Below are 115,343 nucleotides of genomic sequence, written 5' to 3' on the forward strand. Positions count from 1 at the left end.
AGACAAATGTTAACGCCGTTGCCGCCAGCGCGACCATACACGGCGCCAGCCACAGCAGACGCCCGCGCGGCAGCCAGCGGGACAGCCGATCGCCAGACGTTTTCGCGCTCCGCCACAGCCGCCAGCACAGCCACCCCGCCAGCCAGGCCAGCAGCGCCGCCCCCAGCAGCAGCCATTGAAAGCTGGCGCTGTTTTCATCGGCCGGAATATCAATCGCCGCGCCGGCGAGAATCCCCGGCAGGAAATAGAGCGGCGGCCAGAGCAGGCAGCCGATAATATTCGGGAGCACGAATTTGGCCACCGGCAGGTCGAGCATCCCGGCGACCATCGGCACCAGCGGACGCGTCGGCCCGACAAAGCGGCCAATCAGGATGGTGATCATGCTGTGCTGGTGCAGCGCATGCTCGGTTTTTTCCAGCAGGGCGCGGTTTTTCTTCATGAACGACCAGCGGTGCAGCGGCTTTTTAAAGCGCCAGCCGAGCCAGAATGAGATCCAGTCTCCCAGCAGACAGCCCACGATCCCCGCCAGCCACGCCTGCCAGAAATTAACCTCACCGCCGCCAATCAGCGCCCCAAGGCCGGCCATCATCACCGTTCCGGGTAAAATAAGCCCCACCAGCGCCAGCGACTCGAGAAAGGCCACCAGCATCACGGCTAACAACGAGTAGACCGTGGATTGGGTAATAAAGTGTTCGAGCAATGCTTGCATAATGTACCCGGTTAAAAAACGAAGCCCGGATTCTCCGAAGCCATCGCGCCGTCGTCAAGCCAACAATTGTCTTAAGAGTTTACTGGCTGTGACATTTAAGCGGGTCATCATTTCACTTTCTTTACTTTTTATTCACATCCCGCGCGGAATTCGCTCGGGCTGGCGCCGGTGCATTTTTTGAACACGCGGGAAAAATAGAGCTGATCTTCAAAGCCGACGTTGCGCCCGACGGTGGCGATCGGCATCCGCGTGGTGCTCAGCAACAGTTTGGCCTGGCTGATGCGCTGGTCTTCACGCCAGCCGAGCACGCTGATCCCCAACTGCTGGCGGAACAGGTGCGACAGACGCGAGGGCGACAGGCAGACGTGCTGGGCGACGCTGGCGATATCAAAATGGCTGTCCGCCAGATGGTCGCTGATGTACTGGCAGGCGTCGCGCACCCGGTTATCCAGCGGCGGATGCAGCGATTCGTTGATCGCCTCCATCCGCCGCAGCAGGAGCTGTTCCAGCAGATTAATCGCCAGCAGTTCGGAATAGCGCCCCGCCCCCTGTCCGGCATCGACTATCTGGCCGAACAGCTCGCCAAAGCGCGCCTGCCACTGTTCGTCCGGACGGAAAAAGCCGGTCTGGGCGAAGATGGTCGGCCAGTTGAGCCACTCGTGCCAGTAGGCGCGCGGGCGGAAGTAGACCCACTGGTGATACCACTCGCTGGCGTCGGGATGGCGGCCGTAGTGATGGATCTCCCCCGGCGGGAACAGCAGCATATCGCCCGGCCGGCAGACAAACTGCTCGCCGTGGTTGTTGATCACCCCCTCGCCGCGGATCGTCAGGTTGAGGATATAGCCTTTCATACCCAGCGGGCGGTCGATAAAAAAATCCAGGTATCCCTGCGCCTCAATCGGCGTCAGACCGGTGACCAGATGAGCGTTAAAAGAGTAGCCCGGCAGCAGCGGATCGTTTTGCGTTTCGGCCATACGCGTGGTTCTCCCCGAAGGTATTAGTGACACCAATTGTCCATATTCATCATTTTATCGCTCTCGGCCCTGTCACGACTGCGACGGCAGTGGGAATTTCGCTAAAAAGCCGCACAGCAAGCGAAAAAAGCGCCAGCGGCGTGCATTCCACCGTGATATGCCGGGTAACAAAAGTGTCTATAAATACGGCAGGAAAGTCCACATCGAATATTTGCACGGCGTCACACTTTGCGAGGTGACAGCAAAATAATCCATAAGATTAGCGAATCCGGCCTGACGGATTTTGCCGGGGATATCTACTGTTGCTGCATGAATGATTTCTGCATGGAGTAACAAGATGGCAATTGCGATTGGCCTCGACTTTGGTAGTGACTCAGTCCGCGCCCTGGCGGTGGAATGCGCCTCCGGCGCAGAACTGGCGGCAAGCGTGGAGTGGTATCCACGCTGGCGGGAAGGACAGTATTGCGATGGCGCTAACAACCGGTTCCGCCACCACCCGCGAGATTACATCGAGTCCATGGAAGCGGCGCTGAAAAGCGTACTTGCCTCCCTGAGCGCCGAACAGCGCGCCGACGTCGTGGGCATTGGCGTCGACAGCACCGGCTCAACCCCGGCTCCCGTTGATGCCGAGGGCAACGTGCTGGCGCTGCGCGAAGAATTCGCTGACAACCCTAACGCCATGTTTGTCCTGTGGAAGGATCACACCGCGGTCGAGGAAGCCGAGGCGATCACCCGCCTGTGCCACCAGCCGGGCAAAGAGGATTACTCGCGCTATATTGGCGGGATCTACTCCAGCGAATGGTTCTGGGCCAAAATCCTCCACGTCACCCGGGAAGATAGCGCCGTCGCCCAGGCAGCCGCCTCGTGGGTGGAGCTTTGCGACTGGGTACCCGCCCTGCTCTCCGGCACCACCCGTCCGCAGGATCTGCGCCGCGGCCGCTGCAGCGCCGGGCATAAATCCCTGTGGCATGAAAGCTGGGGCGGTCTGCCGCCGGCCAGCTTCTTCGATGAGCTTGATCCCATCATTAACCAGCATCTGGCCTGGCCGCTGTTCACCGATACCTGGACGGCCGATGTGCCGGTCGGCACGCTGAGCGCAGAGTGGGCCCAGCGCCTGGGCCTGTCGCAGACCGTGGCCATCTCCGGCGGCGCCTTCGACTGCCATATGGGCGCCGTGGGCGCCGGCGCGCAGTCTAACGCGCTGGTGAAAGTCATCGGCACCTCCACCTGCGACATTCTGATTGCCGATAAAGAGAGCGTCGGCGACCGCACGGTCAAAGGCATCTGCGGCCAGGTCGACGGCAGCGTAGTCCCGCACTTTATCGGTATGGAGGCAGGCCAGTCCGCCTTCGGCGATATTTACGCCTGGTTCGGTCGCATTCTCGGCTGGCCGCTGGAGCAGCTAGCCCAGCAGCAGCCAGCGTTGCGGGAGCAAATCAAAGCCAGCCAAAAACAGTTACTGCCGGCGCTCACCGAAGCCTGGGCCAACAATCCATCGCTGGAGCATCTGCCGGTGGTGCTTGACTGGTTCAACGGCCGCCGCACGCCGAATGCCAACCAGCGCCTGAAAGGGGTGATCACCGACCTTAACCTGGCCACCGACGCGCCGGCGCTGTTCGGCGGTCTGATCGCCGCCACCGCCTTCGGCGCCCGCGCCATTATGGAGTGCTTCACCGAGCAGGGGATCCCGGTTAACAACGTCATGGCGCTTGGCGGTATCGCGCGGAAAAACCAGGTCATCATGCAGGCCTGCTGCGACGTGCTGAACCGTCCGCTGCAAATTGTCGCCTCCGATCAGTGCTGCGCGCTGGGGGCGGCTATCTTCGCCGCCGTCGCCGCCGGTGTCTATGAGGATATTCCAGCCGCCCAGCAGCGGATGGCAAGCCAGGTGGAAACCACCCTGCAGCCGCGCCCGGCGCAGGCACAGCGTTTCGAACAACTCTATCAGCGCTACCAACAGTGGTCGGTCAGCGCCGAACAACACTATCTCCCTTCGGCTGCAAAGGCGGAAAAAGCCCCGCAATCTCAGGCAGCGCTCACCCATTAAGGATACGAAAATGACGATTTTTGATAACTATGAAATATGGTTCGTTATTGGCAGCCAACATCTGTACGGCCCGGAAGCCCTGCGCCAGGTGACGAAGCATGCCGAACATGTGGTGAACAGCCTGAATGCGGAAGCCAAACTGCCGTGCAAACTGGTCCTTAAGCCGCTGGGCACCACCCCGGACGAAATCACTCACATCTGCCGCGACGCTAACTACGATGACAAATGCGCCGGGTTAGTGGTCTGGCTGCACACCTTCTCGCCGGCAAAAATGTGGATCAACGGCCTGACCATTCTCAACAAGCCGCTGCTACAGTTCCATACGCAGTACAATGCCGCGCTGCCCTGGGACAGCATCGATATGGACTTTATGAACCTGAACCAGACCGCGCATGGCGGCCGCGAGTTCGGCTTCATCGGCGCCCGTATGCGCCAGCAGCACAGCGTGGTGACCGGCCACTGGCAGGATAAAGAGGCCCACCAGCGCATCGGTGGCTGGATGCGCCAGGCGGTCTCCAAACAGGATACTCGCCATCTGAAAGTGTGCCGTTTCGGCGATAACATGCGCGAAGTGGCGGTGACCGACGGCGATAAAGTCGCGGCGCAGATCAAGTTTGGCTTCTCAGTGAACACCTGGGCGGTCGGCGATCTGGTGCAAGTGGTCAACAGCGTCAGCGACGGCGATATCAGCGCCCTGGTCGATGAATACGAGAGCAGCTATCGTCTGACCCCGGCGGCGCAGGTTCACGGCGACAAGCGTCAGAACGTGCTGGACGCCGCGCGCATTGAGCTGGGGATGAAACGCTTCCTCGAACAGGGTGGTTTCCACGCCTTTACCACCACCTTTGAAGATCTCCACGGCCTGAAACAGCTCCCGGGGCTCGCCGTACAGCGCCTGATGCAGCAGGGCTACGGCTTTGCCGGCGAGGGCGACTGGAAAACCGCCGCTCTGCTTCGCATCATGAAGGTGATGTCAACTGGTCTGCAGGGCGGCACCTCCTTTATGGAGGATTACACCTACCACTTCGACAACGGCAACGATCTGGTGCTCGGCTCGCACATGCTGGAAGTGTGCCCGACGATCGCCACCGCCGAGAAACCGATCCTCGACGTCCAGCCGCTGGGCATCGGCGGCAAAGCGGATCCGGCGCGCCTGATCTTCAATACTCAGACCGGCCCGGCGATTGTCGCCAGCCTGATCGACCTGGGAGACCGCTTCCGTCTGCTGGTCAATACCATCGAAACCGTCCCGACCCCGCACGACCTGCCGAAGCTGCCGGTGGCTAACGCCCTGTGGAAAGCGCAGCCGGATCTGCGTACCGCTTCGGAAGCCTGGATCATCGCCGGCGGCGCGCACCATACCGTCTTCAGCCATGCGCTGAACCTCGACGATATGCGCCAGTTCGCCGAACTGAATGATATCGAGCTGACGGTCATCGACAACGACACCCGTCTGCCGGCCTTCAAAGACGCGCTGCGCTGGAATGAAGTCTATTACGGTTCAAAACGCTAAGAGGTCGCCCCCTCACCCTACCCCTCTCCCCGCCGGGGAGAGGGTACCGGCCTGGCGCGATACCGCCTTTCTCCCTCTCCCGACGGGAGAGGTTCGGGGTGAGGGATACCCGACTCGCCTGCTATTCGGAGCACACTATGTTAGAAGATCTTAAACGCCAGGTGCTGGAAGCCAACTTAGCGCTGCCGCAGCATAATCTGGTGACCTTAACCTGGGGCAACGTCAGCGCCGTCGACCGCGACCAGGGCGTTCTGGTTATCAAACCCTCCGGCGTGGATTACCGCGTGATGACCGCCGACGATATGGTGGTGGTCAGTCTGGAGAGCGGCGAAGTGGTGGAGGGTAAGAAGAAACCCTCGTCGGATACCCCGACCCATCGCCTGCTGTATCAGGCCTTCCCGACGCTGGGCGGCATTGTGCATACCCATTCGCGCCACGCCACCATCTGGGCGCAGGCCGGGCAAGCTATTCCGGCGACCGGCACCACCCACGCCGACTATTTCTATGGTCCGGTGCCCTGCACCCGGCTGATGACCGATGCGGAGATCAACGGCGAATACGAATGGGAAACCGGCAAGGTGATTGTCGAAACCTTCCGCCAGCGCGAGATCGACCCGGCGCAGATGCCCGGCGTGCTGGTGCATTCCCACGGCCCGTTCGCGTGGGGTAAAAACGCCGAAGACGCGGTGCATAACGCCATCGTGCTGGAAGAGATCGCCTATATGGGCATCTTCTGCCGCCAGCTGGCGCCGCAGCTGCCGGATATGCAGCAGACGCTGCTGGATAAACACTATCTGCGTAAGCATGGGGCCAAAGCCTACTACGGCCAATAATCACCCTGCTCGCGCTGCGTTTAGCAGGGCTACGGCTCTGCACCGTCTGGCAGACCGGATAAGGCGCAAGCCGAAATCCGGGGGCCACCTCAGCGCCGAATACCTGTATAAAATCCCAGCACTCATTGAGAAACCAGGCTATAATCAGGCCTGGTTTTTTTATCATCGAGAGCACCCGTGACCCAGCCACGAGCAGGTTTTCTACTCACCCGTCACTGGCGGGACACTCCGCAAGGCACCGAACTGTCCTTCTGGCTGGCCACCGACGACGGCCCGCTGCAGGTCACGCTGCCGCCGCAGGAGTCCGTCGCCTTTATCCCCGAAGCGCAGCGGGCGCAGGCTGAGCGACTGCTGCAGGGTGAGAAAGGCTTCCGCTTCGCCTCGCTGGCCCTGAAAGATTTCCATCGCCAGCCGGTTGTCGGCCTCTACTGCCGCGCCCATCGTCAACTGATGCGTCTGGAGAAGATGCTCCGCGACAGCGGCGTCACCCTCTATGAGGGCGATATCCGTCCGCCGGAGCGCTACCTGATGGAGCGCTTTATTACCGCCCCGGTGTGGGTGGAAGGCGAAACGCGCGGCCCACAGCTGGTTAACGCGCGCATGAAACCTAATCCTGACTATCGCCCGCCGCTGAAATGGGTGTCGCTGGATATCGAAACCAGCCGCCACGGCGAGCTGTACTGCATCGGCCTGCAAGGCTGCGGTCAGCGGGTGGTCTACATGCTGGGCCCCGAACCGGAAACGCCGCCAGACGTCGATTTCGATCTGGTCTACGTCGCCAGTCGCTCCCTGCTGCTGGAAAAGCTCAACGCCTGGTTTGCCGATCACGACCCCGACGTGCTGATCGGCTGGAACGTGGTGCAGTTCGATCTGCGCGTCCTGCAAAAGCATGCCGAACGCTACCGCATCCCGCTAAGGCTCGGCCGCGGCAACAGCGAGCTGGAGTGGCGCGAGCACGGTTTTAAGAACGGTGTCTTCTTCGCCCAGGCCCACGGCCGGCTGATTATTGACGGCATCGACGCGCTGAAATCGGCGTTCTGGAATTTCTCCTCCTTTTCGCTGGAGGCGGTGGCCCGCGAGCTGCTGGGCGAAGGCAAAGCCATCGACAACCCATGGGATCGGATGGACGAGATCGATCGCCGCTTCCATGAAGATAAACCGGCGCTGGCCATCTATAACCTACAGGACTGCGAGCTGGTGACGCGGATCTTCCACAAAACAGAGATCATGCCATTTCTACTCGAGCGGGCGACGGTCAACGGCCTGCCCGCCGATCGCCACGGCGGCTCGGTCGCCGCCTTCAGCCACCTCTATTTTCCGCGCATGCACCGCCTGGGCTACGTGGCGCCGAACCTCGGCGACGTGCCGCCCCAGGCGAGCCCCGGCGGCTATGTGATGGACTCCCGCCCCGGCCTGTATGACTCGGTGCTGGTGCTGGACTACAAGAGCCTGTATCCGTCGATCATTCGCACCTTTTTAATCGATCCGGTCGGCCTGGTGGAGGGCCTGGCGCAACCCGATGACCAGCACAGCATTGAGGGCTTCCTCGGCGCCCGCTTCTCGCGAGACAAGCACTGCCTGCCGGGGATTGTCAGCCAGATCTGGCACGGCCGCGATGAAGCCAAGCGCCAGCACAATAAGCCGCTCTCCCAGGCGCTGAAGATCATCATGAACGCTTTTTACGGCGTGCTGGGCACCAGCGCCTGCCGCTTCTTCGACCCACGTCTCGCCTCGTCGATCACCATGCGCGGCCACGCGATCATGCGTCAGACTAAAGCGTTAATTGAAGCCAATGGTTATGACGTCATCTACGGCGATACCGACTCCACCTTCGTCTGGCTTAAGCGCCCGCACAGCGAAGCGCAGGCGGCGGAGATCGGCCGGACGCTGGTGAACGACGTCAACGCCTGGTGGGCGCAGGAGCTTGGCAAACTCCAGCTAACCAGCGCCCTGGAGCTGGAATACGAAACCCACTTCTGCCGCTTTTTGATGCCGACGATCCGCGGCGCCGATACCGGCAGCAAGAAGCGTTACGCCGGAATGATTCAGGAGGGCGACGGCCAGCGCATGGTTTTCAAGGGTCTGGAAACGGTGCGCACCGACTGGACGCCGCTGGCCCAGCAGTTTCAGCAGGAGCTGTACCTGCGCATTTTCCGCAACCAGCCCTATCAGGATTATGTGCGGGAGACTATCGCCAGGCTGATGAACGGCGAGCTCGATGAGCAGCTGGTTTATCGCAAACGCCTGCGTCGGCCGCTGGCGGAGTATCAGCGCAACGTGCCGCCGCACGTGCGCGCCGCGAGGCTTGCCGATGAGCACAACCTGAAGCGGGGTCGGGCGCAGCAGTATCAGCAACGCGGCACCATCAAATACGTCTGGACCACCGGCGGTCCGGAACCGGTGGATTATCAGCAGTCGCCACTCGATTACGACCACTATTTGTCAAAGCAGCTGCAGCCGGTAGCGGAAGGGATCCTGCCCTTCGTCAACGACGACTTTGCTACAATAGTGACAGGACAGCTGGGGCTATTTTGATTTTTTCTCACCCATTCCGCGGGCGCAGAAGCCTGAAAATGAACCGTGAGGAGGACGTGACGAACGTTCTGCCATCCAGTAATATAGCGCCCTTTCCATTCCTGGCCCCAATTTTGACGCATCTCCGGTTGTACATGGAGATGATCAACTATTGCCTGCAATTAAAGAACTAAAGAGCCGAACATATATGCCTTTTACACTTGGTCAACGCTGGATTAGCGACACAGAGAGCGAACTAGGATTAGGGACGGTGGTAGCGCTGGATGCGCGCATGGTCACTCTCCTTTTCCCCGCCATCGGCGAAAACCGTCTGTACTCACGCAACGATTCCCCGATCACTCGCGTGATGTTTAACCCGGGCGACACCATTACCAGCCACGAAGGCTGGCAGCTCCACGTTGACAAAGTGCATGAAGAGAACGGGCTGCTGTCCTACACTGGCACCCGCCTCGATACCCAGGAAGCGAACGTCACCCTGCGTGAAGTGCTGCTCGACAGCAAACTGGTGTTCAGCAAGCCGCAGGACCGCCTGTTCGCCGGACAAATCGACCGCATGGACCGCTTTGCCCTGCGCTACCGCGCGCGCAAGTTCCAGAGCGAGCAGTACCGCATGCCGTGGAGCGGCCTGCGCGGCCAACGCACCAGCCTGATCCCGCATCAGCTGAACATCGCCCACGACGTGGGCCGTCGTCACGCGCCACGCGTCCTGCTGGCCGATGAAGTGGGCTTAGGTAAAACCATCGAAGCCGGGATGATCCTGCACCAGCAGCTGCTCTCCGGCGCCGCCGAGCGCGTACTGATTGTGGTTCCAGAAACTCTCCAGCACCAGTGGCTGGTGGAGATGCTGCGCCGCTTCAACCTGCGCTTCTCGCTGTTTGACGACGAGCGCTACGCCGAAGCGCAGCATGACGCCTACAACCCGTTCGAAACCGAACAGCTGGTGATCTGCTCTTTAGACTTCGTGCGCCGCAGCAAGCAGCGTCTGGAGCACCTGTGCGACGCCGAGTGGGACCTGATGGTGGTCGATGAAGCGCACCATCTGGTGTGGAGCGAAGACGCCCCGAGCCGCGAATATCAAGCTATTGAACAGCTGGCCGAGCGCGTGCCGGGCATTCTGCTGCTGACCGCGACGCCGGAACAGCTGGGGATGGAGAGCCACTTTGCGCGCCTGCGCCTGCTGGATCCGAACCGCTTCCACGATTTCGCGCAGTTTGTCGAAGAACAGCAGAACTACCGTCCGGTGGCCGACGCTGTCGCTCTGCTGCTGGCGGGCAACAAGCTAAGCGATAGCGAACTCAATACCCTCGGCGATCTAATCGGCGAGCAGGATATCGAGCCGCTGCTGCAGGCCGCCAACAGCGATCGCGAAGACGCTCAGGCCGCGCGCCAGGAGCTGGTCTCGATGCTGATGGACCGCCACGGCACCAGCCGCGTGCTGTTCCGTAACACCCGTAACGGCGTCAAAGGTTTCCCGAAACGCGAGCTGCACACCATTCGCCTGCCGCTGCCGACCCAGTACCAGACCGCCATCAAAGTATCCGGCATCATGGGCGCCCGCAAAACCGCGGAAGAGCGCGCGCGCGACATGCTCTACCCGGAGCAGATCTATCAGGAATTTGAAGGCGATACCGGCACCTGGTGGAACTTTGACCCGCGCGTCGAGTGGCTGATGGGCTACCTGACCAGCCATCGCTCGCAGAAGGTACTGGTGATTTGCGCCAAAGCCGCCACCGCGCTCCAGCTGGAGCAGGTGCTGCGCGAGCGCGAAGGTATCCGCGCCGCCGTGTTCCATGAAGGGATGTCGATTATCGAACGCGACCGCGCCGCGGCGTGGTTTGCTGAAGAAGACACCGGCGCCCAGGTGCTGCTGTGCTCCGAGATCGGCTCCGAAGGACGCAACTTCCAGTTCGCCAGCAACCTGGTGATGTTCGATCTGCCGTTTAACCCGGATCTGCTGGAGCAGCGTATCGGCCGTCTCGACCGTATCGGCCAGGCGCACGATATCCAGATCCACGTCCCGTACCTGGAAAAGACCGCGCAGTCGGTGCTGGTGCGCTGGTATCACGAAGGCCTCGACGCCTTTGAACATACCTGCCCGACCGGACGGACCGTCTACGACAGCGTCCATGACGAGCTGATCAACTACCTTGCGGCGCCGGAATCCACCGACGGCTTTGACGATCTGATCAAATCCTGCCGCCAGCAGCATGACGCTCTGAAAGCGCAGCTGGAGCAGGGCCGCGACCGTCTGCTGGAGATCCACTCCAACGGCGGCGAGAAAGCCCAGGCCCTGGCGGAGAGCATCGAAGAGCAGGATGACGACACCAGCCTGATCGCCTTCTCGATGAACCTGTTCGATATCGTCGGCATCAACCAGGACGACCGCGGGGAAAACCTGATCGTCCTCACCCCTTCCGACCATATGCTGGTGCCGGATTTCCCGGGCCTGCCGGAGGACGGTTGCACCATCACCTTCGAGCGTGACGTGGCGCTGTCCCGTGAAGACGCGCAGTTCATCACCTGGGAACACCCGCTGATCCGCAACGGCCTCGACCTGATCCTCTCCGGCGATACCGGCAGCAGTACTATTTCCCTGCTGAAGAACAAGGCGCTGCCGGTCGGCACTCTGCTGCTGGAGCTGATCTACGTGGTCGAAGCGCAGGCGCCGAAGCAGCTGCAGCTCAACCGCTTCCTGCCGGCGACCCCGGTTCGCATGCTGCTGGATAAAAACGGCAACAACCTCGCCGGCCAGGTGGAGTTTGAAAGCTTCAACCGCCAGCTGAGCGCGGTCAATCGCCACACCGGCAGCAAGCTGGTCAACGCGGTGCAGCAGGACGTTCATGCCATTCTGCAGCAGGGCGAAGCGCAGATCGCCAAGGCGGCGCAGGGGCTGATCGACGCGGCGCGTAGTGAAGCCGACGATAAGCTGACGGCGGAGCTCTCCCGTCTGGAAGCGCTGAAGGCGGTCAACCCGAACATCCGTGACGACGAACTGGCGGCGATTGAAAGCAACCGCCAGCAGGTGCTGGAGGCGCTGGGACAGGCCGGATGGCGTCTGGACGCGCTGCGTCTGATCGTCGTCACTCACCAGTAACGGAACGCGAAATGGCGATGGAAAACTACAATCCGCCGCAGGATCCCTGGCTGGTGATCCTGTATCAGGATGAGCACATCATGGTGGTCAACAAGCCGAGCGGCTTGTTGTCCGTGCCGGGTCGTCTTGATGAGCATAAAGACAGCGTGATGACGCGCATTCAGCGCGACTTCCCGCAGGCCGAATCGGTGCATCGCCTTGATATGGCCACCAGCGGCGTGATTGTGGTGGCGCTGAATAAGGCGGCCGAGCGCGAACTGAAGCGCCAGTTCCGCGAGCGCGAGCCGAAGAAGCAGTACATCGCCCGCGTCTGGGGCCATCCGCAGCCGGCGGAGGGCCTGGTGGATTTACCGCTGATTTGCGACTGGCCGAACCGGCCAAAGCAGAAGGTGTGTTATGAAACCGGCAAAGCGGCGCAGACCGAGTATGAGGTGCTGGAGTACGCGGAAGATAATACCGCCCGCGTGCGCCTGAAGCCAATTACCGGACGGTCACACCAGCTGCGCGTGCATATGCTGGCGCTGGGACATCCGATCCTTGGCGACCGCTTTTACGCCACGCCGGAGGCGCTGGCGATGGCCCCGCGCCTGCTGCTTCACGCCGAGACGCTCACCATCACCCACCCCGCCTACGGCAACGCGATGACCTTCCGCGCGCCGCTCGACTTTTAAGACCTCCCCGGCAGCGCTCTGCTGCCGGGGAATGCTAACCCGTTAATCGCGGGCAAACCACGCGTCAATCATCTGCTCAACGCGGGCAACGACGAGATCGGTGTCGTGACGACGGCTACGCGCGCAGGCGTGCGCCGGCTCATCGCACAGCAGGCAGCGGCGCTGCGACTCGCCCAGCGACTGGCGTCCCACCTGCCCGCTCTGCGGACAGATCACATCGATATCCCACAAGCGTCCCAGCGGATGGCTCTGCTCTAGCGTACCGCACATCGCTTTGATTTCGCTGGCCGGATGCGCCACGCACCACAGCGCTTCAGGCCCGGTCGGCAGCCACAGCACCTGACGATCCAGCGTTTGCCAGCGGTGCTTCCAAAGCAGCTGATCGCAGGCCTGGAGGGCTACGCCCATCATGTTGCGATAGCGAATGCTGTCCTTCACCGCCCCGGGGGTTACCAGGGTCAGGGAAATAACAGGCTGCTGATAATGGGCCAACCAGTCGGCCTGGCGGGCTGCACGCTGCTCTTTCGCCGCCAGCAATGCGTCGATGCTGACGCCCGCCTGGGCGGGAGTATCCACTGACATTAATTCCTCTCCTACATATGATAAATGCGACAGCGCCTGGACTGTCATAATGATGGTTGCGATAGCCGATCGCGCGCTGATTGTAACGCTAAATGCGGAGCATTTAGGATACAGAACGCAGATATTTTCGGCGTTCTGTAGCGGAAAATAGCAGTTTTATCGCTGAGCGTAGCGTTATATCACGCCAGATAGTGGCTGAGGAACAGCAACCCCAGAGAGACATTTATCGCCCCGCCAATCCGGGTAGCGATCTGCGCGAACGGCATCAGGCTCATGCGGTTACCAGCGGTCAGGATCGCCACATCGCCGGTGCCGCCCTGCCCGCTCTGGCAACAGGAGACAATCGCCACATCGATCGGGTGCATCCCTATCTTTTTTCCGACCAGGAAACCGGTCGCCACCAGCGCGGAGACGGTGCTGACGATCACCAGCAGATTGGTGAAGGTGAAGGCGTTCACCAGCTCCTGCCACGGGGTGATCGCCACACCAACGGCAAAGAGGATCGGGTAGGTGACCGCGGTGCGGAAGAATTTATACACCATCTGCGATCCCTCCTGCAGGCGCGGAGACACCACATTAGCCAGCTTTAACAGCACAGCGAGAAACAGCATGCCCACCGGCGCCGGCAGACCAATCAGTTTGTGGCCGAGCATCCCCATCATATACAGCAGTACCGCCAGCAGCGCGCCGGAGGCCAGCGTCCCGACGTCGGTTTTACCGCTCATGCCTTCACTCTCGCCGAGGCTGCGGGTTTCATGGCTGCGGTTCGGCATCAGTTGCCCTTCGCCGGTCAGATGCGGGAAGCGCTTGCCGAGCTGGTTGAGGCAGCCGGAGATGACGATCGCCGTCAGGCTGCCGAGCATCACCATCGGCAACACCCGGCCCAGGGCCACCCCCTGCTCCATATGCATCAGCGCGGCATAGCCCATCGACAGCGGGATCGCCCCTTCCCCCACGCCGCCGGCCATGATCGGCAGCACGATAAAGAAGAACACCTGAAACGGCTCCATGCCCAGCAGCGTGCCAACGCCGATGCCCACCAGCATGCCGACCACCTCGCCGCACAGCATTGGGAAGAAGATCTTCAGGAAGCCCTGAATCAAGGTGGTGCGGTTCATACTCATGATGCTGCCGACGATAATGCAGCAGATATAGAGATAGAGGATGTTGGTGGATTTATAGAATTTGGTGGTGGATTCCACGACCACGTCTGGCAGCAGGCCGTAATGGACCAGCGCGGAAGGAATAAAAGTGGCGCAGATCGCCGCCGCGCCGAGTTTCCCCAGCACCGGCAGGCGTTTACCAAACTCGCCGCAGGCGAAGCCAAAGAAAGCCAGAGTGGCCACCATCACCACGATATCGCTCGGCAGTTTACCGCCAAGGCAATCGAGGGCAATCAGCCCCCCGGCCAGCAAAAACAGCGGCAGCGGGACGATCCCTACCTTCCAGTTATCCATGATGTGCCACCAGCGCTGCCTGAGCGTGGCTTTCGGCGTATTGATCGGTTCAAGGGTTGCAGAGAATGCATTGTCTGTCGTGCTCATAAATTCAGCCCTGTCGTTATTATTCATTTTCAGCGTAAAGGGACAGCGGCGTCGTTAATGTGAAGCTCCCCGAATTAAAAAAGAAGTTTTAATGGTCACTATGGTTTTTATGGTTTCTATTCGCGGATCCGCGCAGGGGTGATATATCTCTGATTTATTATCGTGGTTTTTATGGTTTTTATTTCCCATCACGCCTTATATCCACCGCAACTGCTGGCGGCAGCCCGCGCCTGCGCCACTGATCACAACTTTCCTTTAACATTTACGTCACGTGACAGAAAAATGATAGAGTGCCGGTATGGTGAATACGTCGTCTGGGACCTATGAAATTATCTTTTCAATATAAGCTGTTTATTTCGCTGGTCGCTTTTTTCTCAGTCCTCTTTATCGCACTGGGTATTTATTATTACTTTGATGCCAGCCGCCAGCTTTATCAGGAAATGAGCGCCCGGGCCAAAATTCAGGCCGAAGAGATAGCCCTGATGCCAAATTTACGTCAGCAGGTCAGCCGGCATGACCCACAGGCGATTCAGGCGTTTATGCAGCAAATCGCCGCCCATAGTGACGCCAGCTTTATCGTCATCGGCGACCGCCAGGGGGTGCATCTGTTTCATTCGGTCCATCCGGAGTGGGTCGGCACGCGGCTGGTTGGCGGCGACAACCAGGCGGTACTGGAGGGAAAATCCATTACCACCATTCGCAAAGGCGGACTTGGGGTCTCGCTGCGCAGCAAAACGCCGATCGTCGATGACGAGGGGCGGGTGATCGGCATTGTCTCCGTCGGCTACCTCACCAGCTATCTCGACAGCATTACCCTGACCAAAGTGATCAATATTTTTATCGCCGCCGTTCTGCTGCTCATCGCCCTGTTTATCTTCTCCTGGTACTTTACCCGCAGCATCAAAAAGCAGATTTTTTCGCTCGAGCCGCGGGAGATAGGCCTGCTGGTGCGACAGCAAAAAGCGATGATGGAGTCGATCTTTGAGGGGGTGATCGTCATCGATCGCCAGCGGCGCATTGAGGTGATAAACCATGCCGCCCGCAGCCTGCTGGGACTCAGCCAGCCCGCCAGTCAGCTGCGCGGTCAGTCGATTGACAGCGTGATTTCCCCGCAGCCCTTTTTCGCCAGCGGCGACATGCTTGAGCGCGACACCCACGATGAGCTGTGCCGCTTCAACCAGTTGACCGTGCTCGCCAGTCGGGTGCGCATTATGCTGGAGAATACCCTGCAGGGCTGGGTGATCACATTCCGTGACCGCAATGAAATCAATGCCCTCACCGCCCAGCTGAGCCAGGTGAAGCGCTATGTCGACAATCTGCGAATCATGCGCCACGAGCAGCTCAACCGGATGACTACCCTCTCCGGCCTGCTGCATATGGGCCATTATGACGAAGCGATCCGCTATATTCAGGCCCAGTCGGAACATGCTCAGGAGCTATTGGACTTTATCTCCTCGCACTTCCACTCGCCGACGCTGTGCGGTCTGCTGCTCGGCAAAGCCACCCGCGCCCGCGAAAAAGGCGTGGCGCTGAGCTTCGACCCGGCCTGCCGCATCGACCGTCCCCTGCCGTCGCTGATGGAATCCGAGCTGATCTCCATCATCGGCAACCTGCTGGATAACGCCATCGAAGCCACGCAGCGCGCCGAGCTTCCGCATGAGCCGGTGGAAGTCCTGATCCAGCTCAACGCCCGGGAGCTGATTATCGAAGTGGCCGACCGCGGCGTCGGCATCCGCCCCGATATCCGCGAGCGCATTTTTGAACGCGGCGTCACCACCAAAACCCGTGGCGATCACGGCATTGGTCTGTATCTTATTGAACATTATGTCACTCAGGCGGGCGGCACCATCGAAGTCGCCGATAACGCGCCGCGGGGAACGATCTTCACCCTGTTTATCCCGGCCGACGCACCTGCCCGTCCGCACCCGGAGGCCCACGATGCATCATGACCTGGTCGATGTGCTAATCATTGAAGATGAGAGCGAGCTGGCGCGCCTGCACGCCGAGCTTGTGCAGAAACACCCGCGCCTGCGGCTGGCGGGCATGGCGGCCTCCCTCGCCCAGGCCCGCCAGTTGCTCCACGCCACCCCGCCGCAGCTGGTACTGCTGGATAACTATTTGCCGGATGGCAAAGGGGTGACGCTGATGACCGATCCGGCGCTGGCGACCAGCCAATGCTCGGTGATCTTTATCACCGCCGCCAGCGATATGGAAACCTGCAGCCAGGCTATCCGCAACGGCGCCTTCGACTATATTCTTAAGCCGGTATCATGGAAGCGGCTAAGTCAGTCGCTGGAGCGTTTTATCCAGTTCTACGATCAGCAGCGGGAGTGGAAAATCGTCGATCAGCAGAACGTCGATTCCCTCTATCAACTGCAGGCGAAGAACTATCGCGTAGATAGTGGCAGCAAGGGGATTGAAGAGAAGACGCTGGCGCTGGTGCAGGGTCTGTTTAGCGGCCGGGAAGCGCACTGCTTTTCCGTTGATGAGGTGGTCAGCGCCGCCGGACTCAGCAAAACCACCGCCCGCCGCTATCTTGAACACGGCGTTGAGACCGGGTTTCTGGAGGTGGAGATGCTGTATGGAAAAATCGGCCATCCGCGGCGGCTGTATCGCCGCGCACAGGCCAAACGCTAACCCCTCTCGCCGGGCGAGGGGCTGAAAAACTCAGAAGCCGCGCTGTTCTTTGATCAGCTCCCAGGCCTTCTGGATCTCCTGGGCTTTCTGTTTGGCCATCTCCATCATCTCCGGCGGCAGCCCTTTCGCCACCAGCTTGTCCGGATGGTGCTCGTTCATTAGCTTACGATAGGCGCGCTTCACCGTCGCCGCGTCGTCAGTCGGTTTCACCCCCAGCACGTTGCAGGCGTCCTCCAGCGTTGGCCCGCGCTGCGCCTGCTGCCAGCCGGCGTTGCCGCCGTGCTGACCATAAGATTGCTGCTGCGAACCGCCGCCAAACTGGGCGCCGCCCTGCATCATTCGCAGGAATTGATCGAACTGGGCGCGAGAGATGCCAAGCTCATCGGCGATGACGAACAGCACTTCACGTTCGTTAGGGTGCAGTTCGCCGTCAGCGAACGCCGCCTGCAGCTGAATTTCCAGAAACATCCGAATCAGATCGAAGCGGCCAAAGCAGACGCTGCGCAGCTGGCGCATCTTCTCGCGCAGCGGATAATTGTCGGCTTTGCCGTCGCGAAACGCCTGCTGCGCCGCGGTACGCGAAGCGCCGTGCAGATTCATGCGATCCATCAGCACATTGGCGACGTGAATATCCGCCTCGGTAACGCGGCCCTTGGATTTGGTCAGATGCCCCATCACTTCAAAGGTGGTGGAAAAGAAGAGCGACTGACGCTCCTGCTGATTGGCGAAGAGATTCAACCGGCGGCTGCGCGCCCGGTCAAACATATGGCCGACCAGGAAGCCGAGCACCACGCCCCAGAACCCACCGCCCATCAGCAAAGCTACTGCCACGCCAATCACTTTACCCAAATACTGCATAGACTCCCCAACTGTTTGTCGCCGTTAAGCACGAATATGACCGCACGTTACCCGGCACTCGCGCCTCGGTCAATTGTGGGACATAGCCTATAATTTGCTTTATCATACTCGTCATTCAACAGGGTGCCTAACGCTCGGGCTCGAAACGGGCAGGATTAACACTAGCGTGATAAAGTTGAGTAAGTTAGGCTCTGACCGTTTGCAAGCCGCTGCCACAAGATGATGGAACAATAAATACAACGTATGAAAAAACGTATTCCCAGCCTCCTGGCTACGATGATTGCCAGCGCCTTGTATAGCCAACAAGGCCTCGCTGCCGATCTCGCAACGCAATGTATGCTTGGCGTGCCAAGCTTTGATCGTCCGCTCGTGGAAGGGCGGCCTGGCGATCTGCCGGTGACGATTAACGCCGATCATGCGAAGGGCAATTACCCGGACAACGCCGTCTTTACCGGCAACGTCGATATCAACCAGGGGAATAGCCGCCTCCGCGCCGACGAAGTTCAGCTGCATCAGCAGCAGGCCGCGGGCCAGGCGCAGCCGGTGCGCACGGTGGACGCGCTGGGCAACGTGCATTACGACGATAACCAGGTGATCCTCAAAGGACCAAAAGCCTGGTCGAATCTGAATACCAAAGATACCAACGTCTGGCAGGGCGATTATCAGATGGTCGGACGCCAGGGACGCGGTACTGCTGACCTGATGAAACAGCGCGGTGAAAACCGCTATACCATTCTGGAAAACGGCAGCTTTACCTCCTGTCTGCCGGGCTCCGACACCTGGAGCGTCGTGGGCAGCGAAGTTATCCACGATCGCGAAGAGCAGGTCGCCGAGATCTGGAACGCTCGCTTCAAGCTTGGCTCCGTGCCGATTTTCTACAGCCCCTACCTGCAGCTGCCGGTGGGCGATAAGCGTCGTTCAGGCTTCCTGATCCCGAACGCGAAATACAGCACCAAAAACGGCGTGGAATTCTCCCTGCCGTACTACTGGAACATCGCGCCAAACTTCGATGCCACCATCACCCCGCACTATATGAACAAGCGCGGCGGCGTGATGTGGGAAAACGAATTCCGCTACCTGACCCAGCTCGGCAGCGGCTTAACGGAGTTCGACTACCTGCCGTCGGATAAAGTCTACGAAGATGACCACTCCAGCGACAGCAACAGCCGACGCTGGCTGTTCTACTGGAACCACTCCGGGGTTATCGATCAGGTGTGGCGTCTGAACGCTGACTACACCAAGGTCAGCGATCCTGACTACTTCAACGATTTCAGCTCGAAGTATGGTTCCAGTACCGACGGCTATGCGACGCAGAAATTCAGCGCCGGGTATGTCAATCAGAACTTTGACGCCACGGTCTCAACCAAGCAGTTCCAGGTCTTCGATCGGGAGTCGAGCAACTCCTACTCGGCTGAGCCGCAGCTCGACATTAACTACTACCAGAACGATGTCGGTCCGTTCGATACCCATCTGTACGGCCAGGTCGCCCATTTTGTTAACTCGAATAACAACATGCCGGAAGCGACCCGCGTTCACTTCGAACCGACGATCAACCTGCCGCTGTCGAACGGCTGGGGCAGTCTGAATACCGAAGCCAAGCTGCTGGCGACCCACTACCAGCAGAGCAACCTCGATAAGTACAACGCCGCCAACGGCACGGACTACAAAGAATCCGTTAGCCGCGTGATGCCGCAGTTTAAAGTCGACGGCAAAATGGTCTTCGAGCGCGACCTGCAGGAGGGATTCACCCAAACGCTGGAACCGCGCATGCAGTATCTGTATGTGCCGTACCGCGATCAGAGTGAAATCGGCAGCTACGACTCCACGCTGTTGCAGTCGGACTACACCGGCCTGTTCCGCGACCGTACCTATAGCGGTCTCGACCGCATCGCGTCGGCCAATCAGGTCACTACCGGTATCACCTCGCGCGTGTATGACGCCGCCGCGGTGGAACGTTTTAATATTTCCGTTGGTCAAATCTACTATTTCACCGAGTCACGCACCGGTGATGACAACATCAACTGGGAGAACAACGACACCACGGGTTCACTGGTATGGGCCGGCGACACCTACTGGCGCATTGCCGATAACTGGGGTCTGCGCGGCGGGATCCAGTACGATACGCGTCTGGATAACGTCGCAACCGGTAACGGCACCATTGAATACCGTCGCGATGAAAACCGCTTAGTCCAGCTTAACTATCGTTACGCCAGCCCGGAATATATTCAGGCCACACTGCCGTCATATTCCACCGCGGCGCAATATAAAGAGGGTATCTCGCAGGTGGGGATGACCGCCAGCTGGCCGATCGTCGATCGCTGGTCCGTGGTCGGTGCCTACTACTACGATACCAATACCCGGAAAGCAGCAAACCAGATGTTGGGTGTCCAGTATAACTCCTGCTGCTACGCCATCCGTCTTGGCTACGAACGCAAAGTCAACGGCTGGGATAGCAACAACAACGGCGGCGAGAGCAAATACGACAACACCTTCGGAATCAATATCGAATTGCGCGGTCTGAGCTCTAACTACGGCCTCGGCACCCAGCAGATGCTGCGTTCGAACATTTTACCGTACCAGAGCTCCCTGTGATGCGGCTGGTTTACAACATCATCCGCATTTGCGGTTAATCGAAATGGAAAAAGTATGAAGAACTGGAAAACGCTGCTTCTCGGTATCGCCATGATCGCGAATACCAGTTTCGCTGCCCCCCAGGTGGTCGATAAAGTAGCGGCCGTCGTCAATAATGGCGTCGTGCTGGAAAGCGACGTCGATGGTTTGATGCAATCGGTTAAGCTCAATGCTGGTCAGGCTGGCCAACAGCTGCCGGATGACGCGACCCTGCGCCATCAGATCCTCGAAAGACTGATCATGGACCAGATCGTGTTACAGATGGGGCAGAAGATGGGCGTGAAGGTCTCTGACGACCAGCTCGATCAGGCCATCGCCAACATCGCTAAACAAAACAACATGACCATGGATCAGATGCGCAGCCGTCTGGCCTATGAAGGCATCAACTACAACACCTACCGTAACCAGATCCGTAAAGAGATGCTGATTTCGGAAGTGCGTAACAATGAAGTACGTCGTCGCATCACCGTGCTGCCGCAGGAAGTGGAAGCGCTGGCCAAACAGATCGGCGACCAGAACGACGCCAGCACCGAGCTCAACCTGAGCCACATCCTGATCCCGCTGCCGGAGAACCCGACCTCCGATCAAGTCGCCGCGGCCCAGGAGCAAGCGAATGCTATCGTTGAGCAAGCGCGCAACGGCGCCAACTTCGGTAAACTGGCGATCACCTACTCCGCCGACCAGCAGGCGCTGAAGGGCGGCCAGATGGGCTGGGGTCGTATCCAGGAGCTGCCGGGCATTTTCGCTCAGGCGTTAAGCACCGCGAAGAAAGGGGATATCGTCGGTCCGATCCGTTCCGGCGTCGGCTTCCACATTCTGAAAGTGAACGATCTGCGCGGCGGGACCCAGAACATCTCCGTCACTGAAGTACATGCCCGTCATATTCTGTTGAAGCCATCGCCAATCATGAACGATGCGCAGGCTCAGGCGAAGCTGGAGCAAATTGCCGCCGACATTAAGAGCGGGAAAACCACCTTCGCTAAAGCGGCGAAAGCGTATTCTGAAGATCCGGGCTCGGCGAACCAGGGCGGTGATTTAGGCTGGGCCACGCCGGATATCTTCGACCCGGCGTTCCGCGATGCGCTGATGCGTCTGAACAAAGGGCAGACCAGCGGACCGGTACACTCCTCCTTCGGCTGGCACCTGATCGAACTGCTGGATAGCCGTCAGGTCGACAGAACCGACGCCGCGCAGAAAGATCGTGCTTACCGTATGCTGATGAACCGCAAATTCTCTGAAGAAGCGGCAACCTGGATGCAGGAACAGCGCGCCAGTGCGTATGTTAAAATTCTGAGCAACTAATATCGATGCCTGATACCCATAAAGTTGTTATCACTCCCGGCGAACCCGCCGGGATTGGCCCTGACCTGGTCGTGCAGCTTGCCCAGCGCGACTGGCCAGTTGAGCTGGTGATCTGCGCCGACGGCGCCCTGTTAACTGACCGAGCCCAAAGGCTCGGTCTTCCTTTATCTCTCCTGCCATACGATCCTGCGCAACCGCCCGTTCCGCAGCGTGCCGGTACGTTGACGCTGCTTAACGTCCCGCTGAGCGTCCCGGCGGAGCCCGGCGTGCTGAACGTACAGAACGGCGCCTACGTGGTCGAGACGCTGGCGCGCGCCTGCGACGGCTGCCTGAGCGGCGAATTCGCGGCGTTAGTGACCGGCCCGGTGCACAAAGGCAACATCAACGACGCCGGCATCGCCTTCACCGGTCATACCGAGTTCTTCGAAGAGCGCGCGCAGGCCAGCAAAGTGGTGATGATGCTGGCGACCGAGGAGCTGCGGGTGGCGCTGGTGACGACCCATCTGCCGTTGAAAGCCATCAGCGAGGCGATAACGCCCGACCTGCTGCGCGAGATCATCACGATTCTCGATCACGACCTGCGCACGAAATTTGGTATTGCCCAGCCGCACGTGCTGGTTTGCGGGCTTAACCCGCATGCTGGCGAAGGCGGTCATATGGGAACGGAAGAGATAGACACCATCATTCCGGTGCTGGAAGAGATGCGCGCGAAGGGGATGAACCTCAGCGGTCCGCTGCCAGCTGACACCCTTTTCCAGCCCAAATACCTTGACCATGCCGATGCAGTACTCGCGATGTACCACGATCAGGGCCTGCCCGTGCTAAAATACCAAGGCTTTGGCCGCGGCGTGAACATTACGCTCGGTTTACCTTTTATTCGTACCTCCGTCGACCACGGCACCGCACTGGAATTAGCGGGCCAGGGAACAGCGGACGTCGGCAGTTTTATCACGGCGCTTAATCTCGCCATCAAAATGATTGTTAATATCCAATGAATAATCGAGTCCATCAGGGCCATTTAGCCCGTAAACGCTTCGGGCAGAACTTCCTTAACGATCAGTTTGTGATCGACAGCATCGTCTCGGCGATTAATCCGCAGAAAGGCCAGGCGATGGTTGAAATCGGCCCCGGTCTCGCCGCGCTGACCGAGCCGGTCGGCGAACGCCTTGACCAGTTGACCGTCATTGAGCTGGACCGCGATCTGGCGGCACGCCTGCAGACGCATCCGTTCCTCGGGCCGAAGCTGACCATCTATCAGCAGGATGCGATGACCATGAACTTCGGCGAACTGGCGGAGAAAATGGGTCAGCCGCTGCGCGTCTTCGGCAACCTGCCGTACAATATTTCGACCCCGCTGATGTTCCATCTGTTCAGCTATACTGATGCCATTGCCGATATGCACTTTATGCTGCAGAAGGAAGTGGTGAATCGTCTGGTTGCCGGACCGAACAGTAAGGCGTATGGTCGGTTAAGCGTGATGGCGCAATATTATTGCCAGGTGATCCCGGTACTCGAAGTGCCGCCGAGCGCGTTCACCCCGCCGCCTAAGGTCGATTCCGCGGTGGTCCGTCTGGTGCCGCACAGCACGATGCCGTATCCGGTCAAAGAGATCCGGGTGCTGAGCCGCATCACCACCGAAGCGTTCAACCAGCGCCGCAAGACCATCCGCAACAGTCTCGGCAATCTGTTCAGTGTGGAAGTGCTGACCGAGCTGGGCATCGACCCGGCCATGCGTGCAGAAAATATTTCCGTGGCGCAGTACTGCCAGATGGCCAACTGGCTGTCTGACAATCTGCCATCGAAGGAGAGCTAACCATGATTAATTCGCCTCGTGTTTGCGTCCAGGTGCAAAGCGTCTATATCGAATCGCAATCTTCTCCGGAAGAAGAGCGCTACGTCTTCGCTTATACCGTCACCATTCGCAATCTGGGGCGGAGTCAGGTTCAGCTGCTTGGCCGCTACTGGCTCATCACTAACGGCCACGGTCGTGAGACTGAAGTTCAGGGTGAAGGGGTGGTCGGCGAGCAACCGCATATTCCCGCCGGCGGTGAATATCAATATACCAGCGGCGCGGTCATTGAAACGCCGCTGGGAACCATGCAGGGTCATTATGAGATGATCGATATCGACGGCGCGCCGTTCCGTATCGAGATCCCTGTTTTCCGTCTCGCAGTTCCAACGCTCATTCATTAAAACAATGTCAACATACCTTATTGGCGACGTTCACGGTTGCTACGATGAACTGATCGCATTATTAGCGCAGGTTGAATTCGACCCGCGGAGCGATACGCTGTGGCTGACCGGCGATCTGGTAGCCCGTGGCCCGGGGTCGCTGGAGGTTCTGCGCTATGTCAAATCTCTGGGCGACAGCGTGCGACTGGTGCTGGGCAATCACGATTTACACTTGCTGGCGGTCTTCGCCGGCATCAGCCGCAACAAGCCGAAGGATCGTCTGAAATCACTGCTGGAAGCGCCGGATGCCGATGAGCTGCTTAACTGGCTGCGTCGTCAGCCGCTGCTCCAGGTGGACGAAGAGAAAAAGCTGGTGATGGCCCATGCCGGCATCACGCCGCAGTGGGATCTGGAGACCGCCCAGCAGTGCGCGCGCGATGTTGAAGCGGTGCTCTCCAGCGACTCCTACCCTTTCTTCCTTGATGCCATGTACGGCGACATGCCGAATCACTGGAGCAACGAGCTGAGCGGCCTGGCGCGCCTGCGCTTTATCTCTAACGCTTTTACCCGCATGCGCTACTGCTTCCCGAACGGCCAGCTGGATATGTACTCGAAAGAAGCGCCCGAGGACGCCCCGGCGCCGCTGAAGCCGTGGTTTGCCATTCCTGGTCCGGTCAGCAGTGCCTACAGCATTGCCTTTGGTCACTGGGCGTCGCTGGAGGGACGCGGTACGCCGGAGGGCATTTACGCGCTGGATACCGGCTGCTGCTGGGGCGGTGAACTCACCTGCCTGCGCTGGGAGGATAAGCAGTACTTTACCCAGCCGTCGAACCGGCAGAAAAGCCTCGACGAAGGCGAAGCCGTCGCGTCCTGAAGAAACAGGCGCACTCCCCCGGGCCCGCGCAAGCGCAGCGCCGCCGGGCAAGAACTGCGGACGCGGAGCCGCTTTTGTGTCGGGTGGCGGCTAACGCCTTACCCGACCTACGTTTAGGTGCCATTTGTCAGCCGGGCAGCACTCTGGAAAGACGCATCCCAGGACAGGAGACATGGCGCAGAAAAGTAGTGGCAGCGTCATCCGCGCTGAATTCACGCCAAAGAAAACCCCGGTCACGCCAGACGCGACCGGGGTTTTTTCATTGCTATCCTTCCCGCTTAACGGCGTTCGAGGATCTCAAAGCAGTAGCTGTGGGAGTTCTGCGCGTCGGCGTCATGAAACTCGCTGAACACCGATTCCCACTGGTCCGGATCGTAATCCGGGAAATGGGTATCGCCTTCCACTTCCGCATCGATATGGGTCAGATAGAGCTTCTGCGCCTTTGGCAGGAACTGCTCATACACCCGACCGCCGCCAATCACCATGATCTCTTCCACATCGCCGCAGGCGGCAATCGCTTCGTCAACGGAGGAGACCCACTGCACGCGATCGTCGCTGCCTGGCTTGCTGCTGATCACGATATTTTTACGCCCCGGCAACGGGCGCCCAATGGATTCCCAGGTCAGACGCCCCATCACTACCGGCTTATTTAATGTGTTGCGTTTGAACCAGGCGAGATCGGCAGGCAGGTTCCATGGCATGGCGTTTTCCATACCAATGACGCGATCTACCGCTAACGCCGCAATCAGACTGATCATTCATTCATTCCTGAGTACAAAAAATTGTCGCCACTATACGGAAAGCGTACAACTTCGTCGACTGGCCGGAGGGTAAAGAATAAGAAAATTTTCTGATTTGCTGGCAAGCCCACGTTCACACCGTGGGCCGCCAGAACAGGATCCAAACGAAAACAGAATGTTACTGATTAGCGTCAGGCGGAGGGCTTATTTTCCGGCTCATCGGCGATATCGCCGGTGTGCCTGCCCTCTTCCGTCCCCTGCCAACCGTGCCGCTGCACCAGCGACAGATGATGACGATCTTCGTTGATGATGCCGGTCAGCATATCGCTGGTCCGCTTGAAGACCGCCACCCGCGACGCCGCGTCGTTTTCCGCCATCGCCACCATCTCTTCGACCATCTGCAGGTTGAAACGACGGAACAGATCGGCCCGCTCGCGCGCTTCATACGCGCCGAGCCCCAGCGCCTCCAGCGTCATTCGGCCGGATTTCAGTGCCGCCTCGAAGGTTTCACGCTCCGGGGCATCAACGCCAGCCTGACGCAGCTGGATATAGTGATCGACATCGCGGGCGCGGGAGATAATCTGCAGATGCGGAAAATGCTCTTTTACCCTCGCCACCAGCTCCAGGCTGACGTGCGGATCGTCAATGGCATTGATCAGTACCTCCGCCTTTTCGGCGCCGGCCGACTCCAGCAGATCGACCCGGGTGGCGTCGCCGTAGAAGACCTTCATATCAAATTTGCGCAGAGTATCGACATGGTCCGGGTCGTGATCGAGGATCACCATCTTCACCCCGCTGGAGAGCAGTAGTCGCCCGGCGATCTGCCCGAAGCGGCCAAAGCCGGCGACAATCACCCGCGGCTGCTCTTCATCAATCTCGTCCGCATCCCGCGCCTGGCCGCTGGACGATTTCTCCAGACGGGTCAACAGCACCAGCAGAATGGGGGTTGCCGCCATCGACAGCGCCACCGCCAGGGTCAGCGCCTTTGCCCATTCGCCATCCAGCACCTCCGCCATCCGCGCGGCGCCAAAGACCACAAACGCGAACTCACTCCCCTGCCCCAGCAGCACCGCAAACCAGCGGCGCTGAGCGCGAGGCACGCCAAGCGGCCTGGCGATAAGCCACAGCATCAGCATTTTTATCGCCAGGAAACCCACCAGCAAAATCACGATACGCAGCGGATGGGTGACCAGGGTGCCGAAATCAATCGACATCCCGACGCCGATAAAAAACAGTCCCAGCAGCAGGCCTTTAAACGGCTCAATATCGCTTTCCAGCGCATGGCGATACTCGGAGCTGGCCAGCAATACCCCGGCGAGAAACGCCCCCATCGCCATCGACAGCCCCACCTCCTCCAGCAACAGCCCAAAGCCGAAGACCAGGAACAGGGCCACGGCGCTGAATACTTCGCGCAGACCGGAACGGGCGACAAAGCGCAGCAGCGGACGGGTCAGATAACGCCCCAGCACCACCACCAGCGCCAGCGCCGCGGCCACCTTCAGCGCGGAAAGGGCAAAAGCCATCAGCGAAGTGGCGCCGCCGCTGGCCGCCAGCAGCGGGATCATCGCCACCAGCGGGATCGCCGCGATATCCTGGAACAGCAGCACCGCGAAGGCGCTGCGCCCCATCTGCGATACCGTCAGATTGCGCTCATTCATCGCCTGCATGGCGATCGCGGTTGAGGAGAGCGCCAGGGTCATACCGATCAGCTCGGCCACCTGCCAACGCAACCCCAGCAGCATGCAGAAGAGGCCGATCAATACCCCACAGGCCACCATCTGCAGCGCACCGCCGCCAAACACCGAAGCGCGCAGCTTCCACAGACGCTGCGGATCCAGTTCCAGACCAATGACGAACAGCATCAGCACCACGCCAATCTCGGCAAAGTGCAGAATCGCCTCGGCATCGGTCACCAGCCGCAGCCCCCACGGCCCAATAATACAGCCGGCGATGAGATAGCCCAGCACCGACCCAAGCCCAAGGCGGACGGCGATGGGCACAATCAGCGCCGCGGCGCCCAGGTAAATCAGCGCCTGTATCAGCGTATGGCTATCCATTTTGATGTGCCTCCTGCCAGTCGATTAAGCGTTGACGATAATGGCGGGCCTGCGCCTGCAGCGTTTCGTCATCGCAGATAAAGGTGCAGTGCATGGCGAACGGCGGCAGCCATTTCATCCCGCAGTAGAGCGCCGTGGCCTGCAGCGGCTGCGCCAGCACCGGGAAACCGGGAAACGAACCGATATCAAAGTGGCTTTCACCGCCGCCGGTGGTCACCGCCCACATCAGCGATTTACCGCGCAGCGCAATACCGTTATGGCCATAGGCCCAGCCGTGCGACAGCACTTTGTCCATCCACAGCTTCAGCAGCGGCGGCACGCTATACCACTGCATCGGGTGCTGCCAGATAACCAGATCGGCACGGGCGAGCGCCGCCTGCTCGGCGGCGACATCGATATTAAAGTCGGGATAGAGTTGATAGAGGGAGCGTATCTCTACGCCTTCAAGCGTCCCTGCTTGTTCAAGCATTCGCTTATTCGCATGCGAATGCTGCGGATAAGGATGCGCATAAATTATCAGAATCATTGATTGGCCTGCGTTAGCTCTTGTCGTAATCAGCAAGAGTGTAGACAGTTAAATGAACCGCTTACAATGATAACTGTGATTTATGTCGCGGTGGTGGACACAACGCGCGCCTGAATGGCAAACGTCAGGCCTTAATTATCCAGCTCATCCATAGATTTCACCTGATCGCGGTTAATCTGCTCCACGCGTCCGGTTTCGGCATTTTTGTAAGAGACCAGACCGGTATCATCATCCACCTGCGGTTTACCGCTGGTGACAATGGTCTTGCCGTCGGTGGTTTTGATCGACTGATTCGATGAGCAGCCGGCCACGAACATGATTGCCGTCGCTGCCAGTGCGGATGCCACCAGAATATTGTTCCGCATTGTATCCTCCTGTCTTTTCATCAATAGGTATCGTTATGGTGCTAACTATAGTTAGCCTGACCCGACAGGGGGTTAAAAGCAGAACTCTCTGAAGATGGCCGCAGCCAAAAAAATGGGCTGACGAAGTCGTCAGCCCAGGTGTGTTGCTATCCGGCCAGGCCGGAGCGCTTATTTGGTGATTTGCGCGTGCATTTCCTGAACCGAAATCACCTTGTCGGTGGCGTCAGCGTTCAGCGCCATCGCGGTGGCAAAGCCGCCGTTCAGGGTGGTGTCATAGTGCACTTTGTACTGCAGGGCGCTGCGGCGAATCAGCTTGGAGTCTTCAATCGCCTGACGACCTGCGGTGGTGTTGATGATGTAGGTATATTCGCCATTCTTGATACGGTCCTGAATGTGCGGACGACCTTCATGCACCTTGTTCACCAGACGCGGGTTGATGCCCGCTTCGCCCAGCACAATCGCCGTGCCGTGAGTCGCATCCAGCTCGAAGCCAAACTTCAGCAGCTTCGCTGCCAGGTCGACCACACGCTCTTTGTCGCCTTCGCGGACGGAGAGCAGCGCGCGACCCTGTTTCTTCATGGTCGAGTTGCTGCCCAGCTGCGCTTTGGCGAACGCTTCGGCAAAGGTACGGCCAACGCCCATCACTTCCCCGGTGGAACGCATTTCTGGCCCTAACAGCGGGTCAACGCCCGGGAATTTGTTGAACGGCAGGACCACCTCTTTCACCGAGTAGTACGGCGGGATGATCTCTTTGGTCACGCCCTGCTGCGCCAGCGTCTTACCGGCCATCACGCGCGCCGCCACTTTCGCCAGCGGTACGCCGGTGGCTTTGGAGACGAACGGCACGGTGCGCGCCGCACGCGGGTTGACTTCAATCAGATAGACTTCGTTATCTTTCACCGCGAACTGGACGTTCATCAGACCGCGAACCTGCAGCTCGAAGGCCAGCTTCTGCACCTGCTCGCGCATCACATCCTGAATCTCTTTGCTCAGGGTATAGGCTGGCAGGGAACAGGCGGAGTCGCCGGAGTGGACGCCTGCCTGTTCGATATGCTCCATGATGCCGCCAATCAGCACCATTTCGCCATCGCAGATGGCATCGACATCCACTTCAATCGCGTCGTCGAGGAAGCGGTCCAGCAGCACTGGCGCGTCGTTGGAGACGCTGACCGCAGTCTGGAAGTAGCGGCGCAGATCCTGCTCGTCATAGACGATCTCCATCGCCCGACCGCCGAGCACGTAAGACGGACGCACCACCAGCGGGTAGCCAATCTCTTTCGCTTTCTCTACCGCCTGCTCAATGGCGGTGACGGTGGCGTTCGCCGGCTGCTTCAGCTTCAGACGGTCAACCGCGTGCTGGAAGCGCTCACGATCTTCCGCCCGGTCGATAGCGTCCGGGCTGGTACCGATAACCGGTACGCCTGCGGCTTCCAGGGCGCGCGCCAGCTTCAGCGGAGTCTGCCCGCCGTACTGCACGATAACGCCTTTTGGCTTCTCGATGCGCACGATTTCCAGCACGTCTTCCAGGGTAACCGGCTCGAAGTACAGACGGTCGGAAGTGTCGTAGTCGGTAGAGACGGTTTCCGGGTTACAGTTGACCATGATGGTCTCGTAACCGTCTTCGCGCAGCGCCAGCGAGGCGTGTACGCAGCAGTAGTCAAATTCGATACCCTGACCGATACGGTTCGGGCCGCCGCCGAGGACCATGATTTTATCGCGGTCAACGGACGGGTTGGACTCGCACTCTTCTTCATAGGTGGAGTACATGTAGGCGGTATCGGTGGCGAATTCCGCGGCGCAGGTGTCCACGCGCTTGTAGACAGGGTGCAGGTCATACTGGTCGCGCAGTTTACGGATTTCCGCTTCCCGCACGCCCGCCAGCTTCGCCAGACGCGCATCGGCAAAGCCTTTACGTTTCAGGGTGCGCAGGAAGTCAGCGTCGAGGCCGTTGATGCCCACTTCCGCCACTTTCTCTTCCAGACGGACCAGCTCTTCAATCTGCACCAGGAACCAGCGGTCGATGTTGGTCAGGTTGAAGACGCCGTCAACCGAGAGGCCCGCGCGGAACGCGTCGGCGATGTACCAGATACGCTCAGCGCCGGCGTCTTTCAGCTCGCGGCGGATTTTGGTCAGCGCTTCCGGATCGTCGAGGCTCACTTTCGGATCGAAGCCGGTGGCGCCCACTTCCAGACCGCGCAGCGCTTTCTGCAAGGATTCCTGCTGGGTACGGCCAATCGCCATCACTTCGCCGACGGACTTCATCTGGGTGGTCAGACGGTCATTTGCGCCGGCGAATTTTTCGAAGTTAAAGCGTGGAATTTTAGTGACCACGTAGTCGATGGACGGCTCGAAGGAAGCCGGGGTACGGCCGCCGGTGATGTCGTTCATCAGCTCGTCGAGGGTGTAACCTACCGCCAGCTTGGCTGCCACTTTGGCAATCGGGAAACCGGTGGCTTTGGAGGCCAGCGCCGAGGAGCGGGAAACGCGCGGGTTCATTTCAATAACGATCAGGCGACCGTTTTTCGGGTTGACCGCGAACTGAACGTTAGAGCCGCCGGTTTCGACGCCGATTTCACGCAGCACCGCCATCGAGGCGTTACGCATGATTTGGTATTCTTTGTCGGTCAGGGTCTGCGCCGGCGCAACGGTGATGGAGTCACCGGTGTGGATCCCCATGGCGTCGAAGTTTTCGATAGAGCAGACGATGATGCAGTTGTCGTTCTTATCGCGCACCACTTCCATCTCATACTCTTTCCAGCCGATCAGCGATTCATCAATCAGCAGCTCGTTGGTAGGAGAGAGATCCAGGCCGCGGGTACAAATCTCTTCAAACTCTTCGCGGTTATAGGCGATGCCGCCGCCGGTGCCACCCATGGTGAACGACGGACGGATGATGCACGGATAGCCGACGTCAGCCGCTACCGCCAGCGCCTCTTCCATCGTATGGGCGATACCTGAACGCGCGGTGTCGAGACCGATTTTTTTCATCGCGATATCGAATCGGCGACGGTCTTCGGCCTTGTCAATCGCATCGGCGGTGGCGCCAATCATGGTCACGCCGAATTCAGCCAGCACCCCCTGACGCTCCAGCTCCAGCGCGCAGTTCAGCGCCGTCTGGCCGCCCATGGTCGGCAGCACCGCGTCCGGGCGCTCTTTTTCGATGATTTTGCGCACCACTTCCCAGTGAATCGGCTCGATGTAGGTGGCATCGGCCATTTCCGGGTCGGTCATGATGGTCGCTGGGTTAGAGTTCACCAGGATAACGCGGTAGCCCTCTTCGCGCAGGGCTTTACAGGCCTGGGCGCCGGAGTAGTCAAACTCGCACGCCTGACCGATAACAATCGGGCCCGCGCCCAGAATCAGGATACTTTTTATGTCTGTACGTTTTGGCATGGCTCTTTTACTCCTGATTATTTCGCGGACTGACGGTATTGCTCAATTAACTCGATAAAGTGGTCGAACAGCGGCGCGGCATCGTGCGGCCCCGGGCTCGCTTCAGGGTGCCCCTGGAAGCTGAACGCCGGCTTGTCGGTGCGATGGATCCCCTGCAGGGTGCCGTCGAACAGCGACTTGTGGGTCACGCGCAGGTTGGCCGGCAGCGTCGCCTCATCCACGGCGAAGCCGTGGTTCTGGGCGGTGATCATCACCACGTTGTTATCAATATCTTTCACCGGGTGGTTGCCGCCGTGGTGGCCGAACTTCATCTTAATGGTCTTGGCGCCGCTCGCCAGCGCCAGCAGCTGATGGCCGAGACAGATGCCAAACACCGGAATATCGGTCTCGAGGAATTTTTCAATCGCCTCGATAGCGTAATCACACGGCGCCGGGTCGCCTGGGCCGTTGGAGAGGAAAATACCGTCCGGATTCAGCGCCAGCACATCCGCCGCCGACGTCTTCGCCGGCACCACCGTCAGGCGGCAGCCGCGGTCAACCAGCATGCGCAGGATGTTGCGTTTCGCGCCGAAGTCATACGCCACGACGTGGAACGGCAGCTCGCTTTCCGCTTTCGCTTCCGGCAGGTCGCCCGCCAGGGTCCAGCTGCCTTGCGTCCAGCTGTAGGTTTCTGCGGTGGTCACTTCCTTCGCCAGGTCCATGCCGTTCAGGCCCGGGAACGCTTTCGCTTTTTCCAGCGCCAGCTGGGCATCCGGGCTGTCGCCCGCGATGATGCAGCCATTCTGCGCCCCTTTCTCACGCAGCAGACGCGTCAGCTTGCGGGTATCGATATCGGCAATCGCCACGATGTTATGGCGCTTCAGATAGGAAGAGAGGTCTTCGGTACTGCGGAAGTTGCTGGCAATCAGCGGCAGGTCGCGAATAACCAGACCCTGAGCATGTACCTGAGAAGATTCTTCATCGGCGGCGTTGGTGCCGACATTACCAATATGAGGATAAGTAAGAGTGACGATTTGGCGGGAATAGGAAGGATCAGTGAGGATTTCTTGATAACCGGTCATTGAAGTATTGAAAACGACTTCCCCAACCGCCGTGCCGGTTGCCCCGATGGCCCGACCGTGAAACTGGGTTCCGTCTTCCAGAACCAATAGCGCTGACTTAATCAAAACATCCTCCAGAGAATATCCACTCACTTTATTTGCATATTAATTCATAAACACGATCTGAATCAATGCAAATCTGTTGCCCGCAGATTTTTGGCAAACGGCGGCATTCTGGAGAGATGTCGGATAAAAGTCAACTTAAAGCGGAGATTTTTAATGTCATTTTACGCCACTGGCGCATAACACGTGATTTTTACGCCAAAAAGATCAACAAACCTGGCTGAGAAAACGCTTGCGGACGGCGAAGAGTGTAAAATCTGGCGCTGGACGGCAAAAAAGTGGACCAGATGGTCAAAATTTACATTTCATTCACTTGAAAACCGAACAATACCCTAACTTATAGCCCATTCAGAAAAATAACAACCTAAAGCGGCCAAAAATAAAAAAGGGCAACAAAATATTGCCCCTTGCATCAATAACTTATTGATAGCAATAACCACATCACGATGGGTAATAATCGTTATAAACTATTCAGATCAAGCACGTCACGCATATCAAAAAGTCCGCTTTTCTTGCCTTTCAGCCACAATGCAGAGCGAACCGCGCCATTAGCAAAGGTCATTCGACTGGAGGCTTTATGGGTGATCTCGATACGTTCGCCAATATCAGCAAACATCGCCGTATGCTCCCCGACGATATCCCCCGCGCGGACGGTGGCGAAGCCAATGGTGCCCGGGACGCGTTCGCCAGTGTGGCCTTCACGGCTGTAGACCGCGCAGTCCTTGAGATCTTTGTTCAATGCTCCGGCGATCGCTTCGCCCATCGCCAGCGCGGTGCCTGACGGCGCATCCACTTTATGCCGATGGTGCGCTTCGATAATTTCGATGTCGGTGTAGTCGCCCATCACCTTCGCCGCCTTCTCCAGCAGCTTTAACAGGACATTGACGCCGACGCTAAAGTTAGCGGCGAAGACAATGGCAATCTCCTGCGCGGCGTCGCGAATCGCCTGCTTGCCGGCGTCGTCAAAACCGGTGGTGCCGATGACCATCCCTTTGCCGTGGTCGCGGCAAAACGCCAGATGGTTCAGCGTGCCTTCCGGGCGGGTAAAATCGATCAACACGTCGAAATCATCTTTTACCGCCGTCAGGCTGCTTTGCACCGTGACGCCCGCTTTGCCGGCACCCGCCAGCTCGCCGGCGTCGCTGCCCACCAGGCTGGACCCTTCGCGCTCCAGCGCCGCGCCCAGCGCCACTCCATCCATCTGCAGCGCAGCCTGAATTAACTGGCGTCCCATCCGGCCGCCCGCGCCGGCGATGGCCACGCGGATTTGTGCATCATGCATAGCTATTCTCTTTTGTTAACATTACGTAAATTGTTTTCAGAGTAACCAGCCCGTCAGCGGGCCGCTACTCAAAAACGCCGATAATTAGAAATTTATGACAAACGGCGGACGATATCAGTAAAAACTATACGATTGTGCTGAAATGCGTGCTTTGCGGGTGCAGTCGCTCTCTCTGAGGCAATATATCGACGTTTTCGTCATCTGTCGGTATTAAGAAATAAGATGCACTAAAGCTGGCATACTCGACCGACCAGCATTGAAATGCTATGGAAACATTATACTTCTGGTAGAGCAGAAAGCCTTACGCCAGGGTGTAGCTGACCACCAGCTGCCCCTTCTTCATCTTAATCTGACTAATGACAATGTCGCCCAGCTCCGCCAGACGGGCGACGTGGGTGCCACCGCAGGGATAGGCGGGCAGCTCGCCGAATCCCACTTTGCGCATGCCGTCAGCGAACGTCACCTGACGCGGTAAATCCTGCGCCTGCCATGCCTTTACTAGCGCCAGTAGCGCACTGGCGTCCGGCAGCGCGGCGCTATTCCTGCTGGCAAAGGTTATCCGCCCTTCGCCGGGCCAGTGGTGCGCTTTCACCGGTTGCCAGCCAAGCTGTTCGCCCGCCAGGCCAAGCAGGTGGCCGGCAGAATGCAGACGAGCATGCAGCTGTCTCGCGGAGGCATCAATTTTCATCTCCACTTCACCGAGGGGAAGCAGTTGCGACAGAATATGCAGCACCCTGTCGCCGCGCACAACCACCGTCTCAACGGCCTGTCCGGCAATCCAGCCGCAATCCGCCGGTTGACCGCCCCCTTGCGGGTGAAACAGCGTCCTATCCAGTTCGATGGCGTAACGGCCATCCGCTTCTGCAGTGCAGGCGATGATCTGGGCGCGCCCGTCGGTAGCATCGCTGGTGTAATAAACCCGTTCAGTCATAGTGATTCTCCTCTCTGTTCGCCCAGTATATTATTAATACCGACAGCGATAATCCCATCATTCGCCAATGCACTCTTGCTCCAGGAGCACAAATGAATCTGAACCTCCTGCCCGACCTTGCCCTCTTCGTACAGACCGTCGACCAGGGCAGCTTCTCCGCCGTCGCCCGCCAGAGCGGCATTACCCCTTCCGCGGTTAGCCGTAGCGTGTCGCGGCTGGAGCGAGAGATGGGCTGCAAACTGCTGCAGCGTACCACTCGCAAGCTGCGTCTGAGCGATGCCGGGGAAACGGTTTACCAGCATGCCCAGCAGATGCTGGAAGCGGCGCGACAGGCGATGGATTCCGCCGGCAGTCGCCAAACGGTCGCCCAGGGAAAGCTGACGCTCAGCGTACCGAAAGCCATCGGCCGCTTTGTGATCCATCCGCTGATGATGGCGTTTTTTCACCGTTACCCGCAGGTTGACGTCTGCCTGCGGCTGGAAGATCGCCCTCTGGATTTTATCGATGACGGTATCGATCTGGCGCTACGCATCACCGATACCCCCTCGCCCGGCCTGCATGGCAAACCGCTGATGCCGGTCACGCACGTTATCTGCGCCACTGAAGCCTATTTACAGCGCCACGGTATGCCGCACACGCCGCAGGAACTGCGGGCGCACAGCTGCATCAGCCTTGGCGAAACGCCCGCCGACGCGCGCTGGAAGTTCCGTCGGGAAGGGAAAACCGAAACGGTGCAAACATACGGGCGGTACGCCGCCAACCATACCGCCGTGCGCCTCGACGCGGTTAAGCAGCATCTGGGGATCGGCAGCCTGCCGCTGTTCACCGCCCGCGAGGCGCTGGCGAATGGCGACATTGTGCAGGTGCTGCCCGAGTGGGAATTTATCAGCAGCTATTCCGGCGATCTGTGGCTGCTGTGGGCGGGAGATAAGCATATGCCCGCCAGAATGCGGGCGATGATTGATTATATTAGCGAGACGGTGCCGGCGCTGAACGCAGGCAGCACAGAGCCAGCGAAATAACCGCAAACCACGGAATGATAACCCCCAGCACGAACCAGATCCCGGAGCGGCCGATGTCATGCATCCGCCGGCAGCCAACTGCCAGCAGGGGGATCGCCATCAACAGCAGCCACAGCGCCGCAAAGGGTATGACCACAAAACTGAGGATGCCGTAGCGAGGGTCTAGGCGGGTTGCCAGACACCAGACGGCCAGCGGCGCACTGGCGATCAGTAGATTGATAAGAAAAAACGTCCAGAACTGCTGTCGGCTGGCCCGGCCGCTAAAATTAAAGGTCTCTTTCCAGCCGCTCAAATACGCCTGTCCATAGGTCATTGCTTCTCTCCTTGAAGATTGGGTGGGTATTACGGCGCCAGGGCAATCACCTCCGCCGCCCAGCGCTGAAACCCTTCCACGTCGATATCCAGCGCCACCTGGGCGTTCGCCGGCTGACCCAGTCGTCCTTCAATATCCACCACCGTGGTGCCGGCGGTCCAGGTGCCCTGCGTCTCCACCGCCACAAAACATGGCTGCAGAGTGAACAGTTCCGGGCGGGCCAGCCATGCGATAGCGCAGAGATCGTGCATTCGCAGACCACTGCTCATGCTGCCGCTGCGATAGTGGCTAAACAGCGCATGGAGCATTTTACCGGTCTGGTTCAGCGTCGGCAGGGTTGCCAGATAATCCGCCGTCAACAGCGCCCGATTGGTGACGTCCAGCCCGCACATCACAATCTCCAGCCCGCTGTGGAAGACTTTCGCGGCAGCTTCCGGGTCGATGGCAATATTGAATTCGGCATTCGGCGTAAAGTTGCCGCGGCCCGCCGAGCCGCCCATGATCACCAGCCGGCGAATGTTGAATACGCATTCCGGATACTGGGTCAGCAGCAGCGCAATATTGGTCAGCGGGCCAATCGCCACCAGAGTGATCGGCTCGGCAGCGTGCATAAGCGCATCACGGATCGCCTGGAAGGCCGGCTTCGCCAGCGGCTGACGTTGATGCTCAACAAAGTCATACCCTTCCATACCGGATTCGCCATGCACCGAAGCGGCATCGCGCAGGGGACGCACCAGCGGCATCGAAGCGCCCTGCGCCAGCGGCACATCGGCATGCCAGAAGTGCAGCAGCTGCAGCGCGTTACGGGTCGTCTTCTCCACCGAGACATTGCCCGCCACGGTGGTCATCAGCTGCAGATCCAGCTCGGGAGCGAACAGCGCCGCAGCAATGGCGGCAGCGTCGTCGATGCCCGGGTCAGTATCAAGAATGATCGGTAAGCGCATGGTTTCTCCCTAAAAAAAATGCCAGACGTTAAGTCTGGCATCTTCTCATATTGCAGGCGGAAAGAACTTACTCTACTTCACGGACATCCACACGCAGCTCTTTCGGCACTTCAAAAACGATATTCTCTTCTCGGCCTTCCAGCGGCACCGCTTCGCCACCGCCCAGCTCCTGCAGGCGGGTGATGACGTTCTGCACCAGAATATCCGGCGCCGATGCGCCCGCCGTCACGCCGACGCAGGCCGCATCCTTGACCCAGGCTTCCTGAATATCGGAGGCATCGTCAATCAGGTAGGCTGCCTTACCCATCCGCTGCGCCAGTTCGGCGAGGCGGTTAGAGTTGGAGGAGTTTTTCGAACCGACCACCAGCACCACGTCAGCCTGCTCCGCCAGCGCGCGCACCGCTTCCTGACGGTTAGTGGTGGCATAGCAAATGTCGTCTTTGCGCGGGCCGACGATTTTCGGGAAACGCGCGCGCAGCGCGTCAATCACATCAGAGGTATCGTCCACCGAGAGGGTGGTCTGGGTCATAAACGACAGCCGGGCGTCGTTTTTGACTTCCAGCTTGAGAACGTCTTCCGGCGACTCGACCAGGTACATGCCCCCTTGCGGGTTATTGTACTGCCCCATAGTGCCTTCGACTTCCGGGTGTCCGGCATGGCCGATCAGAATCGACTCTTCGCCACGGCGGCTGGCGCGGGCGACTTCCATATGCACTTTCGTCACCAGCGGACAGGTGGCGTCGAACACCGTCAGGTCGCGGCTCTTCGCTTCATTCCGTACCGCCTGCGATACGCCGTGAGCGGAGAAAATCAGGATCGCGCCGTCCGGTACTTCGCTGATCTGTTCGATAAATATGGCGCCGCGCTTGCGCAGGCTATCCACCACATAGCGGTTATGCACCACTTCATGACGAACATAAATCGGCGCGCCGTACAGCGTCAGCGCGTTTTCTACAATGCTGATAGCGCGGTCAACGCCAGCGCAAAAGCCGCGCGGGTTAGCCAACAGGATCTGCATGTTACTCCTCCAGCGCCGGATCGATCTCCAGCACTTCAATATCAAAATGAACAGTGCGCCCGGCCAGCGGATGGTTGAAGTCGACGGTGATGGAATCGCCGTTCACTTCGCGGATCACGCCAGGCATTTCGCTGCCATCCATTGCGGTAAAGAGCATAATCGCGCCGATCTCCGGCTCGCCGGCGTCGATAAACTCGCGGCGAGAGAAATACTGAATCAGGTCCGGGCTCGGGACGCCAAAAGCGGCGTCAGGCTCCAGCGAAAAGGCCTTTTTCTCGCCCTCTTTCAGACCAAGAAGCTGTTGCTCCAGCCCTTCAGACAGGGAGGTGTCGCCGAGGCGAAACAGCGCCGGTTTGCCATTGTTACGGGTGGACTCGGCGGTGGATCCATCGTCCAGCTTCAGCGTGAAGTGAACGAGAACCGCGCTGTTGCTCTGTACGGATTTAGACATGCAAATTGCTCGCTTGTTTTAGGTCACCTGTTGCCCGGAGGCGCTACGCTTACCGGGCGACGGGAGACCACACATTCTGTAGGCCGGGCAGGCGTGGCGCCACCCGGCATTAACATTTACACCTGCTCTTTTGCGGTCGGTTTCGGCAGGAAGCCTTCCAGCACAATCATCGCCGCGCCGATGCAGATAGCGCTATCGGCGAGGTTGAAAGTGGCGAAGTGCCAGTCGCCGACGTAGAAGTCGATCATATCGACCACAAAGCCGTGCCACAGGCGATCGAACAAGTTGCCCAGCGCGCCGCCAATAATCAGGGCGTAGGCAATATTGTTCAGCTTTTGCGTCGCCTTCGAACGGTACATCAGCACCGTCAGCACCACGCAAATGCCGATTGCGATCCCGGAAAAGAACCAGCGCTGCCAGCCGCCGCTGTCGGCGAGGAAGCTAAAGGCCGCGCCATAGTTGCGGGCATAATGCAGATTAAGCGACGGGAACAGCGGAACCGTCTCCCCCAGAGCGAAGTTCTGGAGGATCAGGAATTTGCTGCCCAGATCGATAATCAGCACGGCTACGACCACCCACAGCCAGCGTAGCCCCGTTGAACAGATCGATTTACTCATCAGGCGAATTTACGTTGCTCGCCGTCACCGGCGACGTTGCTCACACAGCGTCCGCAGATTTCCGCGTGTTCCGCCACCTTGCCGATATCGGTGGTGTAATGCCAGCAGCGCGGGCATTTCTCACCTTCAGCTTTACTCAATGCGACTTTCAGCCCTTTGAGCAGTTCGCTCTGCTGCGCATCAGCAGATGCGCTCGCATAGTCTGCGACGTTCGCCCCGGAGGTCAACAGGACAAATCGCAATTCATCCCCCAGTGCGTTGAGCTTAGCGGCCAGGTCGGCATCAGCATACAGCGTCACCGCAGCTTCCAGCGAACCACCGACTTTCTTATCCGCACGCGCCTGCTCGATCACTTTGTTGACTTCGCCACGGACTTTCAGCAGCTCATCCCAGAAGCCGTCATTCATCGCTTCGTCGTCGGCCAGGCCGAAGAGACCCTGATACCATTCGCCGGTAAAGACGTATTTCTCACGCTCGCCCGGCAGGTAACCCCAGATTTCGTCCGCAGTGAAGGACATGATCGGCGCCATCCAGCGCACCAGCGCTTCCACGATGTGGAACAGCGCGGTCTGGCAGCTGCGACGCGCCACGCTGTCCGCCTTAGCGGTGTACTGGCGGTCTTTGATGATGTCGAGGTAGAACGAGCCCATCTCAATGGAGCAGAAGCGCATCAGGCGCTGCACCACTTCGTGGAAGTCGTAGGACTCGTAGGCTTTCAGGATATCTTCCTGTGCCGCCTGCGCGCAGCCGACCGCCCAGCGATCCAGCACCACCATCTCTTCCGGTTTGACCATGTCTTTTGCCGGATCGAAACCGTTCAGGTTCGCCAGCAGGAAGCGCGCGGTGTTACGGATACGACGATAGCTGTCCGCGGCGCGTTTGAGGATCTCGTCAGAGACCGCCATTTCGCCGGTGTAGTCGGTGGAAGCCACCCACAGTCGCAGGATGTCGGCGCCCAACTTGTTCATCACGTCCTGCGGGCTAACGGTGTTGCCGATAGACTTGGACATTTTGCGCCCCTGACCATCGACGGTGAAGCCGTGGGTCAGTACCTGACGATATGGCGCTTTGCCTTTCATCGCCGTGGAAATCATCAGCGAGGACATGAACCAGCCACGATGCTGGTCGGAGCCTTCCAGATACATATCGGCGGCGTGACCGGCGAATTCCGGACGCACGTCAACCACGGAAGAGTGGGTCGATCCGGAGTCAAACCAGACGTCGAGGGTATCCGGCACTTTCTCGTAGCTGTCAGCGTCATCGCCAAGGATGTCGCGGGAATCGAGATCCCACCACGCCTGGATGCCGTCGACTTCAACACGCTTCGCGACTTCTTCCATCAACTCAAGGGTACGCGGGTGCAGTTCGTGGGTTTCTTTATGCACGAACAGCGACATCGGCACGCCCCAGGTACGCTGACGGGAGATACACCAGTCAGGACGGTTGGCGACCATCGATTCGATACGCGCCTGGCCCCAGTCCGGGATCCACTGCACGCCTTTGATCTCTTTCAGCGACTGCGCGCGCAGACCTTTCTGATCCATGCTCACGAACCACTGCGGGGTGGCGCGGAAGATGATCGGCGACTTGTGGCGCCAGCAGCACGGATAGCTGTGCTGCATTTTTTCCACATGCAGCAGCGCGCCGCGCTCACGCAGCATCTCAACGATGATATCGTTGGCTTTGAAGACGTTGATACCGTCCAGGGACGGATAGGTGCCTGGCAGATAAGCTCCGTCCGGGCCAACCGGGTTAGCGATTTCCAGACCGTATTTCTGGCTGATCGTGTAGTCGTCCGGACCGTGGCCGCCGGCGGTATGCACCGCGCCGGTACCGGCATCCAGCGTCACGTGGTCGCCAAGGATCGCCGGCACGTCGAAATCCAGGAACGGATGCTGGAAACGCATCAGTTCAAGCTCGGCGCCGTTCACCGCCGCCAGGATGGTGTAATCGGCCGCGCCAACGCGCTTCATCACGCTCTCGACCAGGTCTTTCGCCAGGATCAGCGCCTGACCGTCAACCTGCACCAGCGCATAGTCGAACTCCGGCGACAGGGAGATAGCGCGGTTAGCCGGCAGGGTCCACGGAGTGGTGGTCCAGATAACCAGCGACACCGGGCCGTTGACGTCGGCGACGCCGAATTTCGCCAGCACCGCGGCTTTATCTACCGCGTGGAACGCCACGTCGATGGATGGGGAAGTCTTGTCGTAATACTCCACTTCCGCTTCCGCCAGCGCGGAACGGCAGTCTACGCACCAGTGCACCGGCTTGGCGCCTTTATGCAGATGGCCGTTGCCGATGATTTTGCCCAGCGCGCGAATGATATTGGCTTCGGTTTTGAAGTCCATGGTCAGGTACGGATGCGACCAGTCGCCCAGCACGCCGAGGCGAATAAAGTCTTTACGCTGGCCGTCGATCTGCTCGGCGGCATATTCGCGGCACTTGGCGCGGAATTCTGCTGCGGTGAACTTCTCACCCGGCTTGCCGTATTCCTGCTCTACTTTCAGCTCGATCGGCAGACCGTGGCAGTCCCAGCCCGGAACGTAAGGCGAGTCATAGCCCGTCAGTCCTTTGGACTTAACGATAATGTCTTTCAGAATCTTGTTTACCGAGTGACCAATATGAATGCTGCCATTCGCATAAGGAGGGCCATCATGCAGAATGAAGGTTTTTTTGCCTTTTTTGGCTGCACGAATGATGCCGTACAGGTCATCATCGGTCCAACGCGCCAGCATTCCCGGTTCGCGTTTGGCGAGGTCGCCACGCATAGGGAACCCTGTTTCCGGCAAATTCAGGGTCGATTTATAGTCACTCATCAGATTCTCGGTTCCGTATTTCGGTTTGATAAACACCAGTGGCTCAGGCCTGGCTGGTCAGCCCAAATAATTCGCGGGCCGTTAACTCATCACGTGCGATTTGCGCCTTCAGCTCGTCCAGAGACGCAAACCGCTGCTCATTACGTATCTTTTTACGCAGTACTACATTGATATGGCGACCGTAGAGGTCCATTACAACGTCCAACAGATGCACTTCGAGCTGCTGACGCACGCCCGCTACCGTTGGACGGGTGCCAATATTGGCGACACCGGCGATCGGTTTGTCGCCCAGACCTGTCACTTCTACCGCATAGACCCCTTTAACCGGGGAAACCTGACGACGCAGCGGTAAGTTCGCCGTCGGAAAACCTATGGTACGGCCCAGTTCGTCGCCATGCACGACGCGTCCGGAAATGCTAAACGGATGGCCGAGCAGCGTCTCCGCAAGAAGAAGATCGTCATCGGCCAGCGCCTGACGCACCGCCGTGCTGCTGATCCGCACCCCGCCTTCGCAGAAGGTTTGGGTGCTGGTGACGTCGAAGCCGTATTCCGCCCCCGCCTTTTGTAATAACAAGAAATCCCCCTGGCGACCAGCGCCAAAGCGGAAATCGTCACCGACGGCAAGGAACTGCACGCCCAGGCGGCGCACCAGCAGTTCACTGATAAAATCCTGCGCCGTCAGCGCGGCGAACCGGCGGTCGAAGCGAACGCACAGCACATAGTCGACCCCGCTTTCAGCCAGATAGCTCAGCTTTTCACGCAGGCGGGTCAACCGCGCCGGGGCTTTATCGGCGGCAAAAAGCTCGAGCGGCTGGGGTTCGAAAATCATCACCACCACCGGTAAACCGCGCTGGCGGCCCTCTTCGCGCAATCGCTGCAGCAGCGCCTGATGCCCACGATGCACGCCGTCAAAATTGCCAATGGTCAGCACGCACCCGTGCGGGGCCTGACTGAGATTATGTATGCCGCGTATCAGCTTCATGTCTGGCTCAAAACAGTGAAAATCGTCCGAGTATACCTTGTACAACTGTCAACGTTAACCAGCGATTGCTCCTCGGCAACGAAAGTTCTCAGGAATTCATTCACTCAGCGCGGGTAAGCGGGAAAACCGCCCGCCCCCGGCGATTTTTATGGTGGAAAAGCTGTATTCGCCTGCAACAAGCTGGTAGAATCTTGCGCCATCACTACGTAATGAAGCGCTGTGGTGTTAAACGGCGCTTATTTGCACAAATCCATTGACAAAAGAAGGCTAAACGGGCATATTCCTCGGCCTTTGAATTGTCCATATAGAACACATTTGGGAGTTGGACCTTGGCTAATATCAAATCAGCTAAGAAGCGCGCCGTTCAGTCTGAAAAGGCTCGCAAGCACAACGCTAGCCGTCGCTCTATGATGCGTACTTTCATCAAGAAAGTATACGCAGCTATCGAAGCTGGCGACAAAGCTGCTGCACAAAAAGCATTTAACGAAATGCAACCGATCGTGGACCGTCAGGCTGCTAAAGGTCTGATCCACAAAAACAAAGCTGCGCGTCATAAGGCTAACCTGACCGCTCAGATCAACAAACTGGCTTAATCGCTGCTTGTTGTCGCTTTGTGAAAAAACCCGCGAAAGCGGGTTTTTTTATGCCTGTCATCTTCCCCGCCCTGGCGCGACCTGAGCCACGCCAGCCACGCTTTCCGGCTATCTGGGTTCAGTAAACAGCGACGAATAATCGCGATTGCAGATGCGCTGTACCGCCGGATGCTGAATCATCCGTTCGGCGAAAATAGCGTGATACTCCTCCATCACGCTATCCATGCGGCCAATTTCGACAATCGATTCATCATGATAGAAATCATGCGCGTAGAGCGTCGGCGCGACAAATATCGCATTATGCGCAGCGCCAAAGGCTTTCATGAGCGCCGCGTCGTCAAACTCGCCGAGAATCTCCACCTTCAGCCCCTGCACATTAATCCAGTTCAGCAGCTTACGTCCCAGCATCGATCGTCGGCCGGGGATTAGCAGCCGTCGCTCTTCGAGACAAGCCGGGAACGGCTTCGTCGGCGCCGGGTTCATACACCAGAAGCTGACGCTACACTCGCCAATCTTCACCGAAAACAGCCCTTCCTGCTGCGTCGAGTCGATCGGGCAGTCAGAGATAATCATATCAAGCTTATGCTGGCTCAACTGCTCCAGCAGCAGCTCATGGGTGGATTCAAAACAGCGCAGATGAATCTGCTCGCTTTCGACAACGGCGGCATCCAGCACGCCGCTGACCAGCCGCTTCGAGAGCGCATCGGCCACGCCGACGTCAAACAGCAGATTAGACTCTTTGCGATAGTTGACGATGTCGAGCATCTCCTGGCTCAGGGTAAACATCCGGTCGGCATAGCGGAAGACCAACTCCCCGAGCTCGCTCGGCTCCAGCCCTCTTCCCTTGCGCTTGAATAATTTACCCTGCAGACGCTCCTCCAGCGCTTTGATCTGCCCGGTAATGGTCTGCGGCGTCAGAAACAGCGCCTCCGCCGCGCCCACGACAGACCCTTCTTTATAGACGTGCCAGAAGTAGTACAGATGGTTGTAGTTGATATGTGACATGCTTCTCTCCCTGATAATGTCCTGGAGGGCCGGAGAGGCCCTCCGCAGAAAGGTTATACCGCGAGGCGAGTATCCGTCGCGCGCTGACGCAGTATGAGGTATCCGGTGACGGCCGATAACACTGAGCCGATCAAGATGCCAAGCTTGGCCCAGTTGATCAACGCGGGATCCACGTTGCCAAAGGCGAGACTGGCGATAAAAATCGACATCGTAAAGCCAATCCCGCACAGGATACCCACCGCCATAATCTGCCCGCAGGTGGTCCCCTCCGGCAGCGAGGCCCACTTCAGCTTCAGGGCCAGCCAGCAGAACAGGCTGATCCCCAGCGGCTTACCGATAAACAGGCCGGCCATGATGCCCAGAGGCAGCAGCGACGTCAGTCCATCAAGTGTGACCCCCTGCAACGAGACACCCGCGTTGGCAAAGGCAAACAGCGGTAGGATCATAAACGCGACCCACGGGTGCAGGACATGCTCAAGCGCTTTGGCCGGGGATTTACCCTGCTTTTCCTGTAACGGAATCATAAAGCCGACGATGACTCCGGCAAGCGTCGCGTGAACGCCGGACTTCAGCACCGCCGTCCACAGCACCGCGCCGACCAGAATATAGATCCCAGTGCGCCGCACGCCGCTCAGATTCAGGGCCACCAGCACCGCAATCGCCGCCGCCGCCACGCCCAGCGAGAGCATTGACAGGTCGTGGGTATAAAACAGCGCGATAATCACGATAGCCCCCAGGTCATCAATGATCGCCAGCGCCATCAGGAAAATCTTTAGCGCCGTCGGGACGCGGCTGCCTAACAGCGCCAGCACGCCGAGGGCAAAGGCAATATCCGTCGCTGCCGGGATCGCCCATCCCTCTCTGGCGACAGGATCCTGAGCGTTAAAGGCCAGATAGACCAGCGCCGGGACGATCATCCCGCCGAGCGCGGCAATCACTGGAAAGACCGCCTGACGACGACTCGCCAGCGAGCCCTGAATCAGCTCGCGTTTGACCTCCAGGCCAATCAGCAAGAAGAACACCGCCATCAGGGCATCATTGATCCAGAGCAGCATATTCTTGTTGATCTCCAGCGCCCCCACCCGCAGCTGTACAGGCGTATCAAGGAAGGAGTGATACAGACCGCTGGTCACGCTGGTATTGGCCATGACCATCGCCAGCACCGCGGCGATGATTAAGACAATGCCGCCGGAAGCATCGCTACTGAAGAATCGTTGCAGATGTTTCACTTTTACTTTCATCCTGTTGGTGAATAACTCGATAAAAGCATAATACACAAACTGATAACTCGAAAAAATCAGATTTAAGTTGAGCAAACATTCGATTTTTACGAATAAAAGAGGAGCGATAAGACAAAAAAAGCCCGGGCAGCAAAGGCCCGGGCCAGGAGTCAGCGAAAGCGGAATTAGCGGGTCAAATCGTCGAAGAACTTCTTCACACCGTCAAAGAAGCTTTTCGAACGCGGGCTGTTGTTTTCCCCGGTCGGGCCGCCGAAGCTTTCCTGTAGCTCTTTCAGCAGCTGCTTCTGCTTCTCGTTCAGCCCCACCGGCGTCTCCACCACCACCCGGCACAGCAGATCGCCCTGCGCGCCGCCGCGAACGGATTTCACGCCTTTGCCGCGCATGCGGAACAGTTTGCCGGTCTGGGTTTCGCCCGGAATCTTGAGATTGACGCGGCCGTCGAGCGTCGGGACCTCAATCTCGCCGCCCAGCGCAGCCATGGTGAAGTTGATCGGCACTTCGCAGTACAGGTTGTTGCCTTCACGCTCAAAGATAGCGTGCTGCTTCACCTGGACCTGAACGTACAGATCGCCTGCCGGTGCGCCATGCTCGCCGGCTTCACCTTCGCCCGCCAGACGGATCCGGTCTCCGGTATCCACGCCCGCCGGGATTTTAACCGACAGGGTTTTGGTCTTCTCAACGCGGCCGTGACCATGACATTTATTGCACGGATCTTTAATCAGCGTACCGCGTCCCTGACAGTGCGGACAGGTCTGCTGTACCGCAAAGAAGCCCTGACGCATCTGTACCTGGCCTGCGCCATGACAGGTCGGACAGGTTTGCGGTTTGCTGCCTGCTTTGGCGCCGCTGCCGTGGCAGACGTCGCACTCTTCCAGCGTCGGAATACGGATCTCTTTGGTGACGCCACGTACCGCTTCTTCCAGCGTCAGCTCCATGTTGTAACGGAGATCGGCGCCGCGCGCCGCGCGCTGCCGGCCACGTCCGCCGCCAAAGATATCGCCGAAAACATCGCCAAAGATATCGCTGAAGTCCGCACCGCCGCCAAAACCGCCGCCGCCGCCCATGCCGCCCTGTTCAAAGGCCGCGTGGCCGTACTGATCGTAGGCCGCACGCTTCTGGGCATCAGTCAGGATTTCATACGCTTCTTTGATTTCTTTAAATTTGGCTTCGGCCTCTTTATCACCCTGGTTGCGGTCCGGGTGATACTTCATGGCCAGGCGCTTATAAGCCTTTTTGATTTCACGCTCTTCCGCTGTTTTGGAGACGCCTAAAATCTCGTAGTAATCTTGCTTTGCCATCGGTGTTTTTCAGCCCCTTAACATGCGTGCACGGGCGGAGAGGAAACCTCTTCGCCCGTGCCAGTGTTTTACCCGTTCAAAGGGCGATTATTTTTTATCTTTCACTTCTTCGAACTCAGCGTCGACAACATCGTCGTCTTTCGCGTTGCTCGCCTGAGCGTCAGCGGAACCCGCCTGCTGCTGAGCATGCTGCTGCTGGGCGATTTCCATCAGCTTCTGGGAAGCCTGCGCCAGCGCCTGCATTTTCGCTTCGATGTCCGCTTTGTCTTCACCTTTCAGCGAAGTTTCCAGCGCGGTCAGCGCAGACTCGATGGCAGTTTTGTCGTCAGCCGGCAGTTTATCGCCTGCTTCTTCAACCTGCTTGCGAGTGCTGTGCAGCAGATGGTCGCCCTGGTTGCGGGTCTGTACCAGCTCTTCGAACTTACGGTCAGATTCGGCGTTAGCTTCCGCTTCGCGAACCATTTTCTGAATTTCTTCTTCATTCAGACCGGAAGACGCTTTGATGGTGATCTTCTGCTCTTTACCGCTGTTTTTGTCTTTCGCGGAGACGTGCAGGATACCGTCAGCATCGATGTCAAAGGTCACTTCGATCTGCGGCATGCCGCGCGGCGCCGGGTTGATACCATCCAGGTTGAACTGACCCAGAGATTTGTTATCAGACGCGCGTTTACGCTCACCCTGCAGCACATGGATGGTGACCGCAGACTGGTTGTCTTCAGCGGTAGAGAACACCTGGCTATGCTTGGTCGGGATGGTGGTGTTTTTGCTGATCAGCGCAGTCATCACGCCGCCCATGGTTTCGATACCCAGCGACAGCGGGGTCACGTCGAGCAGCAGAACGTCTTTCACATCACCAGTCAGTACACCGCCCTGAACGGCAGCACCGATCGCCACGGCTTCATCCGGGTTAACGTCTTTACGCGGTTCTTTACCAAAGAACTCGGCCACTTTCTTCTGCACCATCGGCATACGAGTCTGACCACCAACGAGGATCACGTCGTTGATATCGGAAACGGACAGACCGGCATCCTGCAGGGCTACTTTCAGCGGCTCGATGGAACGGTTAACCAGGTCTTCTACCAGGCTTTCCAGTTTCGCGCGAGTCACTTTGATGTTCATGTGTTTCGGACCGGTCGCATCTGCAGTGATGTACGGCAGGTTAACGTCGGTCTGCTGAGCAGAAGACAGTTCAATCTTCGCTTTCTCAGCGGCTTCTTTCAGACGCTGCATCGCCAGCGGGTCGTTGCGCAGGTCAATGCCCTGATCTTTCTTAAATTCATCAACGAGGTAGTTGATCAGACGGGTATCGAAGTCTTCGCCGCCCAGGTGGGTGTCACCGTTGGTCGCCAGTACTTCGAAGGTTTTTTCGCCATCCACTTCGTCGATTTCGATAATAGAGATATCGAAAGTACCACCACCGAGGTCGTAAACCGCGATAGTACGGTTGCCCACTTCTTTATCCAGACCGTACGCCAGCGCGGCCGCGGTCGGTTCGTTGATGATACGTTTGACTTCCAGACCGGCGATACGGCCAGCATCTTTGGTGGCCTGACGTTGCGCATCGTTGAAGTAAGCCGGTACGGTGATAACCGCTTCAGTTACCGGTTCACCCAGGTAATCTTCAGCCGTTTTCTTCATTTTTTTCAGCACTTCAGCAGAGATCTGCGGCGGTGCCGTTTTGGTGCCTTTCACATCCAGCCATGCGTCGCCATTGTCTGCGGCAACAATTTTGTATGGCATGATAGAAACGTCACGCTGAACTTCTTCGTCCTGGAAGCGTCGGCCAATCAGGCGTTTAATCGCAAACAGGGTGTTTTGCGGGTTTGTCACTGCCTGACGTTTAGCCGGCTGACCAACCAGAGTTTCACCATCCTGGGTATAGGCAATGATAGAAGGCGTGGTGCGATCGCCTTCGGCGTTCTCCAGCACGCGTGCAGTAGTGCCATCCATAATCGCTACACAAGAGTTGGTAGTACCCAGGTCGATACCAATAATTTTACCCATCTAAACGTCTCCACTAAAAATTCGATCAACATGTGGTTGTGAACCTGTAATAAGGGCAAAACCTGCGGTTTCAACTGCCCAGACATCATTTTTTTTCAGGTTCTTCACTGCGGTTGACTACAAGATGGGGTCGCCCACTCCGGCATCAAGGGGCAAGTAGAAAAATTTTTTGCCGGGTACCAGCCGACGCCCTCGCCCCCTGTCGCCGATGGCTCAGCAAACGATGTTGCCGGGCGGCAAAAAAGATGGCGAAACATCCATATAAATAACGAATAAAATAACCAAATATATTCATAATATCATTGACATAAAACGCAATACTTGTGCGCTAAAAGCCCCGTTTTCGCAGTGATAAGATCCCCGCCCTCGCACTTTACTTATTCAGGGGACAGATTAATGAAATCACTATTCCGGCTTTCAGCGGGGCTTATCCTTAGCGTGTCAGTTATCACCTCGGCGGCCGCCAACGACCATAAGATCCTCGGCGTGATCGCCATGCCGCGCAATGAGACCAACGATCTGACGCTGAAGCTCCCCGTCTGCCGGGTGGTCAAACGTATTCAGCTCAGCGCCGAGCGCGGCGATATACAGCTCTCCGGAGCAACCGTCTACTTTAAGGCCAGCCACGGCGCCAGCCACACGCTGAACGTGCCCGCCGGGATCAAAGAGGGCAACACCACCGGCTGGATCACCCTCAACAGCGATAACGACAACAAGCGCTGTGTAAAAAAAATCGCCTTCTCCGGCCAGACGGTCAACTCCTCAGATATGGCCTCACTGAAAATTATCGGCGACGACTAACGTCGTCCCCTGCCCGAGAGAAAACGTTATGCGTATTAATTATCTGGATGATGACGATCTCGCCTTTCTGCCTGAGTGCAGCGAGGCGCATCTGGAAGCGTTTACCCGTATTCTGACCCACGGGGAAAATGGCAAACCCCGTCTCTCCAGTACGCTGCTGCGCAACGAAACCTTTCTGTCTATGGAGGGCCACCCGGAGCGCTATCGCCGCAACTGGCAGTTGATCGCCGGCGAGCTACAGCATTTCGGCGGCGACAGCATCGCCAATACGCTGCGCCGCCATGGCAAATTTTATCGCGCCATCCTGCTGGATGTGTGTAAGAGGCTGAAGGCAAAGGTCGATAAACAGATGACGACGCCGCAGATCGAGCAACAGTTGTTGACGCATTTTCTGCAGCACAGCTGGAATAAGCTGGATGCGGAACAAAAAACGCAGTTTCTCGCCGCGGTGGAGTGCCGGAGTCTTGAGCTGGAAAGCCTGCTGCCCCATCTGTTGAGACGCCGCAAGCTGAGTGAAGGCGTTGCCCTGCTACTGGATGAGCGGTTAACCGCCATCCTGCGCACGCACGCCGCCGTGAGCGTCATCGGTCATGGCCTGGTACGCGGCGCCGGGCTGGGGGGGCCGCTTGGCGCCGCGCTGAACAGCGTGAAAGCGGTGAGCGGCAGCGCTTATCGGGTCACCATCCCCGCGGTCCTGCAAATTGCCTGTTTACGACAAATGCTCCACTCGTCGCCGGGCGCAACTGAAATTGGTGAAAAATACCCCGCCAGATCATAGACAGCCTTTACGCGCCTCATTATTATGCCGCGCCCCGCCGCCAAGTCGCGGGGTAATGCTTCCCTTTTAATGATAATTTTGAGGAATTATGGGCAACACTAAGTTGGCTAATCCGGCACCGCTGGGCCTTATGGGCTTCGGCATGACCACTATTCTGCTTAACCTGGCGAATAGCGGCCTCTTCGCATTCGATGTAGCTATCCTGGCGATGGGCATTTTTTACGGTGGCATTGCGCAAATTTTTGCCGGCCTGCTGGAATACAAAAAAGGCAACACCTTTGGCTTGACCGCTTTTACCTCCTACGGCAGCTTCTGGCTGACGCTGGTTGCTATCCTTCTGCTGCCGAAAATGGGCCTGGCTGATGCGCCGAACGCGCACTTCCTCGGCATGTATCTCGGCCTGTGGGGTATTTTTACGTTGTTCATGTTCTTCGGCACGCTGAAAGCCGCACGTATGCTGCAGCTCGTGTTCCTGAGCCTGACGGTGCTGTTCGCGCTGCTGGCGATTGGGCATCTGGTAGATAACGAAGGCATCGTGAAAGTAGCCGGCTGGATCGGCCTGATCTGCGGCGCCAGCGCCATTTACCTGGCGATGGGCGAAGTGCTGAACGAGCAGTTCGGCCGCACCGTGTTGCCGATCGGCGAACCGCGTTAATCTTCCGCCGCCGCCCTGTGACAGGGCGGCGGCTGGTCATCATCGGTAAACCCTGCTTAGCGCTGCAGCTCCCCTTCCGGCAACCTCGCAGCCGTCAGCCCCTGACGCAGCCAGATACCTAATCCCAAGCCCATCAGCGACAAGGCCAGCACATACCAGGCCGGGGCCATCGGCGACACCCCCATCAGCATCGTGACGGCAATCGGCGTCAGGCCGCCAAAAATCGCGTACGACAGATTGTAGGAAAAGGAAATGCCGGTGAAGCGCACTTCCGCCGGGAAGGCCCGCACCATGACATAAGGCACCGCCCCCACCACGCCCACGCAGAGTCCCACCGTACCGTACAGCAGAAACAGCCGCTGCGGGCTGGCGCCGGACAGGTGATAAAATGCCCAGCTGGCAACCGCCAGCAGCAGGCTGCCGACGATAAAGGTGCGGCTGGCGCCGAAGCGGTCCGCCGCCAGCCCGGCGAGCAGACAGCCGATGCACAACATAATCGTGGCAATGCTGTTGGCCTGCAGGGTCATCGCCGGGGCGAAGCCATAGTGTTTCTGCAGCCAGACCGGCGACATCAGGATCACCACCACCACGCCTGCCGACAGCAGCCAGGTCAGCAGCATAGAGACCGCCACCGCCTTCTGGTGCTTGAGGACGACCGCCTTTACCGGCAGTTCCTGCGCCAGCGCTTTGCGCTGCTGCATCTCAAGAAAAATCGGCGTCTCCTGCAGCCAGCGGCGCAGATACATCGCCACCAGGCCAAATACACCCCCCAGCAGGAAGGGGATCCGCCAGCCGCCGTCGTGGATCCCCTGCGGCGTCAGGCTGGTGTTGATAAGCGTCGCCACCACCGATCCCAGCAGGATGCCTACGGTCAGGCCGGCCGTCAGCGTGCCGCAGGCGATACCAATGCGTTTTTCCGGAACATGCTCGGCGACAAACACCCAGGCGCCAGGCACCTCGCCGCCGATCGCCGCCCCCTGCAGAATACGCATCAGCAGCAACATCAGCGGCGCGACGATACCCACCGAGCTGTAGGTCGGCAGCAGACCAATCGCCAGGGTCGGCACCGCCATCAGCAGAATGCTGAGGGTAAACATTTTCTTACGCCCTACCAGATCGCCAAAGTGGGCCATGATGATCCCCCCCAGCGGACGCGCCAGGTAACCGGCGGCGAAAATGCCAAAGGTCTGTACCTGGCGCAGCCATTCCGGAATATCCGCGGGGAAGAAGAGCTCGCCGACGACGGCGGCGAAGAAAACGAAGATGATAAAGTCATAAAACTCCAGCGCGCCGCCAAGGGCGGCCAGCGTTAGCGTTTTATAATCCTGGCGGTTGAGCGGTCGGTTTGCATATGACATAACGCGATTTCATCCTGAGGTGTGCAGCGTATTTTATAGTGTGTAAAGTAAACAGCACTATATCGTAAATAAAACGGCACACCATCAGCGATACAGGTTATGTCACAAATGCATCAAATTCAGGATAAAGTTTCGCGTCTGGCGCTTTTTGGACGAAATGCTTCTACCACACGGCCATCGGTTTCCACATAAGGCCCCTCCAGCAACTGTACACAATAAGGTACACTTGCGAAAATACCGTGCACCAGCACGTTGCCGTCAGCATCTTTCACCCCTTCCAGGGTCTCCTGAATCGCTTTCGGTTGTCCTGGTAGATTGAGGATCAGCGCCTGCTTGCGGATCACCCCGACCTGCCGGGAAAGGATCGCCGTCGGCACAAAGTGTAGGCTAACCTGGCGCATTTGCTCGCCGAAGCCCGGCATCTCGCGATCGGCAATCGCCAGCGTGGCGTCGGGCGTCACATCGCGACGCGCAGGGCCGGTTCCGCCGGTGGTCAGCACCAGGTGGCACCCCATCTCGTCAACCAGTTCGCACAGCGTTTGCTCAATAATGACCTGCTCATCCGGAATCAGGCGAGTCTGCAGTTCAAAAGGGGTGGTGAGGGCACGCGCCAGCCACTCTTCCAGTGCCGGGATGCCTTTGTCCTGATAGACGCCGCTGGAGGCGCGATCGGAAATGGAAACTAAGCCGATTCGTAAGGTATTCATGGTTATTCCGTTCAAACTGTAGCGTTAAACGAAATGATACACTGCTGCTGGCGGGACAGACAGTGTAATGTGGCCGACGGGCGTCGGCCACCTGCGGGATTACAGCAGTTCGCCAATCATTTTTTCCAGTTTTTCCTGGTCGATCGCAAACTTACGGATACCTTCCGCCAGTTTGTCTACCGCCATCGGATCCTGGTTATGCTGCCACAGGAATTCAGATTCGGTAATACGCTCCGGACGTGCTTTCACTTCACCGGTGTACACCAGTTTACGCTCAACGGCCCCTTCGCTCTCGGACAGCTCTTTCAGCAGCGCTGGCGCGATGGTCAGGCGGTCACAGCCAGCCAGTTCGAGAATTTCACCAACGTTACGGAAGCTAGCGCCCATCACTACGGTTTCATAACCGTGCTGCTTGTAGTACTCGTAGATTTCGCTGACGGAAACCACGCCCGGATCTTCTGCCGGCGCGTACTCTTTCTTGTCGGTGTTGGCTTTGTACCAGTCGAGGATACGACCAACGAACGGCGAAATCAGGAAGACGCCCGCTTCGGCGCAAGCACGAGCCTGAGCGAAGGAGAACAGCAGGGTCAGGTTGCAGTTGATGCCTTCTTTTTCCAGCTGCTCAGCGGCGCGAATGCCCTGCCAGGTGGAAGCCAGCTTGATCAGAATACGATCGTTGCTGATGCCCGCGTCGTTATACAGCTTGATGATGCGCTTAGCTTTGGCGATAGACGCTTCGGTGTCGTAGGAGAGACGTGCATCCACTTCGGTGGAGATACGGCCCGGGATCAGTTTCAGGATTTCGAGACCGATATTCACCGCCAGCTTATCGGAAGCATCAAGGATCTGCTGCGCGCGATCGCTGCTCTGACTACGAGCCCAGGCCACAGCGTCGTCAATCAGCTTACGGTACTCAGGGATCTGAGCCGCGCCGAGGATCAGGGAAGGGTTGGTGGTGGCATCCTGAGGCTGATACAGCTTCATTGCCGCAATATCTCCGGTGTCAGCGACGACAGTGGTGTACTGACGCAGAGAAGTTAATTTATCCGTCATGATATATTTCTCTTAAACAGCAGTTAAGGGGATGTAACCGGTCTGCCCAGATGATAACACGCTGCCGGGTCAGCGCAACCGCCGACGAGAGAAGAGCGCAGAGTGTGATAAACTATGCAGATTAATTTGCTGAAAGCGCAAGGATTGTCACTTAATTGGTAACGCTTACACTGGCGTGCCGGCATGGACAAGAGGATGTTTAATGCCTGATTTTCTCTCATTTATCAATGAAATACTCTGGGGCTCAGTGATGATTTATCTGCTACTGGGCGCCGGCATCTGGTTTAGCTGGCAAACCCGGGGTATTCAGTTCCGTTACGTGCGCAAATTTAGCCGCAGTCTGAAAAAAAGCGTGCACCCGCAGCCGGGCGGTTTAACCTCTTTTCAGGCGTTATGTACCAGTCTTGCCGCCCGGGTTGGCAGCGGTAATCTTGCCGGCGTCACGCTGGCCATCGCCGCCGGCGGACCTGGAGCGGTATTCTGGATGTGGGTCTCCGCCCTGCTCGGCATGGCCAGCAGCTTCGCCGAATGTTCCCTTGCCCAGTTGTATAAAGAACGCGATAGCCGCGGCCAGTTTCGCGGCGGCCCGGCCTGGTATATGGCGCGCGGGCTCGGCATGCGCTGGATGGGCGTGCTGTTTTCGATCCTCCTGCTGCTGGCCTATGGTTTTATCTTCAATACCGTGCAGGCTAACTCCGTGGCCCATGCCCTGCGCTATGCGTTCGATCTGCCGGCGGCGGTCAGCGGCGGCGTGCTGGCCGTTTTCGTTCTGCTGGCCATCCTCCGCGGTTTACGCGGCGTGGCGCGCCTGATGCAGTGGATAGTGCCCATCATGGCGCTGCTATGGATCGCCACCAGCCTGCTTATCGGCCTGTGGCATATCACCGCCCTGCCGACGATTTTCGCCACCATCTTTCGCTGCGCCTTCGGCTGGCAGGAAGCCGCCGCCGGCGCGGTGGGCTACACCATCAGTCAGGCGCTGACCAGCGGCTTTCAGCGCGGCATGTTCTCCAATGAAGCAGGGATGGGCTCTTCGCCTAACGCCGCCGCAGCCGCCGCCTCATGGCCGCCACACCCGGCGGCGCAGGGTATCGTGCAGATGATTGGCGTGTTTATCGATACCATCGTGATCTGTACCGCCAGCGCGATTATCGTCATGCTGGCGCCGCGGCCCGACAATGAATATACGCTCAATGGTATTCAGGACTTGCAACACGCGATGAGCGTGCTGGTCGGCGGCTGGGGAGCGGATTTTATCGCCCTCATCGTGCTACTGTTCGCTTTTAGCTCTATCGTGGCCAACTACGTGTATGCGGAAAATAATCTGATCTTTCTGCATCTGGATAAGCCGCGTTATATCTGGGGTCTGCGGATACTCACCGTCCTGATGGTGCTGTTGGGGACCCTGGTTAGCCTGCCGGTCGTCTGGCAGAGCGCGGATATCATCATGGCGCTGATGGCGATGACCAACCTGACGGCCATCCTGCTGCTCTCCCCGACGGTGCGGATTATCGCCAGTGATTATCTGCGTCAGCGCCAGTTAGGCATCCAGCCCACTTTTGATGCGTCGCGCTATCCCGAAATTCACCAGCAGCTGGCCCCGGGCGCGTGGAATGAACTGCCGCGCGAATAGCGTGGCAATCGCAGCTATCGATCCCACCATGCACTTTTTTTGTTAAAATTCGTCGAAAATACCTGCAAGGACTGGATATGCTGATTCTGATTTCACCTGCTAAAACGCTCGATTATCAAAGCCCGCTGGCAACGACTCGCTATACCCAGCCCGAACTCCTCGAGTATTCTCAAGAGCTTATCAGCATCGCCCGTCAGCTGACCGCGCCGCAAATCGGCAAGCTGATGAGCATCAGCGACAAGCTGGCGGATCTGAACGCCACCCGTTTCCACGACTGGCACCCTGACTTCACGCCGCAAAATGCCCGCCAGGCGATCCTCGCCTTTAAGGGCGATGTCTACACCGGCCTGCAGGCAGAGACGCTCACTGAGGACGACTTTGACTTCGCCCAGCGACACCTGCGCATGCTCTCCGGCCTGTATGGCGTGCTGCGCCCGCTGGACCTGATGCAGCCCTACCGCCTGGAGATGGGGATCCGTCTGGAAAACCCGCGCGGTAAAGATCTGTACCAGTTCTGGGGCGATACCATTACCGAGAAGCTGAATCAGGCGCTGCAGGCTCAGGGCGACGATATCGTCATCAACCTGGCTTCCGATGAGTATTTTAAATCGGTGAAAACGCAAAAATTGCAGGGCCAGCTGATCAAGCCGGTCTTCCTCGATGAGAAGAACGGCAAATTCAAAGTGATCAGCTTCTATGCCAAGAAAGCCCGTGGCCTGATGAGCCGCTACATTATTGAAAATCGCTTAACCCAGCCGGAGCAGCTGAAATCCTTTAATAGCGAAGGCTATTTCTTTGATGCGGAGGCTTCGGAGAAAGGCGAACTGGTGTTTAAACGCCACGAGCAGTAAGTAAGCGTCCCCCTGCGGCGTTCGACGCGACAGGGGGACGGTAAGGATTTAGCCCATCATCAGCTTACGCAGCGCGGCGAAATCCGCCGGCAGGTTGTGAGACAGCAGCGGCAGGTCGGCGCGGTCGGCCAGCTCTTTCGGCAGCGGCAGGGTCTCCTGCAGGATCTCCTCCACGCTCTCTTTGAACTTCGCCGGATGCGCAGTACCGAGGAACAGACCGTACTCTCCCGGCTGCAGCTGATCGCGCAGCGCGCGCCAGGCAATCGCCGCGTGCGGCTCAGAGATGTAGCCGATGGCCTTCAGCTCGCGCATTGCCGCTTTGGTGGTCTCATCATCGACCGCGGCATAGCCCAGCTCGCTGAGACGCCAGATTTTACGGCGGAACAGCTCTTCGACACGCGGCCAGTTGTTCGGCTGGCTGACGTCCATGGCGTTGGACAGCGTCGCCTGGGTGGCTTTTGGCGCCCACTCGCCGCCCTGCAGATAGCGCGGAACAGTGTCGTTGGCGTTGGTGGCAGCGATAAAGCGTTTGATCGGCAGACCCAGCGACTTCGCCAGCAGACCGGCGGTCAGATCGCCGAAGTTGCCGCTCGGCACAGAAATCACCAGCTGATTGCGGGCTTCCTGCGGCAGCTGCGCCGCCGCTTCGAAGTAGTAGCAGATCTGCGCCAGCAGGCGGCTGATGTTAATGGAGTTAGCCGAGTTCAGCCCCAGCGTCGCCTTCAGTTCTTCATCGTCAAACGCCTGCTTCACCAGCGCCTGGCAGGCGTCGAAGTCGCCGTCAATCGCCACGGTTTCGATGTTGCCGCCGAGAGTACAGAACAGCTTCTCCTGCAGCGGGCTGATCTTGCCGCGCGGATAGAGGATCACCACCTTAACGTTCGGCAGACCATAGAAAGCATGCGCCACCGCCGCCCCGGTATCGCCAGAGGTCGCCGTGAGGATGGTGACCGGCTTGTCGCCCGCAATGTGGGTCAGCATCTGCGCCATAAAGCGGCCGCCGAAATCCTTGAACGCCAGCGTGGGGCCATGGAACAGTTCCAGACAGCCGACATCCTCCTGAACCTTGCTCACCGGCGCCGGAAACGCAAACGCCGCGCGGACCCGCTGCTGCAGGACATCCTGCGGGATCTCATCGCCGATAAAGGCGGATAAAATTTTGGCGCTGCGGGTGACAAAGTCCTGCGCCAGCATATCGTCGATTTCAGTCAGGCTGAATTCCGGCAGATCGTGCGGAAAGAACAGGCCCTGATGCTTGCCAAGTCCCTGGGTAACGGCCTGCGCAAAGCTGACCTGCTCATTGTGATCTTTTAAGTTATACAGTTTCATTGGTTATCCCACTACGCGTGCGCCCGCCGTATCCAGCCGGCAAATATGAACAAAGCCTTCCTGATTCTGTAGATAGTGCGCGCCAAGCCAGTCGGCGACGCGCTGTGCGGTGTCCGGCTTATCGCACAACGCGAATAGCGTTGGGCCAGAGCCGGAGATGCCGCAAGCCTGGGCGCCCATCACCATGGCCGCCTGACGCGCTTCGCTAAAGCCCGGCAGCAGTTTGGTTCGGTACGGTTCGGCAATCACATCTTTCATCAATTTTGCCGCCAGCTGCGGCTGGCGGGTGTAGCAGGCATGAATAAAGCCCGCGAGGTGGCGACCATGGGCGATACAATCCTGACGGCGGTACTGCGCCGGCAGAATCGCCCGCGCTTCGGCGGTGGAGACTTTAATCCCCGGATAGGCCAGCACCCACAGCCACTCATCAAACCCGGGCACCTGCTGGCTGATAATCCCATTCTCTTCGATCATCAACTGCATGCCGCCAAGATAGCACGGCGCCACGTTGTCGTAGTGAATGCTGCCGGAGATACGCCCTTCCATCTCCCCCATCAGCGCCAGCATGCGCGTCTCGTTCAGCGGCTTACCGCAAAACTCGTTCATCGCCACCAGCGCGGCGACCACCGAGCAGGCGCTGGAACCCAGCCCGGAACCAATCGGCATGTTTTTTTCCAGCGTCATCGCCACCGGCACCGTCTTACCGATCTCCCGGCAAAAGCTTTCCCAGCACTGGTAAACAATGTTCTCCTGCGGCGCCGTCGGCAGTTTGCTGGCGAAGCGTCCCAGATTCTGCAGGCTGAATTGCTCCGCCGCTTCGACAGTGACGTTGTCGCCAAGCAGCGTGCCATCGACCGGCGTGACCGCCGCGCCCAACACATCAAACCCGACGCTCATATTGGCACTGGAAGCCGGGGCATATACTTTGACCATCTTAAACTCCTAACTTCCAGGAAAGGGTGCGCAGCAGGTCGGCGAATACGCCGGCCGCCGTGACGTCGTTCCCGGCACCATAGCCGCGCAGCACCAGCGGCAATGGCTGATAATAGTGGCTGTAAAAGGCCAGCGCGTTCTCGCCATTTTTGACTTTGTACAGCGGATCGTTGCCGTCAACGGCGGCAATTTTCACCCGGCAGGTACCATCCTCTTCGATGTTACCGACATAGCGCAAGACTTTACCTTCATCGCGCGCCTTAGCAATCCGCGAGGCGAACTCATCATCCAGCGACGGCAGGCGAGCCATAAAGGTCTCGACATCACCACTGGCGTCGAAGTCCGCCGGCAGCGCCGACTCGACGATAATGTCCGACAGCTCCAGTTCACGTCCGGTCTCACGGGCCAGAATCAGCAGCTTACGCGCGACGTCCACCCCGGATAAATCGTCGCGCGGATCCGGCTCGGTATACCCCATCTCACGGGCCATTGCCGTCGCCGCCGAGAAACTCACCCCCTCATCCAGCTTGCCGAAGATAAACGACAGGGAGCCGGAAAGGATCCCGGAGAAATGGCGCAGTTCATCGCCGGCGTTGAGCAGGTTCTGCAGGTTCTCAATCACCGGCAGGCCAGCGCCAACGTTCGTGTCATAGAGGAACTTGCGGCGCGAGCTGCTCGCCGCGTGGCGCAGCTGATGATAGTAATCCAGTGAAGAGGTATTGGCCTTTTTATTCGGCGTGACCACATGGAAACCTTCGCGCAGGAAGTCGGCGTACTGATCGGCGACCGCCTGGCTGGAGGTACAGTCGACGATCACCGGATTCAGCAGGTGGTACTCTTTTACCAGGCGGATCAGGCGGCCAAGATTAAAGGGTTCTTTCGCCTCCGCCAGCGCTTCACTCCAGTTTTCCAGATTCAGACCATGCACGCTGGTCAGCAGCGCCTGAGAGTTGGCCACGCCGCAAACGCGCAGATCGATATGTTTGCTCTTCAGCCAACCCTGCTGGCGTTTGATCTGCTCCAGCAGCGCGCCGCCGACGCCGCCGACGCCGATGACGAACACTTCGATCACCTGATCGGTGTTGAACAGCATCTGATGGGTCACGCGCACGCCGGTGGTAGCATCGTCATTGCTAACCACCACCGAAATGGAGCGCTCGGAGGAGCCCTGAGCAATCGCCACGATATTGATATTGGCGCGAGCCAGCGCGGCAAAAAACTTTGCCGAGATACCGCGCAGGGTGCGCATCCCGTCGCCCACCACCGAGATAATAGCCAGACGCTCCATAATGGCCAGCGGCTCCAGCAGTCCCTCTTTCAGCTCGAGGTAAAACTCATCTTCCATCGCCCGTTTGGCTCGCGCGCAGTCGCTCTGCGGCACGCAGAAACTGATGCTGTACTCGGAGGAGGATTGGGTGATCAGCACTACCGAGATGCCGGCGCGGGACATGGTGGCGAAGACGCGGGCGGCCATGCCGACCATGCCTTTCATCCCCGGCCCGGAAACGTTGAACATCGCCATGTTGTTGAGGTTAGAGATGCCTTTAACCGGCAGATCGTCCTCGTCGCGGCTGGCGCCGATGAGCGTTCCCGGCGCCTGCGGGTTGCCAGTATTTTTAATCAGACATGGGATTTGGAATTGGGCGATAGGGGCGATGGTGCGCGGGTGCAGCACTTTCGCGCCAAAGTAGGAGAGCTCCATCGCCTCCTGATAAGACATCGATTTCAGCAGACGCGCATCCGGCACCTGGCGCGGGTCGCAAGTGTACACTCCGTCGACATCGGTCCAGATTTCGCAGCAATCGGCGCGCAGGCAGGCGGCCAGTACCGCAGCCGAATAGTCGGAGCCGTTGCGCCCCAGCACCACCAGCTCGCCCTTCTCATTGCCAGCGGTAAACCCGGCCATCAGGATCATATGGTCTGCCGGGATCTGGCTGGCGGCGATGCGGCGGGTGGATTCGGTGATATCGACCGTGGATTCCAGATAGTGGCCCACCGCGAGCAGTTTTTCCACCGGGTTAATGACACTGACTTTATGACCACGGGCTTCCAGCAGACCCGCCATGATGGCGATGGAGAGCTTTTCGCCTCGGCAGATCAGCGCGGCATTGACGCTATCCGGGCACTGACCCAGCAGGCTAATACCGTGCAGGACATGCTTAATCTGAGCAAACTCCTGCTCAACAAAGACTTTCAACTGGGCGAGCGGGAAAGCGGGCTGGGCCTCGGCAAGGCCCTGAAGAAGTTCGGCAAAAATGCGTTCAGCGTCGGCAATATTGGGGAGGGCATCCTGGCCGCCAATGGTCTTTTCAATCATCGCTACCAGATGGTTGGTGATCTTCGCCGGGGCAGACAGGACGGTCGCTACCTGCCCCTGCCTGGCATTACTCTCCAGAATATCGGCAACCCGCAGAAACCGTTCCGCATTTGCCACTGATGTACCGCCGAACTTCAACACTCGCATGGTTCTTACCCCTTGATCTCTTGTCAAAAAAAAAGCCCGCACTGTTCAGGTGCGGGCTTTTTTCTGTGTTTCCTGTACGCGTCAGCCCGCACCGTTACCTGTGGTAATGGTGGTGGTGATAATGGTGGTAATCATGCCGATGCGATTCATGGATGTTGTGTACTCTGTATTTTTATCTGTCTGTGTGTCCTGCCTATATTGGTTAAAGTATCTGCCGTCTTAAGTCAATGAATTTCTCAATTAACCCCATTTCAGCCGGCTTACGTATTGCGCCACCCCGACAAGAAAAAACACCCAGATTGGCGGAACACCTCCCGCAAAAACAGTACATGCAACCATAAATAAAAAATATGACAGAACTTTATTCTGGTAGGTTTTTTTCAATATCATGCAGCAAACGATGCAACATTGCCGTGTCTCGCTGCTGCAGCAGCCCCAATCGTTGCGACAGCCAGTCGGCCAGTTTGGCATCGTCCTCCACGCCCAGACGCGAAAGCAAGGCCATGGTGCGGAGGCGCAACGCCTGCAGCTGATGATGGTCTGCCGCGGCAGCGGCGGGAGCCGATTGTTGCATAAGCGATGCTAATTGATAGCAGTAAACCATCACCGACTGACCGAGGTTCAGCGACGGATAATCCGCGACCATCGGCACGCCGGTCAGCACATCGGCCAGGGCCAGCTCCTCATTGGTCAATCCGGCGTCTTCACGGCCAAATACCAGCGCGGTATGGGTCATCCAGTTCGCCTTCTCCTCCAGCAGCGGCAACAACTGCTGCGGCGTGGCGTAATAGTGAAACCGCGCGCGACTGCGGGCAGTGGTGGCGACGGTAAAATCGACGTCGTGCAGCGCCTCAGCAAGGGTGGAATAGGTGGTGATGCCATCGAGGATGTCGCCTGAGCCGTGCGCCACCCAGCGTGCCGCCGGCGCCAGATGGGCTTCACTGTCCACGATCCGCAGATCGCGAAATCCCATGGTTTTCATCGCCCTGGCGGCGGCACCGACGTTCTCGGCCCGGGCAGGACCGACCAAAATAATCGTTAAACGCATTGCGGTTTTATTCTCTCTCTCAGGCGTTGTCTGAGGCGCGTAGCCCCCCATTTTACGCGGTGAAAATTTACAAATTTGCAACAAAAATCACTAAAATTGCGTTTTCTTACCCATAAAAAAATCTAAACTGTTCTCAGGAGGCCATGACAAGGAGTATGTTAACAGAACCCATTTATCCATATGATGGGCAATGAAATTTCATCTGACGCATCGTTCCAGACATTGGATTCACTGTATTTATTAATTTATCCACGCAACTAGTTGAGCCGGGTAAAGATTGTGACTATAAAGAGCATGGCGATGCAATGATTTCACAAGACTGTTAACGTGCTACAATTGAACTTGATATATGTCAACGAAGCGTAGTTTTATTGGGTGTTCGGCCTCTCTTAGCCTGTTATGTTGCTGTTAAAATGGTTAGGATGTCAGCCGTTTTTGACACCGTCGGGTCCAGAGGGAAAGTACCCACGACCAAGCTAATGATGTTGTTGACGTTGATGGAAAGTGCATCAAGAACGCAATTACGTACTTTAGTCATGTTACGCCGCGCATGTTAATTTGCGACATGCACCAGGCAGGTCAGGGACTTTGGTACTTCCTGTTTCGATTTAGTTGGCAATTTAGGTAGCAAACATGCAGACCCCGCACATTCTTATCGTTGAAGACGAGTTGGTAACACGCAACACGTTAAAAAGTATTTTCGAAGCAGAAGGTTACGATGTATTCGAAGCGACCGATGGCGCGGAAATGCATCAGATCCTGTCTGAAAATGATATCAACCTGGTGATCATGGATATCAACCTGCCGGGTAAAAATGGTCTTCTGCTGGCGCGCGAACTGCGCGAGCAGGCCGACGTCGCGCTGATGTTCTTAACCGGCCGCGACAACGAAGTGGATAAGATCCTTGGCCTCGAAATCGGCGCTGACGACTATATCACTAAACCGTTTAACCCGCGTGAACTGACTATCCGCGCGCGCAACCTGCTCTCCCGTACCATGAACCTCGGTACCGTGAGCGAAGAGCGTCGCAGCGTGGAAAGCTACAAGTTCAACGGCTGGGAACTCGATATCAACAGCCGTTCCCTGGTTAGCCCGAACGGCGAACAGTACAAGCTGCCGCGCAGTGAATTCCGCGCGATGCTGCACTTCTGCGAAAACCCGGGCAAAATTCAGTCTCGTGCCGAGCTGCTGAAGAAAATGACCGGTCGCGAGCTGAAGCCGCATGACCGTACCGTTGACGTGACCATTCGTCGGATTCGTAAACACTTCGAATCCACTCCGGATACTCCGGAAATCATCGCTACCATTCACGGTGAAGGTTACCGTTTCTGTGGCGATCTGCAGGAATAATGCGAGTTATTCCGCAGCTATGATGTGAAAACGGCGCCCCGAGGGCGCCGTTTTTTTATGCCGTCACTCTTTCCACAGGCGCAGTTTGTCGTCATCGGCAGACGGCGGCGGAGGCGCACTGCCTTTCGGTAACGATAACGCATACCAGTCCACTCGCCGGGTCAAAAACATCAGAATGCTCAGCGCCAGCGCCAGCACACCGGTCCCTAACAGCAGCGCGCTGTCCTCGGAGTGCAGCAGAAACCACATCACCCCATCCAGCAGCAGCAGCGCGGCGACAAACAGCAGGCTGTTGCGCCATCCCCTGAGCACCGCCTGGAGGTAGATCCCATTCATCACCGCGCCGCACAGACTGGCGGCCAGCCAGGCGGCGGTAAAGCCAATGTGCTCCGAAAGCGCCAGCAGCACCAGGTAAAACAGCACCAGCGATAAGCCCACCAGCAAATATTGCATCGGATGCAGGGGTCGATGGGTCAGGCTCTCGAAAGCGAAAAAGGCCATAAACGTCAGCCCGATTAACAGGATGGCATATTTTGTCGCCCGATCGGTTAGCTGGTACTGGTCGGCAAGCGACATGACATCGGCACTGAACGCCGGTAAGCGCGACCACGGGATCTCCATATCATCCTTGAAATAGCTGCCCATATCATTGGCGAACCAGCTGCTTTGCCAGTGGGCGCGATAGCCGGCAGCATTCACTTCGCGTTTCGTTGGCAGGAAGCTGCCGAGAAAGCCGGGATGCGGCCAGTTACTGGTCAGCTGCAGCTCGCTGTTGCGCCCGAGCGGCGCCAGTGAAAATGCGCCCGTCCCGTTCAGATCGAGCGAAAAAGCAATCTCAAGCGGCTTGTTGTCCTCCGCCAGCGCAGGCATCCGCATATGGATGCCCGCCCCATCGCCGCTGATCCCCAGCCCTGGTTCCACGCTTAATACGCTGCCGTTAACCTTCGGGGCGTGGATGGCGCCAATGCCGCGGGCATCGCCGACGCTCACCACCAGCCGCGGCAGGCCCAGGGTGATATGCGTTTTTCGCAGCGACGCCAGACGCAGCGGATCGAAGGTGGCCTTAATCTGCAGGGCGTTATGCCATACCTGCCCGCTGTAGATGCCCACCCTTCTCGACTCCACGGTCTGTTTGCCGGTGACCGCCAGCGACTCCGGCAGCCAGTAGTACACCCAGCTACGCTGATAGGCGACCTCTTTTTGGTTCTCCCTGCGGGTCAGCGTCTCGGTTACCGGAATAGCGATCAGCGGCCCGGCGAGTTTTTGCGAACCGCTGGTGCTCTGCTCAATGGCGTCCACTACCTCGCTGCGATAATCAGCCCGCTCATTGATGAGCTCCCTGACCATCATTAAAGGTAGAGATAACAGCACAATACAACCTATTAGCGTGGTGATTTTCCAGAATAACGGTGATTTCAACATAGCTTTCTCCCTATCGTGATGGCCTCACCATAGGGCGGCTGTGTGGGGAGAATTTGAAGCTATGTGAAGGGACGGTGAAGTCTCAGCGTAGCGACCACGCCGCCTTCAGGGCGATTGTGCAGACGGATATCGCCATGATGCAGGCGCGCCACTTCACGAACGAAGGCCAGCCCAAGGCCGCTGCTCTTGTGGCCGTCTTCACGCGGCAGCGAGTAGAACCGATCAAAGATCCGCGTCAGGGCATAGTCCGGAATACCGCATCCGTTATCCGTTACGCTCAGTTGCACCTCTGCATTTCGTTTCTCTACCCCCAGGGCGATCTCGCCGCCCTGGGGGGTAAAATCAATCGCGTTGTCGAGCAGATTACCCAGCGCCTGGGCCAGCAGTTCGCCATCGCCATTGACCAGCATCCCACTCGCCTGCCAGCGCAGAGTAATGGCTTTCGCCGCCAGGGCGATGTCGCGCTCCTCCGCCAGGCGTTGGTATAGCGCATCTATCGACACCGGCTGTAGCTTTATCTCCAGCCGGCTTTCCAGTCGCGCCTGCTGGAGTAACCGCTCCACCAGCAGCTGCATGCGGGTGTTCTGCGCAAGGATATTCTCAGTAAACCGCGCCGCCACCGCAGGCGGCGGCCCTTCGCGCAGAATCTCCGCCGCACCGCGAATAGCCGCCAGCGGACTTTTCAGCTCGTGCGTCAGGTCATAGACATAGTTTTCGATGGCGTTTTTGCCTTCGAGCTTCACCCGCATGCTCTCCAGCGCCTGGGCCAGCTTACGCAGTTCGCTGCTGCCGACCTCCGGCAACGGCAGCGGGCGGTCAGCGGTCACGGAGTCCGCATAGCGCACCAGCTTACCGATAGAGAAATTGATCCACCAGACGACGCCGCAGCCGATCAACAGCGCAATGCCCAGCAGGGCGCCGCCGGCCCAGAGGATCCGCCGCTCGCTGCGCTTAATGACCGGCGTCATCGCCAGGTTGGGTTTACCGACGCTCAGCACGCCGATAATCCGCCCCTTATCCATCACCGGCGCGGCGATATACATCACCGAGCTGGCTTCATCATGCGGATCGCTGCGCGAACTGCGCGCGCCATACTGCCCGCGCAGGGTGAGCCAGACGTCGTTCCAGCGTGAATAGTCCTGCCCTGTCGCCTCTCCACTGGAGTCAAACACGACCTTGCCCCGGGCATCGGTCAGATAGACGCGGTACTCATTACGCACCTTTTTAATTCCGCCAATGTTGGCGTTTAGCCGCTGCTGGTTGAGCTGCTGAAAGGCCTGCGCCAGCCTGCCCTGCTGCGGGTTTACCGCCAGCAGGTCCTCACGCGCCAGCGCCGCCAGCAGGGTGGCGGTATCGTTGAGGGTCCCCTCCGTCGCCCGGCGCACGCCCGGCTTCACTTCCTGGACAAAGATCGACAGTACAAACCACGCGGCGATCGCGACGATAAGGAAATAGCCCAGCAGCAGGCGCATGCCGATGCGCATCAGCAGCGCCCCAGGCTGTAACCCATCCCGCGATGGGTATTGATTGGCGACAAATCAGGATTCACGGCCCGCAGTTTAGCGCGCAGGGTTTTGATGTGGGTGTCGACGGTGCGGTCGAGGCTTTCCCAGGCATCGCTCCATACCCGCTCCATCAGCTGCTGACGGGAGAAAACGCGACCGGGCGCGTGAAGCAAAGTTTTCAACAGCAGAAATTCATAGCGCGTCAGGTTCAGGGGCTGGCCGAACCAGCTTATCGACGCCGCCTGCTCGTCAAGCACAAACTCGCCGACGCGAACTACCGACGAAGGCGCGGCAAATTTTTGCAGCCGTCGCAGTACGCTGCGCACCCGCGCGCAAACTTCGCGCGGCGAAAACGGCTTGGCGATGTAATCGTCAGCGCCGATTTCCAGCCCCAGCAGCTTATCGACCTCATCGCTCCGCGCCGTGAGAAACAGCATCGGCAGCGCCGGAAAGCGCGCCAGCAGGCGCCGACAGAGCTCGAAGCCGCTGATATCCGGCAAGCCAACGTCGAGGATGGCGACATCGGGCGCCTGATGCGCCGCCGCCTCCAGCGCGGGCAACCCGCGGTCGAAGACGGTGACCTGGAAGCCCTCCTGCTGGAGCATATAAACCAGGGTATCGGCGATACTCTGTTCATCCTCAACTAACCAAATCCGTGGCTGCTGCATGCGCGCTCCCGTTTATTTATTCCAGGGCATAATCGGCACGGCGCTGATGGCGTTCTTCGGCGAACCATCAACTACTTTATCCGAATAGGTCAGGTAGACCAGCGCATTGCGTTTCGCATCATAGAAGCGAACGACCTGTAGCTTTTTAAACACCAGCGAGGTGCGCTTCTGGAACACCACGTCGCCCTGGCTTTTGCCATTTTTGATTTTGTCCGTCAGCTCAATCGGCCCGACCTGCTGGCAGGAGATGGCCGCGTCGGAGGTATCTTCCGCCAGACCCAGCCCGCCTTTGATCCCGCCGGTCTTCGCCCGGCTGATGTAGCAGGTCACGTTCTGTACATCCGGATCGTCAAAGGCTTCGACGACAATTTTGTGATCCGGTCCTAACCATTTGAAGACCGTATCCACGGAACCAATCTGCTCCGCCTGAGCAATCTGACAGCCGGCCAGCAACAGCAGGCCCATCGCAAACTTCTTGTATTTCATATTGTTACCATTATTAAAAAATATAGCTAAGTGATTATCACGGACTTAGCAGAAAAGGTTTATAGATCACAGCTTTACAAAATTATCGTTCAGATCCACTGACCTACCGCATTTAAAAGCAAAAAAAACACTGAATGCTAAAACATCAAAAAATGCTATTATCCGCTACTTTAATATCAGGCACCTGTGTTTAAGGATGGGGACATTTTATGGATCAAGCAGGGATTATTCGCGATCTCCTTAGCTGGCTGGAAGGTCACCTGGATCAGCCGCTTTCTCTGGACAATGTGGCGGCGAAGGCAGGTTATTCCAAGTGGCATCTGCAGCGAATGTTTAAGGATGTCACCGGCCACGCTATCGGTGCCTATATTCGCGCGCGCCGGTTGTCGAAATCAGCTGTCGCATTACGCCTTACCGCCCGTCCAATCCTTGATATTGCGCTGCAGTACCGTTTCGACTCCCAGCAGACCTTCACCCGTGCGTTCAAGAAGCAATTCTCGCTGACGCCGGCTCTCTACCGCCGCTCGCCGGACTGGAGCTCGTTCGGTATGCGTCCGCCGCTACGTCTTGGCGAGTTTACCCTGCCGAAACATGAATTTGTCGCCCTACCCACGACTCAACTGCTCGGTGTGACTCAGAGCTATACCTGTAAGCTGGAGGAAATCTCCGACTTCCGCAACCAGATGCGGGTCCAGTTCTGGCGAGATTTCCTCGGCAACTCGCCGTCGATCCCCCCGGTGCTCTACGGGCTGCATGAACCGCGTCCGAGCCTGGAGAAAGACGATGAGCAGGAAGTGTTCTATACCACCGCGCTGACGCCGGAGATGGCTAACGGCCACCTGCAGAACGCCCATCCGGTGACGCTGGAGGGCGGCGAGTATGTCATGTTTACGTATGAAGGGCTGGGTACCGGCCTGCAGGAATTCATCCTGACGGTCTACGGCACCTGCATGCCGATGCTGAACCTGACGCGCCGCAAGGGGCTGGATATTGAACGCTTCTATCCTGAAGATGAAAGCCGGGATCAGGCCACGCCGATTCAGTTACGCTGCGAGTATCTGATCCCGATCCGCCGTTAACGCTGCAGCTCGTCCATCGCGGGGGCGTCAAGATGCGAGACGTCGCCCGCCGTTTCCACCACCCAGCCGGAAGCCAGCCACGGGCTTTGCTGATAATCGACGCGCGAGATCGAGCAGTTGCGCAGGCGCAGACGACGCTCTGCGTATGCCGGCAGCCCTAAAATCGTACTCACCAGGCAGCCCAGCGCGATACCATGACTCACCAGCAGCGGTCGACTACCGGCCGGTAATTCCAGACAGGCGGCCAGCGCCGCATGCATACGTTCGCTAAGCTCCTGCATCGATTCGCCCTGCGGAATGCGACCATCCGGCGTGCCGTTGACCAACTGGCGGCGCCAGCCCTCTTCTTCTTCGCTGAGCGAGTCAATATGGCGCTTCTCCAGCACTCCCATATCCAGCTCGCGCAGGCGCGCATCAGCGATCACGCTGCAGCCGCAGGCTTCGGCAATAATCTCTGCTGTGCGACGGGTTCGTCCCAGATCGCTGGTAATGATATGGGTGATCCCCAGCGTTCTGGCGCGCTCGCCAACCTGCCAGGCCTGGCGCTCACCGTGTGCGGTCAGCGGGCTGTCGGACTGACCCTGAATACGTCGCTCGGCGTTCCACTGCGTTTCACCGTGGCGAACAAGGTATACCTGTAACATGCTTTTTTTCCGTTCTGAACTCGTTATCGACCGCTTGCGGGCATTACCGACTGCCCTGGGGGTGATTTAGAGTATACTGCGATGACGTTAGTTTATTCTGAGTTGTTTTGATTATGCACCATGTTGTCTCAGCGACCACTAATCCCGCCAAAATTCAGGCAATTCTGCAGGCTTTTGACGAGATTTTCGGCGAAGGATCCTGCCACATTGAGTCCGTCTCCGTCGAGAGCGGCGTGCCGGAACAGCCCTTCGGCAGCGAGGAAACGCGCGCTGGCGCACGAAATCGCGTCGCCAATGCGCGCCTCGCCCAGCCCCATGCCGATTTCTGGGTCGCCATCGAAGCCGGAATTGACGATGGCAGTACCTTTAGCTGGGTGGTCATCGAAAGCGCCAGCCAGCGCGGAGAAGCGCGCTCAGCCACGCTGCCGTTGCCTGACGTTATTCTTGAGCAGGTTCGCGCTGGCGAAGCCCTCGGGCCGGTCATGTCGCAGTATACCGGCATCGATCAGATTGGTCGTAAAGAGGGAGCGATTGGGGTTTTCACCAACGGCAAATTAACCCGCAGCAGCGTTTACCATCAGGCGGTCGTGCTGGCGTTAAGCCCGTTCCACAACGCTATTTATCGCTAGCCAGCAGCGTCTGCTCCAGCCACTGGCGCAGCTCAACCGGCGCCGACTTCAGGCTGTTGGACCCGCGGGTAATGGTCGCAATGCCGGCACCGAGCTCATTTTTCAGCTCGCGCTGGCTCATCTCACCGCGCAGCAGCTCTTCGATAATGCGCACCCGAGTCCCCAGCGCTTCACGCTCATCAGGGGTCAGCATGAGCTGCAGCAACGGTAGATGCAGATCCTGCGCATAGGCCTGCTGTAGCAGCGCCACAAAGCGCAGCCACTCCTGATGACGTTGTTCGGCAACGGCCGCGGAATAGGGAGATTGTTGGGTCATATCGCGCCACCATATTGAGACGGGCAGCTTACGCTGCCCGTCGAATGTACTCTTCAACGAGTACAAAGCATAACATACTTCCCGGCGATCAGTAACGCTGCCGCCACTCCGCATCGCTGAAGAGCTTATCCTGCTGTCCCATAAAGTAGCGATAGTAGGCGTCATAGGAGAGGACATTCTTCACGTAGCCGCGTGTTTCCGAGAACGGAATACTCTCGACAAACGCCACGGCGTCGATCCGTCCGGCGCTGTTCCCCTGCCAGGTGCGTACCCGACCCGGCCCGGCGTTATAGGCCGCCGAGGCGTAGATGCGGTTATTACCGAACTGCTGGTAAACGTACTGCAGATAGCTGGTGCCGATGTTGATGTTGGTTTCCGGATCCAACAGCTGCGACGGGCCGCTGTAGCCGGGAATGCTGAACATGCTGACGGTATGCGTCGCGGTGCCCGGCATAATCTGCATCAGCCCGCTGGCGCCGACCGGCGAGCGCACTTTCGGGTTCCAGGCGCTCTCCTGGCGGGCAATCGCCATCGCGTAGCTCTGCGGAATATCTTTACCGCTGATATAGCGGGCAAACAGATCGTTATAGGCCAGCGGGAAGCGCTCCTCCAGCTGATCCCACAGTTTTCCGGCGATCGTCGCCTGCACGCTCAGATCCCACCAGTGTTGATCAAAAGCGTAACGCGCGAGCTGCGCCTGCTGGGATTTACTACGGCTGGTGACCAGGTTCGCCCATTCAGTGCGCGCGGTGTTATCCATATTCCAGTACATCAGCTCGCGCACCCGGGCCATCTCCGGACCGGAGGCCAGCGCCGGATCGAGCGTGCCAATCGCTTTATCAATGCGGAAGGTATACTCCTCGCCGAGACGCTGCGCAGCGACCATCGGGTAGAAACCCCGCTGCTGCATCAACGACCGGAGGATCGCCTGCGCTTCCTCGTCCCTGCCGCGCTCCAGCAACAGATCCGCCTGCCAGTAGCGCCATTCGTCTTTCTCTTTCGCCTCCATCGGCAGGCGCGCCAGCCAGGTATTCAGACCATGGCGATCGCCCGTCCCCAGCGCCATCCGTACCCGCCGCTCCACCAGCGGCGTGGACTGCGAGCGCATAATCGCATCGTCGCGCCAGATGGCCTGCTCTTCGGTCACATCGTTCCCCATCAGGCGCCAGGCGACAATATCGCGTAGCTCCTGGGTCTGATCCTCATTGAGCTGCTGGGCCTGCACCAGCGAAGGGATCATCAAACGGGCATTTTCCACATCCTGACGGGCGACGCTGGCGAAAGCGACGGCGGCCATCTGGCGGGTAAAGTCCGTCGCCCCGGTGGTGCGGGCAAAGGTCAGAACGCTGTTAGGATCGTTAGCCAGGGCGACCACGGCGCTGGCGATGCTCTGGTAGTTGGCAGGCATCTGCTGGGCCAGCGATTTCACCAACCCAATATTGCCGGCCTTCATCGCCAGGCGGATCCGTTCGAGATAGGCCAGCGGATCCTGTTGGCCGGAGTCGCGCCAGGCGCTGAACAGCGGTTCACAGGCGCCGGGCTGGTTCTTGCCCGTCAGCCAGAGCGCTTTCGCTCCGCTCCAGGCCTCCTGCGACTGACCCACGCTCAGTTTGGCGTAGTAGTAGTTGCACTGCGCCTCGGTGCTGGTCGGCTTATCGGGGCTAAACGCCAGCAAGCCGCGCCAGTCGCTGCGACGGGCCAGTTCATTCACGAAGCGCGAACGTAATGAACGCGCCGGGGGCAGCGTCGGGTTGGCGTCAATAAAGTTTTTCACCACCAGCGCCGGCTGGTTCATCAGATCGTCGGTAATCTGCCGGTACTGCAAATAGGGATACAGGGGATAGGTGCTTAACGTGGGCATCAGCTGGTCAACCACATCCATCTGCCGGTTATCCCACGCCTGCTTAATTTGTGCGTAGCGGCTGCGCTGTTCATCCAGTGAATCCGCATGCGCCAGCTGACTCAACGCCAACAGACCAACGCTGGCAGCCAAAAGATGCCACGCCATTTTTTTGGCTTTTTCCACAAGCTCTTCCTCTTTCAGGTGCATTTTCGCAGCATCGTGCCGCTTAAAAGCCCCTGCCGGTTCGGCAGGCGGCTTTACTTATGCTAATCAGACAACGCTAAACGCGCCATGTCCTGAACATTTTTTTACGCTTCTGTGAATCCTGTCGCCTCGCTGGGATTAGCGCGCGAAAAAGGCTACACTTCGGCTTTGAACTATCTATCAAAATAGAAAGAGGCGAAGTCCAACGTGGCTCAATTCGTTTATACCATGCATCGTGTCGGCAAAGTGGTTCCGCCGAAACGTCATATTTTGAAAAATATCTCCCTCAGCTTTTTCCCTGGCGCGAAAATCGGTGTGCTCGGTCTGAACGGCGCCGGTAAATCTACCCTGCTGCGCATCATGGCCGGTATCGACACCGAGATCGAAGGTGAAGCGCGTCCGCAGCCCGGCATTAAAATTGGCTACCTGCCGCAGGAGCCGCAGCTCAACCCGGAGCACACCGTGCGCGAGTCCGTGGAAGAAGCGGTCGCCGAAGTGGTTAACGCGCTGAAGGGTCTGGACGAAGTCTATGCCAAATACGCCGAGCCGGATGCGGACTTCGATAAGCTTGCCGCACAGCAAGGCAAGTTCGAAGAGATTATCCAGGCGCACGACGGCCACAACCTGAACGTGCAGCTGGAGCGCGCGGCCGACGCCCTGCGCCTGCCGGACTGGGATGCGAAAATCGCTAATCTTTCCGGTGGTGAACGCCGCCGCGTCGCGCTGTGCCGCCTGCTGCTGGAAAAACCGGATATGCTGCTGCTCGACGAACCGACTAACCACCTCGACGCCGAGTCCGTCGCCTGGCTGGAACGCTTCCTGCACGACTTCGAAGGCACCGTGGTGGCGATTACCCACGACCGTTACTTCCTCGATAACGTCGCCGGCTGGATCCTCGAACTTGACCGCGGCGAAGGTATTCCGTGGGAAGGCAACTACTCCTCCTGGCTGGAGCAGAAAGATCAGCGTCTGGCGCAGGAAGCTTCTCAGGAAGCCGCACGCCGCAAATCCATCGAGAAAGAGCTCGAGTGGGTACGCCAGGGCGCGAAAGGCCGTCAGTCTAAGGGCAAAGCCCGTCTGGCGCGCTTTGAAGAGCTTAACAACGTTGAATACCAGAAACGTAACGAGACCAACGAACTGTTCATTCCGCCAGGCCCGCGTCTGGGCGATAAAGTTCTGGAAGTCAGCCATCTGCGCAAATCCTACGGCGACCGCGTGCTGATCGACGATCTGAGCTTCTCGGTACCGAAAGGCGCTATCGTCGGCATCATCGGTCCGAACGGCGCGGGTAAATCCACCCTCTTCCGCATGATGTCTGGCCAGGAACAGCCAGATTCCGGCACCATCACCCTGGGTGAAACCGTTAAGCTGGCTTCCGTCGATCAGTTCCGCGACGCGATGGACAACAGCAAAACCGTGTGGGAAGAAGTGTCCGGCGGCCTGGATATCATGAAGATCGGCAACACCGAAATGCCGAGCCGCGCCTACGTGGGCCGCTTTAACTTCAAAGGCGTCGACCAGGGTAAACGCGTTGGCGAGCTGTCCGGCGGTGAACGCGGTCGTCTGCACCTGGCGAAGCTGCTGCAGGTCGGCGGTAACGTCCTGCTGCTCGATGAACCGACCAACGACCTGGATATCGAAACCCTGCGCGCGCTGGAAAACGCCCTGCTGGAGTTCCCGGGCTGCGCGATGGTTATCTCGCACGACCGCTGGTTCCTTGACCGTATTGCCACCCACATTCTGGATTACCAGGATGAAGGTAAGGTGGAGTTCTTCGAAGGTAACTTTACCGAGTACGAAGAGTACAAGAAACGCACTCTCGGCGCCGACGCGCTGGAGCCGAAGCGAATCAAGTACAAACGTATCTCAAAATAAAATGCAAAAAGGCAACGTAAGTTGCCTTTTTTAATGTTTGCTCCCTCTCCCAGTGGGAGAGGGCCAGGGTGAGGGCAAGGTAAAAGTAAAAAGGCAACGCAAGTTGCCTTTTTTAGGGTTTGCTCCCTCTCCCACCGGGAGAGGGCCGGGGTGAGGGCAAGGTAAAAGTAAAAAGGCAACGCAAGTTGCCTTTTTTAGGGTTTGCTCCCTCTCCCACCGGGAGAGGGCCGGGGTGAGGGCAAGGTAAAAGTAAAAAGGCAACGCAAGTTGCCTTTTTTAGGGTTTGCTCCCTCTCCCACCGGGAGAGGGCCGGGGTGAGGGCATCAGCCCGCAGAGGATCTACCCCTGCTCCCCCATCAGCTGCTTCACCAGCTCGACGCAGCGCAGGAAGCGCGTATCATAGTCCGACTCCTTAACATGGACGAACTCGATCTCATTCTCTTTCAGCAGCGACACCAGCAGCGACTGAAACTCTTTACGATCCACCGAACTCCCAAGACTGCGTAACCCATCAGCCACCCACGGGGTGTTGTTCTCCAGCAGGATCACCAGGTCAAAGCGGTATTCATCAATCAGCGCCTGCACGAACGGGTGCTCACGCCCCTCGTACTTCAGACAGAACGCCTGAGTACTGACGAAGTCGGTATCGATAAATGCCACCTTGTTGGCATATTTCACTGCGAAATCAATATACTGGGCATGCCCGAGGGCAATTTTATCGTAATCAGAATACTGGAGCGCCATCTCATCGCCGCCGAGATGCGAAAAGACATAATCCCGGCCATATTCCCAGGCGCTGGTAGTATTGAAGATATTGGCGAGCTTATTGACCAGCGTTGATTTACCGCTCGACTCGCCGCCGAGGATCGCCACCGTCCGCACAAAGAACGGTTTCACTTCCGTCGGAATATATTCCCAGTAGCGGAACGGGTTCTCGCGGATCTGGCCGCCGCTAATATTCATAAAGGTCCGCTTAGGATCGATAAGCACCGTCTCGATCCCCAGATGCTCAAGGTACTGCGGCGCATCGGCCTCTTCCGAGGTATAGATCCGGTTCGGCTCGATCCCTTTTTCGCTCATAAAAGCGCGGATCCCATGACTCCACACATCCCAGCCGTGCGGATAGGGCTCCATCCCCTCTTCATTGAACGCATGGATGCGAATATTCTTCTGATATTTAAAGGTCTGCAGCAGCCAGCGCAGGCGGTCAGGCACCGTTGGCTGCTGCGACATGGCGCTCTCTTCAAACAGCTCGCGGTCGCGGGTATCGTCATAACCCATGATGATATGCAGCTCATCGACCTGGCTACAGGCGCGTTGAATCAAATAGATGTGCCCGGTATGCAGCGGGTAAAACTTACCAAACACCACGCCGACGCTTTTCTGTCGGCGGGGAAACTCCAGCCCGAGGAAGCGATGCAGCGCTTCAAGCTTCTGCGCGCTCGGGCTTTTGATTTTGGCGTTCAACAGCTGGCTGAGATACCCCTTGGTCATCCCGCTGGCTTCCGCCACCTGCTGCAGGGTACAGCCTTTCTGCTTTATGGCGCTTTTTAAATAGTCAAATGACGACATCGCTAATCTCCTTTTAACTTATTATAAGTCGTCAAAAACGCTTAGCGCGTCTGAAAGCTTTTTCACACCAAAGATTTGCATGCCTTCCGGCACTTTTTTCGGCACATTGGCCGCCGGGACGATGGCGCGGCGGAAGCCATGCTTCGCTGCTTCGGAGATACGCTCCTGACCGCTCGGCACCGGGCGAATTTCGCCGGCCAGCCCCACTTCGCCAAAGACCACCAGGTCCTGCGGCAGCGGGCGATCGCGCAGGCTGGAGACCATCGCCAGCAGTAGCGCCAGATCGGCGCTGGTTTCCGTGACCTTCACCCCGCCGACCACGTTGACGAAAACGTCCTGATCGGCCATCTGCAGGCCGCCGTGGCGATGCAGCACCGCCAGCAGGATCGCCAGACGGTTCTGTTCCAGCCCCACCGCCACGCGGCGCGGGTTGGACATCATCGAGTGATCCACCAGCGCCTGGATCTCCACCAGCAGCGGGCGGGTCCCTTCCCAGACCACCATCACCGAGCTGCCGGAGGTGATTTCATCTCCCCGGCTGAGGAAGATAGCGGACGGGTTGCTCACTTCGCGCAGCCCCTGCTCGGTCATGGCGAAAACGCCCAGCTCATTCACCGCGCCAAAGCGGTTTTTGTGGCTGCGCAGAGTGCGGAAGCGGGAGTCGGCATCGCCGTCCAGCAGCACCGAGCAGTCAATACAGTGCTCCAGCACCTTCGGGCCGGCCAGCGAACCGTCTTTGGTGACGTGGCCGACCATAACGATTGCCACGCCGCGAGTTTTGGCAAAGCGCGTCAGATAGGCCGCCGTTTCACGTACCTGGGCGACGCTGCCCGGCGACGACTGAACGTCGGCCATATGCATCACCTGGATTGAGTCGATCACCATCAGCTGCGGTTTTTCTTCATCGGCAATCTGACAGATCTGCTCAATGCTGGTTTCCGAGAGCATGTTCAGGTTCGCCGTCGGCAGCCCAAGGCGATGGGCGCGCATCGCCACCTGCTGAAGGGACTCCTCCCCGGTGACGTACAGCGTTTTCATCCCTTCCGCCAGCTTGCACAAAGTCTGCAGCAGCAGGGTCGATTTCCCCGCGCCGGGGTTGCCGCCAATCAGGATCGCGCTGCCCGGCACCACGCCGCCGCCGAGTACGCGATCGAACTCTTTAAACCCGGTGGAGAAACGCGGCAGCGCTTCCAGGCTGATGTCTGACAGCTTCTGCACCTTCGAGACGCCGGCGTTACCGGCGTAGCCTGACAAACGCTCGTTTCTCGCCACCTGCGGCGACGCGGCGATGCGCATCTCGGTGATGGTATTCCAGGCATGGCAGGCGCTGCATTGCCCCTGCCACCGCGGATAATCCGCACCACATTCATTACAGACAAATGCGCGTTTTGGAGCTTTCGCCACGTTTACCTCTTACTTTTGGTTCATGCTGCCCGAGAGAATACAGAATACCCCCATCAGGTCAGCGTGGCGGATAGTCACTTCCGCCTGTTCATTCACTTTAGGCTTCGCATGATACGCGATGCCAAGCCCGGCAGCCTTAATCATCGGCAGGTCGTTGGCGCCATCGCCGATGGCCACGGTCTGCGCCGTTGGGATCTCATACTTTTCCGCCAGCTTACGCAGCGTATTGGCTTTGTATTTGGCATCGACGATATCGCCGAGCACGTTGCCGGTAAGCTTACCGTCGCGGATCTCCAGTTCGTTGGCGAACACCGCGTCGAGATGCAGTTTGTCGCGCAGATACTCCGCAAAGAAGGTAAAGCCGCCGGAGGCGATCGCCACCTTCCAGCCCAGCGTTTCCAGCTTGAGCACCAGCTGCGCCAGGCCCGGCATCAGCGGTAGCGCGTCGCGAACCTGCAGCAGAATGTTGGCATCGGCGTCTTTTAGCGTCGCCACGCGCTGGCGCAGGCTGGCGGTGAAGTCCAGCTCGCCACGCATCGCCCGCTCGGTCACTTCTGACACCAGCTCGCCGGTGCCGGCCAGTTTCGCGATCTCATCGATGCATTCAATTTGGATCGCCGTGGAGTCCATATCCATCACCAGCAGCCCTGGGGTGCGCAGATGGGGAATTTTACCCAATGGCGCGACGTCCAGCCCCGCCTCATGCGCCAGTCGCGTCGCACGCGGGGTAAGCGAGCCCGCCAGGCGGATCACCTGGTAATCCTCGACCACCCAGGAGGCGACGATCACTAACGCGGCGCCCAGCTCGCGCTGCCACGCCGTCAGACGGCGTTTATCCAGCCCACGTCCGTACAGCAGCCAACCGCTGCGCCCGGCGTGATAATCCAGCGGCATGACCTCGTCACCGCTCAGGGAAAGCGGCAACCCAGGCCACAGGGAAACGTCTTCAGGCAGGTCGCACCAGGTCAAACTGTTAGGCATTACGGCTCCACATCTCTTCATTCAGGCGAGGAAAATAACGCATGAGGCTACCTTGTAACCAGCGCTTCTGGCAACATTAAGCTGCAAATTTTCAAAGGTGGAATATGGTTCGCGCAAAACTGAAATTCCGGCTGCATCGTGCGGTCATTGTCCTTATCTGTCTCGCCCTGCTCGTCGCGCTGATGCAGGGCGCCTCGTGGTTCAGTCAGAACAGTCAGAAACAACGCAATCCGCAGCTGGAAGAGCTGGCCCGCACGCTGGCGCAGCAGGTGGTGCTGAATCTCGCGCCGCTGATGCGCAGCGAGACGCCGGACGAGAAGCGCATCCATCAGCTGTTGACGCAGCTCACCCACAACAGCCGCGTACTTGACGCCGGGGTATATGACGAACAGGGCGACCTGGTGGCGCGCTCTGGCGAAAGCGTCGAGGTTCGCGACCGGCTGGCGCTGGATGGTAAGAAAGCCGGCGGCTACTTCAACCAGCAGGTTGTCGAACCGGTGCCGGGAAAAAATGGCCCGCTGGGCTATCTGCGTCTGACCCTCGATACCCATACTCTGGCGACCGAGGCGAAGCAGGTGGATAATACCACCAATATCTTACGCCTGATGCTGTTGCTGTCCCTGGCCATCGGCGTGGTACTGACCCGCACGCTGCTGCAGGGCAAACGCACCCGCTGGCAGCAATCGCCCTTCCTGCTCACCGCCAACAAGCCGGTTGAGGATGAAGACGATGAAAAGAAAGGAAATCTATAATGTCCACACTGCGCCTCCTGCTTTCTGACTCTTACGACCCGTGGTTCAACCTGGCGGTCGAGGAGTGCATTTTCCGCCAGATGCCCGCCACCCAGCGGGTGCTGTTCCTGTGGCGCAATGCCGATACCGTGGTCATCGGCCGCGCGCAGAACCCGTGGAAGGAGTGTAATACCCGCCGAATGGAAGAAGATCATGTGCGGCTGGCCCGTCGCAGCAGCGGCGGCGGCGCGGTGTTCCACGACCTCGGCAATACCTGCTTTACCTTTATGGCTGGCAAACCGGAGTACGACAAAACCGTCTCCACCGCTATTGTGCTGGCGGCGCTCAATTCACTCGGCGTAACCGCCGAAGCCTCCGGGCGCAACGATCTGGTGGTCAAAACCAACAGCGGCGACCGCAAAGTCTCCGGCTCCGCCTATCGTGAAACCATGGACCGCGGTTTTCACCACGGCACCCTGCTGCTCAACGCCGATTTAAGCCGTCTTGCCAACTACCTCAACCCGGACCAGAAAAAGCTGCAGGCTAAAGGCATTACCTCGGTGCGCGGGCGAGTGGCGAATCTGGTTGAGCTACTGCCGGGCATTACCCATCAGCAAGTTTGCGAGGCGATCCAGGAGGCGTTCTTCAGCCATTACGGCGAACGGGTAGACGCCGAGGTGATCTCCCCGGACAACACGCCGGACCTGCCGAACTTTGCCGACACTTTCGCTCGCCAGAGCAGCTGGGAATGGAACTTCGGCCAGGCGCCCGCCTTTTCCCACCTGCTGGACGAGCGCTTCCCCTGGGGCGGCGTCGAGCTGCATTTTGACGTTGAGAAAGGACATATCACCCGCGCGCAGGCCTTTACCGATAGCCTGAATCCGGCGCCGCTGGAGGCGCTGGCGGCACGCTTAGTCGGCTGTCAGTATCGGGCTGAGGTTTTGCAGCAGCAGTGTGAGGCGCTGGTCGGCGATTTCCCGGAGCAAGAAGCGGAACTGAAAGAGCTGTCGGCATGGATTGCCGGCGCAGTGCGCTGATAAAAAAAGCCGGATGGCGGCTACGCCTTATCCGGCCTACAGATTTGACTCAAGCCCGGTAAACAAAGCGCTACCGGGCTATACCACGCTTACTCCTGGTCGCCCAGCAGTACCGATTCCAGCGCGATTTTAATCATGTCGTTGAACGTGGTCTGACGCTCCGCGGCAGTGGTCTGCTCGTGGGTACGAATATGGTCAGACACGGTGCAGATGGTCAGCGCTTTCGCCCCGAACTCCGCCGCCACGCCGTAGATACCCGCCGCTTCCATTTCCACGCCCAGGATGCCGTATTTTTCCATCACGTCGAACATGGACGGGTCCGGGGTATAGAACAGGTCTGCGGAGAAGATGTTGCCGACGCGCGCGTCAACGCCCAACGCTTTCGCCGCGTCTACCGCGTTACGCACCATGCCGAAATCGGCAATCGCCGCGAAGTCATGGTCTTTAAAACGCAGACGGTTCACTTTGGAGTCGGTGCAAGCGCCCATGCCGATCACCACGTCGCGCAGTTTGACGTCTTCGCGCACTGCGCCGCAGGAGCCAACGCGGATGATTTTCTTAACGCCGAAATCGGTGATCAGCTCTTTGGTGTAGATAGAGCAGGACGGGATACCCATCCCGTGGCCCATTACGGAGATTTTGCGGCCTTTATAGGTGCCGGTGAAGCCCAGCATGCCGCGCACGTTATTCACTTCACGCACGTCTTCGAGGAAGGTTTCGGCAATGTGCTTGGCGCGCAGCGGGTCGCCCGGCATCAAAACTACGTCAGCGAAATCGCCCATTTCTGCGTTAATGTGAGGAGTTGCCATCTTCAGTTCCTTTTATATTGTTGTTTTTGCCGGGTGGCGGCTACGCCTTACCCGGCCTACAAAATAGTAGGCCCGGATCGCTGTGCGCCACCGGGCAATGACCTCAGAACATGGCTTTGCCATATTCCATGTCAGACGTACCAAAGTATTTCGCGATAGTCTGGCCGATGTCCGCGAAGGTTTCACGGTGACCGAGCGAACCTGGTTTCACTTTCGGGCCGTACACCAGCACCGGAATATGCTCGCGGGTGTGGTCGGTACCGGTCCAGGTCGGGTCGCAGCCGTGGTCGGCGGTGAGGATCAGAATGTCGTCTTCCCCTACCAGCTCCATCAGCTCCGGCAGACGACGGTCGAACAGTTCCAGACCCGCCGCGTAGCCGGCGACATCGCGACGGTGGCCCCAGGAGGAGTCAAAGTCGACGAAGTTGGTGAAGACGATAGTCTCGTCGCCAGCTTCCTTCATCTCTTTAATGGTTGCGTCGAACAGCGCGTCCAGCCCGGTGGCTTTCACTTTTTTGGTGATGCCGCAGTTGGCGTAGATATCCGCTATCTTACCGACAGACACCACGTGGCCGTTCTTCTCGTCAACCAGCTTCTGCAGCACGGTCGGCGCCGGCGGTTCGACCGCCAGATCGTGACGGTTGCCAGTACGCTGGAAGTTGCCGGCTTTATCGCCGATAAACGGACGGGCGATGACGCGGCCAATGTTGTAGCCGCCTTCGGTCAGCTCTTCACGGGCGATTTCGCACAGCTCATACAGTTTGTCGAGGCCAAAGGTCTCTTCATGACAGGCGATCTGGAATACGGAGTCAGCGGAGGTATAGAAAATCGGTTTACCGGTTTTCATATGCTCTTCGCCGAGCTGATCGAGGATCACCGTCCCGGAAGAGTGGCAATTGCCGAGGTAGCCCGGCAGGTTGGCGCGTTTCACCAGCTTATCCAGCAGCTCCTGCGGGAAGCTGTTTTCGTGATCGCTGAAGTAGCCCCAGTCAAACAGTACCGGCACGCCAGCGATTTCCCAGTGGCCGGACGGCGTATCTTTACCAGAAGAGAGTTCATGCGCCCAGGCATAGGCGCCAATCACTTCGGCATTGCCATCCATTCCGGCGGCAATTTTACCGGTGGAGCCTTCATGCGCTTTCACCAGCCCCAGACGGGTCAGGTTCGGTAAATTCAGCGGGCCTTTGCGGCCGTGGTCAGCTTCGCCTTTGGCGCAGGCTTCCGCAATGTGACCCAGCGTATCGGCGCCGACGTCGCCAAAGCGGTCTGCGTCTTCCGTTGCGCCAATCCCAAAGGAGTCCAGCACCATGATAAATGCACGTTTCATCTTGTTCTCCATACATCTTGCGCTGCAAAAAAGCGATCAGATCAGTATATCGCTATTCAGTGATACGGCGATAGACTGTCGGTGTAATTTCCGGAGCTTTATCGTCCAGTTTAATGGCCGCTTTGACCGCTTTCGCGGCCTCCTGCCAGCTGTTCTCGTCTTTGGCATGGATCACCGCCAGCGGACGCTGTCCGTCCACGCGGTCACCCAGACGCGCCATCTCGGTAAAGCCAACGCTATAGTCAATGGTATCTGATGCCTGACGGCGGCCGCCGCCCATAGAAACCACTGCCATGCCCAGCGCGCGAGTGTCCATTGCGCTGATAAAACCTTCGGTATCAGCATAGACTGCTTTGCTCAGCATCGCCGTCGGCAGATAATGATCATAATTCTCGACAAAGTCGCTCGGTCCTTTCTGCGCCGCGACCATACGACCAAAGACTTCCGCCGCTTTACCGTTATCCAGTACCGCCTGCAGCTTCGCGCGCGCATCGGTATCGTCCGCCGCCAGCTTGCCGGAAATCAGCATCTCCACACACAGCGCCATCGTCACGTCGAACAGGCGCGGGTTGCGGTATTCGCCGGTCAGGAACTGAACCGCTTCGCGAACTTCAACGGCGTTCCCGGCGCTGGAGGCCAGCACCTGGTTCATATCGGTCAGCAGCGCGGTGGTGCGCACGCCGGCGCCGTTGGCGACCCCGACGATCGCTTCCGCCAGCGCGGCGGAAAGCTCATAAGTCGGCATAAACGCGCCGCTGCCGACTTTAACGTCCATCACCAGCGCATCCAACCCTTCCGCCAGCTTCTTGGCAAGGATCGAGGCGGTGATCAGCGGGATGGAGTCCACCGTCGCGGTAATATCGCGGGTGGCATAGAAACGTTTGTCCGCCGGAGCGAGGGAGCTGGTCTGCCCGATAATCGCCACGCCGACATCTTTAATAATCTCGCGGAAGCGGTTGTCGTCCGGGAAGATATCGAAGCCCGGGATCGCTTCCAGTTTATCCAGGGTACCGCCGGTATGGCCGAGGCCGCGGCCGGAAATCATCGGCACATAGCCGCCGCAGGCGGCCACCATCGGCCCCAGCATCAGCGAAGTGACATCCCCGACGCCGCCGGTGGAGTGTTTATCGACGATCGGGCCGTTAAGGTTGAGGCTTTTCCAGTCCAGAACGGTACCGGAATCCCGCATCGCCATGGTCAGCGAAACGCGCTCCGGCATAGACATATCATGGAAGAAGATGGTCATCGCCAGCGCGGCGATCTGCCCTTCTGAGATAGTATTGTCGCGGATGCCGTTGATGAAAAAGCGGATCTCTTCATCGCTTAATGCCTGACCATCACGTTTTTTACGAATAATTTCTTGTGCGAGAAACACGGTAACCCCCATGAGGAATCGGGTGAATGGTGGCGGGTGGCGCTACGCTTACCCGCCCTACGATCCTGTAGGCCGGATAAGTGAAGCCTCATCCGGCAATGTCTGACAATCAGTAGCTGCTGGCGCTCTTGCCGTCGCCGTGACCCAGGGCTTTCAACAGGCTGGCCAGCAGGCTGGAGGCGCCAAAGCGGTAGTGACGAGCATCGGCCCAGTCGGCGCCAAACAGCTCATCGGCGATCGCCAGGAACTGCTGCGCATCTTCCGCGCTGCGCACGCCGCCCGCCGGTTTGAAGCCAACGGTTTTCTCAACGCCCATATCACGAATGACTTCCATCATGATGCGCGCGCTTTCTGGCGTGGCATTCACCGGCACTTTACCGGTCGAGGTTTTGATGAAATCGGCCCCGGCTTTGATAGAGATTTCAGACGCTTTACGGATCAGCGCTTCTTCTTTCAGCTCACCGGTTTCGATGATCACTTTCAGCAGCACGTTGGCCGCCGCGCAGGCCTCTTTACAGGCTTTCACCAGCTCGAAGCCGACCTGTTCGTTACCGGCAATCAGCGCGCGGTACGGGAAAACCACGTCCACTTCATCAGCACCGTAAGCGATCGCCGCGCGGGTTTCCGCCAGAGCAATGTCGATATCGTCATTACCGTGCGGGAAGTTGGTGACCGTGGCGATGCGGATATCCGGCGTTCCCTGCTCGTTCAGCGTCTTACGGGCAATCGGGATGAAGCGCGGATAGATACAGACCGCCGCGGTGTTACCCACCGGGGTTTTCGCCTGATGACACAGGGCAATCACCTTCTCATTGGTGTCGTCGTCGTTCAGGGTGGTCAGGTCCATCAGTTTTAACGCGCGCAGGCTGCTTGCTTTTAAATCAGTCATTTCATACTCCGCCGGCGCAGTGCCGGTTCAATAGTTTGTTCACCTTGCGAGTCTGTTACTATTGTAACATTCACTCGCTGTTACACTTCGACATTCATCACAGTTAATGAAAACTACTTACTAATTTGCATTACTGTAATGTGATTTTAATCACGAAACATCGGTGCATACCGCGACAATTATCATCACGCCCCTCTTAAGCATAATCAAAACTCTGCAACCAATGGGGATGTGACAATTCTAACACATAATAACAGCGCCACTCGACAACGTGGCGCACATTTTGTCCGCACTGCCGGTAATAAAATGATTATCATTTGAAATGTAAATGGTTTTTCTGAAAACCAGAAATGATGGAATTTTCACAAACCCAATAAAACCAGCGACGCGACGGCCGCTGGTTCAGGTAACAGGTTTAGAGGGCGAGGAAAACCCCGGCGATGGTGGCGCTCATCAGGTTAGACAGCGTCCCCGCCGCCACCGCACGCAGCCCAAGCTGGGCGATATCCTGACGCCGGTTGGGTGCCATCCCCCCGAGGCCGCCAATCAGGATGGCGATCGATGACAGATTGGCGAATCCGCATAGCGCGAAAGAGATAATGGCTTTGGTGTGATCTGAAATGACCTGCAGCCCGGCCGCCGCCACCTCAGCGTCCGCCTTCAGATACTCGCCAAAGTTCATATAGGCCACGAACTCGTTAATGATCAGCTTCTGGCCGATAAACGACCCCGCTACCGTCGCTTCGTGCCACGGCACGCCGATCACCCACGCCAGCGGTGAGAAGACCCAGCCGAGGATCATCTGCAGCGACAGCTCCGGATGGTTAAACCAGCCGCCGAGGCCGGACAGAATGCCGTTCAGCAGAGCGATCAGCGCAATAAACGCCAGCAGCATCGCGCCGACGTTGAGCGCCAGCTGCATACCAGACGCGGCGCCGGAGGCGGCGGCGTCCAGCACGTTGGCCGGTTTATCCGCATCCGCGCTCTGGCGGTCATGAGCTGGGTTATCGTCCGGTTTCTCCGTTTCCGGTACGATAATTTTGGCAAACAGCAGTCCACCCGGCGCCGCCATAAACGACGCGGCAATCAGGTACTCCAGCGGAACGCCCATCTGCGCATAGCCCGCCAGCACGGAACCCGCCACCGAGGCCAGGCCGCCGCACATGACCGCAAACAGCTCCGAGCGGGTCATGGTGGCGATATAAGGACGCACCACCAGCGGCGCTTCGGTCTGACCAACGAAGATGTTCGCCGTGGCCGACAGCGACTCGGTACGCGAGGTCTTCAGAACCGCCCGCAGCGCGCCGCCGAGAATGCGAATGACCAGCTGCATAATGCCCAGGTAGTAAAGCACGGCAATCAGCGACGAGAAGAAAACGATCACCGGCAGCACGCGCAGGGCAAAGACGAAGCCGCCGCCGCCAAATACCTCGAACATTTTATCGGAAACCAGCCCGCCGAAGATGAAACTAATCCCTTCATTGCCGTAGGCAATAACGCTGGCGACGCCGTTCGACATCGCTAACAGCGCCGAGCGCCCGGCCGGTACATACAATATTAACGCGCCGATACCCACCTGGATTATCCAGGCGCCGAGCACGGTACGCAGGTTAATGGCTTTTCGATTATTGGAGAGCAGCACAGCAATGGCCAACAGCGCCACCATGCCGATAAGTCCCATGAGGATTTGCATACAGATTCCCTGTGTTTTGATAGTCCAGCACTAACGGCGTGATTATATCGGCCCGAAACTATCCTGCCCGCCTGGCTTCACACATTTTAAGCAAATCAATGATATGGATGGACAATTATGAGAATTCGATCACCATACAGTGGCTGAGGGTAAGGAAAACAAGGCGAGTGTGTTGCGCATTATCCCTTCGGCTATAGCTGCCGGAGGCTCAGGGCGCAGTTCGCACAGGGCCTCAAATACCCGCGCAGCTTGCTCCGGGCGATTGGGCAGTCCCTGAAAGCCATTGAGCGGCATATCCGGGGCATCGGTCTCCAGCAGCAGGGCTGAAAGCGGCAGACGCGCCATCACCTCGCGGGTTTTGCTGGCGCGGGGATAGGTAATGGTGCCGCCAACGCCGATCTTATAGCCAAGCTGCACAAAGCGCTCGGCCTGCTGCAGACTGCCGGCGAAGCCATGTACCACCCCGGTACGCGGCAGGGCATGTTTTTTCAGCAGCATCGCCAGCTTATCGTGGGTGCGTCGGGAGTGGAGAATCACCGGCAGATCGTAACGCTTCGCCAGACGCAGCTGCGCTTCCAGCAGCGCCTGCTGACGATCGAACTGCGGCTCGTCGCGATAGAGATCGAGACCAATCTCCCCCACCGCCACCAGTTTTGGCGGGCGCTGCGCCAGCGACGCCTCCAGTTGCGCCAGCCCCTCATCGGTATGCTGCTCAATGACAATCGGATGCAGGCCCAGCGCGGCATACAGCGCCTCGTGCTGCGCCGCCAGCGCCAGCACGCGGCTAAAACGCTCAGCGGAGATGGCCGGAACGATAATTCGTCCGACGCCGGCCTGCGCCGCACGCGCCAGGCTGGCGACCTCATCTTCCGCGAAGGGGGGAAAATCGAAGTGGCAGTGGGTATCGATAAAACGGTGCGTCACGCCAGATCCTCATGATTAAAGCTTGCGTCATTGGCCTGCGGCGCAGCGATGATGGTCGCCTGCGGCGCTTCATTGGCCACCGGCACCGGCGGCACCACCACCGGCGAGGGCCGGGCAACACGCGGCGCGTGGCGCAACAGCGGCGGCCGGTCGGCCAGCAGTTTACCCACAGTGGCCAGGAAATAACGGCCGCACTGGCGTCCGGTTTTGTAGTCCTCCAGCAGCGCCGGCAGTCGGCTGCCAAGCGCCATGCTGCGCAGCGGCCGCTGGGGATAGATTTCGAAGATCCGCAGCTTACCGGGCGGTTTCTCGATGAACTGCTGGATGGCGCGATAGGTGGTTTCGTGGTGATGCACCAGATTGACCAGCGGCTGCAGGCTGCTCTCCCCCAGCCAGCGCTCCATCCGCTTAAACCACTCCGGGGTATAAAACATCTGCGAGGGGACGGTGCGGATCACCACGATGGTCTGAGCGCCGCGGCGGGCCGCCTCCTGAACCGGGATCGCATCGCTGACGCCGCCGTCAAGGTAGCTGACGCCGTCAAGCAATACGCCGCTGCGATAAAATCCAGGGATGGCGCTGGAGGCGCGGATCAGATCCAGCCAGGTTTGCGGCGTTGGTGAAAAATAGCTGGCGGAGTAATCGTCGCCGCGACAGGCGCACATCCACAGCTCTTTTCCCTGCGCGAACTGCGTTTCAGCATAGTTCATGGCCAGCGGCATCTGCTGCGAGGTGGCCTCGACCAGCCAGTCGAGATCGATAAGGTTGCCGCCGCGCACAAAGCGCATCGGATCGAAAAACTGGCGTGAGGTGGTGTAGCGGGTGATGACTTTGCGGGCATAGCCTTGCTGATTACACATGTAGGCGGAGAGGTTTTGCGCCCCCGCGGAAGTCCCCAGCATCAGGTCAAAGGGGTTAAATCCGGCGCGCATGAATTCGTCCAGAACCCCGGCGGTGAAAATCCCTCGCTGTCCCCCGCCTTCACACACCAGCGCCAGCTTGCCTGGTCGGAAGGGTTTAACCGCCAGCGGGGCGATATTGCCCAGCGTGACGGGAATGCGTTGCCCCACCCTGCTTTCCTGTTCGATTGGTCTTCTCCTGACAAGGTAACGCAATTTGCCCGCCGCTTAAACCGCGAAAGCCAGTCCGCAGGACTGGCTTTGTGTAAGACGACGTGTCAGTAAAAATGCTCAGGCTTCAGCATCGCCCGCATCGCGGGCCACCTAAGGACGTCTGCGTCCAGTAAACAGGCTCACCAGGAACAGGATAATCCCGACGACAAAGACGATTTTCGCGGCGCCAGCGGCAGTACCCGCCAGACCACCGAAGCCCAGGGCCGCAGCAATTAATGCAATGACCAGAAAAATAATTCCCCATCGAAACATACTTTTCTCCTTACCATAATGGACGGTGAACAGCGGTTTGCGCACCCTTTCTGTCTAGCTCATCGCTCAGTGGATGCTGCTATTCGTTCGGCAACCTTGGCCAGACAACACTTTTGTTAATAACTCGATTTACTTCACGCTAAGATCGTTGCGGACGCTTTTCACACCGGAGACCGCTTTCGCAATCTCTGCGGCGCGCTCAGCCTGCGCAGCGGAAGCCACCGTACCGGTCAGATGCACGGCGCCGGCGTTAGTTTCTACTTTCACATTGCGCGAAGGGACAATGTCATCCGCCAGCAGCTTGGCTTTCACTTCGCTGGTAATAGCGGTATCCCCGGCATAGCCTTTCAGCGTCGCCGTCTCGCTCGACGATTTGTGCTGCACCGTCAGTTTGTCGTTAACCTGAGAGACGCCTTCGACCGCTTTTGCCACGCTCAGCGCCTGACTTTTCTGTTCAGCACTGGTGACGTCGCCGCTGAGGGTGACCACTTTGTTTTCCGTTTTCACCGAAATATTGCCGGAGTTAATATCCTTATGGTCGATCAGCGCCGCCTTTACCCGCGCGGTAATGGTGCTGTCGTCCATAAAATCGCCGACTTTATTAATCGAATTGTCTACCGCCTCTCCCGCATTGCTGGCAGCTGACTTCGCACTGTCTACCGTTGTTTTTTCCGTCTCTGCCGAGGCGTTCAACGCGGCTAAGCCTAAGAAGAGCGCCAGCAACATATTGGCATTCTTTAGTCTGGTCATCGTGATGTCCTCGTTTTTTCACCAGCGCTGGCGTCTTATCGCAGTGAATTACGCCAGCATTTTTAAAAACACGAATTAAATATAGTAGACAGGCGAAGGGGTTGCGGAGGATATGGATAAAAAACAGACGAATTAGCGGCGTTTTAAGAACTTTCCAGAAGGAAGGAAGCGCGGGCAGAAGAAGAAAAAAGCGCGGCCTGCGCCGCGCTTCGTCAGGGATTAGTGCTCGCGCGTTTTGCGGAACACCACGTCAGGATAACGCTCCTGCGTCAGGTTCAGGTTGACCATCGTCGGAGCGATGTAGGTCAGGTTATCGCCGCCATCCAGTGCCAGCTGAACTTCGTTTTTGCGCTTGAACTCTTCGAATTTCTTCACGTCAGTGGATTCAACCCAGCGCGCGGTGGCCACGTTGACCGATTCGTAAATCGCTTCCACGTTGTATTCGCTTTTCAGGCGCGCCACGACGACGTCAAACTGCAGCACCCCCACGGCGCCGACGATCAGATCGTTATTGGCGATCGGACGGAAGACCTGCACCGCGCCCTCTTCAGAGAGCTGAACCAGCCCTTTCAGCAGCTGTTTCTGCTTCAGCGGATCCTTCAGGCGAATACGACGGAACAGTTCCGGTGCGAAGTTCGGAATACCGGTGAACTTCATCATCTCGCCCTGGGTGAAGGTATCGCCAATCTGAATGGTGCCGTGGTTATGCAGGCCGATAATATCCCCAGGATAGGCTTCCTCGACGTGTGAACGGTCGCCGGCCATAAAGGTCAGCGCGTCGGAGATCACCACGTCTTTACCGATGCGCACCTGACGCAGCTTCATGCCTTTCTCATATTTACCGGACACCACGCGCATGAAAGCCACGCGGTCGCGGTGTTTCGGGTCCATATTGGCCTGAATTTTAAACACGAAGCCAGTGAACTTCTCTTCCGTGGCGTTGACTTCACGGGTGTCGGTGTTACGCGGCATCGGCGCCGGCGCCCACTCCACCAGGCCATCCAGCATATGGTCAACGCCGAAGTTACCTAATGCGGTCCCGAAGAACACTGGGGTGATTTCCCCGGCCAGGAACAGATCTTTATCGAACTCGTTCGACGCGCCCTGCACCAGCTCCAGCTCGTCACGCAGCTGCTGCGCGAGATCTTCCCCCACCGCCGCGTCAAGATCCGGGTTGTTGAGCCCCTTCACGATGCGCACTTCCTGAATGGTATGGCCTTTACCGGTCTGATACAGGTAGGTTTCATCTTTGTAGAGATGATAGACGCCCTTGAACAACTTACCGCAGCCGATAGGCCAGGTAATCGGCGCGCAGCCAATTTTCAGCTCGTTCTCGACTTCATCCAGCAGCTCCATCGGATCGCGGATATCACGGTCGAGTTTGTTCATAAAAGTGAGGATCGGCGTATCGCGCAGACGGGTGACTTCCATCAGCTTACGGGTCCGATCTTCGACGCCTTTTGCCGCGTCAATCACCATCAGGCAGCAGTCCACCGCCGTCAGGGTACGGTAGGTATCTTCGGAGAAGTCTTCGTGCCCCGGGGTATCCAGCAGGTTCACCAGGCAGTCATGATACGGGAACTGCATTACCGAGGTGGTGATCGAGATACCACGCTGCTTTTCCATCTCCATCCAGTCGGATTTCGCGTGCTGGCTGGAGCCACGGCCTTTTACGGTACCGGCGGTCTGAATCGCCTGTCCGAACAGCAGCACCTTTTCGGTGATGGTGGTCTTACCGGCATCCGGGTGAGAGATAATGGCAAAAGTGCGGCGTTTGGCCACCTCTTGCAGATAAGGAGACAACGTCATAATTAATCTTCTAAGTAAACGCGGCCATGGGCCACGCATGTGGAATACGAAAAATTGCGGCTATTTTACCCATCAACGGGGGGGAGGCAATCAGTGTTTACACAGGAGCTGCTCCAGTTCGCTTAACGAGGTCACCGTCCAGTCCGGCTCGAGGTCCGCCGGCAGCTCGCGCTGATGCGCATTGAGCCAGCAGGTCGCCAGTCCGGCGTTCACGCCGCCGCGAATATCCGACTCGGCGGTATCGCCGACCATCAGCACCCGCGAGCGCGGTGGGTTACCCGCCTTCGCCAGCGCGTAATCGAAAATGCGCGCGTCCGGTTTAGCGACGCCCACTTCTTCAGAAATAATTAGCAAATCAAAGTGATCGCGTAAACCGGTCCGCTCCAGACGAGTCTGCTGCAGCGAGGTAAAGCCGTTGGTGATGATGCCCATTTTGACCTTGCCCTGCAGCGCGTTGAGCAGAGAGACCGCACCCGGCAGCGGCGCACAGATTTCCGCCATCGCATTCATAAACGCGTCGTTGAGCTCCCCCGGCGGCACATTCAAACGTTGCGCCCAGTTGTCAAAACGCTGGTGCTGCAGCTGCAGCGAGGTGATGGCGCCGTTTTGGTAATCCACCCATAGCGGCTTATTCACGGCCTGATAGTCCTGAAAATCTTCGGCGGTAAAGGTCACGCTGTAGTCGAGAAACATCCGCTGTAAGCCGCTGAAAGAATCAAACGTAAACAGCGTTTCATCGGCATCAAAGAAAATCCAGTCCCATTTCATCGTATCACCTTGTCTTACATACTGATTGGCAGAGCCATAACAATGGCGTCTTCGCGCCCGTCGGCCGTCGGGTAGTAGTTGCGGCGAATCGTCGCTTCATTGAAGCCTAAGCTTTCATACAGCGCGAGGGCGGCAACGTTGGAGGCGCGCACCTCCAGCCATAGCGTGACGACGCCGAGCTTTTCGACTTCATCAATGACATGTTCCAGCAGCGCTCGCCCCAGGCCACGGCGCTGGTAAGCGGGATCGACAGCGATATTGAACAGCGTCGCCTCATCCAGCACCACTTGCGTAATGGCGAAAGCCGCCATTTCGCCATCCACCGACAGCTGATAGTTGCGATAGCGTTCCCCCTGGTTACTGGCCAGGGTCTGTTCGCTCCACGGGAAAGCGTGGGCGCGGGTTTCGATTTGCCAGGCTCGGGTTAAATCAGCCGTGCTGAGGGTAGAAATCGTGTTCATGTGCGCAGATTTGTTGCCAGAGCGCCCTGCGAGCCGGCGCGCTGGTCTGGAGTTCATCAAAAGCGGGGGTGGACACCTGGGCGCCCGCCAGCGGCAGCGACGCCTCTGTGCCCAACCGCCAGCTGTTACAGCGGCTGTCCTGCGGCAGCATCGCCACCCGCTCCGGGGTCAGCTGCAGGACCTGATCTGGCGTTACGGCCAGCGCGCGCAATACGTCGCCAATCAGCGGCTCTGTCAGCGACGGCGGGGTTTCCGCCACCATCACCAAACGAATATGTTCAGGAAGCGAGATAGCGATTTCGCCCTGTAACGCCCCCGGTCGGCGCAGCGACCACTGGGTAATGCCCAGCTGCTGTAGTTGCCAGTCTCGTCGGGATGTCATAGCGAAACACTCCTGTTAAACAAGCGCGCAATATAGCAAATCCGTCGTATCTGCGCCAACAAACTACTATAATCGGCGCCAGTCTTAATGAAGGAGTGTTTCATGTCCGCTTTTACCCCGGCAAGTGAAGTCTTGCTGCGCCACAGTGATGATTTCGAGTCCGCCCGCGTTCTGTTTGCCGGTGACCTGCAGGATGACCTGCCTGCGCGTCTGGATACCGCGGCCAGCCGCGCCCACACCCAGCAGTTCCACCACTGGCAGGTCCTCAGCCGCCAGATGGGTGACACCGTCCGTTTTAGCTTAGTGGCTGAGGCGGCTGACGTCGCCGAGTGCGACACCCTGATCTACTACTGGCCAAAGAACAAACCAGAGGCGCAGTTCCAGCTGATGAACCTGCTCTCTCTGCTGCCGGTGGGAAGCGACATTTTCGTCGTCGGTGAAAACCGCAGCGGCGTCCGCAGCGCGGAGCAGATGCTGGCTGAATACGCGCCATTAAACAAAGTGGATAGCGCTCGCCGCTGTGGCCTCTATCATGGCCGTCTGGAAAAGCAGCCCGCCTTCGACGCCGAAGCTTTCTGGGGCGAATACACACTGGATAATCTGACGATTAAAACCCTACCGGGCGTCTTCAGCCGCGACGGTCTGGACGTCGGCAGCCAGCTGCTGCTCTCCACCCTCGAGCCGCATACCAAAGGGAAAGTGCTGGACGTCGGCTGCGGCGCGGGTGTGCTGGCCGCCGCGCTGGCCAGCCATTCGCCGAAAGTGCGCCTCACCCTGTGCGACGTCAGCGCCCCGGCGGTTGAAGCCAGCCGCGCGACGCTTGCCGCTAACGGCCTGGCTGGCGATGTGTTTGCCAGCAACGTCTTCTCCGAGGTCAATGGTCGCTTCGACATGATCATCTCCAACCCGCCATTCCATGACGGCCTGCAGACCAGCCTCGAAGCCGCCCAGGCGCTGATCCGCGGCGCGGTTCGCCATCTCAACAGCGGCGGCGAGCTGCGCATTGTCGCCAACGCCTTCCTGCCGTATCCGCAGGTGCTGGATGAGACGTTCGGCTTCCATGAGGTGATCGCCCAGACCGGACGTTTTAAGGTCTATCGCACCATCATGACCCGTCAGGCGAAAAAATAATCGTCTTTTCACGCCGGCGGCCCGCTCCTGGTGCCGCTGGCGCTTCCCGCGGGCAAATCCGCCCATTTTTGCAGCAATCGATACAACCTGCATAATTAACTATTGACGTGTCGCCGAAAACCACTAGAATGCGCCTCCGTGGTAACGATACTTTCATAGTGTCGATGGTATGCGAAGGTGGCGGAATTGGTAGACGCGCTAGCTTCAGGTGTTAGTGTCCTTACGGACGTGGGGGTTCAAGTCCCCCCCCTCGCACCATAATCCACGAAGATATTGCTCGCACTGGGCGAAGGTGGCGGAATTGGTAGACGCGCTAGCTTCAGGTGTTAGTGTCCTTACGGACGTGGGGGTTCAAGTCCCCCCCCTCGCACCAACGAGGCAATATCCAAAGAAAGAATACTGTGCGAAGGTGGCGGAATTGGTAGACGCGCTAGCTTCAGGTGTTAGTGTCCTTACGGACGTGGGGGTTCAAGTCCCCCCCCTCGCACCAATATTCTTCCCTCTCCCGACGTTATCCTCTCAGCTTGATATCCACCATCATCAGCATTATCCCACCAATCAATGCAACGCACGATGGCAGCAGGATAAAATGGCGCAGTTGACGATGCCATATCATCACCGCGGACATCAGCATGCCCACCGCGACCAGCGTCCGCCATACGTCAGCCGACACCCCGGCATACCCGAGAGCGACAATCAGCGCGCCGGGAACGACGACTGCCCAACCGCTTCCTAATGCTCGCAGCAGCATGGTTTTACCTCTCACAACGATAATGATAACCAATATCATATGATAATTTTTATCATTTGTCATTTGCAAAGTGCTCTGTGCCTTATTCTTTACGTTCGCGGTAATGACATACATTCATGAAGGTGATAAATTAAGCGGATTATCGATATATATTAAATATTTTTCTTATTTTGCAAATAACCTTTTTTTGCACATTGTTATCAGACTCTTCATTTTTGGCTTTCATCATTTTGAAATTTAACGACTAATAATGATTCTTCCGATATGACTGCACAAACCTGGCGAGCACATTACGCACAAAAATATCAATATTCCTTACGGCTTTTTTTACTGCTTAATTTCATTTCTTCCTCTCTGTCGCTGGTCACCCCCCTATTTACAGTAGTTCGTTTCACGCTGCCCTGCGCCCTGATCGTGGCCTGCAGCGGGTTGCTGCTACTCTGGCACTGGAAATGGCCGCAATCGAAAATAAATATTTCCGCTATCTCGTTGTTATTTGGCATGCTATGGGCATGGCACGTAGTGACAAAGGCGATGCTATTGACACCGCCGCATTTTAACTATCTGGTGATCGCCCTATTAAGCATTCTGTTTATCGGCACCATCGCTTTTTCCAATAATATCACTGCCTTTACCCTCCACTCTTTACCGACTTTCCTTGCCTGCCTGATAATGGCGGAGGGAGAACAATGGTTGCGCATGACTTACTGTTTTATGCTGCCTATTGCCGGTATTACCCTGCAAAATATTATCCAGAAGCGCAGCGATGCCTTTACACAAGGATTGATGGATAAACTGATGCAGGAACGCAACACCCTCAACGATCTCAGTATGCTGGATCCCCTGACCGGTTTGTATAATCGCCGCGGACTGCAGAATCGCCTCGATACCCTGCTGGCGCTGGACGGCGATAACCACTTCGTGCTGCTCCTCGATATCGATCATTTCAAAGCCTATAACGATCACTACGGTCATATGATGGGCGATCAGGCGCTCATTCGCGTCTCTGCTGCCATTCGTAACGCCGTACGCTCGCGCGATATTGTCGCCCGCTTTGGTGGAGAGGAGTTTATGGTGCTGCTGACCAATAGCAGCGAAGAAACGGCCTGGCAGGCTGCCGAACGAATTCGACAGCGGGTCTATGACCTGAAAATCCCGCATATGTTTAATGAGAGCGTCGCCACCAACGTGACCATCAGTATTGGTCTGACGCCGCTCATTGATGACAATATTGAGCAAGCGCTGGCGCGAGCCGATGGCGCACTCTATGAAGCTAAAAATAAAGGCCGCAACATTATTTTGGCCAGTTAACCCGCGCGCGCTGCGGCATCGTGGCGCCGACAAAATTCTTGCCATGCCGCCTGCAAACAACTAATATCAGGAATCATTATCATTTAGATTTGTATCTGGAAATCGAATGGCCTGGCGTTCCCTTCCTCTCAGCGATGAACTTATCTGGCGGGCCCCTTTGCCGACGGCTGAGCGCGCCCTGGCGGAGAGTATTCGGGAAAAAATCGCCACCCTGCGCCCCCATCTGCTCGATTTCCTGCGCCTGGATGAATCCGCTCCCGGTCACGCGTTGACGCTCGCCGAGTGGTCGCAACCCACCGCCTTACGCTCCCTGTTGGCCACTTATTCCGATCATATCTATCGTCATCAGCCAACGCTGACACGGGAACAGAAACCTCTGCTCTCGCTCTGGGCGCAATGGTATATCGGTCTGCTGGTGCCGCCGCTGATGCTGGCGTTGCTCAATGAACCACAGGGTCTCAGCCTGGCGCCGGAACATTTCCACGTCGAATTTCACGAAAGCGGCCGGGCGGCCTGTTTCTGGATTGATGTCCATAGTGATGCAGGCATCGAGAGACTGTCACCGCTGTCGCGGATGGATGCCCTGGTGACGCGCACCCTGCAGCCGGTTATTGAGGCGCTGGAAGCGACGGGCGAAATCATTGGCAAGCTTATCTGGAGCAATACAGGCTATCTGATTAACTGGTATCTTGGGGAAATGCGCGCGCTGCTGGGGGATGAGCAGCTTGCCGCCCTGCGCCAGCACTGTTTCTTTGAAAAACAACTCGCCGATGGTCAGGATAACCCACTATGGCGAACGGTCGTGCTGCGTGAAGGGCAGTTAGTCCGACGCACCTGCTGTCAGCGCTATCGCCTGCCGGACGTCCAACAGTGCGGCGACTGCACGTTAAAATAACGCCCTGTTCCCAATAAGCTACGGGCAGCCTGTGGCCGCCCGGTCACTATTTATGCGGTCTGCTGACTCTCCTGTTCCGCCCGTTCGGCCTCTTCCGCTTCCTGAGCAAGCAGCTGTTTCTCATACACCTTAAAGAACGGGAAGTAGATAATCGCCGACACGCAGGCCAGAACGATGACCAGAATTGCCGCCCGGAAATCCCAGCCCAGCGCCCAGGCACCGCCAATCGGCGCCGGCGCCGTCCACGGCACCACGGAGATGACGCGGCCGATCAGATCCAGCTTCATTGCCGCCCAGGCCAGCACCGCATTCACCATCGGCGCCAGCAGGAACGGAATAAAGAACACCGGATTCATGACAATAGGCGTCCCAAAGATGACCGGCTCGTTAATGTTAAACAGGCTTGGCACCACGCTCAAACGACCAATGGAGCGCAAATGCGCTGAACGACTGCGCAGATAGCAGAACACCAGCCCCATGGTGGCACCAGAACCTCCGACCACGATAAAGAAGGTCCAGAACGCCTCCATAAAGATATGCGGCAGAGGTGCGCCCTGGGCCAGCGCCTGCTGGTTCATACCGAGGTTGGTCAGCCAGAACATCTGCAGCATCCCGGAAACGATCGCCGCACCGTGGATCCCGGCAAACCACAGCAGGTGGCCGATGAGAACCGCCAACAGGATCGCCGGCAGGGAATCGGCCGCCGAAACCAGCGGTTTGAAAATCGCCATAATGGCCTGCGGGATCAGCATGTCAAAATGGTGTTGAATAAACAGGCTCAGCGGATAGAGCGTTAGCACAACCACCAGCACCGGGATCAACAGATCAAAGGAATTTTTGATCATCGGAGGGACCTGATCCGGCAGACGGATACCGATGTTATGTGCCTTGAGAAAACGCATCATCTCCACACAGTAGATCGCCACCAGAATGGCGGTAAAGATCCCTGTTCCGCCGAGGCTATCCACCGGCAGCGTGCCATTCGTCTTCGGCGCGGCAATCAGTAAAAAGGCCATGATCGACAGCATCGCGCACATAAAGGGATCGAGCTGATTGGATTTCTCGTAGTGCTTACCGAGGTTGTAAGAGATTGCCGCGCAGATGTAGATCGACATGATCCCCATTGTCATATCAAAGGGGGTCAGAATGCGCCCCTCGAACTCTTTTGCCAGATCCAGCCAGGCGCGGGCGAAACCCCAGGTGGTATCCGGGGAAAAAGGAGGATAAGCAAACACCAGCAGAAACGATCCGACGATCATAAACGGCATGGCGGAGATAAAACCGTCACGGATAGCCATGACGTGACACTGCGATGAGATCCGCCCTGCTATGGGGCTTATGTAATTTTCTACAAAGCGAAATATCAAATTAAACGCAGCATGGTTAGCAGACATAGTAGCCCTCCTGACAGGCTATTGATACTGGCCCAACAACGATTACCCTGCCGTTACGATGACCGCTTTTTGATGCAGCAGGCCGCGGGTGGATCACCGGCTATACTGCTCATAACACAACGATTCATACACGGCTCTTTTGTTATAAATAAAAGGAGAAGTGACTGTTCCAGTATTCATCTCAATGCAGATAACCGCAACCGGTTACAGTAACCGGTTACGGTGAATGTGAAGGAGATCGACAAAATAGAAAGAATCTGGATTGTCCGCGCCGATATTTACACTCCGCCAGGCTTGTGACAGATTTAACCAGGCTTAAATCAGGAGAATCCAATGAGTCTGCAGTCTGTACGGCAGTTCTTTGCCGAACACGCCCCCGATATCGAAATTATTGAGTTAAACCAGAGTACCGCCACCGTGGCGCTCGCCGCTGCCGCGCACAACGTTGAGCCGGGACAAATAGCCAAAACGCTGTCGCTCAAGATCAAAGATAAAATTGTACTGATCGTCGCCAGGGGCGATGCGCGGCTGGATAATAAAAAGCTGAAAGAAACCTTTGGCGCAAAAGCGCGTATGTTGAGCAGCGATGAGGTGGTGACCTGGACCGGCCATCCGGTCGGCGGCGTGTGCCCGTTTGGTCTGGAAAATCCGCTGGACGTCTTCTGTGACGTCTCGCTCAGGCACTATCAGGAGGTACTACCCGCAGCGGGGGCTATTCACAGCGCCGTTCGCATCGAACCAGAACGAATGGCGCAGCTCACCGACGCAACATGGGTAGACGTATGCATATAGCCGCGTTATGCCACCTGTTTAACGGCGCTGGTCGGGCCGTTTATCGGTAAATGCAGCAAGATATCCGCCGCGTTTAATAAACCAATGTCAGAGCGAACCCCGAGCTTGGTCATGGCGTTGAACTTATGCGCGCGGATGGTTTTAATGTTCCGGTTCAGCTGCACCGCAATTTCCGAAAGCGAATATCCCCACGACATATACCGAAGAATAGCGTGCTCCGTCGGACTTAGCGGATCGTTGCATGCCTCTCTGCCGCAAAAATGCTCTTTGCCGGTGAGGGAATGATTATCCAGCAGCTGTAACAAATGCTCCTGCAACCCGCGTCGCGGCGCAGATTTATTTAATATACCGTGCAGGCAGGACGGCATTAAATGGCCGATCAGGCGCATTTCGCTTTCATTATTAGCCAGAATAATCGTTTGGACTTCCGGTCGGATCCTCGCCATCTCGTGAAGAAAAAGCAGGCTCTCGGCTCTGGACGAACGACTCCCTGAAAGTGAAAAGATCATTGCTGACCATGGGAACGACGCTTCCACCGCCCTGAGCAAATTGATATTTTTAAAAAAATGAATGCGGTATTGGCTGTTATCTTCACGGCTAAAGATATAGCGCCAGGCCATTTCCGTCATCACACATTTTTCTACGATGGCGACATGACGGGTTGTGCTATTTTTTTCCATTCCATTTGCTCCCCGTAAGCTGAATTGATATTCAGCTCTTGCATTCCCTGCGCGCTGTTGATCCAGGCATACATTTCAGCGTTGCTGCGTAGCGATAAGCGACGCATTGCGCTATTTTTCTGCGCGCTGATCGTCTTATTGCTCTTTTTCAACAGCGCGGCGATCTGGTTAATTCCCCATCCCTTCGCCAGAAGGCGCAGAACTTTTCGCTCTGACAGGGTCAGCATCGCCGCAGAGTGGTAGCTTGCGAAATCGCTGTCCTCATTCCCGGTAAACAGCGTACGGCTAATCTGCTCAGCCGCACGGCTACCGGCACAAATCACCTCAATCAGCCGGTTTACCGGCTCGCTCTCGGAGATGAGCGAGCTTTCGGGACGAATTAATAGCTCAACGGCTAATGGATAGAGGCTGTCGCTGACCATAAAAACCCAGTGAATATCACGATACTGGGTCATGAGGGAGTAATAACGCTCGCAGACGGCCCGGGGTTGCGCAATCTCGCCGGAGATATCCGCAACGACCAGCACCGCCCGCCGCAGTTGTAAAAGGGTGAGCTCATCATGAGAGCGACAAAAACTGAGTTCGTAATCCGGGAGGTTCTCATTGAAGATCACCTTTAACCCTGACTGCATGACGGGGATTTTACTAATAACGACGCCAAACTTACCTTGTCCTGGTAACATAACACCTCCGCTTCCTGTCGAAGTTCCTTCGCTTGCCCGTAAACGTTCGGCGAGTGACTCGATCGCCATACCATTTACTGGATGAATATTAAAAACATATTCATGGCCCGCGTACACGATATACTGAATGACCGAACCGTGGTCATACCGTGTAAATATTATTCCTGTGTATACTTGCGATGAATATTAGCACAGACGCCTCTGCGCTAATAAATTAGAAAAGATAAAACTATTATTTAGCAAAAATAATTTCAGGCTTGAAAATTATGAAGCATTCTCTTTAATTGCTTCTCTAAATGCTTTAGGCGACATGCCACTGTAGCGGCGGAAAAAGCGAGAAAAATAGGCGGCGTCGCTAAAACCCAAATAATCAGAGAGTTGCGTTACCGTCATGCGAGTGTACTGCAGGTTACGCCGCGCCTCAAGCATCAGTCGCTGATGCAGTACCCCGAGAGCGCTACAGCCATAGAACTCGCGACATAAATAGTTTAAATGCGTGACCGACAGCCCAATCAACTTCGCATACTCCGCCAGCGGGAGATGCTGCCGGTAGTGGCTCTCAATAAGCCGGGAAAAATGACGCATCATACTGCGCTTTCGCTCCGCTTTGTCTTCCGCGGGCGGTGCGGGGCGGCACTGCCGGTTCAGCCAGACCAGCAGCGTCCCCAGCAGCGAATAAAGCATCATTTCCCGTGCGTCATGATCGGCACTGTACTCCTCGCGAAGCGCTGAAAACAGCGTATGCATACGCCCCCGGGAACGCCCCACCGGCAGACACTGCGCTACGCTAAGCACATCCAGCGGCCGGCCGAACTGATTTTCAAAGCGGCTCAGCAGCGGCAGCGCCAGGGAGAGCACAAATCCGTGCGTCCCGGGTGAAAAATGAAAGCCATGAATGCAGAGGGCGGGCACCACCTGGATGCAGGATTCCGTCATCACCGCAGTGGTGCCTTCAATTTCGATCTCCGCCCGACCTTTGTGCAGATAGAGGAGCTGGACCATTTCGGCGTGCTGGTGGACGCGAATATGCCACTGATACAGGCTGCTGCGCTGCAAAATCGATTCGCAGTGCAGCAGGTCCGGCGTCGGCCAGCCGCGCTCCTCGCCATAGAGCTTAAATACCGGAACAGTTTGGACGGGCGACATAGTTACTCCTGTTCAGTCAGACGACGCGCTCCATGGGCAGGCCCACGTAGTTTTCCGCGATGGTGGTCAGCCCGGCGCGCGAGCCCAGATAGTAGCGGCGATCGGCCGCCTGCATTTTGGCGTCGAATTCGCTCTGCTGCGGGAAATCGTGCAGCAGGCGGGTCATGAACCAGCTAAAGCGTTCCCCTTTCCAGACCCGATCCAGCGCTAGTCGCGAATAGGTCGCGAGCAGATCGCTCCGGCCATGATGGTAGTATTCGCGAAGGATCCGCCACAGATAGTTCACGTCCGATGCCGCCAGGTTCAACCCTTTAGCGCCGGTCGGCGGTACGATATGCGCGGCATCCCCCACCAGAAACAATCGCCCATATTGCATCGGCTCTACGACGAAGCTGCGCAAGGGAGCGATGCTTTTCTCAAGTGAGTGACCAGTCACTAACTTTGATGACAGATCCGCCGGCAATCGGCATTTCAACTCCTGCCAGAAGCGTTCGTCCGACCAGTCTTCCACTTTATCGCTCAGCGGAACCTGCAAATAGTAGCGGCTGCGAGTAAGTGAGCGCTGACTACATAAAACGAATCCCCGCTGATGATGCGCATAGATCAGCTCCGGATTGACCGGCGGCGTATCCGCCAACAGGCCTAACCAGCCGAACGGCCAGACGCTCTCGTAAGTTTTGAGGATGTCAGCGGGAATACTTTGCCGCGACACGCCATGGAACCCGTCGCAACCGGCGATAAAGTCACACTCCAGGCGGCAGAATTCACCTTCGCTAAGATAGGTGATCGTCGGCCGGTCGCTTTTCGCGTCATGGATAGTCACTTCGCTCACGCCGTACACGATCGGCGCGTCGCTGGCGGCCCGGGCAGCCATCAGGTCGCGGGTCACTTCAGTCTGGCCGTAAACCATCACGCTCTTGCCGTCGGTCAGCTCGCTCAGTGAGACGGGCACCCGCTGGCCGTCAAAGAGAAACTCCACCCCATGATGCACCAGGCCTTCGACGTCCATTCGCTGCGCCACGCCCGCTTCGCGAAGCAGATCGACGGTACCGCTTTCCAGAATTCCCGCGCGGATGCGCCCCAGCACATACTGCGGCGTTTGACGCTCAAGAATGACCGTGTGGATGCCGGCGTTGTGCAGGAGCTGCCCCAGCAGCAGTCCGGAAGGGCCAGCGCCAATAATCGCGACCTGTGTTTTCATAGGATTGTCTCACTTTTGCAGGGTTAATTATTTGTATATTTTTTGTTTAATAAAAGTGCTTTCCTGCATTTTTGATAAGTCAGACGGGAAAAAGAAGGGATGAATGGCGACAAAAATTGCACTTTTCACCAAACTGGCAAAAGTGTGGGAAGCTTCAAATTCTGCCCCTCCGGCGGGCGGGAAATTTTTGCACATTATTTGATCCCACCCCCCTCAGCCGCCCAGGCGCTTCAGGTTAAAGTATCGGCAGATACCAGGCGTCGCGGACAGCAGAGGAAATATGCAGGTTGATCGGGCACAGCAGCGGGCAATCACACGATTATGCATCCAGTGTGGTCTTTTTTTGTTACAGCACGGCGCCGAAAGCGCGTTGGTGGAAGAGCTTTCAACGCGTCTCGGGCTGGCGCTGGGGATGGACAGCGTCGAAAGCGCCATCTCCTCCAACGCTATCGTCCTGACCACCATTAAGAATGGCGAATGTCTTACCTCCACGCGTAAAAATGTCGACCGCGGCATTAATATGCATGTGGTGACGGAAGTGCAGCATATCGTGATCCTCGCCGAGCATAAGCTGCTGGATTATCGCGACGTCGAGAAGCGCTTCGCGCAGATTAGGCCCCTGCGCTATCCCCGCTGGTTGCTGGTGATCATGGTGGGCCTCTCCTGCGCTTGTTTCTGTAAACTGAATAACGGCGGCTGGGATGGAGCGCTGGTCAGCTTCTGCGCCAGCACGGTGGCCATGTACATTCGCCAGGTGCTGACCCACCGTTCCATGCATCCGCAGATCAACTTCTGCATCACCGCCTTTGTGGCCACCACGATCTCCGGGCTGCTGCTGCGCCTCCCTACCTTTGCCAGCACCCCGACCATCGCCATGGCCGCCAGCGTCCTGCTGCTGGTCCCGGGCTTTCCGCTGATCAACGCCGTCGCCGATATGTTTAAAGGGCATATTAATACCGGCCTCGCCCGCTGGGCGATCGCCAGCCTGTTAACCCTTGCCACCTGCATTGGCGTAGTGATGGCAATGACCGTATGGGGGCTGCGGGGATGGGCATAATTTCGTTTATTTTCGCGCTGGCGGAAGACATGCTGCTGGCGGCGATCCCTGCCGTCGGGTTTGCGATGGTCTTTAATGTCCCGCAGCGCGCCCTGCGCTGGTGCGCGCTGCTGGGGGCCATCGGCCACGGTTCGCGCATGGTCATGATGAGCGCCGGTTTTAACATTGAATGGGCCACGTTTCTCGCCGCCCTGCTGGTGGGTTGCATCGGCATCCAGTGGTCGCGCTGGTATCTGGCGCATCCGAAGATTTTTACCGTTGCCGCCGTGATCCCGATGTTTCCCGGTATTTCCGCTTACACTGCGATGATCTCCGCGGTAAAAATCAGTCATTTTGGCTATTCTGAAGAGATGATGATTTTGCTGCTGAGCAATTTTTTAAAGGCCTCTTCAATCGTGGGCGCCCTCTCCATCGGCCTGTCGATACCCGGTCTGTGGCTGTATCGTAAGCGCCCTCGCGTCTAATCCCGGCGTCGCGGTAAAGCCGCGACGCTCCTTCCGCGACGGGCTCTGTGCTACTATGTGCAGATCACCCCACTCTTTGCAGTTCAGAGTTGAGATAGAGTTATGTCTTCGCGAATTTTAACCTCCCATTTTAGCGGCCTGGAAGAGTTCCTCCAGCAGCACGCGGCGCTGCTGGCGAAATCGACTGACGGCACTGTCGCCGTTTTTGCCAACAACGCCCCGGCGTTCTATGCGCTGACCCCAGACCGGCTGGCGCAGCTGCTGGAACTGGAAGCCAGGCTGGCGCGCCCCGGCAGCGACATCGCGCTTGACCCGCAGTTTTTCGACGAGCCCGCGGCGGCGCCCGTTGCGGTGCCGATGGGCAAATTTGCCATGTATGCGGCCTGGCAGCCGGACGCCGACTTTCAGCGTCTGGCCGCGCTGTGGGGCATCGCCCTGAGCCAGCCGGTCACCCCGGAAGAGCTGGCCGCTTTCGTCGCTTACTGGCAAGCGGAAGGTAAAGTGTTTCACCACGTGCAGTGGCAGCAGAAACTGGCTCGCAGCGTGCAAATCAGCCGCGCCAGCAACGGCGGGCAGCCGAAGCGCGATGTGAACAGCGTGAGCGAACCCGACAGTCATATTCCGCGAGGTTTCCGAGGATGAGCATGAAAAACGTTGGCGATCTGATGAAGCGCCTGCAGAAAATGATGCCGGCTCATATCGAACCGGCGTTTAAAACCGGCGAAGAGCTGCTGGCCTGGCAAAAAGAGCAAGGCAAGCTGCGTTCCGAAGCGCTGGAGCGGCAGAACCGCGCGATGAAAATGCAGCGCACCTTTAACCGCTCGGGGATCCGCCCGCTGCATCAGAACTGCTCCTTTGATAACTATCGCGTCGAGTGCGAGGGGCAGATGAACGCCCTCGCCCGGGCGCGTCAGTACGTGGAGGAGTTTGATGGCAATATCGCCAGCTTTATCTTCTCCGGCAAACCGGGCACCGGTAAAAACCACCTCGCGGCTGCTATCTGCAACGAACTGCTGCTGCGCGGGAAATCGGTCTTAATTATCACCGTGGCTGATATTATGTCAGCCATGAAAGATACCTTCGGCAATCGGGAGACGAGCGAAGAGCAATTACTGAGCGATCTCAGCAAGGTCGATCTTCTGGTGATTGATGAAATTGGTATGCAGACGGAGTCTCGCTATGAAAAGGTCATTATCAATCAGATAGTTGACCGCCGCTCTTCCTCCAAACGGCCTACCGGTATGCTAACCAACAGTAATATGGAAGAGATGAATAAGCTGCTCGGCGAACGGGTGATGGACCGTATGCGCCTGGGCAACAGCCTGTGGGTTATCTTCAACTGGGAAAGTTACCGGCACCGCGTCACCGGCAAGGAGTATTAAGAGATTTCCGGACAACGGCGGCGTTATACTAAAGTGATTCTTCAGTCACGCTTATGAGTCCGTCTATGAAATCGTTAAAAAATGGCTTACTTGCCGCGCTTACCCTCAGCGCATTTACCCTCTCCGGGGCCCACGCTGCCTCCTGGCAGGATTCTCTCAACAGCGCCGCCAGCCAGCTCAGCGGCGGCAGCACCCAGGCTGGCAGCGGCGGCATGTCCGTCTCCTCGCTAACCAGCCTGCTCAGTGGCAGCAGCCAGTCGCTGACCGCCAGCAGCATGAATAATGCGGCCGGGATCTTGTCATATTGCGCGCAACAGAAGCTGGCCTCCGTGACCAGCGCCGATAACGTCAAAAACCAGGTGCTGGATAAACTAGGACTCAGCACGCCGGAAAAACAGAAACAAGACACCAACTATCTCGATGGCCTGCAGGGGTTGCTCAACAGTAATAACGGCCAGCAGCTGGACCTGAATACGCTTGGCAACAGCTCGCTGGCGAAACAGGTGAAAACCAAAGCCTGCGATCTGGTCTTAAAACAGGGCGTTAACTTCCTCTCCTGATACGTACTGCTAATGCCGCGTTTGTCGCCTTCGCGACGGCAGCGCGGCCTGAAACGGCTTTTTTCTCCTTTTTCTCCTTGCGCTTCCCCGCCACGCCGGCTGCGACGCCGATCAAAAAAAGCAACTTCTAAACCAATTCTGAATAACTGCACACTTTCATGACGCTAGAATTGCAGCAAGATGGCGCTGCAATTACAGTGTGGCTTGAAAAGTAATCTGTTCTGCCAGCCGATAACTGGCGTTAATGAGGATGAGCTGTGTCAGAGTTGTTATCCATCGCCTTATTTTTAGCTTCGGTGGCGCTTTATGCCTGGAAAGCGGGTCGTAACACCTGGTGGTTTGCCGCCACGCTCACGGTGTTAGGCCTGTTCGTGGTGCTGAATATCACCCTCTACGCCAGCGACTACTTTACCGGCGACGGCATCAACGACGCGGTACTCTACACTCTGACCAACAGCCTGACCGGCGCCGGGATCGGCAAATACATTCTGCCGGGCGTCGGCGTGGCCGTCGCGCTGGTTGCCGTTTTTGGCGCCCTGGGGTGGGTGCTGCGCCGCCGTCGGCATCATCCTCATCACGTCGGCTACAGCCTGGCGGCGCTGCTGCTGGCGCTGGCCTCGGTCGACGCCAGCCCGGCCTTCCATCAAATCAGCGAGCTGGTGAAATCGCAATCACGGGAAGGAGACCCGGACTTTGCCGCGTACTACAAAGAACCGTCGAAGCGTATCGACAATCCGCAGCTGAATCTGGTCTATATCTATGGCGAAAGCCTTGAGCGCACCTATTTTGATAACGATGCGTTCCCCAACCTCACCCCTGAGCTTGGCAGAATTAAAGATGAGGGCATTGATTTCAGCAATACCATGCAGCTGCCGGGGACCGATTACACCATCGCCGGCATGGTCGCGTCACAGTGCGGCATTCCGCTGTTTGCGCCGTTTGAAGGCAACGCTTCGGCCTCCGTATCCAGCTTCTTTCCGCAGAATATCTGCCTTGGCGATATCCTGAAAAACTCCGGTTACGAAAACTATTTTGTGCAGGGAGCTAACCTGCGCTTTGCTGGCAAAGACGTCTTTCTCAAGTCCCACGGCTTCGATCACCTGTTCGGGGCGGAAGAGCTCAAAACCACGGTAGCGGATCCCGCCTACCGCAACGACTGGGGCTTCTATGACGACACGGTACTTGAGGAGACGTGGAAAAAATTCGAAGAGCTGTCGCAGTCCGGAAAACGCTTTTCGCTGTTCGCCCTGACGGTGGACACCCACCATCCCGACGGCTTTATTTCGCGCACCTGCGAGCGTAAACGCTATGACGTGGACGGCAAGAAAAACCTCTCCTTCAGCGCCGTTAGCTGCAGCCAGGAACATATCGCCGCGCTAATCGAGAAGATCAAAGCCTCTCCCTATTTCAAAAACACGGTCATCGTGGTCTCTTCCGACCACCTGGCCATGAAGAACAGCGCCTGGGATTACCTCAACAAGCACGATCGCAGCAATTTATTCTTTGTCCTGCGCGGCGATCGGCCGCAGCAGGAGACCCTGGCAGTGAAACGCAACACCATGGATAACGGTGCGACGGTGCTGGATATTCTCGGTGGCGATAACTATATCGGCCTCGGGCGCAGCAGTCTCTCTGGCCAGTCGCTCTCCGGTATTTTCATCAATATGAAAGAGAAGATCCTGGCCTGGAAACCCGACGTGATCCGCCTGTGGAACTTCCCGAAAGAGATTAAAAACTTCACCATCGACTCGCAGAAGAACATGATCGCCTTCTCCGGCAGCCATTTCCGTCTGCCGCTGCTGCTCCGGGTGTCGGATCAGCGCGTTGAACCGCTGCCGGAGAGCGAATACTCGGCGCCGCTGCGCTTCCAGCTGGCCGATTTCGCACCGCGGGATAATTTCGTGTGGGTCGATCGCTGCTATAAAATGGGCCAGCTGTGGTCTCCTGAGCTGGCGCTCTCCACCGACTGGTGCGTCTCGCAGGGCCAGCTCGGGGGTGAGCAGAAGGTTCAGCACGTTGATAAGCCACAGTGGAAAGGCAAGACCGCCTTCAGGGACACCCTTATCGATATGGAGCGCTATAAGGGCAACGTCGATACGCTGAAAGTTGTCGACAACGATATTCGCTATAAGGCCGACAGCTTCGTGTTTAACGTTGCCGGCGCGCCGGAAGAGGTGAAACAGTTTAGCGGCATTTCGCGCCCCGAGTCCTGGGGTCGGTGGTCCAATGCCCAGCTGGGCAGCGACGTGAAGATTGAATATAAAGAGCCGCTGCCGGAGAAATTTGATCTGGTGATCACCGCCAAAGCCTACGGTCCCAATGCCAATAAGCCGATCCCGGTGCGGGTTGGTCAAAGTGAGCAAGTGCTTACTCTGGTCAATGATGTGACCACCACGACGCTGCATTTCGACAACCCGACGCGCAGCAACACGCTGACCATCACTCCGCCGGACCCGCAGTCCACCAACGAGGGCAATATCCTCGGCCACTCCCCGCGTCAGCTGGGGATCGGTATGGTGGAGATCAAAGTGGTGAAAAGCGAAGGTTAAAGCCACCTTGCCCGGCGGGTTTTGGCGCCGGGCAACGGTTTGGGTGGCAGGGTGTTAGCAATACAGCGGCTTGAGCTCGTCAGCCGACAGTCCGGTAATCTTCTGTACCGTCTCTTTGTCGAGGCCATTCTGTAACATGCTGCCGGCAATGCGCAGCGCCTCACGCCGGCTCCCTTCCTGTAAGCCCTCAAGGCGCCCTTCCAGGCGCCCTTCCTGCCGACCTTCCTGTCGACCTTCCTGCTTAAGCTTTTGCGCGATAGACATCAATGTCTCCTCATACTGTGGCAGACGGCGGGCCAGCCGGCGGAGAAACACGCCCGGCTCGGCCGTGTTACCGTACTGCAGCATATAGTGAAACAGCATTCTCAACTGCCGGGGGCTAGTGTATCCCAGCATCACCACGGCCGCCAACGACTCCGTTATGTCGCTGAGATCGCGCTGGCGAATATGCTTTTGCATCAGCTCCAGCAGGGCGACCCGCCGATGCTGCACGATTTCATCGTCCGGCATGACCGTGACGTCGATCAATGGAAACTGACTGCCGTACAGCCTCTTCGCCAGCTGCGGGTCGGCAAATTCATCCAGCCAGTTGAGGGAAAAAGGATACGGACTGGTTGCGCCGTGATAAAACAGCATCGGCACCACCAGCGGCAGCGTTTTGTGCCCGGCGTCGAGGTGTCGCTGCATCGCGGCAATCGCATAGCGCATCAGACGAAAAGCCATATGGTTGTCCGGCGAGCTCTGATGCTCTATCACCACGTAAATATATCCCGCCCCGCAGGTGGTCCGCACCGACCACAGCACGTCCGAATACCAGGCGCGCAGATCCTCATCGATAAAACTCGCCGATTGCAGCCTCAGGGTAGCGAAATCGCACCGCTGGCGGATCGCTTCGGGAAGATAGAGCATGAGGAAATCATTCGCTGTCTCCGGGTGGCGAAGAAATCGTTTAAAGACCGCATCATGCGGCGTTGAGGTCATCCGTTTTTTCATGGCCATCCGCTTGCCTGAAAGAGAAGGAAAGCCGGACTCTACCACCGGTTTTTACCCGGCTGGATTTGACGATGATTTTCTGGGAAGCGCCTCGGAGAATAGCGGAGCGGCCAGTCTGACTGGCCGCCATGGGCAAGATTTAGTAATCAAACTGCCGGTAATAACGGCGGATATTCAGGTCGTGGCCGGTATGGTGCTCAAAGTGGGCCGCCAGCCGGTCCACCAGCAGAGTGGACACCACGCACGGCGCCATAATCCAGCGGAACGCATCATCAATGCCGTTCAGCGGATAGTCGCGTGGGTCGATCACCACCAGATGGTCAGTTATCTTTTCGGCAAAGCGTTCGACGCGCTCGTCCAGCGCCCGGCATTTCCCCTCGCCCTTCACCAGAAACAACGGGACCTCTTTTTCCAGCAGCTCCAGGGTGCCGTGGAAAAATTCAGCCGAGCTTACCGACTTCGTCCGCTTCCACTGCATCTCTTCGAGAATACACATCGAGAACAGGTAGACCTCACCCCACATTTCCGCGCCGCCAATCCACATCATATAGTCGCTGTCATGGTATTGCGCGGCAATGCTGTCCGCCTGAGGATCGAACTGGCGCTTGGCCTCTAGCAGATTTTCCGGCAGCAATTCCAGCTGGCTGGCAAAACGCGCATATTCAGCAAACTCGCCGTGACGATAAATGACGCGGAAGAATAACCAGTACAGCAGCATATATTCATATTCCACGCCGTTCTTGTGGCACATCGGAATATGCCAGCTGGCGGCGGCAGCCAATGGCGAATCGGCATGACGGGTAATGGCTACCACGCGTATCCCCTGCGCCTTGCACCATTCAGCAATGGCCACCGACTCTTTGGTATCGCCGGATTTAGAGAGCGTGACAACAACCGCCTCTTTATTTAATTTTTTATGCCCGCGATGAATTAATTCCGCCGCCTGCTCAAGATAAACCGGCACGCTGGTTAATTCTTTGGCAAACTCATTAATAGCCATCATCGGGGCAAGGGAACCGCCAACCGAGGCAAAAAATAATGCGCTGCAGCCGCTGTCATAAATAGCGTCGGCCACGGTTTCAGCCTGTTTACGCGCAGCAATGATCTCGCGAGCACTGGTCAGGTACTCGTCCTGATTAAAACCCAACATAGTTTTCTCCTGAATAATCAGATTTTACTTTTTAATACGCGGTCAAAATCGTCGAAAATACGTATCGCCAGATCGATGCCTTTTAGCCCGGCGGTATGCCAGGCGAGCATCTGCACTGGGACAATCATCAGCAGCGGCGCCAGGTGATGCTCGCACGGGCAGTTAAGCGCCAGCGTTTGTTCATCCTCTTCGTCGCCCAGCGTCAGGGTAAAGGCCCGGGCAATGGACGGCGCCATATAGTCGCGCAGCGCCCGGGTTCGCCCGTCCGGCGTATCTTCAATAAACAGCATCACATGGCGGGCATTGGCTTCCAGATAGGGGCCGTGCATATAGGCTTCCAGCTCAAAGCCGCTGGAAGGCACGCGCACCGTCTCGGTAAATTTGGTTTCGAACTCTTTCGCCACGCCAACCAGCGCGCCATAGCCGGTGGCGACAAAGCGCTCGCCGCGCCGCAGCGTTTCGCTATGCCGATCGATAAAGCGCGAAGTGCGGGCGATAACCTCCGGGATCGCCGCCGCCAGCCGCTGGAATTCGGCAAGATAGTGCTGCTCCTCGGCTTCGCTGGCCTTCCCCTGGCTGCGGGCAATCATCAGCGCTATCAGCAGCAAATTGAGCACCGTCGCGCTAAAGCCGCGGGTGACAAACCCTACGCTCTCGATCCCGGTATTGATATCCAGCACGCCATCGCAGGCGCGCCCGGTCGGGCTTTGCGGGTCGGAGGTCAGGGCAAATACCGGCAGTCCTGAGGACTGTACCTTACGCATCGCCTCCAGCGTCGACGCGCTTTTTCCGCTCTGTGAAATCGCCACCACCAGATCGGTATGCGGGTCGATAGCTTCGTAATGGGTAAAGTTGTACGGCTCTTTAATGTCAACCAGCACGCCGAAGCGTTGTTCAAAGAAATAGCGCGCGCACAACGCAGCGTTCAGCGACGATCCGGTCGCCAGCAGCAAAATTCGGCGTACCGGGTGCTGGCGGGCAAAGGTCTCAATCGCCGCCAGCTTTTGCCGGTAGTCGCGCAGGATCTGCGCCAGACAGGCCGGCTCTTCGCTGATATAGGTCATCATTGTTGGTTGCATAGCTCACTCCCGTTAAAACAATCCGATCCACGAACCCAGAATGCCCACCAGCGCCATTCCGCCGATAATAGAGAGCGGTTTAACCTTGCGCCCAAGCAGCCAGTAGACGATGCCGAAACTCACCAGCGGCAGCATGCAGGGCAGAATGTCGTTGATGATGTCCTGCACCTGGGTTTTGGCTTCCCCGGCCCCGAAGGAGACAGGGATGGTGATATCGATCATTGAGGCGGTCATCGCCCCGACCACCATCAGGCCGATAATCGATGCCCCGTAGGTCAGGCTCTCCATCATTCCGCTCTTCTGGATCCGCTGCAGGACGCCGGTGCCCAGCACGTAGCCCCAGCGGGTAAAACACCAGCGCGCCAGAATGTGCGGCACGTTAAATACCAGCAGAAACAGGATTGGCCCGAGAATATTGCCTTTTAGCGCCAGGCTGGTGCCGATACCAGTGGCGATCAGGCGCAGCGTCCCCCAGAAAAAGGAATCTCCCAGCCCGGCCAGCGGCCCCATCAGCGAAGCTTTGACGTTATCAATCGCATTGGCATCCATATTTTTCTGCTGGCTATTTTTCTCCTCCATCGCCGTCGTGATCCCCAGCAGCAGGGTGACGATATGCGGCGTGGTATTGAAGAACACCAGATGGCGTTTCAACGCCCCGGCCAGCTCCTCTTTGCACGGATAGAGCTTCTTCAGCACCGGGATCAGCGCGTAAACAAAGGCGAGATTCATCTGTCGCTCATAGTTCCACGAGAACTCCATCTGGAAGGAGCGCCAGAACACCCGGCGTAAATCACGCGGCGTAATTCGCGTTTCTTCCTGCTCCTGCGGCTGCAGGGTCTCTTCAGAAATCATCTTCGTCGTCATCGCTGACTCCTTGTTCTGTCGTGGTACGAGGTGCGCTCAATGCGGTGACGTTAACCATCACCACCGCCACGATGGCGCCGAGAATGGCGATACCGGTCACCGGGATTTTCAAATAGGCCATCAATACAAAGCCGAGGAAAAAGTACGGCGCCACTTTCTTGTTAATCAGCAACCTGGCGAGCATCGCGAAGCCGAGAGCCGGAATGATCCCGGTGGCTACGCTAAGCCCGTGTTTGATAAATTCCGGGATCGCATCGAGCAGAGATTTCACCGCGTTGCTGCTCACCAGGAATGAGACGGTCACCACCGTGGCAAGCATTAGCGACAGGCCGAATCCGGCGATCAAATGCATCCGCTCAATGCCGCGCGTATCCGCCCGTTCCGCATAGCCGTCCGCTTTCTGGCTGAGCAACGGAATGAACATCCCCAGATAAACGTTTTTCAGGATCAGGGTCAGGGTGGCGATAGGCAGGCCGAGCAACAGCGCCGTTTCCGTGCCCGCGCCGGAGGTGATAGCGAACGCCACGCCGAGAATACCGCCGGTCACCACGTCGGGCGGGATCGAGGCGCCAACGGAGAACGAGCCGATAAACGCCAGCTCTAGCGTCGCGCCCATGATGACGCCGGTCTGCACATCCCCCAGCACCAGACCGGTCAGCAGCCCGGTGACGATTGGCCGGGAAATCAGCGACGTCCCTAAGGCATATTCCGATTGCGCGATAAACGCCACCAGACCCAGTAAGAGAGCCTCTACCATAATCTGTCCTCCGGAATTACACGCATTCCGTAAAAAGCTGTTTGCGATCGTTCGGGACCTGGCGAATTTCCACCTCGACGCCTTTGCCCACCAGTTGTTGCAACTGCTCTATTTCCTCCGGCAGTAAATTAATCGCCTTAGAAATATTTTTACTGCCCTCTTTGGCCTTAATCCCACCGAGATTAATACTTTTTATTTCCTCAACGGCGCTGGCAATACGCCAGGCGTCATTGACCGATTCCACAACAATAAATAAATTATATTTATCGGTAACCCCACTTGTTATCGCTTCAATAGAATCATTTATATTTTTAATCACCAGCTTTACCGAGGGTGGTTTAGCAAGCTTAATGGTGGTTTTCCGCAGTTCATCTTCAGGGACACTGTCGTTGGCGATTAAAATACAATCGGCACCGACATATTGGGTCCAGGAAAAGGCTACCTGGCCGTGAAGTAATCGATGGTCAACCCTTAATAACGTAATCATCATGCATCCTCATTTCAGAAGTCTTTATCCATAGTCATCGCCCCGGCAATACTCTGATTGCAGTACTGAATGCTCTCTTTGGCGTTGATTAATGCTTCAGAAATTAATTTTTCGGTATTCTCTTCCGCTGCAGAAATAAGCAGGTCAATAATTAACGGTAGATTTAACCCAGACAATAAATGGAAATGTGGGCGCGATAAAAAACGCACAAACTCATTATTGACGCTGCCGGCGAAAATATCCGTAATCACTATCAGTTCATCCTGCGCCGGGAAACGCGCCAGCAGCGCCTCCACCTGCTGCGTCAGATCGACCTCCTCTTCTACATAGGCGCACAGAGTATGAATATCCG

Annotated in this window: 107 protein-coding genes, 3 tRNA genes and 1 other annotated feature (2 of these 111 running past the window's edge); of the genes, 41 read left to right on the forward strand and 69 right to left on the reverse strand. The window is 57.7% G+C overall.

Annotation, left to right across the window (positions count from 1 at the left end; all coding sequences use genetic code 11):
* Together GT756_RS21375 and araC are read right to left on the reverse strand one after the other, a co-directional pair.
* Positions 1–709: the 5' portion of a DedA family protein gene (locus tag GT756_RS21375; protein ID WP_004204302.1), read on the reverse strand. Its footprint begins 59 nt before the window's first position; only the first 709 of its 768 coding nucleotides appear in the window; it begins with the start codon at positions 707–709; its stop codon lies off the left edge, out of view.
* 128 nt (positions 710–837) lie between these two features.
* Entirely contained in the window at positions 838–1,683 is an 846-nt protein-coding gene (araC, locus tag GT756_RS21380; RefSeq protein WP_004204301.1) for an arabinose operon transcriptional regulator AraC, read from the reverse strand.
* A gap of 337 nt (positions 1,684–2,020) precedes the next feature.
* On the opposite strand from araC, the gene araB reads away from it, so the two are divergent.
* The 6 genes from araB to rluA all read left to right on the forward strand — a co-directional run bounded on the left by araB (position 2,021) and on the right by rluA (position 12,376).
* Positions 2,021–3,730 (forward strand): ribulokinase, encoded by a 1,710-nt coding sequence (araB, locus tag GT756_RS21385; RefSeq protein WP_160125051.1) that lies wholly within the window; start codon positions 2,021–2,023, stop codon positions 3,728–3,730.
* Between the two features lie 10 nt (positions 3,731–3,740).
* On the forward strand, positions 3,741–5,243 hold the full coding sequence (gene araA / locus GT756_RS21390; RefSeq protein ID WP_057213368.1) for an L-arabinose isomerase: 1,503 nt from the start codon (positions 3,741–3,743) through the stop codon (positions 5,241–5,243).
* A 137-nt stretch (positions 5,244–5,380) separates the two neighbouring features.
* On the forward strand, positions 5,381–6,076 hold the full coding sequence (gene araD, locus GT756_RS21395) for an L-ribulose-5-phosphate 4-epimerase (protein WP_017901201.1): 696 nt from the start codon (positions 5,381–5,383) through the stop codon (positions 6,074–6,076).
* 177 nt (positions 6,077–6,253) lie between these two features.
* Positions 6,254–8,611: a DNA polymerase II gene (gene polB, locus GT756_RS21400; RefSeq protein ID WP_064189474.1), complete on the forward strand. Its 2,358-nt coding sequence runs from the start codon at positions 6,254–6,256 to the stop codon at positions 8,609–8,611.
* A gap of 187 nt (positions 8,612–8,798) precedes the next feature.
* Positions 8,799–11,705, forward strand: a complete 2,907-nt coding sequence (rapA, locus tag GT756_RS21405) for an RNA polymerase-associated protein RapA (protein ID WP_043522256.1) — start codon at positions 8,799–8,801, stop codon at positions 11,703–11,705.
* 11 nt (positions 11,706–11,716) lie between these two features.
* The gene (gene rluA, locus GT756_RS21410; RefSeq protein ID WP_004204288.1) at positions 11,717–12,376 is read left to right on the forward strand and encodes a bifunctional tRNA pseudouridine(32) synthase/23S rRNA pseudouridine(746) synthase RluA; all 660 of its coding nucleotides are present in this window, start codon (positions 11,717–11,719) and stop codon (positions 12,374–12,376) included.
* 42 nt (positions 12,377–12,418) lie between these two features.
* On the opposite strand, the gene citX is transcribed toward rluA, so the two are convergent.
* Positions 12,419–12,958, reverse strand: coding sequence for a citrate lyase holo-[acyl-carrier protein] synthase (gene citX / locus GT756_RS21415; RefSeq protein WP_160125052.1), 540 nt, complete (start codon positions 12,956–12,958; stop codon positions 12,419–12,421).
* Between the two features lie 179 nt (positions 12,959–13,137).
* Positions 13,138–14,502: a 2-hydroxycarboxylate transporter family protein gene (locus GT756_RS21420; protein WP_004204284.1), complete on the reverse strand. Its 1,365-nt coding sequence runs from the start codon at positions 14,500–14,502 to the stop codon at positions 13,138–13,140.
* Positions 14,503–14,825: 323 nt separating this feature from the next.
* On the opposite strand from GT756_RS21420, the gene GT756_RS21425 reads away from it, so the two are divergent.
* Both GT756_RS21425 and GT756_RS21430 read left to right on the forward strand, forming a co-directional pair.
* Positions 14,826–16,451 carry a sensor histidine kinase gene (locus GT756_RS21425; protein WP_017901206.1) on the forward strand — a complete coding sequence of 542 codons (1,626 nt, stop codon included), beginning with the start codon at positions 14,826–14,828 and terminating at the stop codon, positions 16,449–16,451.
* Entirely contained in the window at positions 16,441–17,139 is a 699-nt protein-coding gene (locus tag GT756_RS21430) for a response regulator (RefSeq protein ID WP_004204282.1), read from the forward strand. Before GT756_RS21425 ends, GT756_RS21430 begins: the two co-directional genes overlap by 11 nt.
* 30 nt (positions 17,140–17,169) lie before the next feature.
* Here GT756_RS21430 and djlA read toward each other — a convergent pair whose 3' ends face one another.
* Positions 17,170–17,997, reverse strand: coding sequence for a co-chaperone DjlA (djlA, locus tag GT756_RS21435; protein ID WP_008807470.1), 828 nt, complete (start codon positions 17,995–17,997; stop codon positions 17,170–17,172).
* A 243-nt stretch (positions 17,998–18,240) separates the two neighbouring features.
* Between djlA and lptD the strand changes: the two genes are divergently transcribed.
* The 6 genes from lptD to apaH are packed head-to-tail and all read left to right on the forward strand — an operon-like array spanning position 18,241 to position 24,976.
* Positions 18,241–20,589, forward strand: a complete 2,349-nt coding sequence (gene lptD, locus GT756_RS21440) for an LPS assembly protein LptD (RefSeq protein WP_032455544.1) — start codon at positions 18,241–18,243, stop codon at positions 20,587–20,589.
* A 54-nt stretch (positions 20,590–20,643) separates the two neighbouring features.
* Positions 20,644–21,930, forward strand: coding sequence for a peptidylprolyl isomerase SurA (gene surA / locus GT756_RS21445; RefSeq protein WP_004204278.1), 1,287 nt, complete (start codon positions 20,644–20,646; stop codon positions 21,928–21,930).
* Positions 21,931–21,935: 5 nt separating this feature from the next.
* On the forward strand, positions 21,936–22,925 hold the full coding sequence (gene pdxA, locus GT756_RS21450; RefSeq protein WP_049093228.1) for a 4-hydroxythreonine-4-phosphate dehydrogenase PdxA: 990 nt from the start codon (positions 21,936–21,938) through the stop codon (positions 22,923–22,925).
* Positions 22,922–23,743, forward strand: coding sequence for a 16S rRNA (adenine(1518)-N(6)/adenine(1519)-N(6))-dimethyltransferase RsmA (gene rsmA, locus GT756_RS21455; protein ID WP_004204275.1), 822 nt, complete (start codon positions 22,922–22,924; stop codon positions 23,741–23,743). The genes pdxA and rsmA overlap by 4 nt, the downstream gene beginning before the upstream one ends.
* A gap of 2 nt (positions 23,744–23,745) precedes the next feature.
* On the forward strand, positions 23,746–24,123 hold the full coding sequence (apaG, locus tag GT756_RS21460) for a Co2+/Mg2+ efflux protein ApaG (protein ID WP_004204274.1): 378 nt from the start codon (positions 23,746–23,748) through the stop codon (positions 24,121–24,123).
* A gap of 4 nt (positions 24,124–24,127) precedes the next feature.
* Positions 24,128–24,976: a bis(5'-nucleosyl)-tetraphosphatase (symmetrical) ApaH gene (apaH, locus tag GT756_RS21465; protein ID WP_004204272.1), complete on the forward strand. Its 849-nt coding sequence runs from the start codon at positions 24,128–24,130 to the stop codon at positions 24,974–24,976.
* Between the two features lie 278 nt (positions 24,977–25,254).
* Here apaH and folA read toward each other — a convergent pair whose 3' ends face one another.
* The 8 genes from folA to GT756_RS21505 all read right to left on the reverse strand — a co-directional run bounded on the left by folA (position 25,255) and on the right by GT756_RS21505 (position 35,433).
* Positions 25,255–25,734 (reverse strand): type 3 dihydrofolate reductase, encoded by a 480-nt coding sequence (folA, locus tag GT756_RS21470; RefSeq protein ID WP_004204271.1) that lies wholly within the window; start codon positions 25,732–25,734, stop codon positions 25,255–25,257.
* Positions 25,735–25,907: 173 nt separating this feature from the next.
* Positions 25,908–27,773 carry a glutathione-regulated potassium-efflux system protein KefC gene (kefC, locus tag GT756_RS21475; protein ID WP_004204270.1) on the reverse strand — a complete coding sequence of 622 codons (1,866 nt, stop codon included), beginning with the start codon at positions 27,771–27,773 and terminating at the stop codon, positions 25,908–25,910.
* Positions 27,766–28,299 carry a glutathione-regulated potassium-efflux system oxidoreductase KefF gene (kefF, locus tag GT756_RS21480; RefSeq protein WP_004204269.1) on the reverse strand — a complete coding sequence of 178 codons (534 nt, stop codon included), beginning with the start codon at positions 28,297–28,299 and terminating at the stop codon, positions 27,766–27,768. The genes kefC and kefF overlap by 8 nt, the downstream gene beginning before the upstream one ends.
* Before the next feature lie 131 nt (positions 28,300–28,430).
* Positions 28,431–28,664, reverse strand: a complete 234-nt coding sequence (locus GT756_RS21485) for a YgdI/YgdR family lipoprotein (RefSeq protein WP_002888059.1) — start codon at positions 28,662–28,664, stop codon at positions 28,431–28,433.
* A 168-nt stretch (positions 28,665–28,832) separates the two neighbouring features.
* A complete protein-coding gene (carB, locus tag GT756_RS21490; protein ID WP_004204267.1) occupies positions 28,833–32,057 on the reverse strand; it encodes a carbamoyl-phosphate synthase large subunit in 3,225 nt (1,074 codons plus the stop codon).
* Between the two features lie 17 nt (positions 32,058–32,074).
* Positions 32,075–33,223: a glutamine-hydrolyzing carbamoyl-phosphate synthase small subunit gene (gene carA, locus GT756_RS21495; protein WP_004212571.1), complete on the reverse strand. Its 1,149-nt coding sequence runs from the start codon at positions 33,221–33,223 to the stop codon at positions 32,075–32,077.
* A 457-nt stretch (positions 33,224–33,680) separates the two neighbouring features.
* Positions 33,681–34,502 carry a 4-hydroxy-tetrahydrodipicolinate reductase gene (gene dapB, locus GT756_RS21500; RefSeq protein WP_004204265.1) on the reverse strand — a complete coding sequence of 274 codons (822 nt, stop codon included), beginning with the start codon at positions 34,500–34,502 and terminating at the stop codon, positions 33,681–33,683.
* A 301-nt stretch (positions 34,503–34,803) separates the two neighbouring features.
* Positions 34,804–35,433, reverse strand: coding sequence for a hypothetical protein (locus tag GT756_RS21505; protein WP_069603824.1), 630 nt, complete (start codon positions 35,431–35,433; stop codon positions 34,804–34,806).
* A 92-nt stretch (positions 35,434–35,525) separates the two neighbouring features.
* Here GT756_RS21505 and GT756_RS21510 point away from each other — a divergent pair, with 92 nt between their 5' ends.
* The gene (locus GT756_RS21510) at positions 35,526–36,455 is read left to right on the forward strand and encodes a LysR family transcriptional regulator (protein WP_160125053.1); all 930 of its coding nucleotides are present in this window, start codon (positions 35,526–35,528) and stop codon (positions 36,453–36,455) included.
* Here the strand turns inward: GT756_RS21510 and GT756_RS21515 are convergent.
* From GT756_RS21515 to ribF, 7 genes are all read right to left on the reverse strand, one after another.
* Positions 36,403–36,768 (reverse strand): DUF805 domain-containing protein, encoded by a 366-nt coding sequence (locus tag GT756_RS21515; protein WP_023319704.1) that lies wholly within the window; start codon positions 36,766–36,768, stop codon positions 36,403–36,405. The two genes, GT756_RS21510 and GT756_RS21515, sit on opposite strands and share 53 nt — an antisense overlap.
* A gap of 29 nt (positions 36,769–36,797) precedes the next feature.
* The gene (gene rihC / locus GT756_RS21520) at positions 36,798–37,712 is read right to left on the reverse strand and encodes a ribonucleoside hydrolase RihC (RefSeq protein ID WP_004204242.1); all 915 of its coding nucleotides are present in this window, start codon (positions 37,710–37,712) and stop codon (positions 36,798–36,800) included.
* Positions 37,713–37,779: 67 nt separating this feature from the next.
* Positions 37,780–38,730, reverse strand: coding sequence for a 4-hydroxy-3-methylbut-2-enyl diphosphate reductase (gene ispH / locus GT756_RS21525; protein WP_002887979.1), 951 nt, complete (start codon positions 38,728–38,730; stop codon positions 37,780–37,782).
* Position 38,731: 1 nt separating this feature from the next.
* Entirely contained in the window at positions 38,732–39,181 is a 450-nt protein-coding gene (gene fkpB / locus GT756_RS21530) for an FKBP-type peptidyl-prolyl cis-trans isomerase (protein ID WP_004204241.1), read from the reverse strand.
* A gap of 116 nt (positions 39,182–39,297) precedes the next feature.
* Positions 39,298–39,798, reverse strand: coding sequence for a signal peptidase II (gene lspA / locus GT756_RS21535; RefSeq protein WP_017901219.1), 501 nt, complete (start codon positions 39,796–39,798; stop codon positions 39,298–39,300).
* Positions 39,798–42,614: an isoleucine--tRNA ligase gene (gene ileS, locus GT756_RS21540; protein WP_004204238.1), complete on the reverse strand. Its 2,817-nt coding sequence runs from the start codon at positions 42,612–42,614 to the stop codon at positions 39,798–39,800. The genes lspA and ileS overlap by 1 nt, the downstream gene beginning before the upstream one ends.
* 43 nt (positions 42,615–42,657) lie before the next feature.
* Positions 42,658–43,596, reverse strand: a complete 939-nt coding sequence (gene ribF / locus GT756_RS21545; protein WP_004204236.1) for a bifunctional riboflavin kinase/FAD synthetase — start codon at positions 43,594–43,596, stop codon at positions 42,658–42,660.
* Between the two features lie 329 nt (positions 43,597–43,925).
* Between ribF and rpsT the strand changes: the two genes are divergently transcribed.
* The gene (rpsT, locus tag GT756_RS21555; protein ID WP_002887965.1) at positions 43,926–44,189 is read left to right on the forward strand and encodes a 30S ribosomal protein S20; all 264 of its coding nucleotides are present in this window, start codon (positions 43,926–43,928) and stop codon (positions 44,187–44,189) included.
* 108 nt (positions 44,190–44,297) lie between these two features.
* Here the strand turns inward: rpsT and nhaR are convergent, their stop codons facing one another.
* The 4 genes from nhaR to dnaK form a co-directional block, all read right to left on the reverse strand.
* Positions 44,298–45,194, reverse strand: coding sequence for a transcriptional activator NhaR (gene nhaR / locus GT756_RS21560; RefSeq protein WP_002887961.1), 897 nt, complete (start codon positions 45,192–45,194; stop codon positions 44,298–44,300).
* 53 nt (positions 45,195–45,247) lie between these two features.
* Complete coding sequence (gene nhaA, locus GT756_RS21565; protein ID WP_017901221.1) at positions 45,248–46,423, reverse strand: Na+/H+ antiporter NhaA; 1,176 nt, start codon at positions 46,421–46,423, stop codon at positions 45,248–45,250.
* A gap of 176 nt (positions 46,424–46,599) precedes the next feature.
* On the reverse strand, positions 46,600–47,733 hold the full coding sequence (gene dnaJ, locus GT756_RS21570; RefSeq protein ID WP_002887955.1) for a molecular chaperone DnaJ: 1,134 nt from the start codon (positions 47,731–47,733) through the stop codon (positions 46,600–46,602).
* Between the two features lie 87 nt (positions 47,734–47,820).
* Positions 47,821–49,737: a molecular chaperone DnaK gene (gene dnaK, locus GT756_RS21575; RefSeq protein ID WP_004204234.1), complete on the reverse strand. Its 1,917-nt coding sequence runs from the start codon at positions 49,735–49,737 to the stop codon at positions 47,821–47,823.
* A 396-nt stretch (positions 49,738–50,133) separates the two neighbouring features.
* Between dnaK and GT756_RS21580 the strand changes: the two genes are divergently transcribed.
* From GT756_RS21580 to satP, 3 genes are all read left to right on the forward strand, one after another.
* Positions 50,134–50,538, forward strand: coding sequence for a DUF2541 family protein (locus tag GT756_RS21580; RefSeq protein WP_009309180.1), 405 nt, complete (start codon positions 50,134–50,136; stop codon positions 50,536–50,538).
* 28 nt (positions 50,539–50,566) lie between these two features.
* Entirely contained in the window at positions 50,567–51,316 is a 750-nt protein-coding gene (gene msyB / locus GT756_RS21585) for an acidic protein MsyB (RefSeq protein ID WP_064795070.1), read from the forward strand.
* Positions 51,317–51,404: 88 nt separating this feature from the next.
* Entirely contained in the window at positions 51,405–51,971 is a 567-nt protein-coding gene (satP, locus tag GT756_RS21590) for an acetate uptake transporter (protein WP_160125054.1), read from the forward strand.
* Positions 51,972–52,027: 56 nt separating this feature from the next.
* Here satP and GT756_RS21595 read toward each other — a convergent pair whose 3' ends face one another.
* From GT756_RS21595 to tal, 3 genes are all read right to left on the reverse strand, one after another.
* On the reverse strand, positions 52,028–53,329 hold the full coding sequence (locus GT756_RS21595) for an MFS transporter (protein WP_160125055.1): 1,302 nt from the start codon (positions 53,327–53,329) through the stop codon (positions 52,028–52,030).
* Between the two features lie 119 nt (positions 53,330–53,448).
* Positions 53,449–54,036, reverse strand: a complete 588-nt coding sequence (mog, locus tag GT756_RS21600) for a molybdopterin adenylyltransferase (protein ID WP_004204229.1) — start codon at positions 54,034–54,036, stop codon at positions 53,449–53,451.
* 99 nt (positions 54,037–54,135) lie between these two features.
* Entirely contained in the window at positions 54,136–55,089 is a 954-nt protein-coding gene (gene tal / locus GT756_RS21605; RefSeq protein ID WP_004204228.1) for a transaldolase, read from the reverse strand.
* 202 nt (positions 55,090–55,291) lie between these two features.
* On the opposite strand from tal, the gene GT756_RS21610 reads away from it, so the two are divergent.
* Positions 55,292–56,722, forward strand: coding sequence for a sodium:alanine symporter family protein (locus GT756_RS21610; RefSeq protein ID WP_160125056.1), 1,431 nt, complete (start codon positions 55,292–55,294; stop codon positions 56,720–56,722).
* A gap of 77 nt (positions 56,723–56,799) precedes the next feature.
* Complete coding sequence (gene yaaA / locus GT756_RS21615; RefSeq protein ID WP_009309177.1) at positions 56,800–57,573, forward strand: peroxide stress protein YaaA; 774 nt, start codon at positions 56,800–56,802, stop codon at positions 57,571–57,573.
* 48 nt (positions 57,574–57,621) lie between these two features.
* On the opposite strand, the gene thrC is transcribed toward yaaA, so the two are convergent.
* From thrC to yjjY, 6 genes are all read right to left on the reverse strand, one after another.
* A complete protein-coding gene (thrC, locus tag GT756_RS21620; RefSeq protein ID WP_002887863.1) occupies positions 57,622–58,902 on the reverse strand; it encodes a threonine synthase in 1,281 nt (426 codons plus the stop codon).
* A gap of 3 nt (positions 58,903–58,905) precedes the next feature.
* The gene (gene thrB / locus GT756_RS21625; RefSeq protein WP_160125057.1) at positions 58,906–59,835 is read right to left on the reverse strand and encodes a homoserine kinase; all 930 of its coding nucleotides are present in this window, start codon (positions 59,833–59,835) and stop codon (positions 58,906–58,908) included.
* Position 59,836: 1 nt separating this feature from the next.
* Entirely contained in the window at positions 59,837–62,299 is a 2,463-nt protein-coding gene (gene thrA, locus GT756_RS21630; RefSeq protein WP_053810779.1) for a bifunctional aspartate kinase/homoserine dehydrogenase I, read from the reverse strand.
* A gap of 25 nt (positions 62,300–62,324) precedes the next feature.
* Positions 62,325–62,442, reverse strand: a sequence feature (Thr leader region).
* Positions 62,381–62,449, reverse strand: a complete 69-nt coding sequence (gene thrL, locus GT756_RS21635) for a thr operon leader peptide (RefSeq protein WP_004222578.1) — start codon at positions 62,447–62,449, stop codon at positions 62,381–62,383. Its footprint overlaps the feature before it by 62 nt.
* A 211-nt stretch (positions 62,450–62,660) precedes the next feature.
* The gene (locus GT756_RS21640; RefSeq protein WP_004204223.1) at positions 62,661–63,347 is read right to left on the reverse strand and encodes a tRNA/rRNA methyltransferase; all 687 of its coding nucleotides are present in this window, start codon (positions 63,345–63,347) and stop codon (positions 62,661–62,663) included.
* Between the two features lie 397 nt (positions 63,348–63,744).
* On the reverse strand, positions 63,745–63,885 hold the full coding sequence (yjjY, locus tag GT756_RS21645) for a protein YjjY (RefSeq protein WP_004146984.1): 141 nt from the start codon (positions 63,883–63,885) through the stop codon (positions 63,745–63,747).
* Positions 63,886–63,980: 95 nt separating this feature from the next.
* On the opposite strand from yjjY, the gene arcA reads away from it, so the two are divergent.
* Positions 63,981–64,697 carry a two-component system response regulator ArcA gene (gene arcA / locus GT756_RS21650; RefSeq protein ID WP_002887843.1) on the forward strand — a complete coding sequence of 239 codons (717 nt, stop codon included), beginning with the start codon at positions 63,981–63,983 and terminating at the stop codon, positions 64,695–64,697.
* Positions 64,698–64,760: 63 nt separating this feature from the next.
* Here the strand turns inward: arcA and creD are convergent, their stop codons facing one another.
* Genes creD through creA form a run of 4 tightly spaced genes read right to left on the reverse strand, consistent with a single transcriptional unit; the run spans position 64,761 to position 68,778 of the window.
* Complete coding sequence (gene creD, locus GT756_RS21655) at positions 64,761–66,119, reverse strand: cell envelope integrity protein CreD (RefSeq protein ID WP_174562450.1); 1,359 nt, start codon at positions 66,117–66,119, stop codon at positions 64,761–64,763.
* A 59-nt stretch (positions 66,120–66,178) separates the two neighbouring features.
* Entirely contained in the window at positions 66,179–67,603 is a 1,425-nt protein-coding gene (creC, locus tag GT756_RS21660; RefSeq protein WP_053810782.1) for a two-component system sensor histidine kinase CreC, read from the reverse strand.
* The gene (gene creB, locus GT756_RS21665) at positions 67,603–68,292 is read right to left on the reverse strand and encodes a two-component system response regulator CreB (RefSeq protein WP_117124840.1); all 690 of its coding nucleotides are present in this window, start codon (positions 68,290–68,292) and stop codon (positions 67,603–67,605) included. The genes creC and creB overlap by 1 nt, the downstream gene beginning before the upstream one ends.
* A gap of 12 nt (positions 68,293–68,304) precedes the next feature.
* Complete coding sequence (gene creA / locus GT756_RS21670; protein ID WP_004204218.1) at positions 68,305–68,778, reverse strand: protein CreA; 474 nt, start codon at positions 68,776–68,778, stop codon at positions 68,305–68,307.
* Positions 68,779–68,987: 209 nt separating this feature from the next.
* Here creA and robA point away from each other — a divergent pair, with 209 nt between their 5' ends.
* A complete protein-coding gene (gene robA / locus GT756_RS21675; RefSeq protein ID WP_004204217.1) occupies positions 68,988–69,857 on the forward strand; it encodes an MDR efflux pump AcrAB transcriptional activator RobA in 870 nt (289 codons plus the stop codon).
* Here the strand turns inward: robA and gpmB are convergent.
* On the reverse strand, positions 69,854–70,501 hold the full coding sequence (gene gpmB / locus GT756_RS21680; protein WP_004204216.1) for a 2,3-diphosphoglycerate-dependent phosphoglycerate mutase GpmB: 648 nt from the start codon (positions 70,499–70,501) through the stop codon (positions 69,854–69,856). The two genes, robA and gpmB, sit on opposite strands and share 4 nt — an antisense overlap.
* Positions 70,502–70,614: 113 nt before the next feature.
* Between gpmB and yjjX the strand changes: the two genes are divergently transcribed.
* Positions 70,615–71,130, forward strand: a complete 516-nt coding sequence (gene yjjX / locus GT756_RS21685; RefSeq protein ID WP_064178541.1) for an inosine/xanthosine triphosphatase — start codon at positions 70,615–70,617, stop codon at positions 71,128–71,130.
* Here the strand turns inward: yjjX and trpR are convergent.
* A complete protein-coding gene (gene trpR / locus GT756_RS21690) occupies positions 71,117–71,446 on the reverse strand; it encodes a trp operon repressor (RefSeq protein WP_004204213.1) in 330 nt (109 codons plus the stop codon). The genes yjjX and trpR overlap by 14 nt on opposite strands.
* Before the next feature lie 88 nt (positions 71,447–71,534).
* On the reverse strand, positions 71,535–73,472 hold the full coding sequence (sltY, locus tag GT756_RS21695) for a murein transglycosylase (RefSeq protein ID WP_004204212.1): 1,938 nt from the start codon (positions 73,470–73,472) through the stop codon (positions 71,535–71,537).
* Between the two features lie 228 nt (positions 73,473–73,700).
* Between sltY and ettA the strand changes: the two genes are divergently transcribed.
* A complete protein-coding gene (ettA, locus tag GT756_RS21700) occupies positions 73,701–75,368 on the forward strand; it encodes an energy-dependent translational throttle protein EttA (RefSeq protein WP_004204211.1) in 1,668 nt (555 codons plus the stop codon).
* A gap of 339 nt (positions 75,369–75,707) precedes the next feature.
* On the opposite strand, the gene nadR is transcribed toward ettA, so the two are convergent.
* Genes nadR through serB form a run of 3 tightly spaced genes read right to left on the reverse strand, consistent with a single transcriptional unit; the run spans position 75,708 to position 79,325 of the window.
* A complete protein-coding gene (nadR, locus tag GT756_RS21705) occupies positions 75,708–76,940 on the reverse strand; it encodes a multifunctional transcriptional regulator/nicotinamide-nucleotide adenylyltransferase/ribosylnicotinamide kinase NadR (RefSeq protein WP_004886547.1) in 1,233 nt (410 codons plus the stop codon).
* 21 nt (positions 76,941–76,961) lie between these two features.
* Complete coding sequence (radA, locus tag GT756_RS21710) at positions 76,962–78,344, reverse strand: DNA repair protein RadA (RefSeq protein WP_002887800.1); 1,383 nt, start codon at positions 78,342–78,344, stop codon at positions 76,962–76,964.
* A 9-nt stretch (positions 78,345–78,353) separates the two neighbouring features.
* A complete protein-coding gene (serB, locus tag GT756_RS21715) occupies positions 78,354–79,325 on the reverse strand; it encodes a phosphoserine phosphatase (protein WP_004886545.1) in 972 nt (323 codons plus the stop codon).
* Between the two features lie 104 nt (positions 79,326–79,429).
* Between serB and GT756_RS21720 the strand changes: the two genes are divergently transcribed.
* Together GT756_RS21720 and lplA are read left to right on the forward strand one after the other, a co-directional pair.
* Positions 79,430–80,077 carry a YtjB family periplasmic protein gene (locus tag GT756_RS21720; RefSeq protein WP_004886544.1) on the forward strand — a complete coding sequence of 216 codons (648 nt, stop codon included), beginning with the start codon at positions 79,430–79,432 and terminating at the stop codon, positions 80,075–80,077.
* Positions 80,077–81,093, forward strand: a complete 1,017-nt coding sequence (gene lplA / locus GT756_RS21725) for a lipoate--protein ligase LplA (protein WP_064178542.1) — start codon at positions 80,077–80,079, stop codon at positions 81,091–81,093. Before GT756_RS21720 ends, lplA begins: the two co-directional genes overlap by 1 nt.
* A gap of 89 nt (positions 81,094–81,182) precedes the next feature.
* On the opposite strand, the gene deoD is transcribed toward lplA, so the two are convergent.
* From deoD to GT756_RS21790, 13 genes are all read right to left on the reverse strand, one after another.
* On the reverse strand, positions 81,183–81,902 hold the full coding sequence (deoD, locus tag GT756_RS21730; protein ID WP_004886539.1) for a purine-nucleoside phosphorylase: 720 nt from the start codon (positions 81,900–81,902) through the stop codon (positions 81,183–81,185).
* A gap of 103 nt (positions 81,903–82,005) precedes the next feature.
* A complete protein-coding gene (gene deoB / locus GT756_RS21735) occupies positions 82,006–83,229 on the reverse strand; it encodes a phosphopentomutase (protein ID WP_004886536.1) in 1,224 nt (407 codons plus the stop codon).
* A gap of 52 nt (positions 83,230–83,281) precedes the next feature.
* Complete coding sequence (deoA, locus tag GT756_RS21740) at positions 83,282–84,604, reverse strand: thymidine phosphorylase (protein ID WP_032431297.1); 1,323 nt, start codon at positions 84,602–84,604, stop codon at positions 83,282–83,284.
* A gap of 109 nt (positions 84,605–84,713) precedes the next feature.
* A complete protein-coding gene (gene deoC / locus GT756_RS21745) occupies positions 84,714–85,493 on the reverse strand; it encodes a deoxyribose-phosphate aldolase (RefSeq protein ID WP_004886530.1) in 780 nt (259 codons plus the stop codon).
* 415 nt (positions 85,494–85,908) lie between these two features.
* Positions 85,909–87,186, reverse strand: coding sequence for a NupC/NupG family nucleoside CNT transporter (locus GT756_RS21750; protein WP_004886527.1), 1,278 nt, complete (start codon positions 87,184–87,186; stop codon positions 85,909–85,911).
* Between the two features lie 129 nt (positions 87,187–87,315).
* Positions 87,316–88,110, reverse strand: coding sequence for a metal-dependent hydrolase (locus GT756_RS21755; RefSeq protein ID WP_017901233.1), 795 nt, complete (start codon positions 88,108–88,110; stop codon positions 87,316–87,318).
* Positions 88,107–89,180: a patatin family protein gene (locus GT756_RS21760; protein WP_004886521.1), complete on the reverse strand. Its 1,074-nt coding sequence runs from the start codon at positions 89,178–89,180 to the stop codon at positions 88,107–88,109. Before GT756_RS21760 ends, GT756_RS21755 begins: the two co-directional genes overlap by 4 nt.
* Positions 89,181–89,333: 153 nt before the next feature.
* Positions 89,334–89,495, reverse strand: coding sequence for a DUF1328 domain-containing protein (locus GT756_RS21765; protein WP_002887716.1), 162 nt, complete (start codon positions 89,493–89,495; stop codon positions 89,334–89,336).
* Between the two features lie 129 nt (positions 89,496–89,624).
* Positions 89,625–90,245, reverse strand: coding sequence for a molecular chaperone OsmY (gene osmY / locus GT756_RS21770; protein ID WP_160125058.1), 621 nt, complete (start codon positions 90,243–90,245; stop codon positions 89,625–89,627).
* A 219-nt stretch (positions 90,246–90,464) separates the two neighbouring features.
* Positions 90,465–92,054, reverse strand: coding sequence for a peptide chain release factor 3 (gene prfC / locus GT756_RS21775; protein ID WP_004886513.1), 1,590 nt, complete (start codon positions 92,052–92,054; stop codon positions 90,465–90,467).
* Between the two features lie 90 nt (positions 92,055–92,144).
* Complete coding sequence (gene yjjG, locus GT756_RS21780; RefSeq protein WP_004886511.1) at positions 92,145–92,822, reverse strand: pyrimidine 5'-nucleotidase; 678 nt, start codon at positions 92,820–92,822, stop codon at positions 92,145–92,147.
* A 14-nt stretch (positions 92,823–92,836) separates the two neighbouring features.
* Positions 92,837–93,283 (reverse strand): ribosomal protein S18-alanine N-acetyltransferase, encoded by a 447-nt coding sequence (rimI, locus tag GT756_RS21785; RefSeq protein ID WP_004886508.1) that lies wholly within the window; start codon positions 93,281–93,283, stop codon positions 92,837–92,839.
* Positions 93,252–93,665 (reverse strand): DNA polymerase III subunit psi, encoded by a 414-nt coding sequence (locus GT756_RS21790; RefSeq protein ID WP_004886506.1) that lies wholly within the window; start codon positions 93,663–93,665, stop codon positions 93,252–93,254. The genes rimI and GT756_RS21790 overlap by 32 nt, the downstream gene beginning before the upstream one ends.
* Before the next feature lie 102 nt (positions 93,666–93,767).
* Between GT756_RS21790 and rsmC the strand changes: the two genes are divergently transcribed.
* From rsmC to GT756_RS21810, 4 genes are all read left to right on the forward strand, one after another.
* A complete protein-coding gene (gene rsmC / locus GT756_RS21795; RefSeq protein WP_032455519.1) occupies positions 93,768–94,796 on the forward strand; it encodes a 16S rRNA (guanine(1207)-N(2))-methyltransferase RsmC in 1,029 nt (342 codons plus the stop codon).
* Positions 94,797–94,967: 171 nt separating this feature from the next.
* Positions 94,968–95,054 (forward strand) — tRNA-Leu (locus GT756_RS21800).
* Between the two features lie 28 nt (positions 95,055–95,082).
* Positions 95,083–95,169 (forward strand) — tRNA-Leu (locus GT756_RS21805).
* Between the two features lie 30 nt (positions 95,170–95,199).
* Positions 95,200–95,286: transfer RNA gene (locus GT756_RS21810), tRNA-Leu, on the forward strand.
* Between the two features lie 21 nt (positions 95,287–95,307).
* Here the strand turns inward: GT756_RS21810 and GT756_RS21815 are convergent.
* On the reverse strand, positions 95,308–95,547 hold the full coding sequence (locus tag GT756_RS21815; RefSeq protein ID WP_004886500.1) for a DUF1435 domain-containing protein: 240 nt from the start codon (positions 95,545–95,547) through the stop codon (positions 95,308–95,310).
* Positions 95,548–95,617: 70 nt separating this feature from the next.
* Between GT756_RS21815 and GT756_RS26005 the strand changes: the two genes are divergently transcribed.
* The 3 genes from GT756_RS26005 to fhuF all read left to right on the forward strand — a co-directional run bounded on the left by GT756_RS26005 (position 95,618) and on the right by fhuF (position 97,753).
* Positions 95,618–95,788: a hypothetical protein gene (locus GT756_RS26005; RefSeq protein WP_072096669.1), complete on the forward strand. Its 171-nt coding sequence runs from the start codon at positions 95,618–95,620 to the stop codon at positions 95,786–95,788.
* A 23-nt stretch (positions 95,789–95,811) separates the two neighbouring features.
* Positions 95,812–96,858: a GGDEF domain-containing protein gene (locus GT756_RS21820; protein ID WP_004886496.1), complete on the forward strand. Its 1,047-nt coding sequence runs from the start codon at positions 95,812–95,814 to the stop codon at positions 96,856–96,858.
* Between the two features lie 106 nt (positions 96,859–96,964).
* On the forward strand, positions 96,965–97,753 hold the full coding sequence (gene fhuF, locus GT756_RS21825; RefSeq protein WP_160125059.1) for a siderophore-iron reductase FhuF: 789 nt from the start codon (positions 96,965–96,967) through the stop codon (positions 97,751–97,753).
* Between the two features lie 50 nt (positions 97,754–97,803).
* On the opposite strand, the gene GT756_RS21830 is transcribed toward fhuF, so the two are convergent.
* Positions 97,804–99,147, reverse strand: a complete 1,344-nt coding sequence (locus tag GT756_RS21830; RefSeq protein WP_159111326.1) for a PTS sugar transporter subunit IIC — start codon at positions 99,145–99,147, stop codon at positions 97,804–97,806.
* A 333-nt stretch (positions 99,148–99,480) separates the two neighbouring features.
* Here GT756_RS21830 and GT756_RS21835 point away from each other — a divergent pair, with 333 nt between their 5' ends.
* Positions 99,481–99,939: a YbaK/EbsC family protein gene (locus GT756_RS21835; protein WP_004886490.1), complete on the forward strand. Its 459-nt coding sequence runs from the start codon at positions 99,481–99,483 to the stop codon at positions 99,937–99,939.
* A gap of 5 nt (positions 99,940–99,944) precedes the next feature.
* On the opposite strand, the gene bglJ is transcribed toward GT756_RS21835, so the two are convergent.
* The 4 genes from bglJ to pobA form a co-directional block, all read right to left on the reverse strand.
* The gene (gene bglJ, locus GT756_RS21840; RefSeq protein ID WP_160125060.1) at positions 99,945–100,619 is read right to left on the reverse strand and encodes a DNA-binding transcriptional activator BglJ; all 675 of its coding nucleotides are present in this window, start codon (positions 100,617–100,619) and stop codon (positions 99,945–99,947) included.
* The gene (locus tag GT756_RS21845) at positions 100,580–101,302 is read right to left on the reverse strand and encodes a LuxR C-terminal-related transcriptional regulator (RefSeq protein ID WP_004886484.1); all 723 of its coding nucleotides are present in this window, start codon (positions 101,300–101,302) and stop codon (positions 100,580–100,582) included. Before GT756_RS21845 ends, bglJ begins: the two co-directional genes overlap by 40 nt.
* Positions 101,303–101,566: 264 nt before the next feature.
* Positions 101,567–102,448: a helix-turn-helix domain-containing protein gene (locus GT756_RS21850; RefSeq protein ID WP_023319686.1), complete on the reverse strand. Its 882-nt coding sequence runs from the start codon at positions 102,446–102,448 to the stop codon at positions 101,567–101,569.
* A gap of 16 nt (positions 102,449–102,464) precedes the next feature.
* Positions 102,465–103,649, reverse strand: coding sequence for a 4-hydroxybenzoate 3-monooxygenase (gene pobA / locus GT756_RS21855; protein ID WP_004886477.1), 1,185 nt, complete (start codon positions 103,647–103,649; stop codon positions 102,465–102,467).
* Between the two features lie 280 nt (positions 103,650–103,929).
* Between pobA and GT756_RS21860 the strand changes: the two genes are divergently transcribed.
* The 6 genes from GT756_RS21860 (at position 103,930) to opgB (ending at position 109,661) form a co-directional block, all read left to right on the forward strand.
* Positions 103,930–104,706 carry a threonine/serine exporter ThrE family protein gene (locus tag GT756_RS21860; protein ID WP_017899102.1) on the forward strand — a complete coding sequence of 259 codons (777 nt, stop codon included), beginning with the start codon at positions 103,930–103,932 and terminating at the stop codon, positions 104,704–104,706.
* Complete coding sequence (locus GT756_RS21865; protein ID WP_004886472.1) at positions 104,697–105,170, forward strand: threonine/serine exporter; 474 nt, start codon at positions 104,697–104,699, stop codon at positions 105,168–105,170. The genes GT756_RS21860 and GT756_RS21865 overlap by 10 nt, the downstream gene beginning before the upstream one ends.
* 102 nt (positions 105,171–105,272) lie before the next feature.
* Entirely contained in the window at positions 105,273–105,812 is a 540-nt protein-coding gene (dnaT, locus tag GT756_RS21870; protein ID WP_017899103.1) for a primosomal protein DnaT, read from the forward strand.
* Positions 105,813–105,814: 2 nt separating this feature from the next.
* Entirely contained in the window at positions 105,815–106,552 is a 738-nt protein-coding gene (gene dnaC / locus GT756_RS21875; protein WP_160125061.1) for a DNA replication protein DnaC, read from the forward strand.
* Positions 106,553–106,617: 65 nt separating this feature from the next.
* The gene (locus GT756_RS21880) at positions 106,618–107,112 is read left to right on the forward strand and encodes a DUF2501 domain-containing protein (RefSeq protein WP_004886462.1); all 495 of its coding nucleotides are present in this window, start codon (positions 106,618–106,620) and stop codon (positions 107,110–107,112) included.
* Positions 107,113–107,369: 257 nt separating this feature from the next.
* Entirely contained in the window at positions 107,370–109,661 is a 2,292-nt protein-coding gene (opgB, locus tag GT756_RS21885) for a phosphatidylglycerol--membrane-oligosaccharide glycerophosphotransferase (RefSeq protein WP_017899105.1), read from the forward strand.
* A 54-nt stretch (positions 109,662–109,715) separates the two neighbouring features.
* Here the strand turns inward: opgB and GT756_RS21890 are convergent, their stop codons facing one another.
* The 7 genes from GT756_RS21890 to GT756_RS21920 all read right to left on the reverse strand — a co-directional run.
* Positions 109,716–110,660 carry an Rpn family recombination-promoting nuclease/putative transposase gene (locus GT756_RS21890; RefSeq protein ID WP_164538652.1) on the reverse strand — a complete coding sequence of 315 codons (945 nt, stop codon included), beginning with the start codon at positions 110,658–110,660 and terminating at the stop codon, positions 109,716–109,718.
* Between the two features lie 133 nt (positions 110,661–110,793).
* Positions 110,794–111,804: an SIS domain-containing protein gene (locus GT756_RS21895; RefSeq protein WP_004886453.1), complete on the reverse strand. Its 1,011-nt coding sequence runs from the start codon at positions 111,802–111,804 to the stop codon at positions 110,794–110,796.
* A 17-nt stretch (positions 111,805–111,821) separates the two neighbouring features.
* Positions 111,822–112,883 carry an SIS domain-containing protein gene (locus GT756_RS21900; protein ID WP_049116130.1) on the reverse strand — a complete coding sequence of 354 codons (1,062 nt, stop codon included), beginning with the start codon at positions 112,881–112,883 and terminating at the stop codon, positions 111,822–111,824.
* A gap of 12 nt (positions 112,884–112,895) precedes the next feature.
* Complete coding sequence (locus GT756_RS21905) at positions 112,896–113,747, reverse strand: PTS system mannose/fructose/sorbose family transporter subunit IID (protein ID WP_049004608.1); 852 nt, start codon at positions 113,745–113,747, stop codon at positions 112,896–112,898.
* Positions 113,725–114,504, reverse strand: coding sequence for a PTS mannose/fructose/sorbose/N-acetylgalactosamine transporter subunit IIC (locus GT756_RS21910; protein ID WP_160125062.1), 780 nt, complete (start codon positions 114,502–114,504; stop codon positions 113,725–113,727). Before GT756_RS21910 ends, GT756_RS21905 begins: the two co-directional genes overlap by 23 nt.
* A 16-nt stretch (positions 114,505–114,520) precedes the next feature.
* The gene (locus GT756_RS21915; protein WP_004886443.1) at positions 114,521–114,991 is read right to left on the reverse strand and encodes a PTS sugar transporter subunit IIB; all 471 of its coding nucleotides are present in this window, start codon (positions 114,989–114,991) and stop codon (positions 114,521–114,523) included.
* 14 nt (positions 114,992–115,005) lie between these two features.
* Positions 115,006–115,343: the 3' portion of a PTS sugar transporter subunit IIA gene (locus GT756_RS21920; protein WP_004886440.1), read on the reverse strand. Its footprint extends 85 nt past the window's final position; the window shows 338 of its 423 coding nt (coding positions 86–423); its start codon lies off the right edge, out of view — the gene reads right to left on this strand; it ends in the stop codon at positions 115,006–115,008.

Source organism: Klebsiella sp. Q2, from assembly GCF_009900705.1.
Lineage (GTDB): Bacteria > Pseudomonadota > Gammaproteobacteria > Enterobacterales > Enterobacteriaceae > Klebsiella > Klebsiella quasipneumoniae.

Excerpts from the sequence above, each read along its gene's own strand:
- yjjG (WP_004886511.1), bottom strand. The coding sequence starts at position 92,822 with ATGAAATGGGACTGGATTTTCTTTGATGCCGATGAAACGCTGTTTACG.
- nhaR (WP_002887961.1), bottom strand. The coding sequence starts at position 45,194 with ATGTCACATATCAACTACAACCATCTGTACTACTTCTGGCACGTCTAT.
- dnaC (WP_160125061.1), top strand. The coding sequence starts at position 105,815 with ATGAAAAACGTTGGCGATCTGATGAAGCGCCTGCAGAAAATGATGCCG.
- deoB (WP_004886536.1), bottom strand. The coding sequence starts at position 83,229 with ATGAAACGTGCATTTATCATGGTGCTGGACTCCTTTGGGATTGGCGCA.
- yjjY (WP_004146984.1), bottom strand. The coding sequence starts at position 63,885 with ATGACTAAAGTACGTAATTGCGTTCTTGATGCACTTTCCATCAACGTC.
- GT756_RS21720 (WP_004886544.1), top strand. The coding sequence starts at position 79,430 with ATGGTTCGCGCAAAACTGAAATTCCGGCTGCATCGTGCGGTCATTGTC.
- GT756_RS21865 (WP_004886472.1), top strand. The coding sequence starts at position 104,697 with ATGGGCATAATTTCGTTTATTTTCGCGCTGGCGGAAGACATGCTGCTG.
- GT756_RS21430 (WP_004204282.1), top strand. The coding sequence starts at position 16,441 with ATGCATCATGACCTGGTCGATGTGCTAATCATTGAAGATGAGAGCGAG.
- folA (WP_004204271.1), bottom strand. The coding sequence starts at position 25,734 with ATGATCAGTCTGATTGCGGCGTTAGCGGTAGATCGCGTCATTGGTATG.
- msyB (WP_064795070.1), top strand. The coding sequence starts at position 50,567 with ATGCGTATTAATTATCTGGATGATGACGATCTCGCCTTTCTGCCTGAG.
- GT756_RS21910 (WP_160125062.1), bottom strand. The coding sequence starts at position 114,504 with ATGGTAGAGGCTCTCTTACTGGGTCTGGTGGCGTTTATCGCGCAATCG.
- lptD (WP_032455544.1), top strand. The coding sequence starts at position 18,241 with ATGAAAAAACGTATTCCCAGCCTCCTGGCTACGATGATTGCCAGCGCC.
- bglJ (WP_160125060.1), bottom strand. The coding sequence starts at position 100,619 with ATGGAAAAAAATAGCACAACCCGTCATGTCGCCATCGTAGAAAAATGT.
- thrC (WP_002887863.1), bottom strand. The coding sequence starts at position 58,902 with ATGAAACTGTATAACTTAAAAGATCACAATGAGCAGGTCAGCTTTGCG.
- kefC (WP_004204270.1), bottom strand. The coding sequence starts at position 27,773 with ATGGATAGCCATACGCTGATACAGGCGCTGATTTACCTGGGCGCCGCG.
- GT756_RS21505 (WP_069603824.1), bottom strand. The coding sequence starts at position 35,433 with ATGACTGAACGGGTTTATTACACCAGCGATGCTACCGACGGGCGCGCC.
- GT756_RS21815 (WP_004886500.1), bottom strand. The coding sequence starts at position 95,547 with ATGCTGCTGCGAGCATTAGGAAGCGGTTGGGCAGTCGTCGTTCCCGGC.
- GT756_RS21790 (WP_004886506.1), bottom strand. The coding sequence starts at position 93,665 with ATGACATCCCGACGAGACTGGCAACTACAGCAGCTGGGCATTACCCAG.
- thrA (WP_053810779.1), bottom strand. The coding sequence starts at position 62,299 with ATGCGAGTGTTGAAGTTCGGCGGTACATCAGTGGCAAATGCGGAACGG.
- creC (WP_053810782.1), bottom strand. The coding sequence starts at position 67,603 with ATGCGCATCGGCATGCGCCTGCTGCTGGGCTATTTCCTTATCGTCGCG.
- pobA (WP_004886477.1), bottom strand. The coding sequence starts at position 103,649 with ATGAAAACACAGGTCGCGATTATTGGCGCTGGCCCTTCCGGACTGCTG.
- dnaK (WP_004204234.1), bottom strand. The coding sequence starts at position 49,737 with ATGGGTAAAATTATTGGTATCGACCTGGGTACTACCAACTCTTGTGTA.
- GT756_RS21850 (WP_023319686.1), bottom strand. The coding sequence starts at position 102,448 with ATGTCGCCCGTCCAAACTGTTCCGGTATTTAAGCTCTATGGCGAGGAG.
- djlA (WP_008807470.1), bottom strand. The coding sequence starts at position 17,997 with ATGCAGTATTTGGGTAAAGTGATTGGCGTGGCAGTAGCTTTGCTGATG.
- araD (WP_017901201.1), top strand. The coding sequence starts at position 5,381 with ATGTTAGAAGATCTTAAACGCCAGGTGCTGGAAGCCAACTTAGCGCTG.
- GT756_RS21900 (WP_049116130.1), bottom strand. The coding sequence starts at position 112,883 with ATGCAACCAACAATGATGACCTATATCAGCGAAGAGCCGGCCTGTCTG.
- GT756_RS21765 (WP_002887716.1), bottom strand. The coding sequence starts at position 89,495 with ATGTTTCGATGGGGAATTATTTTTCTGGTCATTGCATTAATTGCTGCG.
- GT756_RS21880 (WP_004886462.1), top strand. The coding sequence starts at position 106,618 with ATGAAATCGTTAAAAAATGGCTTACTTGCCGCGCTTACCCTCAGCGCA.
- GT756_RS21905 (WP_049004608.1), bottom strand. The coding sequence starts at position 113,747 with ATGACGACGAAGATGATTTCTGAAGAGACCCTGCAGCCGCAGGAGCAG.
- ileS (WP_004204238.1), bottom strand. The coding sequence starts at position 42,614 with ATGAGTGACTATAAATCGACCCTGAATTTGCCGGAAACAGGGTTCCCT.
- robA (WP_004204217.1), top strand. The coding sequence starts at position 68,988 with ATGGATCAAGCAGGGATTATTCGCGATCTCCTTAGCTGGCTGGAAGGT.
- GT756_RS21515 (WP_023319704.1), bottom strand. The coding sequence starts at position 36,768 with ATGACCTATGGACAGGCGTATTTGAGCGGCTGGAAAGAGACCTTTAAT.
- yaaA (WP_009309177.1), top strand. The coding sequence starts at position 56,800 with ATGCTGATTCTGATTTCACCTGCTAAAACGCTCGATTATCAAAGCCCG.
- nadR (WP_004886547.1), bottom strand. The coding sequence starts at position 76,940 with ATGTCGTCATTTGACTATTTAAAAAGCGCCATAAAGCAGAAAGGCTGT.
- gpmB (WP_004204216.1), bottom strand. The coding sequence starts at position 70,501 with ATGTTACAGGTATACCTTGTTCGCCACGGTGAAACGCAGTGGAACGCC.
- GT756_RS21890 (WP_164538652.1), bottom strand. The coding sequence starts at position 110,660 with ATGGCCATGAAAAAACGGATGACCTCAACGCCGCATGATGCGGTCTTT.
- GT756_RS21485 (WP_002888059.1), bottom strand. The coding sequence starts at position 28,664 with ATGCGGAACAATATTCTGGTGGCATCCGCACTGGCAGCGACGGCAATC.
- araC (WP_004204301.1), bottom strand. The coding sequence starts at position 1,683 with ATGGCCGAAACGCAAAACGATCCGCTGCTGCCGGGCTACTCTTTTAAC.
- apaH (WP_004204272.1), top strand. The coding sequence starts at position 24,128 with ATGTCAACATACCTTATTGGCGACGTTCACGGTTGCTACGATGAACTG.
- GT756_RS21750 (WP_004886527.1), bottom strand. The coding sequence starts at position 87,186 with ATGCAAATCCTCATGGGACTTATCGGCATGGTGGCGCTGTTGGCCATT.
- dnaT (WP_017899103.1), top strand. The coding sequence starts at position 105,273 with ATGTCTTCGCGAATTTTAACCTCCCATTTTAGCGGCCTGGAAGAGTTC.
- deoC (WP_004886530.1), bottom strand. The coding sequence starts at position 85,493 with ATGACTGATTTAAAAGCAAGCAGCCTGCGCGCGTTAAAACTGATGGAC.
- citX (WP_160125052.1), bottom strand. The coding sequence starts at position 12,958 with ATGTCAGTGGATACTCCCGCCCAGGCGGGCGTCAGCATCGACGCATTG.
- araA (WP_057213368.1), top strand. The coding sequence starts at position 3,741 with ATGACGATTTTTGATAACTATGAAATATGGTTCGTTATTGGCAGCCAA.
- mog (WP_004204229.1), bottom strand. The coding sequence starts at position 54,036 with ATGAATACCTTACGAATCGGCTTAGTTTCCATTTCCGATCGCGCCTCC.
- GT756_RS21610 (WP_160125056.1), top strand. The coding sequence starts at position 55,292 with ATGCCTGATTTTCTCTCATTTATCAATGAAATACTCTGGGGCTCAGTG.
- creB (WP_117124840.1), bottom strand. The coding sequence starts at position 68,292 with ATGCAGCAGCCACGGATTTGGTTAGTTGAGGATGAACAGAGTATCGCC.
- GT756_RS21580 (WP_009309180.1), top strand. The coding sequence starts at position 50,134 with ATGAAATCACTATTCCGGCTTTCAGCGGGGCTTATCCTTAGCGTGTCA.
- fhuF (WP_160125059.1), top strand. The coding sequence starts at position 96,965 with ATGGCCTGGCGTTCCCTTCCTCTCAGCGATGAACTTATCTGGCGGGCC.
- satP (WP_160125054.1), top strand. The coding sequence starts at position 51,405 with ATGGGCAACACTAAGTTGGCTAATCCGGCACCGCTGGGCCTTATGGGC.
- deoD (WP_004886539.1), bottom strand. The coding sequence starts at position 81,902 with ATGGCAACTCCTCACATTAACGCAGAAATGGGCGATTTCGCTGACGTA.
- osmY (WP_160125058.1), bottom strand. The coding sequence starts at position 90,245 with ATGACCAGACTAAAGAATGCCAATATGTTGCTGGCGCTCTTCTTAGGC.
- serB (WP_004886545.1), bottom strand. The coding sequence starts at position 79,325 with ATGCCTAACAGTTTGACCTGGTGCGACCTGCCTGAAGACGTTTCCCTG.
- araB (WP_160125051.1), top strand. The coding sequence starts at position 2,021 with ATGGCAATTGCGATTGGCCTCGACTTTGGTAGTGACTCAGTCCGCGCC.
- ribF (WP_004204236.1), bottom strand. The coding sequence starts at position 43,596 with ATGAAGCTGATACGCGGCATACATAATCTCAGTCAGGCCCCGCACGGG.
- arcA (WP_002887843.1), top strand. The coding sequence starts at position 63,981 with ATGCAGACCCCGCACATTCTTATCGTTGAAGACGAGTTGGTAACACGC.
- lspA (WP_017901219.1), bottom strand. The coding sequence starts at position 39,798 with ATGAGTAAATCGATCTGTTCAACGGGGCTACGCTGGCTGTGGGTGGTC.
- thrB (WP_160125057.1), bottom strand. The coding sequence starts at position 59,835 with ATGGTCAAAGTATATGCCCCGGCTTCCAGTGCCAATATGAGCGTCGGG.
- yjjX (WP_064178541.1), top strand. The coding sequence starts at position 70,615 with ATGCACCATGTTGTCTCAGCGACCACTAATCCCGCCAAAATTCAGGCA.
- GT756_RS21425 (WP_017901206.1), top strand. The coding sequence starts at position 14,826 with ATGAAATTATCTTTTCAATATAAGCTGTTTATTTCGCTGGTCGCTTTT.
- rapA (WP_043522256.1), top strand. The coding sequence starts at position 8,799 with ATGCCTTTTACACTTGGTCAACGCTGGATTAGCGACACAGAGAGCGAA.
- GT756_RS21860 (WP_017899102.1), top strand. The coding sequence starts at position 103,930 with ATGCAGGTTGATCGGGCACAGCAGCGGGCAATCACACGATTATGCATC.
- prfC (WP_004886513.1), bottom strand. The coding sequence starts at position 92,054 with ATGACGTTGTCTCCTTATCTGCAAGAGGTGGCCAAACGCCGCACTTTT.
- rsmC (WP_032455519.1), top strand. The coding sequence starts at position 93,768 with ATGTCCGCTTTTACCCCGGCAAGTGAAGTCTTGCTGCGCCACAGTGAT.
- GT756_RS21895 (WP_004886453.1), bottom strand. The coding sequence starts at position 111,804 with ATGTTGGGTTTTAATCAGGACGAGTACCTGACCAGTGCTCGCGAGATC.
- tal (WP_004204228.1), bottom strand. The coding sequence starts at position 55,089 with ATGACGGATAAATTAACTTCTCTGCGTCAGTACACCACTGTCGTCGCT.
- GT756_RS21595 (WP_160125055.1), bottom strand. The coding sequence starts at position 53,329 with ATGTCATATGCAAACCGACCGCTCAACCGCCAGGATTATAAAACGCTA.
- dapB (WP_004204265.1), bottom strand. The coding sequence starts at position 34,502 with ATGCATGATGCACAAATCCGCGTGGCCATCGCCGGCGCGGGCGGCCGG.
- lplA (WP_064178542.1), top strand. The coding sequence starts at position 80,077 with ATGTCCACACTGCGCCTCCTGCTTTCTGACTCTTACGACCCGTGGTTC.
- pdxA (WP_049093228.1), top strand. The coding sequence starts at position 21,936 with ATGCCTGATACCCATAAAGTTGTTATCACTCCCGGCGAACCCGCCGGG.
- apaG (WP_004204274.1), top strand. The coding sequence starts at position 23,746 with ATGATTAATTCGCCTCGTGTTTGCGTCCAGGTGCAAAGCGTCTATATC.
- GT756_RS21830 (WP_159111326.1), bottom strand. The coding sequence starts at position 99,147 with ATGTCTGCTAACCATGCTGCGTTTAATTTGATATTTCGCTTTGTAGAA.
- surA (WP_004204278.1), top strand. The coding sequence starts at position 20,644 with ATGAAGAACTGGAAAACGCTGCTTCTCGGTATCGCCATGATCGCGAAT.
- GT756_RS21835 (WP_004886490.1), top strand. The coding sequence starts at position 99,481 with ATGAGTCTGCAGTCTGTACGGCAGTTCTTTGCCGAACACGCCCCCGAT.
- GT756_RS21510 (WP_160125053.1), top strand. The coding sequence starts at position 35,526 with ATGAATCTGAACCTCCTGCCCGACCTTGCCCTCTTCGTACAGACCGTC.
- GT756_RS21820 (WP_004886496.1), top strand. The coding sequence starts at position 95,812 with ATGACTGCACAAACCTGGCGAGCACATTACGCACAAAAATATCAATAT.
- dnaJ (WP_002887955.1), bottom strand. The coding sequence starts at position 47,733 with ATGGCAAAGCAAGATTACTACGAGATTTTAGGCGTCTCCAAAACAGCG.
- rihC (WP_004204242.1), bottom strand. The coding sequence starts at position 37,712 with ATGCGCTTACCGATCATTCTTGATACTGACCCGGGCATCGACGACGCT.
- GT756_RS21640 (WP_004204223.1), bottom strand. The coding sequence starts at position 63,347 with ATGCGTTTAACGATTATTTTGGTCGGTCCTGCCCGGGCCGAGAACGTC.
- creD (WP_174562450.1), bottom strand. The coding sequence starts at position 66,119 with ATGTTGAAATCACCGTTATTCTGGAAAATCACCACGCTAATAGGTTGT.
- fkpB (WP_004204241.1), bottom strand. The coding sequence starts at position 39,181 with ATGTCTAAATCCGTACAGAGCAACAGCGCGGTTCTCGTTCACTTCACG.
- carB (WP_004204267.1), bottom strand. The coding sequence starts at position 32,057 with ATGCCAAAACGTACAGACATAAAAAGTATCCTGATTCTGGGCGCGGGC.
- creA (WP_004204218.1), bottom strand. The coding sequence starts at position 68,778 with ATGAAATACAAGAAGTTTGCGATGGGCCTGCTGTTGCTGGCCGGCTGT.
- rluA (WP_004204288.1), top strand. The coding sequence starts at position 11,717 with ATGGCGATGGAAAACTACAATCCGCCGCAGGATCCCTGGCTGGTGATC.
- trpR (WP_004204213.1), bottom strand. The coding sequence starts at position 71,446 with ATGACCCAACAATCTCCCTATTCCGCGGCCGTTGCCGAACAACGTCAT.
- rsmA (WP_004204275.1), top strand. The coding sequence starts at position 22,922 with ATGAATAATCGAGTCCATCAGGGCCATTTAGCCCGTAAACGCTTCGGG.
- kefF (WP_004204269.1), bottom strand. The coding sequence starts at position 28,299 with ATGATTCTGATAATTTATGCGCATCCTTATCCGCAGCATTCGCATGCG.
- GT756_RS21845 (WP_004886484.1), bottom strand. The coding sequence starts at position 101,302 with ATGTTACCAGGACAAGGTAAGTTTGGCGTCGTTATTAGTAAAATCCCC.
- GT756_RS21915 (WP_004886443.1), bottom strand. The coding sequence starts at position 114,991 with ATGATTACGTTATTAAGGGTTGACCATCGATTACTTCACGGCCAGGTA.
- rimI (WP_004886508.1), bottom strand. The coding sequence starts at position 93,283 with ATGAACACGATTTCTACCCTCAGCACGGCTGATTTAACCCGAGCCTGG.
- ispH (WP_002887979.1), bottom strand. The coding sequence starts at position 38,730 with ATGCAGATCCTGTTGGCTAACCCGCGCGGCTTTTGCGCTGGCGTTGAC.
- GT756_RS21420 (WP_004204284.1), bottom strand. The coding sequence starts at position 14,502 with ATGAGCACGACAGACAATGCATTCTCTGCAACCCTTGAACCGATCAAT.